Consider the following 99,997-nt stretch of genomic DNA (forward strand, 5'->3'; position numbering starts at 1 on the left):
TTTTGCTATCTTTTTTTCTTTCTTCCCTTCTCTTTTTTCTCTTTTTTATCGCTTTTTATTCCTTTTTTTACTTGTTTTTATTTTTGTTGCTTTTCGTTTACTTGTTTTTTATTTCATATCCCTTTTTTATTGCTCTATTTTTCAAGTCACTATAAATAATTAAAAAAAATTAGATTAACAAGATTTTGTATCTTATTATTAATTATAACATTTATTTTATCGGAATTTTTTAGTATTTTAGAGGATTTTGGTTAATTTTTATAAAAAAATATAAGTCGGATAAATCCGACTTATATTCTTCTAATGTATTCAAGTATTATTTGATTGAATGATTCTGAATTGTATAGATCTTCTCTTTTTCTTATTTTTTTTATCATATTATCCCTCCTTAGAGATATATGGTATTTGTTTATTCACTTATATTAAATCAAATGGAGTTAACTTCATGTCAAGTTTTAAATCGGACAAAAAAGGTTAAGATTGTGAAAATATTGGAGTTAACTCTATTAGTAGTTTTTAGATATTTTGTGAAATTAAATAATATTATTTAATAATTGAAGTTTTCTTTTTTTATACTTGCTTAATTGTTGATACTTGAAATAACATATATTTTAAATATATGTTATAATTTCTTTAGAAAGCTTGTTATAATCGCATTTTTATTTTAAATTTTTCCGGAGTTTATTTTGGAGTGGGAGGGAGTTTATGAAGTTTAGCATTAGAAAAAAGATGATTTCTTTATTGATCTTGATTTCTGTTATTCCTTTGGTCATATTGACATCTTATAGTTCTTTTAATTTTTATAATAAGATGAATGATAGTGTAGAGAAAATTGTTATGACCAAAAATGAGGATTTGACCGATTATATAAGGTCTTATATGAATCCTGTTATAGAACTTTCTAATTATGTTAAGTTGAATCTTGAAAAGAATGGTTTGAGTTGGAGTTTTCAGAATTTTAATAATTTGGTGAATTCATATAAGATGATAGATAATATTTATATGGGTTTGAGTAATGGTACTTTTTATTCTGAACCAGATTATGATCTGAATGATTCTTATGATCCTACGAATTCTTATTGGTATAAAGTTGGAATGGAACATCCAGATAGCATTGTCATGACTGATCCTTATTTGCAGGGTTTTAATAATAAGACTGTAATTTCAATAGTTTTTAATTTTGAGAGTTCTGGTATGCAGGGTGTTCTTGGAATGGACTTAGATTATGATCATTTAGTTATGATGCTTGAGAAAAATATAGGTTATGATTCAGCACAATCATTTGTTTTGACATATGAGGGTAAAAATATTCTTCATTCGGATAGGAATTTAATAGGTCAAGACAGATCTAATGAGGAGTTGTTTTTAAACGTAGATTCGGAGAGTGGTGTTGTTCATTATTCTATAAATGGTGTTGATAGATTTGGTTATTATAAAAAGATTCCAGAGTTTGAGTGGATAGTTTATACTTCTATTGAACGTGCCGATATAGTTAAGGCTCCAATTGATCAAACTATTTATTCTGGTATCATATCTGGTGTAATAATAATTTTTGCTATTTTTATTTCTTATTTTTATATTAGAAGTATTGTAAATCCACTTAAGAGATTATCAAAAGATGTTAAACTTTTTGGTGAAGGTGATCTCACAGTTGAATTTGTATCAAAAAATAAGGATGAGATAGATGAGATAGCAAATTCTTTGAATTATATGTCAGAAAATCTTAAGAATTATATTATTAATATAAAGAATGCCTCTGATGATATAGAGAAATCTTCTGATTCTCTCAAAGATGTTTCTTTTGAGAATAATAGAGGTATAGAGTATTTAGCAGAACAGTCTGTAACTATTCAAAATGATTCTCAAAGTGCATTTTCTACAATAGAACAGGTTAAAATAGGTGTTGATGAAGTTGCTACAAATTCTCAAACTGTTTCTAAAGAATCTCAGAATTTGAACGATCTTGCGAACAATACCAATGATTCTGCTAAAGAAGGGTATCACAGTATTAAAGAAATGATTAATTCTATTAAACAAGCTGTGGGGCAGTCTCAAGAAACTGAAAAGAATGTAGAAATACTTTCTGCTAATGCGGATGAAGTAAAAAATATAGTTGATAGTATTTATTCTATTACCGAACAGACTAATTTACTTGCTTTGAATGCAGCAATTGAAGCAGCCCGTGCAGGTGAAGCTGGAAAAGGATTTGCTGTTGTTGCAGATGAGATAAGAAAGCTTGCAGAGGAGTCTGCTAAGGCAACTGATAGAATAGGTGAAATCTTGGGTAAGATAAAGAGTGGTACTGATGTTGTCAATAAGGCAACTCATAAAACTTCTGATATAATACAAGTTGTAGATTCTGAAATGAGTAATGTTTCAAATAAATTTAAACTTATTTTTGATCAGGTTGAAAGTATGAATTCTGCTGTGGAGAATTTAACTGCCAATGCTCAAGAGCAAAGTGCAAGTGCTGAACAAATGAATTCTTCAATTACTGAAATATATAATGCAGTTGCTGAAATAAATCAAAAATTGATTCAAACAGGAAATACTTTGGATCATCAAAAGAGTAACACGGGTAAGATTGAAGATAGTTCTGAAGAACTTAAAGGATTATCAGAAAATCTTAAGAAGAGTATAAGTGCTTTTAAATTAAAATAATAAGTAATAAATAAAGGAAGAACTTTATTGTTCTTCCTTTATTTTTATTTCAGTTATTATATTTATTTTAAAGTCATTTAGCCATTGTTTGTTTGCTTTTATTTCATATATTTTGTCTTTTTTTATGAGATTTTCATCTATATAGAATAATTTGTGTTCATATTCGTTTTCTATTATTATTTCATATAGGTTGTTTTCATCGGGAATTTCACTTATATAACTTATTTTCCCATTGTAATTTATTATTTCATCATCGTTTTTTTGTTCTTTTTTATTATTTTCAAGGTTTTTGTTGTTTATTATTGTTATTTTTAAACCTATGTTTTTTCCTATGGCAGTTTGATAACCTTGAATTTGATATTTTTTATTTGTTTCTAAAAGATTTTTGTTTTCTTCATTTATAAATGCAGTATATTCTGTATTTCCATCGGAGATTTTTATTTTTAATATTCCATTTTCATCTGGCTTTTGATTTATTTGTATGACTTTAATATCCATTTTTATTGTTTTTATCTCTGTTGGCAATCTTCTTATGGTTATTTTGCCATTTTTTAATCTTGGTATATCATTTGTATTGAAAGTCATAGGAAATAAGTTTATACTTAATAATAATGTAGAAAAAAGAAATATAATATTTTTCATTCTTTCTCCCTTCCTTTTTTGTTGTTTTTATTTATTTTATGTTTTCTATCTTAAACAACTCTTAAAGAAAGGAATTATTGAGTATTTATAGTTTTGAAGCTGCTTCTTTATCTACTATTATGTATACATCATTATGCAATTGTAATATTGATGCTGGTAATTCTGGTGTTATATTTCCTTTTACTGTGCCATATATTGCATCTGCTTTGTTTTTTCCATTTGCAAGAAGTACTATTTTTTTTGAGTGCATTATCGTTTTTATTCCCATGCTTATAGCTTGTTTAGGTACTTCATCTATAGAATCAAAGAATCTTGAATTTGCTTTTATAGTTTCTTCATCAAGATTTACAAGATGTGTTGTAGATTCAAATTTTATATCTGGTTCATTAAAACCTATATGGCCATTTGTTCCTATTCCAAGTACTTGTAAGTCTATTCCACCAGCTTTTTTTATTTTTTCTTCATAGTTTATACATTCTTCATGTATATCTTTAGCCGTACCATCTGGTATATTTGTATTTTCAGTCTTTATGTTTATATGGTTGAAAAGGTTATTTCTCATGTAATAATAATAACTTTGATCATTATCTCTGCTCAATCCGAAATATTCATCGAGATTGAATGTTTTTGTTTTTTCAAAGTCTATTATTTTTTGTTCATAGAGTTTTATCAATTCTTTATACATTCCTATTGGAGTACTTCCTGTTGCTAATCCTAAAATAGATTCTTCTTTTAATATTATTTGACTTGCCACTATTTGAGCAGCTTTTATGCTCATTTCTTCGTAATTATTTACGACTATAACTTTCACAAAATCATCCTCCTAAAATTTATATTATTTGATTGAGAAATGATGTGCCGTTTTCAGGGGCTTCAATTTTAAAGTACTCGGCAACTGTTGCGCCAACATCAGACATTGTTTTTCTATGTCCAATATTGATATTTTTTTTATTTTTATTGTATATTAAGAGTGGTACATTTTCTCTTGTATGATGTGAGTGGCCTATTGTAGGATCATTTCCATGATCTGCCATTACTATTAAGTAGTCATCATCTTCCATTATATCTATTAATTGTTTTATATATTTATCAGAAACTTTTAATTTTTCTACATATCTTTCTACATTTTCGGCATGACCAGCTAAATCAGTTTCTTGTACATTTGTGCATATGAATCCATCTTTCATTTTTTTGAATTCTTCTATAGTTTGTTTCATTACATATTCTGTATCTACACCTGGAATTGATTTTCCATATCTATTTTCAACTATATCAGCTACTTTTCCAATTAAGGTTACAGGGATGTTGTTTTTTCCTAATATTGTTGGGATTTGCACTTCTGGATCTATTCCATATCCAAGATGTATTACGAGATAGTCTTTATTATAAACACCGCTTTTTGGAGCGTTTACTCCTATGTATGTATCATCTTTTGTTTCTATTGAGTTTATTAAGTCATCTTTTGTAACATCTTTTCCACCAAAGGCTATAACTCTTGAAACTTGTACCTGACTTCTCACTATTTTACCTATTTCTATAACTTCTTCAAAAGATATTTTATCGAAGGTCGAGGTTACATTATAAGCTTGACCTCCATCTGCTTCAAGATTATCTCCAACTGTTACACAATTGTTTACTAATAATATTTTTAATTTTTCGCCTATATATTCTACATTATAGCCTTTTTTGATTAATTCATTGTATACTATATCTATTTTTTTTGAGAATGGTTCCATTATTGGATGTTTTGGATTTGTTCCCATTATTTCTTGATGACCATAGAATGTATCTGCATTGAAGTGCATTAAACTTGATTTTCCAAAAACAGCATCTGGATTTTTTTTCATATCTTCTGTTTCCATATTTAATGCATTCATTAATCCAAGTTTTTCTAAAGTTGGTAATTTTAATCCTGGAGTTTTTTCAAATATATGTTTTGCTGTATTTGCACCAAAATCTTCTGGTCTTGTTTTTATAACATCATCCATATAACCTACACCGTAACTATCTAAAACTATAACTGTAAATTTTCCCATTAAGATCATCTCCTTAAGAGTCTGCCCTGGCTGTCATATAAACCAATTATTTCAGCTTTCCCTTCTTGTATCCCTTTTACTACTGCAACTTTACTTCTTGTTACAAAGATTTGAGTTCTAAAATTTAGTATTGTTGTGTCTCCTATTGCATTGTTTTGGTCTATTTCTATATAGTAATCTATACTTTCTGCATCTGGCATTATAGTTTTTTCTATTTTTGAATTTTCTATGTTTTTACCAACTAGAACATTTTCCATATGAGATCTTCTATAATGTCCTCCACCGTACATGAATGAGGAATTTTTTAAATTATGTGATATTTCACTTACATATACCATAGAAGGTATTTCTTTCATATCAAAATCTGCATGCATAGGGGTTGTTCCAAGTAGTCCATGACCAGGTTCACCATGTGTTCCACCATTTTCTTTTATTTTTTTTATGGTGTGTGTACATGTTGCCGAAGGCATATTTATATGACCTGGATTTATTCCATTTTCATTTAATATTTTTATAGCTTTTTTTATAGTTTGAATATTTGGAGTTGGTAATATGTCTTTTTTTTGTTCATTATATAAAAAACACGGGAATGAAGTGATTCCATATATTTTTATATTTTCCATTTTTTGAATTTTTTTAATGGCTTCTTCTAATTCGTTTAAATAAAATCCACCATATTGAGCTGGATATAACATATCACCATCATTTAATACTCTCAGCATTATTTTTTGGGTTTTGCCTAAATTCTGAGCTTCATCATTTATTTTTTGAGCTTTTTCTATAGAATATACAGTCATTATTTCTGGATCTTTTTCTAAAAAATATTTGATCATAGAGTTTGGAGTTTGTACGAGATGTCCAATATTTCCAATTTTTATGTTATTTGCGGCGAGTATTTCTGCTTCCTCAAAATCGACAACTACAGCTCCTTCATATCCAATTTTTAATAATTGGTCGGCAATATAAGGGTTTCTACCGAGTTGTTTAGTCATAAAAAATAGTTTTACTCCATATTTGTCTGCTTCATCTTTTATCGATTTCGCATTTTTTAAAAGTGTATCGAGATCTATTATATAAGTGTCTGGTGGTATCAAACCATTTTGATGTAATTCAAAAGCAGTTTGTATTAATTTTGGATTTCTTTTCATAGTTTTTTCAAGGAACATTTCATCACCTCTTGGAAATTTTATTTATAGATTGATTTAGTATTCTTATTATTGTGTCTGCACCACTTCTCATAGGATTTATTCTTATCATTCTGTTTTCGAGTTCTGGATCGGCAGCTCTAAATGTTCCGGATATTCTATAGAACATAGGGGCAAATTCATATTTTGATTCAGATCCTACAGGATGTGGAATTGCTCCGAGTTTTTCAGCTTCTTTTAATACATCATAAGCTATATTTTCATCGAATTCAACCAAGAGAACTTTGGATTGTGCATTTGCTAAAAATGCATTTTTTATATGAGGAACTTCATTATTATTAAGTCTTTTTACTAATTCATCATTTACTTCTGCTTGAATTGCAAGAGATACAGGAGCATATATTAAACCATATATTACATCCATAGCTTCATGTCCTTGTACTTGACTTCCACCAGAATAATTTAAGTTTTTTACTTTTTGAATTAATTCTTTTTTTCCTACAAGACAACCAACACCTTCTGGGCCGAGAAGTTTAAATGTTGAAAATGCAGATAATTCAGCTCCACATTGTGTACCCATTTTTTGAGTTTTCATTATAGCATAGTTGTCATCTATTATTATTGGTATATTTTTTTCATTTTTTATTATTTTTATAACATTTTCAAGATCATAAGAGTCTTCTATTTTTTGTCTTGAATGTTGTATTAAAGCACCTTTTATGTCAGGATTTTTTTCGATTTTTTCTTTTATATCATTTATATCATTGAAATCAGCTTTTATTGTTTTTACACCCATAGTATTTAAAGTAACTTCTGTCGTTGGATAGATAGGTGCATCATGTACGAGCAATTTTTCATTGTTGTTTATAAAACTTATTAAACCCCATCTCAAAGCACCTGTTCCTGATCCTCTCAATAGTATAGCATCTTCTGCATCGAAGAAATCTGCAATTGTTTTTTCAACTTGTATAGTTGTTGTTGGTTTGTTTTGACCCATCACTACTCCGAGGTCTCCTCTTGAAAGTATTTCATGCCCTTGGAAATTTTTTGTTATAGAGTCTATCATTTTAAATTGTAATTTTTTAGCTTGTTCTATATTTAATGATTTAAGAGGATATGTTTTCAATTTATTCACTCTCCAATATTTTTTTCGGGTTGTTTATTAGCATATTTTCTATGTCAGTATCTTTTACTCCATTTTTTATTAGTTCAGGAATGAATTTGTCTAAAAGATATGAATATCCAATTCCACCTTTGTATTTTAAATGTGATTTTCTTGTTATATCTACAGATAATACTATTCTTTCAGATAAACCTTTTTTACAAAGATTTGTTAATATTTCAATTCTTTTTTCATCACTTAAATAACTCAGTTTTCCTATTGTATCTATTTCAACATAAACGCCTTTTTGTATTAGTTTTTCTATATATTCTATATCACCAGTTAAATCAGTATGACCGAGTATAATTTTATCTAAATTTGCATTCATTTCTTTGAATAGTTCTATTTGTTCTAAACCCATGGTACCAAGACTTGTATGTGTTGTTATAGGCCTTCCTGTATTATTATGAGCTATTGCTGCCGCTCTTAGAACTTTTTCTTCAGCAGGAGTTATTTTATCTTTTGAAGAACCAACTTCTCCTATTATTTGTGCTTTCACTCCGTAGTTTTCTATGCCATTTATTATTTCATTTTCCATTATTTTGGCAAGCTCTTCTTTTGTTTTTGTATAAACTTCGTCTGGTAAAAATGGTTCTTTATAGTATCCAGTTGAAAATATAAAGTTCATTCCAGTTTCTTCTCTTAATTTTAGTATATATCCGATATCTCTACCCATACCCATATTTGTAACTTCAACTATATTTTTTACATTTTTCCCCATTAATTCTAATAATTCTTCTTTTGTTTGATCATAACAATCAAGTCTGCAATCTGGATCTTTTTTTACTCCCGATAAATCTATTCTCATGTGTTCATGCATATAAGTATATCCGTTTTTTAACATATTAATCACCTTCCTTAAAAAAGTATTCTTGCTTTTTTCGTTCATAAGATTTTAAAAAGTATCTTTTATATAGTTCTGGTAATTCATATATTTGATATATTTGTTTACAGAATTCGATTAAGTTTGCAGTGTTTTGTACATTCTCTTTTGAACATATTAATAAAGATTTTGAAAGTTCATTTGTTGGTATTGATATGGCAGATGAGTTTATCATATTTGCAATTTTTGAGAGGTATTTTCCAGATTTATTTTGTTCGTTTTTATAAGTTTCTCCCATACAACCAAATACAGAATCTCCCATTCCATATATATCAGTAGGTCCTTCCATACAGGATATAAAATCTACTTCTTTGAATATTTTTTTTATTTGTTTTATAGATTCTTCTCTATTTGAAAAATCTGGATATTTGAATTCTTTTATTTGTACATTTCCTACATTTTTTATTATATTTTCAAGTGTTTCTTTCATGGGTTTATCATCGGCTGTGTATAGATTTGAGGGGATAGCTATTATATATTTTTTATTTTCTGGTTTTATATCAAAAAGTAATTTAAATATATTTTCTATTATTTCAAAATTTTTTGAAATTATTCCAGTTCCAGCTGTGAATTCTATGTTATCTGTAGACTTTTTTGAATTTTTTGCTTTTAATCCTGCTCCCTTTAGAAGAATTGAAAATAAGTTTAAAGAAATAGCTGGATTTATTACAGATCCACCTCCATCTGTAGCTATTGCAAAATCATTTATTCCATACAATACATTTACAGCCGAGGCAGAGGATGAGCCCGTCATATTTTTTCCAGTTATTGGATTTTTTATATTTATATCTATTGCCCTACCGCCATCTGACATTTTATCTATTGTATGGAATAAATAATTTTTATTTGAAAGTTTTCTTATGATGTCTTTATTTATTGAAGAAGTATTTTTTACTCCAAATGTATAAAAATCATCATAAGTTTCTATTTTTTCCATCATTATATTTAATATATCTGTATTTATTTTTTCTATAGTGATATCTTTAAAATCAAATGCTTTTATATTTTTTTTTGCTATTTTATATACAAGCTTATCTCTCATATTAGATTCTCCCGATTTTTTATATTAAAATGGAGGCGAAAGCCTCCATCTTTTTTATACACTGTAAAGTCCAATTAATGATAATAAGTTTATTAAAATTCCTACTAATATAGCTCCAACAGGTCCTACTGCCATATCTACTATAGGTTTCTTTGATGTTTTGTTCAATACATATAAACCTACAACTATAAAGAATCCTAATTTTGGAGCCATTTGATTTGCAGCCATCATACCGCCAACTAATAATGCAACTTCTAGAACTTTTGACATAGCTGTTCTTATATTGTCTCCAGCTTTTCTCATTCCAGGGAATTTATCAAGCATTTTTGCAAGAACTTCTAATAAAAGAACTTCTAAAGTTATAACTATTGCTCCCAATATGAAAGCTAAGAAAGCATTTTTTGTTAAAATTCCTACAACGAATACAAATGTCATACCAACAGGTCCATAAACACCTGTAGCAAGTGCTGTTGTAGCAACTAATGGGATGAATCCTATTCCTCTTGCGAATGCAGTTAAAGCTGCTTCAGTATTTTTTCCTTCAGCTAAGAGGTTTAATGATATAGGATCTCCTGCTAATGTTCCATAGCTTGTAGCAGCGGCAACTAATCCACCCATTATTGCAAGCCAAATAACATTTTTCTTTATTCTCTTTACTCTGTCTCCAAATAATCCTTTATAATCCATTTGTGTTGCATTTGGATCAGCTTTTTCATTCATTGCGTATATTAACATAACTATCATTCCAGCGAGTAAAGCCATACCTTCTGGATTTAAAGCTATTTTTGAATCTCCTATTGTAAATATTCCATAGTACTGTGTTATTTGTCTAACTAAGAAAGATATTACTAAGGTTATCATTCCATTTTTTACTCCGTATTGATAACCAACAACAACTGCTGGAAATACTGCAAATGCTGCAATTATAGGAGCTCCAACTTGTCCTAAAGCTGGTAAAAAGTTTACAGGTAATTTTGCAAATACATCTACTATTGATTGAAGTCCAAATAATAAACCTAAACCGTATAAAGCACCTATTACACCAGCAATTATTACTCCTTTTTTGCCATCAGGTGACCATGTTCCAATAATATCTGTTCCCAATAGTATGGAATGTATTAAGATTATTGTTGCTGCTATTGAAACAGGAATTCCAAATCCTATAACAAGACCAAAACCAAGTGCGAAACTTGTTGCTGCAAGAGCTTTTTTGTCTATTCTTCCTTCTAAATATTCAGGAACAATAGGCCTTAAACCATCGTTAAATACTGCTACACCTTTGTTTGCAAGAATAGAAGCGAAACCGCCTATCAATGCGATTAAAATGTACTCCATGGAATTACCCCCTAAATTTTATTTTAAGATTTCCTTCATGATTACAGGTATAACTTGATCCATATGTTGCGGTGTAAATCCAAATGCTTTTTTACCGTTTTTTACTTCTGATATTATTTCAGCATCTGATTTTACATTTCCAGGCATAGAAACTGTTGCACACATTGGCATTCCCAATAAAGCTATTGCCATTGCTAATGCACCACCTCCACCAGTATTACATGCACCAAAGTAATAATCTGCTTGTCCAGTTTTTATTGCCATTGCTGCTTCCATATCTGATTTTACTTCTACTGATACATTATCTCCACCAATAGACTTTATTTTTTTTGCCACTGCGTCTTTGTCAATCTGACCACCAACAACTATTTTTAGCATTTTTATGCCCCCTTTTATTATTTTAATTCATTGTTTAATAGTACACATAAATGCATTTGAATGAAGAATTTTTCATTTTCAGGAATTTCTAATTTTATTATATTTTCTATTTTTTTTATGATATTTAAAGATTCTTCAAAGTATTTATCAGCTTTTATTTGTTCAATTATAAAATCATCTGCTGAGTCTATTTTTTCATCTTTTTTTATTCTTGTTAAAGCAATTGAAAGATGAGTTATAAGCATCGCTCCATTTTCTTCATTTAATTCTATTTTGTAATCATCAAAAATGGATTTTATTATTTGATGTATTTCTTCAAATGTTTTTTGATCTAATTGTCCTGATTCTTTTAAAATATTTAGTCTGTCTTTTAGTTCCATGTTTGCCTCCTTAATAATTTGGAATTATGTTTCCTTTTACAACATTTTTTTGATATGTTTTTACAAGATTTTGATCTATTATGTCTAATAGAAGATTTTTTATTCCATCATTTGTTTTATTTACCACAATTACAGCTTGAGTATCTTCACCTTTTATATTCTCACGTTCAAGTTTATAATATTTTATATCCATTTTTCTTTCATTTATTTCATCAACATTCCATATAGCTGCATCTATTTCTTTGTTTATTACCTTCGATAATATTTGATTATAAGGTAAATCTATGAAGTTCACATCTATACCTTTACAGGCATCAAGTGTTAATATGTAATGGTCTAATGAAGATTTATCTATACCCACTTTCATATTTTTTTCTATTTTAGTTTTTGCTTTTTCTGAAAATATCATGGCATGTTCATTAACATATGAATATCTTCCAAAATCCATTATGATTTCTATTTCTTCATTATTTTTTATACTATTCAATGCAGCAAATTTTGAGAGTACTGCAAAGTCATATCTTTTTCTTTTTAAAGCTTCAATACGATTTTTAGCTCCTCTCATATATGCAAGATTGAAAGGAATATTTTTGCCTTCTATTGATTTATAAAGTCCCGTTGAAAGTCCTTCATAAAGTTTTGAATAAGGAAGTGGCATAACTCCCATCAATGTTCCCAAACCTGTAAAATCCCATAGTATTTCATAATTTAATTTCTCTATGAAAGTTCCTTTATGACCTTTCGCTCTTAATTTTATAGCCTGACTATCTTTTAAAAGATTTAAAGCATTTTGAATAGTACCCCTACCATATGAGAATTTTTCTGAGTAATAAGAAACAGTGTTTATTCTCTCGCCTTCATTTTTGGTTATGAATTCCCTCGCCAAAAGTGTGGCTACAAGACCATTCTTTTGCATTAGTTTATTTTTAAATTCCATAAGACATTCCCCCATTGTACAAAATACTGTATTTTTAATTTAAAAAATAAAAAAATAAAAAAAGATTAATAATTACAATAATATACAATTTCCTGTATATTATCAAAATTATAATAAATATTTTTGTTTTATCAAAATCAGATTATAAATAATTATAGTTATTTATTTAAAAATAAGTATGATTAACAATGAAAATCTTCTTTGTATTAATTAAAATAGTTTTATTTTTATTTTTTGAAACTTATTTATTAGCAATCTTTCTAAATATAGAGTATTTTTTATCTATTTAAGTTTAATTACCTTTTATTATAAATTATTGGAATTGATTAATATTTTTTTAATTGTATAATGGAAATTGTAAAAAGAATTAAATATACAGTTAACTGTATATTGTATAATAAGGATTTTTTAATAATCAAGAGGAGGGAGTTCATGAAAAAGATTTTCAGTTTACTTTTTGTTTTAAGTATTTTTGTTTTTTCATTTGCTTTTACAGGTCAAATAGACAGTTTGGTTAAGGATCAATTTAAAGGTGAATTTAAAGCTCATGAGAATAATGCATCTTTATTTATAGAAAAGAATGGTGCATCTGTTTCTGATATGGAACTTTTCATCAATGGTATGAAAGTAAATATTTTTGATTCTGATGAAAATGTTTTGAAAGTAAATGTTTCTAAGTTTGTTGTTGATGGAGTTAATGATATAGCTTTTGTTAATAAATCTAAAAAAGTTGCAAGAGTTGTAGTTCCTTTCATCACACTTGAAAAAGCTTTACCTGAAAAAGCTGGTATGAATTCAGATGTTTTAAGTAAGATTGATGCTGTTGTTGAAGGTGAAATTTCAAAAGGTATAACACCTGGTGCAGTTGTTTTAATAGCAAAAGATGGATATATAGTTAAAGAAAAGGCTTATGGTTTTGCTCAGAAATATGATATAAAAGGATTACTTAAAGATCCTGTATATATGAATACTAATACTATTTTTGATCTTGCTTCTGTTACAAAAGTTATGGCAACTACACAATCTATAATGTCTTTAATATCTGAAGGTAAAATTAATAGTGTTGAAGATAAAGTTATTAAGTATTTGCCAGAATTTGGAAAGAATGGTAAAGAGAATATAACTATTGCAGATTTACTTACACATACTTCAGGTCTTACACCTTGGAAACCAACTTTTTATCATGTTAATAATAGAAAAGAAGAACTTGATTTTATAAATAATTTACCACTCGAATATGAAACAGGTACAGATAGAAGGTATTCAGATTTTAGTTTCATGGCTCTTGGCTTTATTGTTGAAGCTGCAAGTGGTATGCCAATGGAAGAATATGCAAAAACAATTTATAATGAATTAAATATGGTTGATACTGGATATTTACCATCTGAAGATTTAAATTCAAGAATAGCAGCAACTTCTTGGGGCAATCCATATGAATACAGAATGGTTATGGATGATTCTTTTGGTTATAAATGTGAAGAAAGCAAGTATTTTAATGAATTTAATGGTTGGAGAAACTATGTTTTAATAGGACAAGTTAATGATGGTAATGCTTTTTATGCTAATCATGGCGTTGCTGGACATGCCGGATTATTTTCAACAACAGGAGATTTAGCAATTTTAGGACAAACTATGTTAAATGGTGGCGGTTATGACACTACAAGAGTTTATGATGAAGATATAGTAAAAGAATTTACAAGTCCAAAGAGATTTGGCCAAGGTTATGGTTTTGAAGTTGATAAATCTTGGTATATGGGAAGCAATAGATCAAAAGAAACTTTTGGTCATACAGGATTTACAGGAACACAGGTTATATTTGATCCTAATTTTGATTTACAGATAATTATTTTGACTAATAAACAACATAATGGAGTTAATCCATTTACAAAATATAATAGTACTGGATATTTGAGTAGAGAAGTATGTAATATAGTTTATGAATCAATAAAATAATTTATAAGTCAGATGAGAAAACTCATCTGACTTTATTTTTTTAATAGTCCATTTTTTAATATGTCTATTAGATAATTAAATTTTTTTATCGCTTTTTCATAATAATTTTTATCATTGAAATCAATATTTTCTTCTATTATTTTGTAGTAATTTGATATCATAAAACTCATGAGTTCATTTATAAAATCTTCCGGAATATCGGATCTTATTATATTTTTTTCTATTGATGCTTTTATTATTGGTTTTATGAATTGGTTTGTAGCAGATGATAATTTCTTTTGTATTTTTTGATTTATTCTCGGATCTTTTTCATTTACAACATTTTGTCCAAATTTTATATATTCTGGATATTCAGAAGCAAATCTTAAGCCTATTTTCGCGGGTATTTCAAAAACAGAAAATATGTCTGAATAGTCTATTTTGTTTTCATTATAATAATTTTCGAAGTATTGTGATTTTTCTTGAGCAATTTTTTCTATTAAGTAAAAGTATAGTTCTTCTTTTGTTTTGAAGTTGTAGTAAAAAGTGCCTTTACTTATTTGGGCATTTTTTAATATATTATTTAATGAAGCGTTTTGAAAATTTTTGTCGCCAAATTCTTTTATAGCGGAAGACATAAGTCTTTCTTTATTTTTAAACTCTTTAAAATCCATATTCTACACCTCATACTTTAAGCTTAAATTCTTTTGACATTTTTGGTATCATTGCTATTATAACAAGTATGTGTAAAATAAGAGCTATTATAAAACTTGAAAATGAATTTATCATTGTTTCATTTATTCCAGATAATATTATGTTATACACCCAGTATCCTGGGAGTATATAGAAGAAATATTGTATTTTTTGTGGAAGTATAACTGCTATCATTGGTAACATTATGAATATAAAAATTATTGTTTTTGATATTGCAATTGCTGAATTTTGATTATCTGCTATTGTTCCTATTATTATTCCTACTGTTATTGATAATAATGTTCCTAGAATCAATATGTATATGAATTCTAAATAATTAAAATTAAATCCTATAAGTATTATTTGAGATATTATTCCAAGTATTACAGATATTATCGATGCAAATATTATTTTTTCTATCATATATATTTTTAAATTTAAAGGAGAAACTGAATAAGCTTCTATCATCTTACTTTCTTTGTCTTCTACCATTAAAAATCCCATAGAAACTCCAGGTATACCTATAACAAGAAGTATTGAGAGCGAGGTTATCATATTTAATATTTGATTGTTTTCGATTCCCAATGAACTTGTTTCAATATTGATTTGTCTTTCATTTTGTATATGACTTAGTATATTGTTTAATTGATTTTTTATCAATGGATCTTCATTTCCTTGAACTAATATTTTTATTTGAGAATTTTCATATTTTATTCCTATAATATCATCAAAACTATTTATTCTTTTTATTAGATCTTCTTCATCATCATATTCTTTTATATCATAATATTTTTGTAATTCTGTTTTTATTTCTTTATCTATATTGTTCATTAATAAAAGTTTTGAACTACTATTCATAAATGATGGTGAAAATATTTTTATAATTATTATAAGTATTAAGGGCATTATATAGAATATTATATTTAGTTTGTCTTTTAATATTAATTTAAAATCTTTTTTTAATAAATTTTTTATTTTCATAATATCATCTCCTGATGAGATTTCTTTTTATGGTGATATAAGTTAAAGGACTTATTATTAGTAATTCTATAATCGGTACTATTAGTGTTTTTAAAGAATTAGATATATCTCCAGAAGTCATTAAGGTATCTATTCCAAACATCACTGGATATGATGGTATATATTTGAAAATGTTTATATATAAACTTGGATTAAAATATCCCATTACTGGTAATGCTGCGATAACATTGAATATCAAAGCTATATATATGAAATCTGATATAGATGAATAAAATTGTGCAAGAAATAAACCGAATAAAGATACAAGAAAAGCTGAAACGAATATTATTATTGTGTATATTATATAATTTATTTGAAATCCTATAGTGAATATGGAAACTATTATTCCAAATATTATAGCGAGAAATGAATTTATAAGTACTTTTGATAATATATAATTTATTGTTCCCGCTGGAGTTACTCTGTATGCAGAGATACTACCTTCTTGTTTTTCTTGGAATAACATGGCAGCAATGAATAAAAAGCCCATCATTATTACATCTGTTGCTATTAATACAGGAAGCATTTTTTTATTAAAGGATAATTTATTAACTTCTTTTCCCAAGGTTATTATTTCATAGCTTTTATAATTTCTTGAATATAAATTAGATATTATAGCTTTTATATTGTTTATTTGAGTTTGAGATTCATAGCCTCTTAAGACTATTTCGGCAGTATTTTCTTTTAGTATTATTCCAATAGCCGATTCATTTTTTAATAGACTCTCTTTTAATTTATCTTTATCATTTATGTATGTTAAGTTTTTGAAGTTATTTTCAAATATTTTTTGTGATGTTGAATCATAAGCAATTACTTGAGTTTGAGACATTTCTAATTTTTCTGGCAATACAAAATTTATTAAAAGAATATATATTATTGCCATTATTATTATTATTAGCATAAAACTATTTTTAAATGCCACTTTAAAATCTATTTTGAGAGTATTTAGAAGAGTTTTAATCATGATAACCCCCTTCCAGTAATTTGTATGAATATTTCTTCAAGTGTTGCTTCACCAGAATGTATGGTTAATATTTCTTTTGTATCCATTATTTTTTTAATTTTTTCTTTATCTTCAGTTTTTTCTAAGAATAAAATTATTTCTTTATTTTTATTTTCTTCATGGTATTCAATTTTTACAGATTTATTTCCATATTTTATTTTTAAATTTTTTGGAGTGTCCATTGCAACTATTTCTCCATTGTTTATGAAAGCTACTTTATCGCATAATTCGTCTGCAACAAACATATTATGTGTTGTTAAAAATATTGTTTTTCCATTATTTTTTTCATTTATTATTATTTCTTTTAATTTTTTTGCAGTTGAAGGATCTAATCCGGATAGGGGTTCATCTAAAAATAATATATCTGGATCATTTATAAGAGATCTTGCAAATATTAGTCTTTGTTTCATTCCTTTTGAATAATCAGAAGCTTTTTTATCTTTATCTTGTAATAATCCAACGCTTTCGAGTAATTTTAAAGGGTCTTTTGTTTTCTTTTTGAATAATCCACCATAGTATTTTAAATTTTCATATCCAGATAGTTTTGAATACATGTTTGGAAGTTCAAAAGATACGCCAATTTTTTCAAAAAAATCTTTTTTTAGATCTTCAGAATTTATGCCATCTATTACTATACTTCCCTTTTGTTTTTTTAATATTCCAATCAATATTTTTTGTACAGTACTTTTTCCAGCACCGCTGGGACCGAGAAAACCAAATATTTCCCCTTTTGGAATTTCAAAAGAAACATTTTTTACAGCATAATCAGAATTTTCTGAGTATTTATGGAATAAATTTTTTACTTCTATCATTATTTTCACCCCTTTATAGACTAAGTGGTTTAGACCAGTTGGTCTAATAATATCATATTTTTATTTTTTTGTCAATATATGTCAGTAATTTATGATATTATTTTATTATTGGAGGTGATCATATGAAAGAAATTAATTATAGAAAAGATTATAAAAATATTTATTTACCTGGTAAAAAGCCATGTATAATTGATTTGCCATTATTAAATTATGTAACTGTTGAATTTGAAGGAGATCCAAATAGAGAAGAATTTTCTGAATTGATTGAAGCTTTGTATAGTTTTAGTTATACTGTAAAAATGTCTTATAAGAGTGAAAGAATACCAGAAAATTATTATAAATATACAGTATTTCCACTTGAAGGTGAGTGGGATGTTTTGAATAAGAGTGTTGGTAATAAAGATAAGAATAATTTTAAAGCAAAGATGATGATGAGACAACCAGATTTTTTGAATGAAGAGTTATTTGATTATTTTTTAAAAATAGTTAAAAATAAGAAATGTGATAATAAATTTGTTGAAAAATTAAAATTTGAGTTCATTGATGAAGGACTTTGTTGTCAGATTATGCATATTGGAATTTATGATGAAGAGTATAAATCTTTTGAAGTAATGGATGATTTTTGTTTGAAAAATGATTTTTTTAGAATAGATAAAAGACATAAAGAAATTTATATTTCAGATCCAAGAAGAACAGAAGTATCTAAATTAAAAACTGTTTTAAGGTATAAAATAGCAAAAAAAGATGCATTATAATTATAATGCATCTTTTTTTTTATTTTTTTAGAGAATTTAATCATTTTTTTAATGAATAATTTTTAAAACTTCTATATAATAAAATAGGTGATTAATTTGAATGATAAAGTGGATAAAATTTTAAAAGAAAAAATGAATATAAATTCTTTGTTTTTGAATCAAAAAAAAGCTATAGATTTTATTAATTCTGGAATAAATGTATTTTTGATAGAAAAAACAGGTTTTGGTAAGAGTTTAATATATCAATATTTAACTCTTGAAAATGGAGGACTTACTATAGTTTTTTCTCCATTGAAGGCTTTGATGAGAGATCAGATGAGATCTGCTTTGAAATTAGGTCTTAGAGTTGCTGCAATAAATTCTGATAATTTTTCTTATGATAATAAAGTGGCAATAGAAAAAGCTGCAAATGGAGAAATAGATATTATTTTTATTTCTCCTGAAAGATATGAAGATGTTCATTGGATGAATATGATTGAGAAGATGGATATTAAACTTTTTGTAATAGATGAAGCTCATTGTGTATCGGTTTGGGGACATGATTTTAGACCTGCATATAGGAGAATAGTTGAAGTTTTTGAAAAGTTTGAAAATGTACCTATTTTAGCACTTACAGCTACTGCGAATAAAAGGGTTCAAAAGGATATTATGAAACAGTTAAAGAAAGGCGAGATTATTCAAGGGAATCTTATGAGAGAGAATCTTTCTTTGAATGTTATAAAAGCTGAAAATGAGAGAGAAAAGATGATTTATATGTATGAACTTATAAAGAGATCTCCCGGAACTGGAATAGTTTATACCGGTACTATTCATAATACTGTTTATTATTCTAAATGGTTGAATTTTAACGGAATAAGAACACTTTATTATAATTCTAAACTTTCTGCTCATGATAAGTTGAAAGTTGAGAAACTTTTAATGGAAAATAAAATTAAATGTGTTGTGGCAACTAATTCTCTTGGAATGGGTTTAAATAAAAAAGATCTAAGATTTATAATTCATACTCAGATTCCTTCATCTCCAACTCATTATTATCAAGAGATAGGAAGGGCTGGAAGGGATGGTAAAAAAAGTTATATTTTTTTACTTCATAATTATAAGGATTCAAGATTACAATTTTCTTTTATAAATAATTCTAAACCCGAACCAAAATTTTATAAAGAAGTTTTGGAGTTTATAGATTCACATGATTTTATAAGTTTCTATGATATAAAAAATAATATTGATATAGATAATTTAAAACTTTATAATATTTTGAATGATTTTATAGATCTTGGAGCTATTGAAAGATTTACAAAAAATTCTGATATTTTTTATAAAAGTTTTCATAGAGATAATAGATTAAATCTTGATTTTATAGAGAAATTAAGAGATGTTAAGATAAGTGAACTTAAGTCTATAATAAGATATTGTTCTATAGATTCTTGTCGCATGTCATATTTGATTAATTATCTTGATGGTGAAGAAGAAAATATATGTAATATATGTGATAATGATAAGGATATAAAATATAGAATAAATTTTAATATTGAACATGAAAAACTTTTGAATAGTTTTTTTAATAAGAATATTAATATAATAAATTTAAAGAGTATAGATGGTTCTTATACTTTAACTAAAGGTATTAGAAAGAGTTTTGAAGAGTGTAAAATTTTTGGTATGAACTATTCTGATAAATATTATAAGGATTCTATAAAGTTTTTAAAAAATATTAAATGGATAGAAGAGATTGATTTTATTTTTTATGTTCCAAGTAATAATTATAAAAATAATATTTTAAAGAATTTCGTAGAGAAACTTTCAAAAGGCTTGAAAATAGAGTTTTGTGATGATTTAAAGAAAATAAAAAAAAGTAATAAACTTTCTTATTATAAAAATTTAGAAGAAAAGAAGAAACAAGTTCATAATTCATTTTTATTGGAAAATAAAGAGAAGTTTTTTGGGAAAAATATACTAATAATAGATGATTTTATAAATACAGGTATTACTATTACTGAAATTATAAATTTGTTCAAAAAAGTTGAGGTTAATAAGATCTATACGTTTTTTTTATCAGATTGATTTATTAAAAGGGTGATTTTATGGTTAAGACTTATTTGGGTAATTATTTAGAATCTTTGAGTGAATCACAGATAGAGTTTTTGGCGGAAAATAAATTTATTTTTTATGAAAGAAATGGAATTAATAGGTTTAGAAAAGAATTTAAATCTATAGATGATTTAAAAAATATTTTAAAATCATTTATAAATTTGAGTATTATTCCAGCATACTGTGTTGAAGATGAAAAGATTTTTTACGATTTTGATGAAGATAATATTTATATTAGAAATTATTTGATAGAAGATGCTTATGGAAAAAATTTTTTATTGGATATATTATCTGAAATGGTCAGTGCAAAGGATGAAATTGAAAAGAGATTTATTCAAGTGAATGAAATCATAAAGGAGTTGAGTGATGATTTTATTCTTGGAATTAATTTATGGTATAAATATGGATATTCAAGACTGTATATATCAGAAGGAACAGAAAAAGTTGGATTTATAGATCTTATAAATAATAATAATTTTGCAGAAGCTGGATATGATAATTTGATTGAGGAATTATCTAAAGATGAAAGAGTGAAAAAAATATCAGGGTATTTTCTTTTGAAAGAAGGATTAATAAAAAGTAACTAATTATGACTATTGCCGTATAATCTTTAAGATTCTTGATTATACGGCTTTTTCTTTTATTAAAACCTTTATAATGTATTAGCAAAAAACGAGTCATATATGTATTATAGTAGTGTATATGAAAAAAATTTCAAAATTCAGGGAGGAGATATGATGTATAGAGTCGCAGTTTGGGGATTTGGAGCTATGGGAAGCGGTATCGCAAGAAGTATTTTGAGTAAGTATGAATTACAGTTAGTCGGTGTTCATGATATGAGAAGAGAATATATAGGAAAAGATATATCAGATATATTAGAATTAGAAGAACCTACAGGTATTAAAATTTATGATAGTCCTATGACTATGATAGATGAAACTAATCCAGATCTCGTTGTTATTGCAACTCATTCTTTTGTTGATGTTGTTAAAAGTCAGATTATTTCTGTGATAAAGAAAAATGTTAATGTTATTACAATAGCAGAAGAGATGTCACATCCTTTTTATACACATACACAAGCTGCATTAGAGATAGATAATATTGCGAGAAGATATGGTGTTACTGTTCTTGGAACTGGTGTTAATCCAGGGTTTGTTTTGGATACTTTAATAATAGCTTTGACAGGAGCATCTTTAAATGTTAAGAGTATCAAAGCTGCAAGAATAAATGATCTTTCACCTTTTGGACCTACCGTTATGGAGACACAGGGTGTTGGAACAACAGTTGAAGAGTTTGAAAAAGGTATTAAAGATGGAACTATAGTTGGACATATAGGATTTGAACAGTCTATTTATATGATAGCCGATGCTATGGGTTGGGTTATAGATAGAATAGAACAAACGAGAGAGCCAATTGTTTCGAATGTTAGTAGGGAAACAAAGTATGTTAAGGTTGAACCTGGTATGGTTGCTGGATGTAGACATATAGCAAAAGCATATATGAATGATGAATTGATTATTGAATTAGAACATCCTCAACAAATAAAACCAGAATTAGAAGAAGTAGATACTGGAGATTTTATATGGGTTAAGGGAAATCCGGATCTTTCTTTGGCTATTAAACCAGAAATACCTGGTGGAAAAGGAACTATGGCTGTTGCTACCAATATGATACCTGCGGTAATAGAAAGTGAAGCTGGTCTTATGACTATGGCAGATCTTCCAATACCGAGAGCATTGATTGGGGAGATTTATTAAGAATTATTCCACCCTATTTTTGGGTGGAATTTTTTAGGCAGGGGGTGAAATTATGAATGATAGGGTGGAACTTTCTAAAGGATTGGCACTTAAAAAAATGGAGAAATTTAAATTTGGTCTTGAGAAAGATAAAGGGTTTACTTATCATCATGGTATAAGGGTTGGGAAACTTGCTTTAAAATTAAAAAATATAATTGGAATAAAAGATAATCTTGATGAGCTTATAGAAGTTGGAGGTATTTTTCATGATATAGGTAAAGGAAGTGAACCTCATAATGAATTTGGTGCACAAATAACAAAAGAAATTTTGAAAGATTTATATTCTGAAGATGAATTAAATATAATTTATGATATTGTTTTTTATCATAATCAAAGAAAAAAAGGAAATTTTCCTTATTATATAAAAATAATTCAAGATGCAGATATGATAGATCATTATGGAGTAACAGGTCTTTGGCTCGATTTCAGCAGAGTAAAAGATAATGGTTTTAGTTTAAATGAATTTCTTGAAATAAATGATTCTGAAGATAATATTCAATTTCACAACAATAAGGTAGATTTATTAAATTATGATTTTTCAAAAAAAGAATTAGAAACAAGAATAGAAATTCAGAGAAATATAGCAAAGCTATTTAAAAGAGAGTCTTGTGGGGATTTACTCATAGATGATTTTAAAAATATGGGGGCGATTTTTAATGAAAGCCTTTAAAGGTGATTGGGTTCAAATATATTTTATTGCACTTGAGCCAGATGAAAGAGCGGAGCATCTTCCAGAAGATACTAAAAAAGTACCTCTTGAAGTTAGAATAAAGGGATTTTTGATGAATGAAGAGGCAGAAATAAATGATGAAGTTATTATAAAAACTGTAATTGGAAGAGAAGTTAAAGGAAAAATGATAGAAATAAATCCTGTTTATAAACATAATTTTGGTGAACCCATTCCGGAACTTTTGAATATATCAAATGAACTTTTAAGTATTCTGGAAGAGGGTGAAGAGTAATGGATAAATCATATAATTCAATCATGTCGAGAAAAAATGAGATTATGAAAAAATCTGTCGGTGTTGATTATTCAAAGTATGAAATTGAAGGATTGGCTTTTGATTATGAAAAAATGATGGAAGAAGCTGGTTATTCAATAGAAAAAATAATAGAATTACAAAATGAAACAGGAGTTGGTAATACGCCTCTTGTGGAATTAAAAAATATAAATAAATTGATAAAAAAACTTTCACCTAAAGGAAAAGGTGCAAGAGTTTTTGTGAAAGATGAAGCTACAAATCCTTCATTATCTTATAAAGATAGAAGAGCATCAGTTAGTGCATACAGAGCAAAACAAATGGGTTATAAAGGGATAATGGCAGCTACAAGTGGAAATTATGGTGCAGCAGTTGCATCTCAAGCTGTAAAAAGAGGATTGAGGTCCATTATAGTTCAAGAATGTCATGATTCGAGAGGTATAGGACAACCTGAAATACTTGAAAAAGCGAGAGCTTGTGAGGGATATGGTGCAGAAGTTGTACAGATATCTGTGGGACCAGAACTTTTTTATTATTTTCTTCTTTTGTTGGAAGAAACAGGATATTTTAATGCCTCATTGTATACACCTTTTGGTATTGCAGGAGTTGAAACTCTTGGTTGGGAAATAGCTCATCAAAGTAAAAGTTTATGTGGGAAATTTCCAGATGTTGTTATAAGCACTCATGCTGGGGGTGGTATAACTACTGGAACTGCAAGAGGATTGATAAAGGCAGGTGCTTTTGATACAAAGGTTATAGGGGCCAGTGTCGATTTAAGCGGTTTGCATATGGCAAGTGATAATGATTTTAATAAAAAATCTTTTACAACAGGGCATACAGGATTTGGTATACCATTTGCTGTTTATCCTGATAGATCTGATGTTCCAAGAAATGCTGCAAGAGTTTTGAGATATATGGATAGATATTTATTAGTTACACAAGGAGAAGTTTTTTATATGACTGAAGCTTTGGCAGTTCTTGAGGGTATGCAAAGAGGTCCGGCGGGAAATACATCTTTGACTGCAGCATTCGCACTTGCACAGGAGATGAATGAGGATGAGATAATAGTTATCAATGAAACTGAATATACGGGAGCAGGTAAATTACCATCGGCACAACTCACTTTTGCAAAAGAGAATGGAATTGCTATTAAAAGAGGAGATCCGATTGAAGAAGATATTCCAGGAAAAAATATAATAATACCTGAAAATCCATCACAGATAAAATATATAGAATATTCAATGGATAAGATGAAAAGGTCTTATGTCAAACAGATGATGAAAAGAGATGGGTTTAAAATGTTTTCAGATATAGAAATTAAATTTATGGCAGAAGATACCAATAGTTCTGTTGAAGAAATAAAAAATTTTATAAAAGAATTAAAATAATTTATTTTCAGGGAGGAGTTTATATGGAGGCTAGACGAGATGATTTTGAAATTAGAGCCAAAAAATTGAATAATATGTCTGATGAAGAGCTCGATAAATACTTTTGGGATCTTACTGAAAAGGTGGTAGATCCCATGATTGAAATGGCTAAAAAAAATACATCACAGTCTATTGAAAGATCTGTTCTTTTAAGAATGGGTTTTAATTCTATGCAGGCTACATCTCTTGTTTCAAAGATTTTTGAAAAAAATCTTCTATCTAAAGGCGCTGGCCATATAATTTGGAGAATTGCAAAAGAAAAAGGTATAGATGTTATTAAAGCTGGAAGAGATATGATAGATGGAAAGTATTGGGATGATGTTGATAGAATTTTTAAGAGAGGTGAAAATTGATGGATTTACCTATAAATGAAAAATTAAATATAGATGAGATTCTTAAAGATCTTGAAAATTATCATCCTAAAAGAAAAGGGTGGACTTGGAGAAAAAAATTACCTAAGGGAACTAAAAAATATGATTTTGAATATTTTGATATATCTGAAGATTTAAAAAATTCTGTGGGATTACCAGCTGCACACTATTTTGATGATATAGATCCTCAACCAGAATCTGTAATAACTTCTGAAATTGCTTCTGGTAGATTTGAAGAAGATATAAGACGTATGAGAATGGCTGCATGGCATGGCGCTGATCATATAATGGTTATAAGAACTCTTGGACAATCACATATTGATAGTCTTATAGAAGGAACTCCAGAAGGAATAGGTGGTATACCTATAACGAGGAAACAGCTAAGAGCCTCAAGAAAAGCATGTGATATTATAGAAGAAGAAGTTGGAAGACCTATCAATTTCCATTCATATGTATCCGGAATAGCAGGACCAGAAATAGCTGTATTATTTGCCGAAGAAGGAGTTAATGCAGCTCATCAAGATCCACAGTATAATGTATTGTATAGAGGTGTTAATCCTATAAGATCTTTTGTCGATGCAGCTGTAGCTAAACATATAATGGCTCAAGAAAACATTCTTCAAATAGATGGGGCTCATAATGCGAATGCTTCTGCAAAGAAGGCTTGGAATGTTATGCCAGAACTTCTCGTACAACATGGTATCAACTGTATGTACTCTGTTAAGTCTGGAATGAGAAAGGATTTAATAGCGTTATCAACTGTTCCACCAACTGTTTCTCCATCTCCAGAGTTTAGAATGAATCTCGTTTATGCTATGACTTTAAGAGAAGTCTTTAAAGAATATAAATTTAGAGCCCAAATGAATACAAGATATATAGAATCAGATCTCTTTGATGCTACAAGAATTCATGTTTTAAATACAGTTTTATCAAAACTCACTTCTGCTGATATTCAATCAACTATAACTCCAGATGAAGGTAGAAACGTTCCTTGGCATATAAATTCTATAAGAGGAGTTGAAACGGCTAAACATACTATGGTTTCTCTCGATGGAATAAAAGAATATGTTAAAATAGATGAGGATAAGGTTAGACCTGAAATCAGAGAATTGAAGATGAGAGCTATTTTGATGCTTGAAGAAATGATAGAAATGGGTGGATATTTTGAGGCTGTAGAACAAGGAATTTTTGTGGATAATGGTCATTATCCTGCAAGAGATGGAGATGGAATAAAAAGACCTCAAAATGGTGGAATTGGTGCTGGATCGGTTGTTCCACGAGATGAAGATTATATGGCTCCAGTTTGTAATCATTTTGGATATAATAATTTACCAAAAGGTTATGATCATGTTTGTGATTTAATAGGTGGATGTACATTACATAATCCAGATAAAATTCAGTATATAGATGAACTCGATGAGACGGATAATGTTAATGTTAGATTAGAAGAAAACAGAGATTCTAAAGATAAAAATTTGATAAAACCTGAAGTTGAATGGACTAATGATGGTTGGATACAGATAGATATGACTATTCCAGATACTGAGGATTATGCTGAAGCTGCAGCTTTAGAGATTTGTAAAAGGATGAATCTCGAAGATGCACAGGTTATAAGTAAAACAATTCTTCACCCAACAGAGGGAACTTATGTTGAGTTGAAAGCTAAAGTACCTTTTTTTGTTAAAAGAGATGAACTCACATTACCTAAAAAACCCGATTTGATGGCCGAAGATGAATTATTTAGTTTTTTTAAAAAACATAAAGTGAAGGTTGTTGCTGGTACTGTTGGAAATGATGAACATAATGTTGGTTTAAGGGAAATTTTGGATATAAAACATGGTGGAATAGAAAAATTTGGAGTTAATTATACATATCTTGGCACTTCAGTTCCGCCAGAAAAAATGATAGATGCTGCAATAGAAGTTGGAGCTCAAGCTATTCTTGCTTCTATGATAGTTACACATAATGATGTTCATATAGAAAATATGAAGAAATTACATGAACTTGCAATTGAAAAAGGAATAAGAGATAAAGTCATGATAGTTGTTGGTGGAACGCAAATTAGTAATGATATAGCTGTTTCAAATAATATGAATGGTGGTTTTGGAAGAGGATCAAAAGGTGTTCATGTTGCTACTTTTATAGCGAGAAATTTAGAAAAAATAGATAATTTATAAAAAATAAGGGTTAGTAAAAATCTAACCCTTATTTTTTTAATATATTTTCTATTTTACAAAGATTTAAATCTTTTTTATACATGCTCGGAATACTGTTCCATATTTCATTGAAATGGAATTCAAAAGCTTGAGTTATTGTTGGTTCAGTATTTGACGTTATTATTGGCTTGTTTTTATTTGAATAGGCAATTATTTTGTGATTTTGTTTTATTATACAGTTTGCACCAAAATTTTTTTTGGGTTTTTCGTAGATAAATCCTATTTCACAGTTTTTATTTCTTTTTTTTAGGGTGTTTTTTATATGCTTTTTGAATAAATCTTTTTTTACATAAATTTCTTTTTCGCATAATAAAGAAAGATCTTCATATAATATATTTTTATATTTTAAATTGTCTTCCATTTTTTTTAAATTGTATAAATATTTGGTTTTTATATTTTTGTTTTTATGTATTTCATTGTATTGATCAAAAATATTCAATATTTTTAATGTTTTATCTTTTTTTACAGAATTTTCTATTAAAATTTGTATTAGATCATTTTTATCCATTGTTGTGAATTGAGGAATATCAGAATAATGGTATTCATTATCTGGCTCATTTAAAAGGTTTAATAATTTTTTTATGAGTTCTTCGGATTTTTTTATATCTTGATTTATTATTAGAGGATTACATATCTCTTTTATTGTAAAGAAAGTATTTTGAAAGTTTTTTACAGTATGTAGATCATTAAAGAAGTATGTGCAATCTATTTCTTTTTGTTCAGTTGATTTTGAAACACCTGTTATGGCACAGGTATTTTTTATTATAAATAATGTATGATTTATTATCGTATCTTGATATTTTGGATAATAATAAGATTTTAATCCTCCAAGCATATGAAGATTCAACCATTTTTCTATAGTTTCAGCTATTTTTGTTGTTTCTCTATCTATTGTATGTATTATTTGTATTTTATGATTTTTTTGAATCAATTTATATAATTTTTTGTCCCATTCATTAAAAAAATTTTTATCTTCTACCAACCAAGTCATATTTTCTTGACTTAAAAGAAGTATTTCTTGATTTTCTGGCATGCTTATAGCGAGGTCTAAAAAGTCTAAAACGGCTTTTCTTCTTCCTTCATTTTTTCTGTATACTGTAAAAGTTGTTGAATATTCATTTTGATTTTTAGAATAATTTTTTGAAGGTTTTTGAGAGAGAGTTCTACTTTCTAATATCCATTTTTGAAAGTAATTTTTTAATTCTTTTATGTCTTCTACATTTGCTTTAGGATAATTTTGATGTATCAAATTTTTTATGAAAGTATAATCGTATATTTTATCTAAATTTAAAAAATATTCAGCTATCGATTCTGGATAATTTGATTTATTAGATAAATTTCTTTTATTATTTTTCCATTTACTTATTAAAGATGAATCTACATGTAGGTATTCTGCGAGATCTTTTGATCTTACTTTGAATGAATTCATCAATAATGATAGTTTAGATTCTGTTATTTTCATTTTATGTCCTCTTTATTGTTTTATATAAATTTAATTGTATTATATTAATATTATTTTTAGTTGTTTAAATTGACATTTTTATTTAAAGTAAGTTAATTTTTTAATTTGATTTTATTAGAGTTTTGAATATTTGTCAATTTTTTGTCATTGTCTTCAAATTGACATTTTAGTCTATAGTGTTTTATTTAAGCTATGTTTAGTGTATAATATAAATGAAGGGCTTAATATATAATACTTATAAAGAATTAGAGTTTTAAACCGAGACTTTTGTCTCGGTTTTTTTATTTTTTCTACTTATTCATATATTATCATTCAATGAAAATATAATCTTTATATTTTTTATATCTCGATTTATCTTTTTTTATTATATTTACTTATATTTTATTTAAGCTTAACTTTTTATTTTAAAAGATTGATTTGACAAATCATGATTTATATGATATCATTTTGCTTACTTACCGGTAAGTAAGGAGGTTAATATGAAGAGAATATTCGCATTTGATATAGCAAGAGCATTTGCTATTTTAGGGATGATGATAGTCAACTATAATATTGTTTTTAGTTATGGAAAGGTTGAAATAACTTTTTTAAGTAATTTTATTTATTTTTGATTGTTTTAATTACAATTTTTTTGCAAGTAAATTTTAATTATTCTTATGGATAGAATAGTGATTTTACGAGTTATTATAACTTTTTTACTTTAGATAGTTTTATTGCAAATTCTTTTTTTATGATGATTTGAGTTATAAGAATGAGTTATTTGTTATAATATTATCTATAGTGGTTTTTATAATTATGAATCTATTTTCTTATTTTTGGATTAAGAGATTTAAAAGAGGTCCTTTAGAATTATTGATGAGAAAAATAACTTCATGATATGTGAGGGGAGAAATTTGGAAAAAAAGTATGATTTAATTTTGCAAAAAGCTTATGAATCAATAGCTATAAATGGATATGATGGTACTTCTTTAAATGATATTGCTGAGAGTATAGGTATAACCAAACCTGCTATATATTATCATTTTAAATCAAAAGAAAATTTGTTTTTGGTTCTTTTAGATTATATAATAGAAGAATTTGAAAAAGATTTTAAAAAAGTTATGATAGATTTGAATAAAATAAAGGTTAAAGATGAATATATTTTATTTTTAAGAGAATTGATAAATGAAGATTTATATAAATTAAAAAAAGATGATAAGGTTTTAATAGTATTAAAACAATATTATTTACTTAGTTTTAGAATTAAATCTGTTAAAGATAGATTGGATTCTTTGAGTTTGATGAATGAAAGTAAGTATTTTAAAATTTTAGAAAAAGCTTATGATTTAAGTTTGATTGAAAAAAAAGATATAAAAGAAACTTCTATTATATTTAGTATGATAGATTCTAGCATATTAGATAATTATATAGAGAATAGTAATTTTGATTATAATAAAATATGGAATAATTTGATCAATAAATACTTTGATTGAAAATCCCTCTATATAATTATATAGAGGGATTTTTGTCATATATTTCATATAAAGATTTTATTTTTATGTCTTTTTTTAAGGTGTTTAATTCTATATCTTTTTTTGTTATTATTTCTAAAGTTTTTTTGGATTTTAACATATTAAAAAAATTATCTGAACTTATAAAATCTATATTTTTAGTATCGATTTGTATATATAATGCAGGTTTTTTAATTTTTATATGAATTAAAAATTTATTTGTTTCTATTTTTTCTAATTCATATTCTAATTCTGGATTACAAAGATTGAAGTCTTTTGGTTCACCAATTATAAATGAATTTTCATAATTATAATCATCATTTTTAAATTCATATTCTATTATTACATTTTTTTGAGTTAATTTATATGATTTTATTTTTTCTGAATATAATTTTTTTAATTCTATACTCATATTTTCACTTTTTATTATTTCACCATTTTCATTTGAAATTTTTAAGATTAAGCTTCCTTTTATAATTTTTGGGAGATCGTTGGTATACCAAATTTCAAACTGGTTTTCATCATCTTTTATGCTTATAAGTATGGGATTGTAGAATCTTTTGGCAAAATAATGAAGTGCTTTCCATCTTCCATAATAATCTATTGAAGACCAACTTGCGACTGGCCAACAATCATTCAATTGCCAGTACAATGAGCCCATACAATGGTTATCATTTCTATTTCTTCTCCAATGTTCTACTCCATATTGCATAGCTTCAGCTTGAGTTAATTGAGAAATTATTACCTTGTCTTGAAATTTATTAGGTATTTTAAATCTTTTTTTCATATAATCAAATATTTTTTTATTTCCGGCATCATTTTTTTGATGATTTTCCATGACTTTACTGTAAAAATCAAAATCTTTTTCTTCTGAAAATTGTTTTATAGTTTTTAAGTTTGGAAATGATTCAAATCCAAATTCTGACATGAATCTTGAATCAAAATTTCTATAGCTTTTAAAATCTTTTCCAGAATGCCATACATCCCAGTAATGAGAATCACCTTTGTTTGGACTGTTAGGATCTTTAAAATTTCCGCCGCTTGATGGTGAACTTGGCCAATATTGTCTGTTAGGATCTAATTGATTTATTTTTTGAGGTAATATCTTTTCAAATATCTCTTTATAGACTTTCATGTATTTTCTATTGAAGAAGTACTTCCAACCCCATAGTTCCCATCCTTCTTCTATTTCATTGTTTCCTACCCATAAAGCTAAACATGGATGATTTCTTAATCTTTTTATATTGTATTCAAATTCTTTGTCGATATTTTCATAAAAACCTTCATAATCTGTTTGGGGTTTGCATGCAAACATGAAGTCTTGCCATACTAATAGCCCATTTTGATCACATAGATCGTAAAATTTATCTATTTCATAAATTCCTCCACCCCATACTCTTATCATATTAAAATTTGCTTTTATTGAATCATTTATCAAATTTTCATATAAGTTTAATTTTTCTCCTCTATTTATTAGATTATCTACGGGTATCCAATTAGCGCCTTTTGCGAATATATTTATACCATTTAATTTAAAGTAGAATGATTCTCCCCATTCATCTTTTTCTCGGATTAGTTTTAATTCTCTTATACCAAAATTAAATTTCTTTAAGTCTAAAGTCATATTTTCATTTTTTAATTTTATTTCCATTTCATATAAATTTGGTTTTCCTAACTCTTTTGTCCACCATAATTTTGGATTAGATATTATAAATTCTAATTTTTTATCTTTTGTTGTTTTTGAAATTGTTTTTTGATCGGGGGATTTTATTTTTATTTCATAATTTAAATTTTCATTTTCAAATATTTTTTCAAATTCAATTTTTATATTAGCTTTTTCATAATTTTCATTTAAAGTTATATCAAGATAAAAATCTGGTATTTTTTCTTCATAAGTATTTATGTATATATTTTTCCATATACCGGAGTCTATTATGACTGGCCCCCAATCCCAACCAAATGAATAAGCTGCCTTTCTTATTTTTTCTACACCTTCTTCAGCAAATTTATGGCTTTTTATAGATAATCCTTTTATTTCTTTCGAAATTTTATAAGAATCTTTTATTATTATTCTTAAATCATTTTTATTTTGAGCATATGGTTTTATATCAAATTTATATTCAAGGAACATATTATCTGTTTTTCCAAGTAATTTATTGTTTAAATAAATTTCTGAAAATGTATCTATGCCTTCTAATATTAGTTCTATTTTCGAGTTATTTAAATCTTCTTTTGTTAATTCGAAAGTTTTGTTGAATATCCAATTTTTTTTATGTACCCATTGAACTTCTTTTTCATTGAGACCATAATATGGATTTTGTATTATATTATTTTTTTCGAGTATTTCATATGTACTCGAGGGTATATCTGTTTTCAAATTTATTTTTGAAAATTCATCTTTTAAATCCCAATTAGAGTTTAATAATATTTTTTTTAACATATTTTTCCCTCCGATATATCTTTTACGGATTCTCTTTCTATTATTTTAGTTGGTAATAATATTTTTCTTTTTACTTTACTTTTGCAAGTGTGTTCTATTCTTTCTATTAAAAGATTTGCGGCATTCATACCAATTTCTTTTCTCGGTTGATGTATAGTTGTTAATGATGGATTTAAATAATTTCCATAATTATCATTATCAAATCCCATTACAGAAATATCTTCAGGGATATTTATTTTTTCTTCTGTAAGTGCTTTTATTCCACCCATGGCTTGCCAATCATTTACATAAAAAATAGCTGTTATATCTTTTTTTTGTTTCATAAAATTTTTAGTTGCTTTATATCCTTCTTTTGGAGTAACTCCACCTTGTTCTATATATAGAGTTATATCTTTTTTCTTTTTTGCAAAGTCTATAAAAGCTTTTTTTCTTGGTTGATGTGAATATATATATCCATCTATGAATAGTATTTTTCTATGTCCTTTTTCATAAAGATACTCTACCGCTTTTTGACCTGCTGTATAATTGTCTATACTTACTGAATCTGTATTTATTTCACTTTCTTGTCTATCTACTACAACTACAGGTATTGCTGATTGTATTAGTTTTTCTATATATTCATCATCTTTTTTTGAAGTACATATTATGAATCCATCTATTTTTCTCGTCATGAATTCATCTATTATTGCCTGTTCTTTTTTTATTGCTTGATCTGTTGTTGCAATAAACATTTGATAATCAGTATTTTTTAATTCTTCTTCAATTCCTTCTATTATAAGACTATAATGAATGCCTACTCCAGGAGCAATAATTCCTATTACTTTTTTAGCTGTTTTTTTAATCATATCTGTTCTTGTATAACCAAGATCTTTTATAGCCTTTAAAACTTTTTTTCTTGTTTCTTCAGAAACATTTCCCTTGGCATTTAGAACTCTCGATATAGTTGCTATAGATATACCAGAGTATTTTGAAATATCTCTAATCGTAGCCATTAATAACACCTCTTATTTATTGAATAAATGACATTTAACAGACCTATGCTCAAAATGATGAAAAGAAGGAGAAGAAAGAACGACATAAATCAGAAGCGAAAGGACAACGAGGGTGAAAAGAACAACCAGAAGGTAAATCAGTCAAATCTGGGATTTCACCTTTAGTATCGATTCTTTCAGGTTTAAGACCTGATTCTGGTTTAGGAGCGGCCGATTTCAATAATTTAGTATAAGGATGAAAAGGATCATTAATTATATCAGAAGAATTACCAATTTCTAATATATCGCCATTATACATTATGAATTTATTATTTTCACTGTTCCACCATATCTGATATTTTCTGAAAAAGATAATGAAAATATCATTATAAAACAAAATAGAATAAAAAAGAACTTTTTCATAGTTATTTCGCATTATTTACCTTTCAGAATTTATTTTTTTACCCTTAATTATATAATTCCATGAAACAAGTTACATGAAAAATCTATATTTCTGTTTCATTACAACCTATAATGTATTTAAATACTTTTAATTGTCGAAATCTTTATTTATCTAATTAAAAGCTTTTAATTTTTTATAGTAATTTAAATATATTTTAACTTTTTTTAAATGTTTAAATATGATAAAATTAGTAGTATATAGAAATAATATTTTATTAAGGGAGGAGATTTTATGAACACATCATTGATTATTTTGAATATACTTATAATGGCTTTTTTCATTTTTATAATTTATAAAATGCAAAAAAAGCATGTGTCTTTTAGCAAAAGAGTTTTTTTAGCCCTTGGTTTGGGAATTGTTTTTGGGGCTGTTTTGCAGTTTATTTATGGAAGTGATTCGGAAGTTTTAAAACAGTCAGTTAACTGGTTTAATATAGTTGGAAATGGATATGTTAGATTGTTAAAGATGATAGTTATGCCTCTTATAATGGTTTCAATAACTACTGCAATAATAAATCTTGAAGATGGTAAATCATTGGGAAAATTTGGTGGTTATGTTATAGGATTTTTGGTTTTAACAGCAGGTATAGCAGCTGTAGTCGGAGTTTTTACTGCTGTTTCTTTTGGTTTATCGGCTGAAGGGTTGCAAGCTGGGCAAGCAGAGCTTGCAAGAGGAGAAGTTTTACAGAGTGGACTTGAAAATCTGAACAAAGTTCCTCTGACTCAAAGACTTACAGAACTCATTCCAGATAATCCGTTTTTGGATATGACTGGTGCGAGAAGTTCTTCAACGATAGCTGTTGTGATTTTTTCTACTTTTGTTGGGATTTCAGTTTTAGGCCTTAAAAGAAAGAAACCTGATATTGCTGAGAAGTTCAGAGTTGGATTTAATGTTTTACATGATGTTGTTATGAGAATGGTTACTATTATATTGAGATTGACCCCTTTTGGAGTTTTAGCTCTCATGACTAAAGTTACTGCATTAAGTGATTATCAGAGTATTGTAAGACTTGGCAAATTTGTTTTAGCTTCTTATGTAGCAATTATAATAATGTTTATAATTCATCTGATATTTTTGATGATTTTTGGATTGAATCCAAAACATTATTTAAAAAAATCTTTGCCAGTATTAACTTTTGCTTTTACTTCAAGAACGAGTGCAGGAACTATTCCATTGAATATAGAAGCTCAGACTAAAAAACTTGGTGTTTCAGAAGCAATAGCTAATTTATCCGCTTCTTTTGGGGCATCTATAGGACAAAATGGATGTGCTGCGATTTATCCCGCAATGTTAGCCGTTATGATAGCACCTACACAAGGTATTAATCCATTAAATCCAAGTTTTTTGATCCCTTTAATAGTAATTATTGTTATTAGTTCTTTTGGGGTTGCCGGTGTTGGTGGTGGAGCAACTTTTGCGGCTTTGATTGTTTTATCAGCTATGGATTTGCCAGTTGCACTTGTAGGACTTTTGATATCTATAGAGCCTTTAATAGATATGGGAAGAACGGCTTTGAATGTTAGTGGATCTATGTTGAGTGGTATTCTTTCTTCAAGAGTTCTTAAACAACTTGATTTAGATTTATATAATAAAGAGGTTATAGAGGAAGATGTTTGATTTAATAAAATCCCAGATTTAAAATCTGGGATTTTTTAAAACCATTTCTTTTTTTTGAATATTAATAACATTATTAATACTATTAATAGCATTATTATTATTAATAATGGATACCCAAAATTCCAGTCTAATTCAGGCATATTTTTGAAGTTCATTCCATAAAGTCCTGCTAAGAATGAAAGAGGTATGAATATAGTTGATATTATAGTCAATACTTTCATTATTTCATTCATTTTATAACTTATAGCTGAGAAGTATATTTCAGTTAAGTTTGTCAATGTTTCATTTAATATATCTGCACTTTCATATAATTGATATACATGATCGAATAAGTCTCTATAGTATTCTTTATTTTCTTTGTTTAATCTTTTAAAGAAATCATCTTTATTGAACATTAAAGTTTCTTTTAAGGTCATTATATTTTTTTTGAAGTATATTACTTCTTGTTTTGTGGATTTTATTTTTATTAAATCTTGTTGGTCTGGATCCATATTCACAGATTCATCTATTTTTTCCAATTTTTCTGTTAATTCATTATTTATTATAAAGTAATCATCTATTATTTTATCTAATATTGCATACATTAAGTAATCTGATTTTTTTTCTTTTATTTTTTTCTTGTTTTCCTCAATTTGATTTTTTATGGTTTCATGATTTTTATTTTCAGTTTCATTGAAAGTTATTATGAGATTGTCTTTATATATTACACTGAATTGTTCATAAGTATATATTTCTTCTTTTTTGTTTATCAATTTTAATACTATGAATGAATAGTTATCATGGATTTCTATTTTGTTTCTTTGATTTGTATGGTATATGTCTTCTATTGTTAATTGGTCTATTTCAAATTTTTCACATAATTTTTTTATTTTATTTGTTTCATATAGTCCAGTAACATTTATCCATAAAATATCTTCATCATTTGGAATTATCGAATTTTCTTCTTTTAAATAATCCCCCCATTTTCCAGATGTTTTATTGTATAGAAAATAGTTGATTTGTGTTGTTTCACCTTTAGCTTCACCTGTATACTTTTCTTCATTTGTCATATTTGTTTTTTTATATTTATTGATTAATTTTATGTTCATTTTATCATCCCCTTCAATTTCTTTATATTTTAAAAATAATAATTTTTAATTTTTTAAGGAGAGATTGTGTATTTTAATATAGTTTTACTACAGAAGTTAAAGCGTCTATATATGTTGATTTTCCAGATTTTAAGGTCTTTTCAATATCCATTATGAAAACTGAATAAACATTTTTGATTTCATTTTTTTCTGAATATCCAGCACCTGAATGTATTACATAATGTTTTTCTTTATCTTTTCCTATATACAGCATTACATGGCCTTTCATGTATAGTATATCACCTGGTTTTATTTTTTCTATATCTATGTTTTCTTTTTTTATACAGTTGAAATTTCCAGCTATTTCTTGTATGCCACTGTTTCTCGGTATTTTTATTCCAAATATTTTCATTATATCCATTATATATGAAGAACAGTCTCTTCTTCTCAATCGACTTCCCCAACCATAAGCTTCTCCAAGCATTTTAAAGGCTGTTTTTAATAAGTTTTTTCTGGTATAATTCAAGTAATTTTTTTCTATTTCTTTGTTTAAGGCTATAAATCCATCTATAAATTCAACATAATTATCTTTATTTTTTACAGGAATTTTTATTTTGTATCCAGGTTGTGGATATTCATCATAATAATCTTGAGATAACGGAATTTTATCTCCGAGAAAAAATTCTACGAATGATGCTCTATCATCATGCACATTAAATTCGGTTTCTAAATAACTTTGATTTACTAGTATAAAATTTTTTGAATTTTTTATATTTGATATTTCTTTTCTATTTTTTATTAAAGCTACATCGGATTTTTTTATCCATCCATCTGCTGTTGAACTGTTTATATAATACCAATTTTTAGTTTCTTCTTTTATGTCTACTATATCATATATGTTTAAAGCTGTCATTTGGTTCATATCGAGATGTTTATTATTTGGTTCTAATACTATATTTTCATGTGGTTGTATTTTTATATCGGTTCTTTTTATTATGATACCAGGCTTTTCGGATTTATTTAATAGTTCATCTTCATCTATTAGAAGATTTTCATAATTGCCATTTTTTAATGATTTTTTTATTTCTATATTTATTTCGTCTATACTTCTTTTTGAGGTTAAATCTTCATCTTCAAATTTATTTAACCAGTAGTCTATTGAGTTTATATCCATAAATACACCTCATTAAAGATTGTTTTTATAAAAATTTATAAAGTTTTCTCCGAGTACATTTTTTATAGTTGATTCATTATAGTTTCTTTTAAGCATTTCTTCTGTTATTTTAGTGAATTCTGAATGATCTTTTATGATATTTGGAGATATTTTTTCTTCATTGAAAGGTTCATACTTTAATAAATGAGTACAGATATCTAAACCTATACCAACATTTTTATCACCAATTTTATTTATTATATATTCTATTTGATCTACATAAGCCGAGATGTTTTTTGATTTTTCATTGAAAAACTCTTTATAAGAGTTTATACCTATTATTCCATCATTTTCTTTTATGATTTTTATTTGTTCATCTGATAATGTTCTCGTATTGTTTGTAAAATGTCTTATATTTGTATGAGATACTATGAATGGTTTTTGATTTATCTTTATAAAATCATAGAAACCTGTTTCACTTAGATGGCTTATATCTATTATGTAACCAAGGTTTTCAGCTTTTTTTATAAAATTTACGCCAAAGTCTGTTATTCCATAACTCCTTTTATCTTTTTCAACAGGTCCAAATTTGCATCCATCTGATATATAATTTCTTCTTGACCATGTTAAACCTATGAATCTTACTCCAAGTTCATAAAATATTTTTAATAAATGTAAATCATCAAAAAGAGGATCTGCACCCTCAAAAGATAGCATTATTCCAATTTTATTTTGTTTTTTGCTATTAAGTATATCTTCATAGCTTCTACAAAAAGTAATTTCTTCATTTTTTTCTATTTCCTCCATGAATAAAGCTATTTGATCCAGAGTTTCATGTAAATATGCTTCTTTATATATTGGTTTATCTATAAAGATTGATGATACTATTAATGATAGTCCACCTTTTTTGAAGTTATTGAGATGATCATTTTTTATTACATTGAATTTATTGAAATTTTTTTGTAAGGTTAAGTCCATTAGTAGGTCATAATGAGCATCTACTACTATTGTTTCATCATGTATTTTTTTTATTTTATCGTTCATTTTTATCTCCTTTTTCTTTTACAAATCTTTTATGTTTATATCATTTTTTAGAAGATCTTCAACAGTTTCTCTTTTGTTCATTATATATGATTTTTTATTTTTTATGATTATAACTTCTGGTTTTAATGCTCCATTGTAATTGCTTGCCATTGAATAAGAGTAAGCTCCTGTTACTGGGATAGCTATTATATCTCCAATTTCAGCTATTGGGAGTTTTATGTTTTTTATCAATATATCTCCAGATTCACAATATTTCCCAGCTATTGTATAAATTTTCTCTTTTTTGTTTTTCATTTTATTTGCTATATATGCAGTGTATTTTGCCTGATATAGAGAAGGTCTTATATTGTCTGCCATTCCACCATCTACAGCTATATAATTTGTCAATTCTGAGTTTTCTTTTATATTTCCCACTGTATACAATGTTGTTCCGGCAGTTGCAATTATAGATCTTCCGGGTTCTATTATTAGATGAGGATTTTTTTTATTGTATTTTTTTGCAAGTGTTTTAGTTTTTTTAGATACTTTTTCTACAAATTCTTTTTTTGATATATAGGTGTCTTCATCGGTATATATTACTCCAAGTCCTCCACCAATATCGAATATGTTTATATCTATGTTTATATTTTTTAGTTTTTCAGAAAATTCGAATAATACTTCTAGTAAATCTTCATACGGTTTTATATCAAATATTTGTGAACCTATATGAGCACCAATTCCTTTTATGTCTATATTTTTTAAGTTATTTTGAATTTTTTCTATTTCATAATAAGCATGGTTTTTGTACAAGTTGAATCCAAATTTTGAGTCTATATGGCCAGTTTTTATGTATTCATGAGTATGAGCTTCTATTCCTGGAATAAGTCTCATTATGGCTTTTATTTTTTTACCATATTTTTTAGCTATTTTATCTATTTTTTGAGCTTCTTGTAAATTGTCTATTATAAAAGTTCCAATATTATTTTTAATGGCATAATTTATTTCTTCTTCTGTTTTATTGTTTCCATGAAAATAAATTTTTTCAACTGGAAAGTTTGCGGATAAAGCTATTGCAAGTTCTCCAGAAGATACTATATCTATATCTAAGTTTTCTTTTTTAAAAATATTGCATAAAGTTCTATTTAAAAAAGCTTTTGATGCATATGTTATCGAAAAATTTTCATAGTTTTTTTTGAAATTATCTCTGTATTCTGATATGTTTTTTATTATTTCATCATAATCATATACTATTACGGGTGTTCCATGGTTTTTTCTGATTTCTTCTGCAGATACTCCATTTATGTATAATTTATTTTCATCTATTTTCATATTATTCCCTCTTTAAAAATGGCATCATTTATATTATTTCTTATTATTTGAAGTTTATCTTTGTAAGCTCTTCTATCATAATAAACTGAATTTGTTAAAAATATCGAGAATTTTCCATCTGGTCTTATCCATATTGATGTACCTGTAAATCCATTATGGCCAAAACTTTTTTCATCTAAAGCATTTGTACAGCCTGCTTGTGGTGGTGCCATAAATCCAAGATGGGCATACTTTTCACCTTTATGTATTGTTGTTTTTGTGAACTTGTCTATAGTTTTTTTACTTATTATCTTTGGATTTAATATATTTAATACATATTTTCTTAAGTCTTTTATGTTTGAATATATGCCTGCATTTCCTGATACTCCACCAAGATAATAACATAGTTCATCATCAGATTTTCCCTGTAATCTTATTCCATCTCTTATAGATGTTTGTACTATATTTTCTGTGTTTTGAGGATTATAAGTTGTTTGAAACATTCCTATTTGATTGAATAAATTTTTTATATAGTCTTGATAAGGTGTTTTTGAAACATTTTCTACGATTTTCATAAGAGTTATAAAGTTTAAACAGGAGTAATCATATTGAGTCCATGGTTTATTTTGTGGTTGAATTTGTATTATTTTGTCCATCAATTCTTTATTTTTATATTTTTGCCATAGTTCTGAATATGGTTGCATTCCAGATTCGTGAAGTAGCAATTGTTTTATTTTTATTTCGCCTTTTTCACCTTTTACATCTAGATATTTTTTGATTTTATCATCGAGATGTATTTTTTTTTCATCGTATAATTTCATTATCGCTGTTGTTGTTGAAACAATTTTGGTCAAACTTGCAATATCGAATAATGTTTGATCATTTATAGGGCTTTTCCCATCTTTTGTTCCATAATATTCTTCCATAATTATTTCATCATTTTGGCCTATTAAGATTGACGCTGCAGTGTAAACATTATTTAATCCTTCTAAGATGAAGTTTTCAATCTTTTTTTTCATTTTTTTATCCTCCATGTTATTTTGTATTATTCTATATTTCGATTCCAAGCCCTGGTTTATCAGATATAGTTATATTACCCGCAGCTGTTTTAACTCCTTTGGAGAAATTATGTTTTAAGAATAGATCTGAATCTAAATCTATATATTTTATATTTTTACATCCAGTAGCAAGATGAGCAGCCGCTGTTATAGATATATTGCTTTCGATCATACATCCAATCATACATTTCATACCAGCAGCTTGAGATATTTTTGCTATATCTAATGCATTGTATATTCCTCCAGATTTCATGAGTTTTATATTTATTAAATCAGCTGCTTCGAGCTTTATTATTTCTATTACATCTTGTGGAGTATAAACACTTTCATCTGCCATTACAGGTATTTCTGTATTATTTCTTACAAAGGCCATTCCTCTTATATCTTTTTCATGTACAGGTTGTTCAACAAATTCTATTTCATATTTTTTTAATCTATTCAAAGCATATATTGCTTCTTTTGGTGTCCATCCTTGATTGGCATCTATTCTAATTTTTATTTTTTCTGGTAAATTATCTCTTATCGTTTTTATTCTTTTTATATCTTCTGATAGCTCATTTCCAACTTTTATTTTTAATGTATCAAAACCTTCTTTGACATATTTTGAAGCGGATTCAAGCATTGTTTTGGGATCGTTTAAACTGATAGTTATATCTGTTTGATAATTATTTGAATATCCTCCAAATAGTGTGTATAAAGGTATATTATATGTTTTTCCTATTATATCGTATATTGCTATTTCGACACCAGCTTTTGCAGAATAATTATTATGTATTGCTTTATTTATTTTTTCATGTATTATTTCTGTATTTAATGGATTTTCTCCAATTAAACAAGGTTTTATAAATTTTTGTATAGCAGCGATTATACTTTCTTGTATTTCACCTGTGACTCTGTATTCAAAAGCTGATTCTCCATAACCTTTTATTCCAGAGTCTGTTTCAATTGTTATTAAAACATTTTCTATTGCATATAATGGACCTGCTGATGTTATAAATGGTTCTTTGAGTTCTACATTTAATTTTTCTGTCTTTATATCCGTTATTTTCATATCTACACCTCTTTTTTATATAAAAAGCATCTTACTTGTCTTTCTTTTATATTATAAACCTCAGGAATCTTTTTATTACATATATCCATTTTTTTTGGACATCTATCATAAAAAGGACATCCTTTTGGTATATTTATTGTATCGGGTAATTCGCCAGTATCGCCCAGTTCTTCTTGTTCTAATTTATCAGGATTTGGAGCTGCTTTTTTTAGTAGTTGTGTATAGGGATGCAAAGGATTTAAAACAATTTCATCCGCATTTCCTATTTCCATTATCATTCCAGCGTACATAACCGCTATTCTGTCAGAAATATATCTCGCAGCTGCAAGATCATGGGTTACATGTATATAAGTTGTGTTTAAATCTTCACGTATTTTTAGAAGCAAGTTCATTATTCCAGCCCTTATAGAAACATCGAGCATGGAGGTAGGTTCATCTGCCAATATTATTGTTGGTCTTGTTATTATAGATCTTGCTATTACAACTCTTTGTCTTTGTCCACCAGAAAGTTCATGGGGATATTTGTTTATATATGAATCTATTGGAGTTAATTCAACTTCTTCAAGTGCTTTTATGACTCTATTCTCTGTATTATCAAATTTATGAATTTTTAAAGGTCTTTTTAATATTGAATATATTTTTTTTATTGGATTTAAAGAAGAAAATGGATCTTGAAATATCATTTGAACATCTCTTCTGTATTCTAAGTTTTTCTTTCCATTTATTTTTTTTGGAAGTTTCTTGTTTTTATAATATATTTCTCCATCTGTTTCGGTATAAATCCTTGCTATTAATCTTAAAAGAGTTGTTTTACCTGAACCAGATTCACCAACAAGAGAAATTACTTCGCCTTCCTTTACTTCGAGATTGATATCCCTTAAGGCATATAATTTATAGCTTTTTATACCTTTTCTTATTGTAAATGTCTTTTGAATATTTTTGAATTGTATTATAGTGGGAAATGACATTTTACCCACCTACCTTCGTCTATTTTTTTGAATTCTGGTTTTGTTTTACATTTTTCTGTTGCTAAACTGCATCTTTCCATGAAAGGACAACCAATTATATCTTGGGATAAGTCTGGGATTTTTCCAGGTATTCCTTCATATTGTTTTATTTCAGAGTCCAATTTTGGAAAAGAGTTTATCAATCCTTTTGTATAAGGATGAGCAGGAGTTTTATAGACTTTTTTTGTAGGCCCTATTTCAACTAATTCCCCGGCGTACATTATGGCTATTCTTTTTGATATTTCGAATAATAAAGAAATATCATGAGTTACGAATATTATCGAGAATTTTTTATCTTTTCTTATTTTATCGATTTGTTCCATTATAGATCTTTGAACAACAACATCTAAAGCTGTAGTTGGTTCATCCATTATTACAAGTGATGGAGAAAATACTAAGGCCATAGCTATTGCTACTCTTTGTTTTTGCCCTCCAGAGAGTTGATGAGGATATGATTCTATTCTCTCCCTTTGAATTCCCACAAGTTCTAAATAATCTCCAGCCATTTTATAAGCTTCCAATTTTTTTATTTTTGAATGTTCCATTATTACATCAGCAAATTGATCTTTTATTTTCATAACTGGATTTAAAGCGTTCATAGCACTTTGGGTTACAAGAGAAAATTCTTTCCATCTCAATTTCCTCAATTCTTCTTTTTTTAAATTTAATATATTTTTTTCTTTAAATATTATTTCACCGTCAAAAATTTTTCCAGGATTTTTTAATAACTTTATAAGTGAAAAGAGAAGTGTGGATTTGCCACATCCAGATTCTCCAGCTATTCCTAAAAAATCATCATTTTCAAGGTAAAAAGACACATCTTTTACAGCTCTTACTTTTTTGCCTTTTGTTGCATAACCTGCATTTAGATCTTTAACTTCTAAAAGCATATAATCACTCTCCTCTTAATTTTGGATTTGTAAGTTCATCTAATGAGAAGTTTAATAATGCAAAGCTTGCCCCTAAAAGAGCTATTGCAACACCAGGAGCTAAAACCCATGTCCATGATTGATTTAAAAGAGCAGATGAATTTTGTGCCCAGTATAGCATTGTTCCCCAAGTTGTAGCACTTACGTCACCAAATCCTAAAAATTCTAATGATGCTTCACCTATTATAGCTGTTAAAACAGCTGTAAAAAAATTAGAACCTATTAAAGAGAGCATATTTGGCATTATTTCAGAAAATATTAAACTTAAATGGTTTTCACCTGTTATTCTTGAAGCAGTTACGAATTCTCTATTTCTTAGAGTCATAGCTTGAGATCTCATCACTCTCGCGCCTGGTCCCCAACTTGTAAAAGATATTACGAGTATTATGGGTAGAACTCCTCGAACTTTTATATAAGAAGATATTACTATCATCAGTGGTAATCCAGGAATTACTAAGAATATATCTATTATTGTTGATATTATTCTATCAACAACTCCTCCGAAGTAACCTGCAGTCATTCCAAGAGTAACTGATATTGTTGTCATCAGTAATCCAGTCGATAATCCAACTATTAATGATAATCTTGTTCCATATATGAGTTGAGATAGTATATCTCTACCCATTCTGTCAGTTCCAAATAAAAAATCTTTGGAAGGGCTCAAATAAGGCATTCCTACCATATCAGAAGGATTATAAGGTGATATCAAAGGTGCAAAAATTGCAATTATTATAAAAAATGTTATTATACCAAGTCCTATTTTTCCCTTTATATTCATATTTTTTATTGTATTCATTCAACTCAACCCCTTGTCCTTGGATCTAAATACATATAAACGAAATCGAGTATAAAATTTGCTATTAAAACAGATAGAGATATTATAAAAAATATTGCTTGTATCAAAGGATAATCTTGTGATGTAACGGCTTTATACATCATATAACCAACTCCAGGATATGAAAAAACTATTTCTGTTAATAATGCGCCTCCTATTATGTAACCTAAGGATAGACCAAAACTTGTAACACTTGGTAAAATAGCATTTCTTGCAGCATAATTTTTCATGATATTTTTTTCTTTTAATCCTTTCGCTTCTGCAAGTAATATATAATCTTCAGATAAGATCGAAACTATATTGTTTCTCATAGTTAAAATCCAAGATCCTAAAGAAGCTAATACTAAAGTTATAGAGGGTAATATACCATGGTATATTACACTTTTTACAAAATCCCAACCACTTAAGAATTCAGAGGTTGAATATGCATTTGATATTGGGAACCATCCTAAAAGAAATCCAAAAACATATAATAATATTAATGCAAGCCAAAAGTATGGAAAAGCCCTTATTATTAAACTTGCTGTTGTAATAAATGTTCCAGATTTTTTTCTTCTATTCCATCCTGAATAAACCCCAAGCCATGTTCCTATTATGAAACTGAACAGTGTCGATATTCCTACCAATCCTATAGTCCATGGAATTGAGGTTGCTAATAATTGAGAAACTGGTATGGGATAATAAGAGAATGAAACACCCAAATTCCAAGTAAAGGTATTCTTTAAATATGTAAAGTATTGAGATATTACAGGTGTTTCTTGATCAATTCCAAGTGCTATTCTCATAGCATCTACAGAGTTTTCATCTATATCTCCGCCAAGTCTTAATAGTATTCTTTCGGCAGGATCACCAGGCATCATTCTTGGAATTATGAAATTTATAGTCATTGCTGCAAATAAAGCTATTATAAAAAATAATATTTTTTGGCTCATATATTTCATATTATTCCCCCTATAAGGATATTTTATATATTATTTAATGGTCAGAACCTTTAAAGGTCCTGACCAATTTTTTATTTTACAGGTTTTAAGTTTAATATTATAGCCATTTTATCCATACCAGTTATTCTTGGACTTGTATAATTATTTTCTTCTGAAGGCCAACCTGTGAAGTTTTTAGTTGAATACTCGAACCATACAGGGTTGTAGAACAATAAAACAGCTGGAATGTTTTCTAATAAGATTTCTTGAAGTTCAAACATAGCATCTTTTCTTTTATTTTCATCTGATGTAGATCTAAAAACATCTATTAATTCATCAGTTTTTTCATCTGTCCAACCACTTCTATTACTACCAGAATAAGCATTTTTTGAATGCATGAAATTTTCATAGAAATTATAAGGGCTTTCTCCATATGTTGACCAGCTCACTGCCATTTGATAATCTTTTGCTTTTATTTTTTGCATGTAGCTTCCAAAATCAACTTGAGATACTATTAAATCTACTCCAATTTTCTTTGCCTGTGATGAAACGAGTTGAGTAACAGCTATCCAATCAGTCCAACCAGCTGGTACCATTAATTCAAAACTCAATTTTTTACCATTTTGATCTTGGAATATTCCATCTCTACCTTCTTTGTATCCAAGATTTTTTAATATATTTTTTGCTTTATCTATATCTTTTTTGAACCAATTGTTTTTTTGTGAATCATCTATTAAATTAGAAAATCCTTCTTTTATACCAACTGGATTAGCTTTTGAAGCATAGTTTGTCATTGCCATCAATATTATTTGATCTGTATCCATTGCATGAGCTATGGCTCTTCTAAACTCTTTATTGCTGAAAGGTTCTTGAGATAGATTGAAATAAACTGCTACAGGATTTCCGCCAGGAAGCCAATAATGATTATGTTTTTTATCTCTACCAACAAATATTTTTTCCATATTAGGGAAATTGATCGTTCCCCAGTCTATTTCTCCATTCATCAGAGCGAGTTGGGCTGTATCATTTCCTGTAAAGGCTGGAATTCTTATCTTATCCACATGAACTTTTTCTTCTTGCCAATATTTATCATTTTTAATCAATGTAAATACCTGTGATGTAAATTGATCTAATTTAAAAGCACCTGTTCCAATAGGATTTTCATCGGCATATTTTGAAGGATCTTCTAAATCTCCCCATATATGTTTTGGAACTATATAAACTGAAAATAAGTCTTGAGTTGCTAAAGTATTTATTTTGTTTAGTATAAATTTGATTTTGTAATCATCGACTTTTTCTACTTTTTCAAGGCCATTTTTCCATACTGAGCCTGTGTCGAGTGCAGGAAAGTCTTTTATCATTTCGAAGGTGTTTATTACATCATCTGAATTAAATTTTTCTCCATCATGCCAATAAACATCATTTCTCAAATCTACAGTCATAGACATTAAATCATCTGCCCATTTATACTCTTTTGCGAGCCAAGGCGATGTTTCTCCAGTATATCCATTTATATAAAATAATGTTTCATAGATAAACCCTTTAGAAGTATAAGTTGTACCAGAATTAAAATAAGGGTTAAAGTTTTTTTGGAATGAACCAGAGACAGAAGATATCATTGATAGCGTATTTGAAAACGCAAATAAACTTATCAACAGTAAAGTTAACAATAAAACAAACTTTTTCATATTATTCCCCCCTTGAAATAGGATTTATTTATTTCCTATTGATTACAAAAATTATACAATGTTATATTTTCATATCAAAACTTAATTAAGGGTAATTATAATATTTTTCAATTAAATAGACCCATTAAATACCATTTAATTCTTAAATTTACAATATATAATATTCTGTATTTTGATAAATATTAAGTTAATGGGATTTACATCTTAATCTAAATAAAATATTTTTTGTATATAATATATCTACTAATTTTTTTAAGGAGGTATTTTTTATGTCTATACCAACACCGCATATTGAAGTTAAAGATAAAGATTTGATAGCTAAAACGGTTTTAATGCCTGGAGATCCTTTAAGAGCAAAGTTTATAGCAGAAAAATTTCTTGATAATCCCGTTAAATTTAATAATGTCAGGAATATGTTTGGATATACTGGGACATATAAAGGCAAAAAAGTTAGTGTTATGGGGTCCGGAATGGGAATGGCAAGTATAGGCATTTATTCTTATGAACTTTATAAGTTTTATGATGTTGAAAATATCATAAGAATAGGTTCTTGTGGGGCTTATACTGATAAGTTGAGTTTATATGATGTTGTATTAGTTAAAGATGCTTATTCTGAGTCAACTTTTGCAAAATGTCAAAGCGGTTATGAATCTGATATTCTCGAACCTTCTTCAGATTTAAATGATATGATAAAAGATTCTGCAAAAAATTTGAATATAGAAATTAAAGAAGGTAGAATTCATTCTTCCGATGTTTTTTATAGAGAAGAACCAGATGTTTTTAAGAGACTTAATAAAGAATATGGTTGTGTTGGAGTTGAAATGGAATCATTTGCACTTTTTGCTAATGCTAAAAGTACTGGTAAAAGAGCTGCTTGTATATTGACTGTTTCTGATAGTTTGGTAACTCATGAAGCCACTTCAAGTGAAGAAAGACAAAATGCATTTACAAAAATGATGGAAATAGCTCTTGAAACAGCTATAAAATAATAGAATTTTTAAAACACATATCAAACTGATATGTGTTTTTTTTATTTTTTAGTTAATGGTATAATAAATATATATTACTAAAAAGGTGGAATTTTATTGAAATATCTATTTTTAATTAATTATTTTGATAAAATTTTAAAAAAAGAAATTGAAGTTTATGTAGTATCCAAAAGATTAGAAGATATTTATGATCTCATGAATATCGAAGAATTTGAAATTAAAAATATTAAAAAAGTTGGATATTACATGGAAAATAAAAAATTAAATATGAAAAATATGCAATTTATATCCGAAAATTTTTATATGATGATGAGTTCCGATATAAAAATTTTAGATATACTGAGTTTTTTGACTTTTAATGAAGATATCGATAAATTCATTAGAGGTATTATCTCTAAAAGCTATTTTATGATTAGAAAAGGTTTTGAATTCAATGAATCTTTTAATTTTTTTGAATATGATGAATATTTTAGATATTCTATGTCTTATTGTGATACTTATAAAATGATTTTAAATACTTTTAATAATATGAAAAATTATTATAAGAGTGTCAGAATTTCTACAGATGAAATCAAAAAATCTACTTTTTATCCTTCCTCGGTTTTGATAACTATTTTATTTGTTTTGCTTCTTTTAAAATTTTATATTATCCCCACTTTTTCAAATTATATGGATATAAAATTTAGTTTTTTTATACCAACTTTTTTAATATTTTTAATATCTTTTTTAGTAGTATTTATTTTTATAGCTATTTTTTTTGCAAAGAAAAATGATCTCATAGTTATGAATATGCCATTAATAAGAAAATTTTATAGAAATTATATATTTTATAAGTTCTCAAGAGATGTTTTTTTATTAATTTCAAACAGATTTACTATTTATAATGCTTTTGATAAAGTTCTTCAATATATAAATTCTAATTATATTTTTGAAAATTTTTTTAAGGTTAGCGTTGAACTTGAAAAAGGTAAGGAACTTTCAGAGATTTTATTTGATAATAAACATTATCAGGAGTTTACTTTTATGTTTTCTGTTTCAGATAAAACTGGAAATTATTTAGAAGTTTTTTCTTTTTTGAGCACATATTTTTATGAAAATCTCAAACGTACTCTTAATAGAGTTAATAAGATGGTAGAACCAATATTGATATTAATACTCGGCATTATTGTTTTTTCTATAGCTTTTGAACTTTTTGATAAGGTTTATATTGGAGGGATTGATTCTTATGAATTTTAATAAAAAGGGATTTCTTCTTTATGAAGCCATTATTTATTTATTGATTGAAATTATAATTGCAGCCGCTTTTTTTGTACCAAGTCTAAAAATTACATATGAATATTTTAAAGAAAAATCAGATCAATATTTTATCAGTGAAGCTATTGCAACTACAAGGAGTTTATCGGGAAGGTATAACTCTAAAATGGGAGATTTTACTTTTTTTGGATTTAGAGTTGCTGGAGTAAAGATATATTATGATGGCTTTTATTATTATGGTCGTGGATGGATAATTTTTAATTTTGGAGATCTTTCTACTACGGGAGGATCTTTTAAATATCCAAAAAGTAGAAAAACTATTCTTAAAGTAGTTCCAGTAACTGGTGCAATGACTTTACCTTAGGGGGGGATATGAATGTATTTTAACTTTGGTAAAAAAATTTATTATTTGGGTAATTCTGATATTATAATAAGAAAATTCGAAAATATACTTGATTTTAAGAAGTCTTTTTATGATTTTATAAAAGAGAAAAAAATATTTTATAAACTTTTAAAAAAACAAGAGTTTGAATATTATCTCATTTGGAATAAAAAAGATATGAATAAAAAGAGAAGATCTTTTAAATATGATTATTTTATTCCAGTTCAATCCATTTTAATAAATGAATTTTATAAAAAAGATTTGGGATATTATAGAGTTAAATGTTTTGGAAAAGGATTTAAGATCTTTAAAGATGAATATTTTGTAGTTTTTGATGAAGAAATAGATGTAAATGAATGTGATATTTATTATGATGATGAATATTTGAAAAACCTTGCTATTAATTATTTAAGAGGTGAAAAAAATGATACTCTTAAAATCTTTTTATAGAAAAGGTTTAAATATTTTTTTATATATCATTATAATATCTTTATCTTTTATATTTTTTAAAATCTTTTTTGCGAAGGTTTTAGAATATAAATTATATTTAGAGCAAAAAAATATTGTTGAGTACAATTATGAATTATATTTAAAAGAAAACAAGAATATTAAAAATAGTTTTTTTGAAATAATTGAATTTTTAGAAAATGAAAAAGCTAAACTAATATTTTTGAATTTTTCTAATAAAAATTTTATTTTACAAGCTCTTTTTATTAAAGAAAAAAATTATGAATTAATTTCTAAATATGATTTTGAAGTTTTGAATTCTTTTGAAATTGAAGACAAAGTTTATTCTATAATAGAATTTAAGAGAGATGATGACTATGAAAATTAAAATTAAAATGATTATTTCTATAATTTTAATTTCTCTCATAGTATTGATTTCTAAAATAGAAATTCCTGAGATTAATATAAATAAAAGTTTTAGAGGTATTAATTTCCAAGTTAAAGAAGACTATTCTAAAGAGGAAATTTTATTTATATTGAATGAGATTTATAATTCGGATTTTAAAATAAATTTTTTAAGTATAAAAAGAGAAGAAAATATGTTTAGTTTAAGTAATAATTTTTCTTTTGATTATAAAGTTGCAAAGCCAAGTTTTGATTATAATGTTTATAATAAATTTGAAGAAAATATTTTTAAAGATTTTGATCTATTGGATGAAAATACTTTTGGTTTAGAAAATATTTGGAAAATTAGAGATGAACTTGAAATTTATGATCAAAATATAAGATTTGCTGGTATGATAGTTGAAAATGGTTTCAAGTTTGGATATTTTTATTATATAGATGATTTAATAAAAATAAAAGTTGGAGATATTTTTGGTCAGGTAGAAGTCATTGGTATTTTTAAAGATGGAATATTATTAAAAAATATTAATAATACTTATATGGTGATAATATGAAGAAGATATTAATTACTATTTTAATATTTATTAATTCTATATTTTTATCTTATAATCTTGATTATAATAGTCAGGAAAATTACAATACTTTAAATTTTAAAGAAAGTGAATATGATATATTTTCAAATGATATAAAAACATTCGTGAAGATTGTATTTAAAAACACTTCTTTTTTAGAAAAAGAATATGTTATAAATGATGGACCAGTAAAAAAAATAAAAACTTATGATAATATAATAGATATATTTTTTTATGCTCCATTAGAAAAGATTGAGGAATATGATTCAAAGATAAAGTTTTTTGGAACAGAAAAGATTAATTTTGAAGAATTTTATTTTAAAAGTTTAAAATTGATAGATTTTTTAGAAATATTATTTGAAAAATATGAAATTAAATTTATAAATTCTACGGAAATACCAGACTTTAAAGTTTCATTAAATAATAATAGTTATAATTTAGAGTATTTTTTAAGACTTTTATACGAGGTATATGGTATTGATAGTAGATTTTATGATGATAAAACTGTAATTATAAGTTATAATAAAAAAAATGAATCAGAATTTTTACCATTAATTTTAAATATTGTTGATGAAGATGATGATTTTGAAATAATAAATATAGATAATGATGAAGATTTGAGTGGAAATTCAGAATTCGAATCTAATGAAGAATCTTTTGTTTTTAATAATTATAAGATTTTGAGTAGTTATTCTGATATAAAATTTTTTGAATATATATATGATATAAAAGTTTTTAGTTTTTATGATAATTATTTTTTAATATATGGAAATGAAAAAGATCTTGTTATTATTGAAGAATTGGTTAATAAATTTAATGAAAAAATAAGTTATGTTGATAATAATGAGTTAAAAAGCGAAAAAAGTTTTAATAATTTGAAAACATTAAATAAAATATTCGTTGTAAACGATAAAATGAAGCTTTTATTTGATAAAATAATAATAGATAAGAATATAGATTATTTACCACTTGAAAAGTATGATAATAATTATTTTTATATTTTAAGTTATGGCGAAGAACAAAAAGATTTTATAGAAGATCTCGCCAATCAATTTTATATTAAAGAACAAAAAGAAAAATATAGTTTAGTTAATTTGATAAATTATGTATGTGAAAATGAAGGAATAAAAGCTATATGTAACTTTGAAGATAAAGATGTATTTTTAAGTTCTAAAGATCTTGATTTATTTGAACTTTTTTCTTTTCTTGAAAATAACAGAATATTGTATAATTATATTGATGAAGAAACTATTTATTTTTATTCTGATATAAAATTGTTGAAATATTCTTTATATATTTTTACTGGAAACAACATAAATAACTTAAATATTACAGATCTTTATAATATTTATAATTTAAATATATTTAAAAACACCGATTTTTATGAAGATGTTTTTTTGGTATCAAAACCTATAATATATGTCAATGAAGGTAAAGAGTCTATTATAAACTCTGTTATTTCCATACCTATTATAGATAAAAAAAATGAAATAGTTTCTAAAGTGGAGTCTGGATTCAAGTTTAAAGTATCTGGTAATTATGATAGAAAAACTGATATGGTAACATCTAAAATAAATATAACCATTTCAGAGTTTGAAAATAAAGATAAAAGTCTTATTGTAGATGAAAGAAATATAGAAACCGAATTAAAAATGAACAATAATGGAATAATTAAAATAGGATCTATGTCTTTTGATAAAAATATAAAAAAAGAAACAGGTATACCAATACTTAAAGATATACCTATTTTTGGAAGTATATTTAAAAATTATGATAATTCATATTCCAAATATGAAATAATTATTATTACAAATATAAAAGTTCTCAATAATCCAGAGGCGGAGGATGAGGGGTGAAAAATTATGATAATTAGAAAACCCGCAGTAGCAGGATTATTTTACCCTGATAATGATGAGCAATTAAAACAAAAATTAAATTTTATTTTTGAAAGAGACACATTTAAAATGGAAAATAAATTAAATTCAAAGGTGGGGGTGATTTTGCCCCATGCAGGTTATGTTTATTCAGGAAAAACAACTGCAAAAGCATTGAAGAAGGCTTCAAAATTTGGTTGTCCAAATAGAATATTTTTATTTGGACCAGATCATAAAGGTTTGGGTTCTGGAATAAATATAGATGATTCAGATTTTTGGGCTTTACCAGGTTTAAAGTTTGAAGTTGATAAAGATACGGTTTTAGATATGTGTAGGATGTTGAATATAAATCCTGACAGAAATGGTCATTTTGCCGAACACTCTCTTGAAGTACAGCTTCCATTTTTAAATTATGTATTTGGTAATAATTTTAAAATAGTGCCGATAACTTTTACACATGTAGATCAATTTGAATTAAAATTATTTTTGGAAGCTTTTAAAGGAATATTTAATGAAGGTGATTTTATAGTTGCTTCAACAGATTTGAATCATTTTGAAGATCAAAAAACAACTATTGAGAAAGATAAAAAGATTATAGAAGCAATAGAAGAAAATGATCCTGAATTATTGTTAGAAACGATTAAAAAAAATGATATCTCCATGTGTGGTTATTTACCTACTTATATACTTTTGAGTATGGGATTGAAAAACATTGAAATAACGCATCATACGACCAGTGGAGAGATCTTGAACGATTTTGAGAGTGTTGTTGGTTATTTATCGGCAGTATTATATGATTAAAAATAACCTTGGAGGTGAATTCAATGATTGTAGATACAGAATTCGGTGCAGTTACTATAAGACATGAGGTAGTTAAAGAAATAGTTTATAAAGCTGTTATAGAATCTTATGGGACTGTAGAAATGGGGAAACAGGGGTTTTTTGATAAGTTAGCAAACTTATGGACTAAAGATGAATCAAAAGGTATAAATATTGTTGAGGAAGATGGCAAAATTAATGTAGATTTACATTTGGTTTTAGAATATGGTCTTCCTGTTAAAAGGGTTGCTCAAAATACTCAGGAAAATGTATATCATAGAATAGTATCCATGCTAAATTATGACGATGTACAAGTTAATGTACATATTGCAGGGTTAAAGTTATAAGAAAGGGTGATGAAAAAAATGAAAGAGTATTTGGAAGGGAAAGACTTATATATAGCCATAAAAAAAGCAGCTGAAGTACTTGTAAAAAATAGAGATGAAATAAATGCATTAAATGTTTTCCCTGTCCCAGATGGAGATACCGGATCAAATATGAGTTCTGCTATACTTGAAGCGGTTCAATGGCTGGATAAAGTAAAAAATAATAACAATTTGAAAGAAGTATTAAAAGCATTAAGAGATGGATTATTAATGGGTGCAAGAGGTAATTCTGGAGTTATACTCTCTCAAATATTTAGAGGTTTTACAGAAGCTTTAGACGGAAAAAAGAAAATAACTACAAAAGACTTTATAATGGCATTGGATAATGCCAAAGAAGTTGCATATGGTGCTGTTATAAAACCTGTTGAAGGAACTATGTTAACATTGATAAGAAGGCTTTCAGAGAGGGCAAGAGAAGAACTTTCAGAAATTACCGACTTTTTAGAATTTATGGATAAATTATCAATAATTTCATTTGAGATAGTCGATGAAACACCTAAATACTTAAAAAAATTAAGAGAAGCTAAGGTTGTGGATGCAGGAGCTAAAGGGCTTGCTTATATCCTTAAAGGATTTAGAGATGCAATTCATGGCGATACAGAAGTAAATATAGCACAAATAGAAAATGCAACATCTTCTGAAATTGCAGAAATAGCCTATGAAGATCTTACTTTTCAATATTGTACAGAATGTGTTCTTCAACTAACAAATGAAGATCTCACGAAAGAAGAGCTTGATACTATAAGAAATTTCCTTGAAGAAATAGGAGATTCTATCGTTTTAGTTCATCAAAATGAATATTTAAAATGTCATGTACATACAAATCATCCAGGAAATGTTTTTGAGAAGTTTCTTGAATATGGTGATTTAATGAAAGTAAAAGCTGATAATATGAAGGTTCAACATGAACATGTTGTTGAAAATATAAATGCCAATAAAGAAAAGAAAATTGAAGAAATTGAAGTAGAAGATGATGAAGATAGAAAATGGGGTATAGTTGCCGTATCTCCAGGAATAGGAATAACAAATGTATTAAAAAGCCTTGGAGTTAATAGAGTAATATCTGGTGGTCAAACTATGAATCCAAGCATTAAAGATATATCAGATTCCATAAACTCCATGCAATATGAAAATATCATCATTCTTCCCAATAATCCAAACATAGTTATGACGGCAGAAAAAGCAGCTGAAATGTCAGAAAAAAATGTTATTGTAATTCCTACAAAATATGTCCAAGAAGGAGTTTCGGCTATGTTGGGATTTGATGATTCATTAGAAGCTGAAGAACTAAAAAATTCTATGACTGAATATGTCAAAGGAATAATTCCTGTTGATGTTACTTATGCAGTTAGAGATTCAGAAATATCTGGTCAACAGATAAAAAAAGATGAATATCTCGTTTTTGCAGGTAAAGATTTAAAGGCACATGGAGATAATCTTTATATAGAAACTGAAAAAGTGCTTTTAGACTTTTTAGAAGAAGGTTATGAAATAGTAACTATATTTTATGGAGAAGGTTCAAACTTAGAAGATATAAATAATATGATAAATAATATAATGCAAAAAGAGCCTAATGTTGAAATTGAAATACATGAAGGTGGACAGAATCATTATCCTATGCTCATTTCGCTCGAATAATGGAGGTAGTTTGAGTTGAATATACAAGACTTAATAATGAAATTGCATGAGTTTTGGTCAAAACAAAATTGCATAATAGATGAACCATATGATATGGAAATGGGGGCTGGAACTTATAGCCCATCGACTTTTTTTGGATCTTTGGGTGTTGAAGAAAAAAAAGTTGCATATGTTCAACCATGTAGAAGACCAACAGATGGTAGATATGGTGAAAATCCAAATAGAATGCAAAGATTTTATCAATATCAAGTTATTATAAAACCATCACCAGAAAATATTCAGGAAATATATTTAGATTCGTTGAGAAGTATAGGTATAAGTCCTGAAGAACATGATATTAGATTTGTTGAAGATAATTGGGAATCCCCTACTCTCGGAGCTTGGGGAGTTGGTTGGGAAGTATGGCTTGATGGTATGGAAATAACACAATTTACTTATTTTCAACAGATGGGTGGAATATCTTTGAGTCCTATAACAGTAGAAATAACATATGGGGTTGAAAGAATTGCCATGTATCTTCAAAATATCGAAAATGTTTATGAAACTAAGTGGAATGATGACACTTTTTATGGCAGTATATATCATGAGAATGAAAGACAATTTTCAATATATAATTTCGATGAAGCAGATATAAATATGTTTGAATCTCTATATAATATATATAAAAAAGAATTTGAAAGATTAATAGAAAAAAATCTTTATTTGCCAGCATATGATTTTCTTACTAAAACGGCACATTCCTTTAATATGCTTGATGCAAGAAATGCTATATCTGTTAATGAGAGACAGAAATATATACTTGATATAAGAAATATGGCGAGAAAATGTGCTCAGGTTTATGTCGATGTAAAAGATGGAGGAGATAAAAATGAATAAATTTTTATTTGAAATAGGAGTTGAAGAACTTCCATCAAGTGAATACAAAAATATAATTGTACAACTCGAAGAGAACTTGAAAAATAGTTTGAAAAATAAAAATATAAAATATAAAAATATAAATATATTCATAGCACCTAGAAGGTTTGGAGCTATTATAGATGGTCTTGAAGAAAAACAAGAAGACTCAAAAGAAGAAAGAAAAGGGCCGCCAAAGAATATATGTTATGACAAAGAAAATAAACCTACAAAAGCTCTTATAGGATTTTTAAAAGGTGCTGGAATAAATGAAGATGAAGTTGTTATAAGAAAAATAGGAAATAATGATTATGTTTTTGCAGAAATTTATAAAAAAGGTGAAGATACAATAGAAGTTTTAAAAGAAATAATTCCAGAAATAATCTTAAAAATGAATTTTAAAAAATCTATGAAATGGTCTGAAGGTAAATTTGAGTTTGTAAGACCTGTTCATTGGGTATGTAGTTTATTCAATGATAAAGTAGTAGAATTTGAAATATTCAACAAAAAATCTTCTTCTAAAACATATGGACATAGGTTTTTTGGTGATGAAATAGAATTATCAAATGTAAATGATTATGAAAGCGAATTAGAAAAGAATTATGTAATACCAGACTATGATAATAGGATAGAAAAGATAAAAAAAGAATTAAAAAGAATAAAAGAAGAATATGATTTAGAAATAGATGAAGATCAAAGTTTGATAGAAGAAATAGCTCAATTAACGGAATATCCAACTGGAGTTGTTGGAGAGTTTAAAGAAAAATATATGAAACTTCCAGAAGAGATTATAATTGTGACTGTTAAACATCATCAAAGAAGCTTTGTTGCAAAAGAAAATAATAAAATGTCCAATAAATTTGTGTCTTTTCAAGATGGAATAGGAAGAGAAAAGAACATAATTAAAGGCTATGCAAGGGTTATAAATGCGAGACTTGATGATGCTGCTTTTTATTATGAAGATGATTTAAAAGTTTCATTGGGTGAAAGATTTGAAAATTTAGATTCTATAACATATCAAAAAGGACTTGGTACTTATAAGGACAAAGTTCTAAGGATGGAACAACTTTCTCAAATAATAGCAAATAAGATAAAATATGAAAATAAAAATGTTAAAAGAGCAGCAAAACTTTCAAAAATAGATGTCACTTCAAAAGTTGTTTATGAATTTTCGGAACTTCAAGGTGATATGGGAAGAATAATATTAAAAGAGATGAAAGAAGATGAAGATGTATATTTAGCGAGTTCACTTCATTATCATCCAATTGAAGAAAATGATTCAATACCAAAAAATCTTGTGGCCAATGTAGTATCTTTATCGGATAGAATAGATGATATTGCTGGTTATATAGGTATAGGAAAAGTTCCAACAGGTTCTAAAGATCCTTTTGCACTTAGAAGAAAAGCATTTGGTATTTTTAGAATAATAATAGACAAAGAATGGGAATTAGATTTGAAAGAATTATTTAAAGAATCTATAAATATATTAAAGGTTAATGATGAATTAGAAAAAATTTCTGATTTTATGAGTTCGAGATTTGAGACTATACTTTTAAAAGAAAATATGAATTCTGATATAATATCTACAACACTTATAAATTGGAATAGACCTTTAAGAGCCTATCTTAGTGCGCAAGCACTCAAAGAATTTGTTGAAAAAGAAGAATTTAAAGAATTTATAACCGCATTTCAAAGAGTTAACAATATTTCAAAGTCTCATAATTCATATGAATATTCAGGAAGAATGTTTAAAGAAGAAGCAGAAAAAGAATTATTTGATAAATATTTAGAAGTTAAAGGTAATTTTGAGGAATATATAAGAATTATGGATTATAAATCAGCTATTAATGAATTATTATTTTTGAAGGGTTCTATTGATAATTACTTTGACAAAGTTTTTGTTATGGATAAAGATGAAGCCATTAGATTGAATAGATTAGGATTTCTGAAGACTTTGGCAAATCTTTTCTATGACATAGGGGATGTTACAAGACTTTATCAAGGTTGATTATAAATAAGGGGGCTTGCGAAATTGAAATTTTTTGAAAAATTGAAGGATTTAGATTTAAAAAACAGGATTACAGGTTTTATATCAGATGAAGATATAACAGAATTATCTTTCCCATCTGTTGTATATTTTAATGGTAAAGATATAGATAATCAAGATGTAAAAGTAATAATGGTTGATTATGACAGAGTACTTGAAATATGGGCTGGAAATAAAAATACTGATAAGGAATTTCAAGAAGTCAACAATTTATTGAGAAGTGAAACTATGTGCAATTATAGGATAGAAAACTATAATTTACCTCTTTTATGGGAGGATTTTAGAGAATATGTGAAATTTTTTCTTGAAAGTGGAGAACTTGAAATACTATGTTTTAATTATATAGATGAAAGAAAAAGTCATGAAGAAGTTATGTTTGGCTTTGAAAGGTCTATAAAGTTATTAAACCTCATAAGAGAATACTCAATAGATTTATTGACAAATAAAAAAAATATATTTCAAATGGATGTAGTGAACTCTGGTAAAATGATAGTTTTTAGTATAGAAACTAATAGATATATAAATTTAGCCAATAAATTTGAGACAGAATCAGAAAAAAAATTTTTATGGTTTATACTGAATCTTATAATGAAAAAGAAAATACTAAAAAGATTTTTTAATTATAAACCTGCAAAAGTTTCTAAGGGTATGATGGGATTTAGTGTTTTAGAAACTGATAGTGAAGAATTAAAAAAATCATTGTATGGCTTGAATGAAGATTTGATATATGATGAAGAAAATGTTATAAATCTTGTTAAAAACAATGAATATTTTATGGATAAATTTTCACAATATAGCGAATTTGTTGGAATGATAAAAAAAGAAACTCGTATGGACTATGAAAATGTTGAAAATATGTTTTTAGATTATTTTGTTAAACAAGGTGATTCATTTATAGAAAATTCAATTGTTTTAGCTGAAAAACTTAAAGAATTATAGTATGGATTTGAATTTTCAAATCCATACTTATAAATATAATATTAGAAAAGGTGTTAATTAATGAATATCATTTATTTTGAAAATCTTAAAAATTGTCCTTATTATGAACCCTCTTACAAAAGACCAGGTACATATTTTTCTGTAGAAATTGAAGATATGAAATTTGAAGCAAATTATGAAAGTTTCGAAGATGGTGTGGTACATATAGTGAGAGCGGGAAATCGTTTAAGATTTTATCACTGGATACATGCTTATGCGGTTTATCTTTATTTTAAAAAACAGGGAAAACAGGTTAAAAAATACCATTTTGAACTTGGAAATCAAGTACATGATATAACTGAACAAGATATATTAAAAAAAGAAAAAAGAATATTATCCGAAATAATAGATTTAAAGTTCATGTATAAAGATCCAGGATCTCATTGTAGATTTTGTAAGATAAAACAAGAATGTCATAAAGAACTTTTGGATAGTGGAAATTTGATAGTTGTTCCATCTATATCTGAAAGAGTTCTTAAAGATTTTGAGGTTATGAATGTAGATCCTCTTGAAGTTATAAAAACAGATAAAATAGATAAATTTAGGCCATTTCAAAGAAAATCTCTATATAATTTGAAATCGGTTTATGAAAATACTCCTTTAAAACTTAGAAAGGTTAAACTTCCTGAGAAATATATAATCTTCGATGTCGAGACTTATCATGAAAATGATTTTCTTTTTGGATATCTTTTAGATGATCAATATATTCCTTTTATATTTGAAAGTAAAGAAGATGATCATAAATATCTTGAAATGATAGAATTCTTGGAAAAACAAGAAAGAATTTTAATTCATTATGATGTTCATGATGTTCAATCTTTAAGAAAAGTTGCTGAAATAAAGCCAGAATTAAAAAAGAGAATAGAGAAAATTTTAAAAAATTCAATAGATTTGTATGAAATAATAATAAAAAACTATTCTTTTCCAGTTACTTCATACTCTTTAAAAGATATAAGCAAGTATTTTGGATTTCATTGGAGAACCGATTTAAATGGGTATGCAGTGATACTTGAATATAAAAGATATTTAAAGGGAGAACAAGGGATAATGAAATCGATTCTTGATTATAATGAAGATGATTGTAGAGCTACAAAACTTGTTATGGAAAAGATGAAAACAATATAAAAAAGTATATTCATGCTTTTATTAATATATGGAGGTAAAAGATGTCGGAATTCAAAAGTGGATTTGTTTCAATGGCTGGAAAACCAAATGTGGGAAAATCTACAATAATAAACGCTTTAATGGGACAAAAAATAGTTATAACTTCAGATAAACCTCAAACTACTAGAAATAGAATAAATTGTGTTTTAACACAAGAAGATCATCAAATAGTTTTTGTGGATACTCCTGGAATACATAAACCTTTGCATAAACTTGGTAAATATATGGTAGATATTGCAATTGGAGCATTAAGAGGAGTAGATTTGATACTTTTCGTAGTAGATCCAATAGATGGTGTAAGAAAATCTGATTTAAGAGTTGCTGAAATAATAAACGGTTCAAAAATTCCTGCCATTATAGTTATAAATAAAATAGATGCTATAAAAAATAAAGGTATAATAACTAATGCCATTAATAAATTAGAAGGAAGTATAGATAATTTAAAAGGAATATTTGAAGTTTCAGCTTTAACTGGAGAAAACCTATCAGAACTTTTAAATGCTATAAAAACAAATCTTCCAGAAGGGCCTAAATATTATCCAGATGATATAATATCAGACAAGCCATCGAGATTTATAATATCAGAATTGATAAGAGAAAAAATCTTTCATTTAACCAGAGAAGAAATTCCACATTCAACTGGAGTTGTTGTTGAAGATTTAAAACAAAGAGAAAATGGGATGTTGTATGTGAGAGCAGAAATATATATAGAAAAAGATTCTCAAAAACCTATAATAATTGGTAAATCAGGAACTATGATAAAAAAAATAGGTCAGCATGCCAGAAAAGATATAGAAGAACTTTTCGAAATGAAAGTATATTTAGATCTTTTTGTGAAAGTGAGAAAAAAATGGAGAGAAAATGATAATCTCATAAAAAATACTATGAGATTTAAAGATGATATAAACTTATAAAAAAACACCAAATTTGGTAGTAATATTAAACCAAATAAGGTGTTTTTTTTAGACAAAATTTCTTATACTCTCTAACTATAATTTTTTATTAAATTTTTTATTTCATCTTTTTTTGATACTCTACCAGAAATAATAACTTTTTCATCTACAACTAAAGCTGGGGTTTTCATGACACCATATCCCATTATTTTTTCATAATCTTTTACATGTTCAATTTCATAATCAATATTTAGATCTTTTAAAGCGTCTATTGTATTTTTTTCTAATTTATTGCAATTAGCACAACCGCTACCTAAAATTTTAACTTTCATTTAAACCACTCCTTTTTATTTAGTAAAATTTTTAACATATCCTTACAAGCTCTATATCAATAAACCTATATTTATTATTCATCTCTCCGCTTACAAACAGTTAATTATAATATAATATTAAACAAGTATCCAGTTAATATTATAGCAATAGACGTAATAGCAAAAAATACTATTATAAGCTTAGGTTTTATAACTTTTCTTAATAATATGCCTTCTGGTAAAGATAATGCTGTTGTTGCCATCATAAAAGCAAGTGCGGTACCTATACCAACACCTTTTCCTATCAAAGCTTCAGCAATCGGAATTGTACCTAATGCATTAGAATAAAGAGGTACAGCTATGATAGTAGATACAATAACTGAAAATGGATTTTCAGGACCCGCATATTTTATTAAAAATTCTTGAGGTGCATAACCATGGATCAAAGCACCTATACCTATACCTATTAATAAAAACAACCAAATTCTTTTTATTATATCTTTTACATTTTCTAAAGCAAAAGACATTCTTTGTTTAAAACTTAATTGTTCGATAACAGCATCGCCCATTTGCATTTTATAAACATATTCTTCTACTTGATCTTCTAACTTTAATTTTCCAATTATTATACCACCAATAGTACCAATTAATACACCAGATATCACATAAATAACTGCTATTTTCCATCCAAAAGAAGCCAATAAAATTGCAAAAGCAGCTTCATTTATTATAGGCGACGTAATTAAAAAAGAAAATGTAACTCCCAAAGGAACTCCACCTTCAATAAATCCAATAAATATAGGAACAGAAGAACAAGAACAAAATGGAGTTACTATACCTAATAAAGATGCCATAAAATTTCCAATAATCCCTGGAAATTTTTCAAGAATTTTTTTAGTTTTTTCTGGTGGAAAAAAACTTCTAATAAATGAAATTATAAAAATCATTATCGATAATAATATAATGATTTTAATTACATCATAAAAGAAAAAATGAACAGATGAACCTATATTAGAACTTACATCTAATTTGAAAACATTTTCAACTAAAAGAGTTATCAGATTTTCTAACCATACAAACATAATTCACCCCATTTAAATAGATAAAATTTTTAAGACCTCTATTATTTTTTTATCAATTATAAAATAAATGACCTTATTTCCTTCTTTTTTATAATCTATAATATCAGCATCTTTTAGAATTTTAAGATGTTTTGACAAATTAGGTTGAGAATAGTTTGAATTTTTATTTAACTCACAAACACAAGTAGGTTCTTTTATTAGTGTTTTTAAAATATTTAGCCTTTCTTCATGTGAAATAGCTTTTAATTTTTTTAAAATATTTTTATTAATTATCAACACCTCCAAGAATAATATAATTTTTTAATTATATAACAATTTGATTATATACTGATATTTTTATAAAATCAACATCTTTATAAAAATTAACAAAAATAAAAAAAAAATTAACGAAATAAATTTAATATATAACTATATGGCGATATAGTTATAAAGAGGGGTGATTTTATGGAAGACTTAATAGAAATTATAAAAATATTTTCAGATGAAACAAGAATTAGAATATTTAACTTATTATATGAAAAAGAATGTTGTATATGCGATATAGAAAACATACTAAATCTAAAACAACCTAATATATCAAAACACATAAAAAAAATGCTTTTATTGAAGTTAATAAAAAAAAGAAAAGAAGGAAATTGGAGTTATTATAGTATAAACTTTGAAAAAATAAATGAATACAAATTTATAAATGAAATTATTTTAAAATTAAGAGAAAAAAATTTTTTAAATGGCGATATAGAATCTTTAAAAAAACAAAAAAATATTTGTAAGGGGTGATTCTATGAAAAAAATCAACACTTTTGAAAAATATTTAACGCTTTGGGTAGCTATTAGCATATTAATAGGTATTTTAATTGGGCAATTTATTCCACAAATTCCATTATTTTTAAGCAAATTTGAATATTTTAATGTATCTATTCCAATTGCAATATTAATTTGGCTCATGATATATCCAATGATGTTAAAAATAGATTTTACAAGTATTTTGAATGCTGGTAAAAAACCTAAAGGACTTTTTATAACTCTTACTGTAAATTGGTTAATAAAACCATTTACTATGTATTTTTTTGCATGGTTATTTTTAAAAATTATTTTTAACGGTATAATTCCTGATAATATTGCATCTGAATATTTAGCAGGAGCCGTTTTATTGGGAGCTGCTCCTTGTACTGCTATGGTTTTTGTGTGGAGTTATTTAACTGATGGTGATGCATCTTATACATTAGTACAAGTAGCTATTAATGATTTAATTTTATTAATCGCATATACTCCAATTGTTGGAATATTATTAAAAATTAGTAATATAAATATTCCATTTTCAACAATCTTTTTCTCAGTTTTTATTTTTATAGTTATACCATTAACAACAGCTTATATATCTAGAATAAGAATAGTAAAAAAATATGGTGAAAAATATTTAATAGAAAAATTTATTCCAAAGTTCAATTCTATAACTACAATAGGATTATTATTGACCCTTATTCTTTTGTTTTCATTTCAAGGAGATGTAATAATAAAAAATCCTTTACATATATTTTTAATATCAATTCCACTAATAATACAAACATTTTTCATTTTCGGTATTGGATACTTTTGGGCTTATAAATGGAATTTAAACTATAGTGTAGCTGCACCTGCTGGAATGATAGGAGCAAGTAATTTTTTTGAATTAGCAGTTGCAACAGCTATAACATTATTTGGTTTAGAATCAGGAGCAGCTTTGGCTACAGTAGTAGGTGTATTAGTAGAAGTTCCTGTAATGCTAACTTTAGTAAAAATAGCAAATAAAACTAAAAATAAATTTATAAATTAGTGAGGTGATTTTATGAAAGTAGCATTTATATCAGATATTCATGGAAATATTGAAGCTTTAACAGCGGTATTAAATGATATAAAAAAGCAAAATATAGATAAAATATACTGTTTAGGAGATCTTGTTGGATATGGACCTAATCCAAATGAAGTAATTGAATTAATTAAAAATAATAAAATTCAAAGTATTATGGGTAATTATGATGATGCAATAGGAAATGAAAAAGATAACTGTGGATGTTCATATAATCCAGGAAAAGAAACACAAGTTGGAGATATATCTATAAATTGGACTATTAAAAATACGACTGAAGATAATAAAAATTTTTTAAAAAATTTACCTCATAAATTAAGTATTAAATTAGAAGAAGTTTCTATTTTATTAGTTCATGGTAGTCCCTTGAATAGTTTGCTTGAATATATAAAACCTGATACAGATGTAAAAAGACTGAATACGATAATAGAAAAAGTAAAAGAAAATATAGTAATAAATGGTCATACTCATTTATCCATGATTAGAAACGTTAATGGTAAAATCATATTTAATGCTGGAAGTGTAGGAAGAACAAAAGAAGGGGAAGCAAAAGCAATATATTTAGTTTTAAATATAGAAAGCAATGTATATCATCATGAGTTTAGAAAAGTTGATTACAATGTAAAAAAAACATGCGAAAAAATAATAGAAAAAGGATTACCAATAGAATTGGCTTTATTTTTAGCTTTGGGATCTCCATATGATATGGGTAAAATTGAAAAAAAGATAAATTTTAAATTATAAATTTTAAATATAAAAACAAGGATTTATAGCAATAAAATAATTATAGATCCTTGTTTTTTAGATTTATTAACTTTTATAGATGATTTGAAATGATTAAAATATTAAAATTGATTTATAGGACCTAAAAAGTCTTCTTCTATCTCTTCATCATCAATTCTTAAAAAATGATCATTTAAATTTTTTATTTCCGAACCCTTTACCCAATTTCCCGCTTTATTGTATACAACACAGAATTTTTCACCTTTTTTCAGTTTACGCAACACTTCCCCTTTAGATAATATATCTTCAACATAGGGAATAGAACCAAAATCCATACTTGTTTTTAGTTCAGAAATAATTTTTTTTGTTACTGGGTTTTCATATTTTACGGCATAAACCCAAAAATCTATTCCGCTGTTCAAATTTATCCCTCCCTGATCAATAATAAAAATAATATTTTTCCCCCTTATAATATGATATTATCATATTATAAAAATAAACTTAAAATGAATATTGCTATATAATGTTTGGTTATTAAATCTTATTATTTATGATTTATGATGTTTATTCTTGAATAAAGATTAAAAACTTTTTTATATTAAAAAATACAACATAAATATTAAAAATATGGCAATTATTAGATTATTGCCACAATGATTTTGAAAGAATAGAAGTGATTTTGCCTTGATTTTATGAGGGTTTTAGTATAAAATCAATCTAATGAAAGAAAAAATATTATTATAATTATTCAATGTAAGGAGTGAAATTATGCTTTTAGAATTATTAAATGAAAAAAATATAAAAAGTTGTATAAAAGCAAAAAATTGGGAAGAAGTAGTAGATGAATCTGGGAAAATACTTTTAAATCAAAATTTAATAACTGAAAACTATATAGAAGCTATGAAAGAATCAATAAGAAAAAATGGACCTTATGTTGTTATTGCCGATGGAATAGCATTGTTACATGCCAGACCAGAAGATGGCGTAAAAAAATTATGTATGGGTTTAATAACCTTGAAAGAACCTGTTAATTTTGGAAATAAAGATCATGATCCGGTTAAAGTTGCGATAACTTTGGGAGCAATTGATAATGATCAACATATACAGGCAATGAGAGAACTCATGAATGTCTTAATGCAAGAAAATGCAATAAATACTATAGCTTCTTTAAAAGAAAAAGAAATATATCAATATATACATAAAATTTTATCTGAATAGGAGGAATCAATATGAAAATATTATCAGTATGTGGTATGGGTTTGGGAAGTTCTTTAATGTTGAGAATGGCAGTTGAAAGTGTGTTAAAAGAAATGAAAATAGATGCAGATGTTGAAGTAGCAGATGTTTCAAGTGCCGTTAGCATGAATGCAGATATAATTGTAGCTTCTCCAGAAATAGCAGAACAACTTGCAGGTCATAAGGCTAAGATAGTTTCAATAAAAAATATGACAGATAAAACTGAGATAAAAGAGAAATTAGAAGGTATTATAAATGGTTAAATAGGGAGGTTAAGGGATGAGTATTTTAAATTTTATTGTTGATGAAGTGTTGAGTCAACCATCAATACTCGTTGGATTGATGGCTATGATAGGACTTATAGCTCTTAAAGAATCATTTTCAAAAATTGTATCAGGAACACTCAAAAGTATTTTGGGATTTATCATTCTTGGTGCTGGAGCCGGAGTTCTCATAGGAAGTCTTGATAATTTAGGTCCTTTAATTCAAGAAGGATTCAATGTTCAAGGAGTTATTCCTAATAATGAAGCAATAGTCGCAATTGCTCAAAAAACTTTTGGTAAAGAAACGGCTTTAATAATGGGTTTTGGATTTATTGCAAACCTTGCTATAGCAAGATTTACACCTTTGAAATATGTTTTTTTAACAGGTCATCATACATTTTTTATGGCAGCTTTATTATCAGCAGTTCTTGGAACAGCTGGAATGACAGGAGTACCTTTAATAATATTGGGATCTATACTTCTTGGTTTTATCATGGTATTGATGCCAGCACTCGCACAACCATTCATGAGAAAAATTACTGGAAATGATGATATAGCTTTGGGCCATTTTGGAACAGTAGGATATTTAGCCGCTGGTTTAACTGGTAAATTAGTTGGAAATCCAGAAAAATCAACAGAAGAAGTTAAAGTTCCATCATCTTTAAAATTCTTGAAAGACTCTATATTATCTACAGCTATAACTATGATAGTTATATTTTTCATAGTGACTTTAAAAGCAGGCCAAGAAGTGGTGTCAAAATATTCAGGAGGACAAAGTTGGTTCATGTTCTCTATAATTCAAGGGTTAACCTTTGCAGCTGGTGTAAGTGTTATTCTTATGGGTGTTCGTATGATACTTGGAGAAATAATACCTGCATTCAAGGGAATAGCTGAAAAAATAGTTCCAGAAGCTAAACCAGCTCTTGACTGTCCTATAGTATTTCCATATGCACCTATGGCAGTTATAATAGGATTTTTAGCAAGCTTTTTAGGTGGAGTTGTTGGAATGTTTTTGATGAAACCTTTGGGACTTGCAGTTATAATACCTGGGATGGTTCCACATTTCTTTACGGGAGCTACGGCAGGAGTTTTTGGAAATGCAACTGGTGGAAAGAGAGGAGCTATATTTGGAGCGTTTGTTAATGGTTTAATCATAACATTTTTACCAGCTCTTTTATTACCAGTTCTTGGAGATCTTGGATTTGCAAATACTACATTTGGAGATGCAGATTTTGGATTAATAGGATTAATAATTGGAAGTATAGCAAAATTATTTTAAATAAATGGCCAGTTTCACTATATATGTGAGACTGGCATTCAAATATGAATCCATTTGGAGTGATTTAAATGGAACTAAAAACTAGAAATTATCATATAATAAAGTATCTTTATGAAACAAAGAATACTACTATAAAAGAATTATCTCAAAAATTTCAAGTCAGTCCAAGAACTATAAGATATGATCTTGATGAGATAGAAGAAATTTTAAAAATTTATGAAATAAAATTAATTAGAAAACCGCATAAAGGTATCAGTATACAAGGAAAAGATGAAGATTTTCAAAGATTTAAAGAGAATTTTAAAAATACAGAAAATTTTAGCTCTTTTTTAACTAAAGAAGAGAGAATTATTTTAATTCTTTTTAAATTATTTCAATCTGAAAAACCCCTTCAAATAAAAGATTTTGAAGAACTCTTACTTGTGAGTCCATCTACAATATTGAATGACTTTGATGAAATTGAAATATGGTTAAAAAATAATAATTTAAATCTTATAAGAAAGCCAAATTATGGATTTAAAATTAATGGTGAAGAAATAAATATAAGGCATGCAATAACATTTTTACTCGAAAATACATCCAGTGAAGGGGAAATTTTAAGGTTTTTAAATATAATACAAAATAATAAACTTGCAGATAGAAGACTTGAAAAAAATTTTATAAAAGAATTTGATAAATTAATAGGACATATAGATATATTAAAACTTCAAGAAATAGTACATCAAGCTCAAGAAAAATTAAACTTTAAATTTGCAGACTCTGATTATGCAGCTTTGATAGTTCACATAGCACTTGCTATAAAAAGATTGAGAAATGGTAAAGATATATTTCTTCCAGAATCACAACTCATAGAATTAAAAAACACCAAAGAATTTAAAATAGCTAAAGAAGTTTCTTCAATGATTGAAAAGTATTATGATATAAAAGTTCCAGAATCTGAAATAGGTTTTATAACTTTTCATTTTTTAGGTGCTAAAAAAAGAGAAAAATTGAATAATCCAAACTTTAAAAATAATAAAGATAATGAAATATATGCAATAAGTCTTGAAATGTCAAAGATTTTTGAAGAGATAATGAATATAAAAATATCTCAAGATGAAGATATGTTAAGAGGTCTTTATTTACATTTGAAAGCAGCTCTCAATAGAATAGAGTATAATTTACCTTTAAATAATCCACTTTTAAAAGAAATAAAAGAGAAATATCCCGAAATCTATGATGCAACTAAAAAAGCTTCGAAATTAATACAATCCAATTTTGCTAAAAATATAGATGAAAATGAGATAGGATATATAGCTTTACATTTTGGGGCTGCAATAGAAAGAAATAAAGAAGAAAATCATGAATTCAATGCAGTTCTTGTATGTTCGAGTGGAATAGGTACTACAACTATTCTTGAATCGAGATTGAAAAAAGAGTTTCCAAATATAAAAGTTAAAAATAAAGCATCCGTTTTTGATTATGAAAAAGAAAGTAATTTGAAAGATATAGATATGATAATAAGTACATTTGAATTAGAAAATGAAAAATTACCAGTTATCAAAGTGAATCCACTTTTAAATGAATCCGATATAAAAAAAATATATCAATATATGAAAAATAATGAAAAAACACATAAAACAAAAAAAGAAGAAAAAAAAATAAATATAGAAGATTTATTAAAAATCATAAAAAAGAGTTCAGAAATTAAAGATGAGAAAAAACTTATAAATAATTTAAAAAAATACTTTACAGAAAAAGATATAAAAATAAGAGAAAAAAATCTAGCAAAAATTCAACAATACCATTTACAAGATATTTTGAAAGAGAAATATATAAATTCTATAAATAAAGTATTGAATTGGAAAGAGGCTATAAAAAAAGCTGGAAAATCTTTATTGAATGATGGAATAATAGAAAAAACATATATAGAAAGTTGTATAAATATAATAGAAGATAAGGGGCCTTATTCAGTTATAGCACCAGGAGTTAGTTTGATACATGCACATCCAGAAGACGGTGTTAAACATGCTGGATTATCATTATTTATAATAAAAAAGGGAGTTAATTTTAATCACGAATATGATCCAGTAAAGTTAATATTTCTTTTAGCTGTTAAAGATAAATCAAAACATATACCAGCTATGGGCGAATTATTGACTCTATTATATACAGAAAATTTTGTACAAAATATCATAAGTTTTGGAAGTTCTTTAGAAATACTTAATTATATAAAAGATATATTAAAAATTTAAGGAGCTGAATCATATGCTAAATAAAGTTGCAAATATTGTTAGAGGTCTAACTGCGGATGCAGTTCAAAAAGCTGGATCAGGTCATCCTGGAATGCCTCTTGGATGTGCTGAAATAGGTGCAGTTTTGTTTTCGGGAATTATAAAAAATACTAATGAAAATGATAAATGGATAAATAGAGATAGATTTGTTTTATCAGCAGGCCATGGTTCTATGCTATTATATTCATATTTATATTTAAATGGATATATATCTCTTGAAGACATAAAAAATTTCAAACAGCTCGATTCTATAACTCCTGGGCATCCAGAATATGGTGTAACACCTGGAGTAGATTGTTCAACAGGTCCTCTTGGTCAAGGTTTTTCTAATGCTGTTGGAATGGCAATTGCTGAAAAAATGCTTGCAGAAAGATATAATACTGAAAAACATAAAATAATAGATCATTATACATATACAATAGTTGGTGATGGATGTTTGATGGAAGGTATATCTACTGAAGCAGCATCCATAGCTGGCCATCTCGGTTTAGAAAAATTAATAGTTATATATGATAGCAATAAAATAACCATAGAAGGCAATACCGATATTGCATTTACAGAAAATATTGCAAAAAAATTTGAATCATTGAATTGGAATGTAATTGAAAATATAGATGGACATGATATAAAACAAATAGAAAAAGCAATAAATGATGCTAAAATTCAAAAAGAAAAACCTACAATAATAATAGCCAAAACAAATATAGCAAAATATGCTCCAACTAAACAAGATACAAAAGAAGCTCACGGATCTCCACTTGGAGAAGATGAAATAATAGGATTAAAAAGAAATATAAATATACCAGAAAATGAAAAATTTTATATTACAGAAGATGTTTTAGAATATTTTCAAAAAATACAAAAAGAACAAAAAGATAATTATATAAAATGGGAGAAAACATTTGAAGAATGGTCAAAAGAAAATCCTAAAAAATTGAAGAATTTTGAGCAAGGATTAAATCTTTCATTTGATGAAAATTTAATAGAGAATATTATAAATAAAAAACAAAAAAATCCGATAGCAACAAGAAAAGCATCAGGTGAAATTTTGAATATAATCTCTGAAGATTTAGATTATTTAATAGGAGGATCTGCAGATTTAGGACCATCAACAAATACAGTGATAAACAATAGTAATTATATAAATAAAGATGATTTTTCTCAAAGGAATATACATTTTGGAATAAGAGAACACGCAATGGGAGCAATAGTAAATGGAATAGCTTTACATGGTGGATTTAGAGTTTTTTGTTCAACATATCTCGTGTTTTCTGATTATATGAGAAATCCAATAAGAATGGCAGCTTTGATGAATTTACCAGTTATTTTTATATATACCCATGATTCAATATATGTTGGAGGAGATGGTCCAACACATGAACCAGTAGAACAGATAGAATCTTTAAGACTCATACCTAATTTAAATGTAATAAGACCGGCAGATTCTGATGAAGTTAAAACGGCTTGGCTTAGAGTTTTAAAAGAAACCAATAAACCTACAGTACTTATAATGAGTAGACAAGATCTCAATTATAATGAAAAAAATACAGATTTCAAAGATTCAATAAAAGGTGGATATATAGTTAAAAAGATGAAGAATCCTAAAATAGTTCTCATAGGATCGGGATCAGAAGTTAATTTATGTTATAAAATATCAGAAAAGCTATTGAATAAAGGAATTGAAAATAATATTGTATCTATCCCAGATAGAGAAAAGTTTTTAAATCAAAATGAAGAATATATAAATCAAATTCTACCGCAAGATATGGATAGAATAGTTTTAGAAGCGGGAAGAGTTGATGCCTGGTATAAGTTAAAGAATAACAACAACTTCATCGCCATCGGAGTGGACAGATTTGGACTCTCCGGTGATGGTGATGAACTTGCAAAAAGATACGGTTTTGATATAGATAAAATAATAAATCAAATTAAATAAACATAAAAATACCGATTACTTTGATAAGAATTTTTTAAAGTAGTCGGTATTTTTTTAATATTTTTTTATATTATTTATAAATTTTTCATGATCTATTGCGAAGTTACCAGAAACATGTTGGGAATCTAATACATTCTTTGTTACAACAGATCCCATAGAAATATAGGCATCATTTCCAATTTTTATTCTATTTCTTATAGTACTCCCAGGTCCAATCCAGCAGTTACTTCCTATATCAACCATGCCCGTTATATTTACAGAAGCACCTATACGAGTATATCTTTTTATATGAACTCCATGTGCAATATAAACGAGATTATCTGTGAAAACTTCATCTTCTATAATAGTATTTCTTGTATGGAAAAGACCTTTTGCAACTGTATTATTTGCTTGAAGTTCTACATTATTACCTATTATTAGTTGTCCGCCATGTTTTACGACTTTCATGATGCCATTCAATTTACAAACTTCAAATCCAGAAGTTGATAAAACTGTTCCAGAACGTATAATAGTATTATCTCCTATGATTGTATGAGGATGAATTATAACACCGGGTTCTATTATACAATTCTTACCTATTTTAACACTTTTTTCAGAAATATAAGCATGGTTAGAAATTATCGAAGTTGAATCTATTACATTATCAAAATCTTTTATAAAAAGATTATTTTCAACCGTGTAATTATGAAATAAAAAAAATAGTTCTTTGGGATTTTCATCCAATATAATACCGAATCTATGAGGATATTTTTTTTCTATTTCAGAATGTAATTCTTTTTTGGTTACTATACAAGTAATGTTTTCATTTTGCAAATTATCTATAAATTTTATATTTGAAAAAAAAGTTAAACAATTTTTCTGAGGTATATCTCCCATTTTAGATAAATGATCAAAATAGCCTTCGCTAATTATATGACCTCTGTTTATAGCTTTTGAAATATCATATAAATGCATTTAGATCATCCTTATGTTTCTTCTTTTCTTCTTCGTCCTCAAATGTTATATTTAAAAACAATTGTTTATTTTTTTCTTTTCCTGGAAAGTATGTTTCTATACCAAGTTTCTCATTTAATTCAACTTCTTTTTTTTCTTTTAAAGATAAATTATTCATCTTTGCTTTTTGCTTTTTTTCTTCTTTTTCTTTTTCATCTCCAAGAACGAGATTTTCTTCAATTTTTTCTTTATATTCTTTTATTGCTTTTAATATTTCTGCAATTTTTTGATTAGTTGTAAATAAATCTTCATTTACAAACAAATTTTTTGTATAATTCTCATGATTATTTTCGATTATTCTTTTTTCAATATTTAAGTTGTTTCCCATAGAGGTATAAGATTCTAATTTATTATTAATAAAATTTCTTGAAATTATTTTAGAGTTAGGAATAGAATTATCTTTTTCTTTTAAAGAACCTTCAAAATTCAAAGAATTAGAAAAATCAAAAGATTTTTTATTCAAGTTCAAATAATATTTATTATTGTATATATTATCATTAATTATTTTCATCATATATCACCTCAATATATAATTCTATTATATTATATATTAATCCTTTAAAAAATATTTAATAACTTGACATAAAAATGAATAAATTATATAATAAGATATTAAAAGGAGTGAATTCAAATGTTTGAAAGTAATTACTCAAATTTTAATATGAACAATTGGTGGTGGCATCTTTAAGGGTGCCCTGTTTTTGTATATAAATAATAGAGGCATCCATTTATGGATGCCTCTTTTTAATTGAAAATACCCTTCCTTTAAAAAGAGGAAGGGTATTTTTTTATAATTTTTTGGAGGTTGATTGGTATGAAAAAAATCTTTTTAATTGTTTTTTTAATTTTTACCATTAACGTTTTTTCTTTGAAAGTAGGTATAACTCAGATTATTGAACATCCAGCCTTAAATCTTATATATGAAGGAATAGTTGATAAACTTCAAGAAGAAAATATAGAAATAGAAGTAGACTATCAAAATGCACAAGGATTATTTCAAAATGCAGTTATAATAGCTAAAAAATTTAATTTAGAATGTGATTATATAATTGCAATAACTACACCATCAGCTCAAGCTGCAAAAACAGAGATAAAAGAAAAACCTTTAATTTTTTCCGCAATAAATGATCCAATAGGTGCTGGATTAATTGAACACTATGGTAAAAACAATGGAAATATAGCCGGTATAAGTGATATGTTGCCAGTTGAAACTCATTTAAAATTGATAAAAAAAGTTTCACCACAGGCAAAAAATATAGCAATACTATATAATCCGGGTGAAGCTAATTCAGTATTATTAGTAAAAAAAGCAAAAAAAATATCTAAAAATTTAGATCAAAATATTTTAGATATAACTGGAACAAATATAAATGAAATGATAACATCTATAAATTCAAATTTAAATAAAATAGATGCTGTATATCTTATAACAGATAATCTCGCTGCATCTGGAATTGAAATAATTTCAGATATTTTTTATGAAAATAAAATACCTATATTTTCTTCAGATATAGATATGGCAAAAAAATCAGCTGTTATAGGTTTTGGTTTTGATTATTATACATTTGGTAAAGCAACTGCCGATATGCTCATAGAATTAATAGATGGAAAAAATATCAAAGAAATAGAATCAAAGCTTATAGATTCAAAATATTTAAAATTATATATAAATTTATCCAGAGCTGAAAATTGTGATATAAAAATATCTAAAAAATTTTTAGATAATGCAGATATGATACAAAAATAAAAAGGAAGCTTAAAAAAGCTTCCTAATTCTTATTTTAAGGATTCCCATCAGACCTAATATATTTCAAATGTTTCAAAGTTACAGAAAATCGAGTCAATTTTAAAAATGCCATAATACGAATAAAAACAGTTCTTGCAAATAATTAAATACCTACTTTCATAAATTATAAAAAAGATTATACACTCATAACAATGATTAATTTTTGTTACTTAGAACTTAGTTAAAAAATAAACCAATACAAACGAATTACTCAGTTACATTCGGTCTGATGGGAATTTTTTACCTACAAAAAATAATTTTAAAATCATTGAGATAAGAAATAATCTTATATAAATAATATATTATTATTATGTGTTAAAAATTGCGTTTTAGTTACTTTTTCGAAACGAAAAGAATTGAAAAATTTATTCAAATTATTGTATATTAATGATAAAATATAATTGACTGTTCATAAAAAATGGGGAGGAAAATATATGAATAAAGATTTTTTTAAAAGAATTCATAAGTTTGTATTGGGATTTATCATATTATTCTCAATAGCCATTACAACTTTTAGTTATATATCTACGGGTGTTGAGAATGGATCTAAAACATTAATTGCAATAATAGGTGTGATTATTGTATCTATAATAGTATATTTTTTAAAATTTAATGATAATATTAAAGGTTTCATATTAACATTAATTCCTGTTTTAGGAGTTTATTTAAAAACTTTTTCAGCAAATTATGGAACTCTTTATAATCCAATAATAATATTAGGATCTTTGATATTATTAGCTATGTATTTTGATTTTAAATCTGTACTGATACTTGCAATATTTAATGATATAGTTTTAATAACAGCTTATAATATAAATCCAATATTAATATTTGGAGATATAAATCAAGAAAAAATTTTAGGAAGTTTTGTAATGGTTATTATAACTATAAATCTCAATGTATTCACATTATATATGATAACAAAATGGGGAAATCAAGCTATATTAAATGCTGAAAAAAAATCTGAAGAAAGTTTTAATTTATATGAAAATATTAAAAATATAGCTTTGAAATCCAATGAAAAAACTATTGAAATAGATAAAAATACAAATGTATTAAAAAATATATCTGTTCAAAATGCTCAAAATTCTAATGATTTGAAAGAAAGTTCAAAAAGTCTTGATGAATCAACAGAATATTTAATAGCCTCTGTACAAGAGATTAATTCTAAAATTGAAGAAATTTCTAATAATTCAAAAGAAATAGAAAATTTCACAATAGAAATGTCCAATAAATCAAATGATTCTATTAAATTATCAGAAGATGGTGAAACGACTTTAAGAAATGTTAAAAATATAATAGAAAAAGCTTTAAAAAACTCTGTAGAAACAGAAAAACTTTCAAAAGAAATGGAAGAAAGCTCAGAAAATATAGAACTTATAACTCAAACGATTCAATCTATTACTGAACAAACAAATCTTTTAGCCTTAAATGCAGCAATAGAAGCAGCTCGTGCAGGAGAAGCAGGAAAAGGATTTGCAGTAGTTGCAGATGAAATAAGAAATCTGGCAGAAGAATCAAAAAAAGCTACTGGAAAAATAGCTCAAATACTTACAAATATAAAAAAACAGTCAAAAGATCTCAGTTCAGCGGCGAATGAAACAGATGAAGTTGTTAATCAAATAAATTATGAATCAGAAGAATTAAGACAAAAATTTAACAAAATCACAAATATGTTGATAACTATAGACTCTAATTTAAATAGACTTCAAAATAATACAAAAGATCAAAATGATTCTATTTATCATATAAATGAAGAAATGAAATCCATAGAATCAGTTGTTTCAAATATAAAAAATAAAACAGAAAATCTTGAAAATATTTCAAAAGTACAGAATAAACAATCTTTAAAAATAAATGATATAGCCGAAAAATTGTTTAATAATACAAAAATACTCATAGAAATGATACAAAATAATGGATAAATTAAATTAGCGAATTATTTAATCAAGTGTTATAATTAATTTTTATTTAAAATTTAATCGATTCTCTAAAAAAGAGTTAAATCTTTTTAAAGATAAAAAAACAAATATGTATTAAAATTTGAATGATAAGTTATTATTTGTGATTTTTGAGGGAATTATATCTTTATATTTTAAAGGGGGCTTATAAGATGAATCTTAAATTTGGGTTTGACAGAGAACAAAAAAAAGAAGAAAGAAAACTTTTAGAAAAAGAAAAAATAGAAAACTTTAACGATGAAGAGAGAGCATTTTATTATGAAATTGAGAAACTTATTTATGCAGAAGAGGAAAAAGATATAAAAAATTAATTTAAATATTTCTAATCCCAGTTTATATAACTGGGATTTTTTATTTTATAAATTTCATTGAAAGTTAAGTATAAGTGTGTTATAATAAAAATGAGTTAATATTAAGTTAAGGGAGGGATTGTATGAAATTAGGAATGAAAATATTTGTTGTGATTATAATTATAATATTAATATTTACAGGATTATCTCTTTACAATAGTTATATTATATTTAAAAATACTGGGGATTATGCAGAAACGAATCTGATAAAAGCAAATACAAAGATCATGGAAGATTATAATACATTTTTTGAAGAACTTGATAAACTTACAAATCTCACTTCTAAATTAGACAATGTAAGAACGAGAAATGAACATATAAGGAATATATTTAAATATATAAATGAAAGTTATAAAAATATAGACCTTTCTTATGTGGCATTTGAAGATGGAACTTATATATTTGAACCAGATAGGGAAATGCCATCGGATTATGATCCAACTGTTAGACCATGGTATATAGAAGCCAAGAGTATGGAGAATGTTTATATAACAGAGCCATATGAAGATGTTTCAACAAAAGAAATGGTAATTTCAGTTGCGAAAAGAGTTTATGGACCGGATAATAATATAATAGGTGTTGTTGCCTTTGATGTTTCTATGACAGATCTTGTGAATGTTTTGAGTGCCAATAAATCTTATGATTCTTCATATGCTTATGTTTTAAATCAAAAAGGTATTACACTTGTACATCCTGAAAAAGAAAGAATTGGAGTTGATATTTCAGATAATATTTTATTTAAAAATCTTGATGGAAAAAATGGTATTTTAAATTATGAATATGATGGTGTTAAGAAGATGGCTTTTTATAATACATCGGATTTAACGAATTGGATATTTTACACAGTAGTAGATGTTAAAGAAGTTGAATCTGAGGCAAGAAGTCAATTAGTGTTTAATTTAATATTTATAATAATAATTATTATTATATCTTTGGTATTGACCATAATATTTACAAAAATTAATATTTCAAGTCCTATAAATCATCTCATGAAAAATGTTGATAAGTTCGGGGAAGGTGATTTAACAGTTGATTTTACGATAAAAAGTAAGGATGAAATAGGAAAAATTTCCGAAAGTTTAAATTTAATGGCAAAAAATATTCAAGAAGCGATGTCATCTATAGATAATTCAGCATCTGAAACGAAAGTATCTTCTGAAGATCTTGCAAATATTTCACAAAAAATAGCTGGAATGATAGAAAATGTCAATGTTCAAATGAATGATATAAGAGATAGCTCTGGAAATGTTTCAGCCAATGTAGAAGAAGTTACATCGGGAGTTCATGAAGTTGCAGATGGAGCGAGAAGTATTTCTCAATCAGCTATGGAATTGAGTGAGTTTGCCGATAATACATTATCATTTGCTCAGCAAGGAAGTGAAAAAATAGATTTTATTGGAGATAGCATTAAAAATGCTGTAAAAAAATCTTCAAAAGCTAAAGAAGAAGTCACAGTTCTCGAAAAAGAAGCTTCGAATGTTGTTGAAATAATAAATACAATAAATAATATAACAGAACAAACTAATTTACTTGCATTAAATGCAGCAATAGAGGCAGCTCGTGCGGGAGAAGCAGGAAAAGGGTTTGCTGTTGTAGCGGATGAAATAAGGAAACTTGCTGAAGAATCAAGAAAAGCTACAGAAGAAATCGATTCTATATTGTCTGATGTAAAAAATGGTACGGATACTGTTAATAAAACTACTATAGATGTTGAAAATGAAATAAAGAATATAGAAAATAATATGTCTAATTTAAGTGAATTATTTGATAATATAAAAAATAAAGTTGAAGGCATGACTTCTGGAGTTGAAAATTTAACTGCAGCGAGTCAACAACAGAGTGCATCAGCTGATGAAATGAATAATGCTATGGATAATATTTCAAAACTCGTTGTTGATATAAATGAAAAAATAAATGAGATAAGTGAAGATATAGAAAATCAAAATTCTGAAGCTCAGAATATAAGTGCAAGTAGTGAAGAATTATCAGCACTTTCTGAAAGTTTGTCAGAAGAGGTTAAAAAATTTAAATTTTAATAAAATGAAACTGTTACATGAGGTAAGAGAATATTAAAATCTCTTACCTCAATTTTATTGAATAAGTACAATTGAATTTTTTATTTATATCTAAATATAATGAATCTTCTTTATCTGAAAAATCGCCATCGAAATCTTCAAAATCTGCATGTCCATACCATGGCTCTATACATATGAATGGGGATTCGCCTTTTTGTGACCATATACCTAAAAAAGGAAATCCTTTGAAATCAACTGTTAATGAATATTCATTTTTATTATTTCTTAAAGATATTTTTGAAGATTTTAAATTTTTGAATATCAAAGCATCTTCATTAAACAATTCATGATTTAATTTTATTATTTTTTCATTTTTCAAATAAGGTATACTTTTTCTACTGAATAATCCAAGTTCTGTATTCAAACATTCTCTATTTATGGTTTCATTATTTTCAAATTCTAAATAATAATCTTCAAAAGACTCATTTTCTAATATAGGACATTTAAATCCTGGATGAGCTCCTATAGAAAAGTATATTCTTTTATCATCTAAGTTTATTACTTCATAATTTATGAATAATGAATCTTCAATTATTTCATAGGTTATTATTAATTCGAATTTATAAGGATATTTTTTCAAAGTATTTTCATCATATTTCAAAGAATATGTTAATTTTGAAGTGCTCGACTCTTTTAAATCAAACTCTAAATCTCTGGCAAAACCATGTTGGCCTAATTCAAATACTTTACCATTTACGGTATATTCATTGTTTTTAACTTTTCCAACTATAGGAAAAAGTATTGGTGCATGGCGGCCCCAGTATTTTTTATCTGCAGTCCACAAAAACTCTATATTTGAACTGTTTTTAATACTTATTAATTGAGCACCCGAGGAGTCTACTACAATTTTTAAATTTTCATTTGAGATGGTTTTTAACATATTTTCCCTTCTTTCAATTCATTTTTTATCATTATGTATTATATAATAAAAATATAAACATGAATTATCATATCTTATAAGATATGATAGTTCATGTTATTTTATCGATTCTATTTTTCGGATATTATAATATTATAAATTTTATTTTTTTCTACTTTTAAAACATTTGAAATTATTTTTATTTTATCTTCTCTCATATTTGAAAAATAAATATTATATTTATCATCAAATTTAATCGTTTTTGTTTTATTATGATTTACAAATCTTATTAAATAATCATTATTATTTATTATTTTTAAAGCATATATAGTTATATCATTTGGTAAATCGAATAATTTATCTTCTATTATTTTAGAATTGTTTAATATTATAGGGTGTAAAGAATAAGTACTTGAATTTTTAAAAAGTTCTTTTTCATTTTCAATTATTCTAAAAGCATATTCTAAATTTATGCTTCTAATTATTTGAGAATCTTCAGTTTTTAAATTTGGACCAGCTTCAATCTGTCTCGTAGAAATATTTTTTTTTGAAAGACTATCAACAGATCTTAATAAAGTTAAATATATTTCATTTTCAATTATTTCATATTCGTATAGGCCTCGCGTTATAATTTGAATTTTTTTATCAGTTACAAATTTATTCATGGTATATCTTGGAATAATTTCTTCGGCTGATGTATCTTTATTTAATTTATAAGGTCCATTGTTGTTGAACTTGATATTATTATTTAACTTTGTTTTGTGTTCTACAAGACCATAATAACCGTCATTATATATTAAATTATTCTTAGATATTTTGAAACTACTTCTAAATCTATTATTTTTTTGTTTGTTTTTTATATTTAAATAAATATTAACACCTTTTAAATTTTTTGAAAGTTTATATATTATAGTTATTGGAGAATTTTTAAAGTCAGATTTACATTCAATTATTTTCATATTTTCGTTTTCTTTAATCTTTAAAGATTTAATTTTAGGGTTTACTTTTAATTCTTTTCCACCATAATCATAATTATATTCATCTCCTATATCTTTAGAATAAAAAAAAGTGTTTAAATTATTATAATTAGTATTCTTTATTTTATCTTCAATATCAAAAGATAGATCTTCATTTAATTTAAATTTTATAAATTTATTTTCAAATGTAGCATTATTAATATTTTTTTTATGAGTTGAAATTTTTTGTGATTTTTTTAATTCTAAAGTTATTATCTCAAATGGTTTTAATTTTAAACTGAAAGTTATTTTTTTTACACATTTTTCTAAAAAAGGAATTATTGATTTATCTGTTAGGTAACTATTCAATTGATTAATTTCTTTTATATAATTATTACCACCTACAGTATTTTCTGATTTATCCATAATATTTAAAATTTTTTGTGATTTTTCTATTATACAAGGTATTTTTTCATTTTTTTGATAAAGTTCATAATCATCTTTATTATTATCTAAATAAAATTCATATATATCATTGTTTTCATATTCAGACATATTTATTATGTTTATATAATTTTTGTTTTTAGAATCATCGATAAAATTGTTTAATATTCTTGACAAAGTAGATCTTGCATTATCAAAAGAATTTTTAAGTCTAACTTCAACTTCTTTTCCTACACTATCTGTTGAACATCCTCCAATAGAATCATGAGCTTGAGATTTTAATAGTTCTTTCCAACCATAGTTTATTTCATTTTCAAAGTTTTTTTTATATTTTTTTATGGCTATTATATTCAATGGTTCTATATATCTTTCATATAATATTTGAGACTCATGGTTTAATAATTTTAAGTATATTCTGCTTGAACTTATGTCTTTTAAAATAGGTTCATATAGAGGACTTTTTAATTCGCCATATACTTTTTTAAATTTCTTTTTATGTTTAAAAACTTCATCAGAATAGTTTTCAAGTGTTGAATGAATTATATTTTTTGAAAAGATTTTTTTTATTTTAAAGTCTGGAATTTCATGATCAATTCCATTCATCAATAATATATTATCCGATGTATTATTTTTAGATATTTCATTTATTTCATAATTTAATTTTTTATAAAAATCTTCAAAAGTTGTTCCAGATTTAGCTAAATTGAAATACCCTCTATATAAATTTATAGTATTTATGAAATCACCGTTTTCAGAATACCATTCAAATTCAGTTTTTCTACATTTTTCGCCTACACCTCTCCAGATTACAGCAGATTTAAAATCTAATCCTTTTAAAATAGAGGGAGTATAAGCTGAATGTCCAAACATGTCTGGTAAATATCCAATATTCATATATTTTATATCATAATTTTCACATATTTTTTTTGCGTATAAAAAATTTCTTATTAAAGCTTCTCCTGAGATTAGAAATTCATCTGGAAGAATATACCAAGGACCGATTATTATTTTTCCATTTCTTATCATATTTAAAAGTAAGTCTTTTTTTTCAGGTCTTAATTCTAAATAATCTTCGAGTACAATTAATTGACCATCGAGCATGAAATATTTAAAGTCTTTTTCATTTTCTATTTCATTTAAAAAAGAATCCATCATATTTATTAATCTATGTCTCAAAAGTTGATTAGAAACGTACCATTCTCTATCCCAATGTGTATGAGTTATTATATGAACTTTCATAATATCATCTCAGGATAGATAAGTTTATTTACTTTTTTGTTTTCATTTATTATATCAATACTTGCATCATAAATATTTTGAATATATAAATCTATATTTTGATATATCGATTTCATTTTATATTCTTTATTTTTATATTCAAAAGTATCTATCAAACCATCATATCCAAGACAAAAAAAGTCTTTATCGAATAAAAAATTTTTTTCTAAAAGTATTTTTGAAGTTTCTACTGCCATTTCATCACAAAGACAAAATATAGCAGTATTTTTTTCTATTTTAGTATTTTTTAAGTATTTTTTTACATTTTTTGGGTCTATTTCTGTTATTACTTCAATATTATCATCCTTGTTTGATTCTGAAAGAAATCCATCTATTCTTTTTGATATAACATCATAATTTTTTTTCATTCCAAGTATGAGATATTTTTTTGGATTAAATTTTTTTAAATATTTAAAAGCAAGTTTTCCACCATAATTGTTATCAAAATCTATATAATTAAAATCAAAGTCCATTTTTGGATTTCCGAGTACAAGATATTTTTTTTCTAACTTATTCAATTCAAAAATTCTTTTATCTTTTTTTTCTGGAGAAGCTAAAATAGTTAAATCAATTATATTTGCAGAATTTAATTTTTTTATTGAATTTATTTCACTTTGTTTTACATGTAAAGACATTATCAGGTTATAATTATTTTGTTCATATTTTTCTTGTATTTTTCCCAATAGAACTTGATAAAATTTTGATTTCACTATTGAATTTATATCATCACCAAATGAGAAAAGTATTATATTTGTATTTTTTCCTTTTAAAGCTCTTGCATTTGAACTTGGTATAAAATTGTATTCATCAACTATTTTTAAAATTTTATTTCTTGTTTTTTCATTTACCATATTTGGATTTGAAATGGCTCTTGACACTGTTGAAGGAGATACACCAGCCTTTTTAGCTATATATTTCATATTTATCATAAATTCACCCCTTTAATCCAGAAGATGCTCCAACCTCAATGAAATTATCTTGCATAGATAAAAATATAAAAATCATGGGAGCAGTCATCAACATTGTTGCTGCCATCATATATGGCCATACTGTATAAAAAGATCCTTTGAAAAAATTCAAACCTAATGTTAATGTAAACATTTCTTTTTGTTGCATTATTATCAATGGCCACATAAAATCGTTCCAGGTATTTAAAAAAGTATATATTCCGAGAGCTCCAAGAGCTGGTTTACTTAAAGGTAATATTATTTTAAAAAAAGTTTTAGGTATTGAAGCACCATCTATTTTGGCTGCATCTTCAAGTTCTTTTGGAATATTAAGAAAGAACTGTCTCATTAGAAATATGCCAAAAACCATTGTAAGTTTTGGTAAAATTAATCCTGTATATGAATTCAATAAGTTAAAATCTGATATTAATAAATAAGTTGGAATTATTATGGCTGGAAAAGGTATCATTATTGTTGCAAGCAATAAACTAAAAATTTGATTTTTGAATGGAAACTTTAATCTTGCAAAAGCGTATCCTGCAAGTGAATCAAAAAATAAATTACCTATAGTAACAGATATAGCATATATAAATGTATTCAATATCCATCTGAAATATGGAGTTATTTTAAAAATTTCTACATAGTTTGCTGTAGTTGCAGGGGCATTAAAAAGTGTTATAGGCCATTTAAAGAAATTTATTTTTGGTGGCCATTTCATAAAATCTACACCAACACGGATACCTTCCTCATTTTGATAAGTTATTGGTGTAAAAGAGATCATTGCCGACCATATGAACGGAAAAAGAGATATAAAAGCATATAAAATTAATATTGTATATGCGATCATCTTTAAAGTATTAAATTTTTTCATATCATATCACACTCTCTTCTTTAAAAGTTTTTTTAAAGATCGAAGTTATTATAAGAACTATAAAAAATAAAATTACTCCAAGTGTTGAAGCATAACCCATTTGTCCATATTCGAAAGCATTTTTATATATATAAAAAGAGAGAGTTATATTTCTTAAGTTTTTTATTAACATATATATTTGATCAAATACTTGTAAAGTGCTTATTATTCCTATAGTTATTACATAAATACTTTGATTTTTTAAAAGAGGAATTATTATTTTAAAAAACATTGTAGTATTTTTAGCCCCATCTATTTTGGCAGCTTCATATAGTTCATTTGGAATATTTTGAAGACCAGCAAGATAAGTTATCATAAAGTATCCGGCAGTTGTCCAAATATTCATAGCCATTATTGCACCAAGAGCAGTTGTTGGATTATTTAACCAATCTATTTGGGGTATACCAAATATTCCAAGCATACGATTTAATATTCCTGCTTTAGAATATATCAAAGAAAAAATCATAGATATTGCTGCTGATGAAGTTATTGATGGAATAAAAAAACTGGCTTTAAAGAAATTAATTCCATGTATTTTTTGATTTGAGGCAATTGCTAGTAGGAGTGCGAGAAAAGTTTGAATTGGAACTACTATTAAACAAAATAATAAAGCATTGCCAAGTGCAATCCAAAAATATTCATCATTATATGCTTGAATATAATTATCCAATCCTATAAATTTAGGCTTGTATTTAAATGCAGAAGAGGCTCCATTTATATAATTATTCAAAAATTTTTTTACAGTCGTTTGTGAAGACAATTCCCTATTATAAAAATCTTCGAATAATTTTTCTATATTAATTTTAGAATTTTTTATTATTTTTATTTGTTTATCATTTAATTTAATTCCAAGTTCATTTTGTATGAAATCTAACATATTAAAAGAATCAATATAATTATTTAAATTTTCTTTTTTTATATCATCTATAAATTCTCCAATATAAAACTGTATAGAATCTTCTGGAATAATAGGCATTTCAAATTGTTTGTTTTTTGTAGAATTATAATCTGTAAAACTGTATATGAATGTCATCATTATTGGATATAGCATAAAAGTTATTAATAATATTATTACAGGAGAAATAAATAGATAACCATAAAAATTTTCTTTATAATTTTTCAATGAAGAACCTCTCCTTTAATAAACAATAATTTTATTATTTAACCCATTTCATATAATTTTCATTTATCTTTATTTTAGCCTCTTCAAAAGTTATATGATTGTAGAATAAATCTTTTAATATACTGTTTAATTCATCATTAGCTCTTGTAAATCTTCCAGAAGGAGTTTGAACTTTCCAAGGATGAGCAAAATCTAATGCATCATAAAATATTTTTTTTATATTATCTGTATCTTTTGAAGCTATAGACTTTCTTGAAGATAATGAGCCTACTTTTTCTACAAATTCTTTTTGACCTTCATCAGTTAAAAATTTTATAAGTTCCCATGATTCTTGTTTGTTTTTAGAATATTTATTTATAGACCAACCGACTGTATATAACATTGATGATTTTTCAGAAAAATGAGGTATATTGACTATTCCAGTTTTATTTAATAAATCAGGATATTGTTCTCTTAAGTAGCCTACAGTCCAGTTTCCTGTCATTGCCATTGCGACTTTACCAGTACCATAAGCTTCTCCTATCCAACTTGCACCCAATGCTGATGGTTCAACGGCAAGATTATATTTTGATACGAGTTCAACATAAAATTTAAAACCAGCCCATGAATTATTACTTGTAATAGCTGTTGATAAGTCCTCATTAACAACTTCTCCGCCAGCTGAAAAAATAAATGGGATTGCTCTATTAAAATCTGCTGCTATAACAAGAGGTGTATCCATACCTTTATTTTTTAGTTGTGTTGCTTTATCAAAAAGATCAAACCATGTATCATTATTTGTTGGATATTCTACTCCATATTTATCAAAAAATTCTTTATTGTAAAATAAATTTAAGGAAGAAGCATCTTTTGGTATGGAATATAATTTATTATCAAATGTGAATGCATCTAAAAGATTTGGAAAAAAATCTTCAATATCAAAACTTTCTTTTTTTATAAATAAATCTAATGGATATAAAGCATTAATTTTATAAAATTCTTCTGCCCAAGCTACATCAACATAAAATATATCAGGTCCACTACCAGCTGAAATTTCACTCATTAATTTTTGAGTAAATTGATTTACATCACCAGCTGGTTGCCAAACAGCTTTTATATCTGGATTTTGTGCATTAAATTTTTCAATTATATTTTTTATTATAGATTCTTCAACAGGATTTCCAGGCCAACCACTCATAACTATTGTTTTTTGAGTAAAGCATATAATACCAAATAATAGTATTAATACAACAAAAAATCCTTTTTTCATAAAAAAATCCCCCCTTATTATTTTTGCAAACGTTTGCTGCAAACGTTTGTATTAATTTTATCATCATATAATATTAATTTAAAATTTGTTTTTTGATATTTATATTTGATTATAGGGGGTTATATCTTTTTTGATGTCTTTAACTCTAATATTCAAATTTAGAATTCAATTTTATATTTTTTCAACACGATTTTTCCCATTTTTTTTAGCAATATAGAGTGCATTATCAACTCTTATCAATAGTTTTTCTATTGGTTCGTCTATATTATAAGAAGAGACTCCAAAACTAAGTGTTAGCTTTATTTTAGAATTAAATTTATGATTTTCTACTATTGATCTAAGTCTTTGAGCGAGATTAAAGGCTTTTTCTATGTCTATACAAGTGAGAATCATGAACTCTTCTCCACCCCATCTGAAGAAATAATCATCTTTTCTCAAATTGTTTTTTATTAAATTACTTAATTCTTTTAATACTTTATCTCCAGTATTATGTCCATAAGTATCATTTATAGCTTTAAAAAAGTCTATATCAAACATTATTAAAGAAAATATTTTTTCTGATTTCTTTTTTATTATTTTATTAAAATGTGTTCTATTGTAAATATTAGTTAATTCATCATGAATAGATAGTATTCTCAATTTACTGTTTATTTTTATTAAATATGATGTGTATGCAAAGAATGAAATTAAAATCATTATAAATAAAAAAATTTCTAATTTGATTCTATCTATCATTTCATTTATCAATTTGTTATCTGTATAGATTATTAAATATCCAAAATTTTTATTTTGAGTATTTTTTATATTTATCAAATTTATTATGTAATAATTTTTATCTTTTTTTGTTAAATAATTTTTGGATAAATCATCTTTATTTATTTCATGAATATTTTTTTCTATTATTGTGTTTAATTCATTTACAGTTATTATTAAATTACTTGTTTGAAAGTAATTTTTTGTATAAGAATCATAGAAAAAGTTTTCTAAAGAGAAGTATTTTTCATACAATTTAAATTTATAATTCGTCAATGTTTTTAAATTTTCTTTATTTATTATAAAAAATGCAAAACATTCATTTTGTTTCATGAATTCATTAGATATTTCTGTTAATGGGATACCAAATTCTAATACACCATAAAAATTTTCATTTTTTATTATGGGATAAATAAATCTATAACCATTAAAGGTTTTTCCACTTTCAAAACCCTTAAAAAAAATTTTATTGTCTATGGATTTACTTATTCCAAATCTTTCTGATTTTAAATTATCATCATAATCATTTAAAGAGTGCATTCTTAATATACTAGTGCCTTCTTTAGATATAAATTGTATGCTGTAAATTCCCAGTTTTTTTATTTCATCATAGAATGGAAGTACTTTTTCATATAAGTATAAACGATTTGAATTTAATAATTCTTCTTCTGATAAATTGTTTATTATTATATTCGATAGAAGTTCAGTTGTTTTTTCATAATTTTCTAATATTAATTTTTCTTGTTTTAAAAAATTATCTATCATTTCATCTTGAACGGCTTTTATATTATCCGTTTTTTTGATAATTCCTGTGAAAAGTATTATAGAAATAAATATAAATATTATTATAAAAATACAATACAGATAAATGTTATGATTATCTTTCATGAGAATCCCCCCTTTTATTTCGATAAAAAAAACCTCTTCAAATAAATGAAGAAGGCTATAATTTTTAAAAAATTTTTTAAACTTTATCATAATATTATCGGATTTATATTAGTTTATAATAATTTAAAAAACAAAATGTATAATAAATTATATGACTAATATGATGTTTTTGTATTAAAAAAATGTTAATTTATCTTTGAGAGGTGGGAGATTTATATTAAAGAAAAAATACAAGATATACCTATAAATGATGCTTTTATGATAGATGGAAAATGTCCTTTATGTTATATAAAGGATCAAATAGAAGAGCAAATTATTTCAAAAGTTTTGAGTAATGATATGCTTATAAGCGATGATTTTGTAGAAGATTTAAAAAAATATGGTTTTTGTAAAGAACATTTAAAAAGATTATTGAATAAAAATGATAGACTTAGCCTTGGAATAATATTGAACTTTCAGTTCAATATTGAGATAGAGAATATTGAGAAAAATAATGGACTAAATTTTAGGGATAAGATTTTAAAGAAAGAATTAAACAATGATAAAGAATGTTATATATGTAAATATTCAGAAGATCTCATGCCTATTTATTTGAATAATATAATCAAAATGTATGAAGAAAAGCCTGATTTTAGAAGTTTATTTGATGAATCCGATGGTTTTTGTATTAATCATTATAATCAGTTGATTAATCATAATAGAATAAAAAAAGATATGAAAAAATCTTTGAAAGAATTAGAAATTAAAGTTTTGAAAAATATTCAAAGTGATTTAAAATATTATCTTGAAAAATTTGAATTTAAAAATAGAGATCTTCCATGGTTGAATTCAAAAGATTCTATTGAAAGAACTATAAATAAATTTATAGGAGATATATAAAGAACTTCTCATATTCATGAGAAGTTCTTTTAATTTATAAATTTTTCTGTTGATTTTGAACCATCAAATAATGTAAACAATTGAAAATAATCTGTGGTTGATAATTTTTTTTCATGCATATCTAAAAAGAACATTTTCTCTTTAAAAGGACTATTTTTATTGTTTAAATCGAATAAAGTTATATTTCCTTTTGATATAGGTGCTAAGTCATAGCCGCTTATATTGTTAATTTTTTCTATTTTATTGCTTTTATTATCTCTATAATAACTATTTATGTAAAAAGAATATATGGATAAAACTTTATTTTTAAAATTTTCATCATTATTTAGATAATTTGCAATTGTGGGTTCTGAAGATATTTTATTCAATTTTGTATGAAATCCTCCCCATTGACCATAAAATTTTTGATTTTTATACATTTTTGTTATTTTTAAAAAATTATATGTTAATGCTTCTTCTCTTTGTTTAATTGGTTTAGAATCGTATGTAAGATTTAAAATAGAGTCTTTTTTATCATAATCATGATATAATTTCATGTTTAGTAATGAGTTTTCAACCATGAATTTTAATTTTTCGAACTCTTTTATTTTAGAATAATAGTTTTCATTATTTATCATATCTGAATATATAGATTTAAAAATATTTTGAATCTCATCTTTTATTCTATTGGGATTTGGATAATTTTTATTTTTAAAGTCATAAGTTTTAAAAGTTTTTATTAAGTATTCTAATTTTTCATTTATTTCGATATTTTTTATTTTAATTTTATTATTATCCAATAACAATTTTATTCCGAATAATGCAGATTCTTGCTGGAAGTCTAAGTCTGCTCCGATGAATATGAAATTGCCATTTTGTTCATCATAATATTTTTTTAATTTTTTGTAAAATTCATAGTTTTCTTTGGAATTTGCAAAAGTTCCATCGAGATTATTCATTATATAAATTAAGTATTCTTCATTTCCAGTTTTTAAATATTCATTTATAACATAAGAACTTGCATATCCAGATTCTGATATGTAAATATTGAAATCTTCTTCTTCATGCAGATATTTGAATAATTCGAGCTTATAATCAAAATTCAACTTTGTGGCATGATTTTCTGATGAAAATATTATTTTAAAATTGTTTAATTTATTTTTTAAAATAGGTGAAAAATCTGGATTTTCTAAATTTATTTCTATAGAATTATCATTTAAATATTGAAGTTCTTCATCAGAAAATTCTTTATTTGTATTTGTTTTTAATAAAGCACAAGAACTCAACATTAATATTATGGTATATAATATACTTAGTAATAGTATTTTTTTCATGAAAACCTCCATTGAATTTAAATTTATGATATATTATAACAAAGTTAACTTTTTTATAGGTTAAATTTTATATTAAATAAATTAATATTGTTTAAAATATAATTATAATATAATTTGTTTGAGAGGTAAAATATGAATATATTTATTGCAAGACAACCTATTTTTGATAGAAATTTAAATGTTTTTGGGTATGAACTTTTATACAGATCAGACTTTGAAAACATAAGTAAAATATTTAATGGTGATGTTGCAACCTCAATGGTTTTGAATAATGGAATATTGATGTTGAATGATGGAAAGTCTGAAAAATATTCGTTTATAAACTTCACAAAGAAACTCATAATTGATGAAGTGCCTTTGTTATTTTCAAATGAAGATATAGTTGTAGAGATATTGGAAAATATAATACCCGATGAAGAGTTTATAAGTAAATGTATAAAAATGAAAAAAAGAGGTTATATTTTAGCTTTAGATGATTTTGTTCTTTCATATGAATATGAAGATTTGATAAAACTTTCGGATATAATAAAAGTAGATTTTTTATTGAATTCTAGATCTGAAAGAAAAGAAATAATAAAAAAATATAGTAATTATAATGTAAAGTTTCTCGCTGAGAAAATAGAAACGAATAAAGAATTCGAAGAGGCTAAAAGTGATGGATATTCTTTTTTTCAGGGATACTTTTTTGAAAAACCATCTGTGATATCTGGGAAAGATATAGATATAATTCCAACAAATCTTTTTAAACTAATAGATATGGTTTATTCTAAAGATGTAAATTATAATGATATAGCGAAAGTAATAAAAAATGATGTTGCTTTGACTTATAAACTTTTGAGACTTACTAACTCTGTTAATTTTGGTAAAAGCCAAGAGATTAGTTCTATAAATCATGCTTTAACTTTTTTAGGAATAAAAGAACTTAGAAAATGGTTATCAATAATAATGGTTAATAATATAGATAATAAAAAAACAGATGAATTAATAAAAATTTCACTCATAAGGGGAAGAATGACAGAATTACTTGCAGAAAAACTTAATTTGGCTTCTGAAAATAATGATTTTTTTCTTGTTGGACTATTATCATTGATAGATACTTTGACAAACACAACTATGGAAGAAGCTTTAAGATATTTACCAATAAATTTGATCATAAAAGAGACTTTACTTGGAAAAGATACCATCATAAAGAAAGTTTTGAATATTGTTCTGATGTATGAAAAAAATGATTGGAATAATTTAGAATTTTTTTGTAAAAGTGTAAAAATTAATTTTGAAGAATTAACTAAAATATATTATAAATCAATAAAATGGGCAGACAATGTAATAATGGAATATTAAAAAATCATCGATTAAATATTAAATAATCGATGATTTTTTGTTTAAATATTTGAAAGTATTTTTGAAAAAGTATCTTTTGCTTTTTGAAAATCTTCATCATTTGGATGTTTTGCAGCTTCAGCATGTCTTTTTTTTCTTTCTTCATTCATAGCATGAGGATGATCTGGTGGAAGATTTTTAAACTTTTCTGCAAGTCTTGGATCTATTTTACCTTGACAATGGAAATGTCCCAAAACCTCATTATTGTTATTTTTCATCAATTCTTCAAATCTATCAACACATTTTTGCGCATGTTCTGAATCAGGATAAGCTCCAAGTGTAAAAAAGAAAGCTATTTTTTTATTTTTTATATTTTTCAAAACTTCTAAAGTTTTTTTATCGGCAGTTCCTCTATCTACCCAATAACCAATAGTTATAAAATCATAATCATCAAAATTTTCAATATTTTTTGCTTCATCAATCGATATAAAATCGGTATTTTCTGGCATTACTTCTTTTATACTTTCTGCAACCTTTTTAGTATTTCCGGTTAAAGTAGAATAAATTAAAATTGATTTCATAAATAACCTCCTGTTTGTTGTAGTTTAATCTACTGATATTATATAGAAAATACATCGAAAAGTCAATAAAATTTGATGTTTTAACCTTAAAAACTTATTGACACCTACTTTTTATTTTGATATAATGTAGGTATAACTACATAAATATATTTAGTTTAAAAAAATAAAGAGTGGTGAAATATGAAGAAAATAATTCCTATTGTTATTGTAGTATTTATAGTTATATTTTTTATATCTCTTTTTTCAGGAAGTGTAAAAATAACTTTTTCAGATCTTATGACACTTTTTCAAAAAGATGTTGATAATGATTTTGTAAAAACTATAGTTATGGATGTTAGATTACCAAGAATAATAATGGCTTTACTCACTGGAATGATGCTTGCATCTTCGGGTACTGTTGTTCAGACGGTATTTCAAAATCCTCTTGCCGATCCTTATATAATAGGTATAAGTGCAAGTGCGACATTTGGTGCCGTACTTTCATTTGTTTTGAATTTGCCAGATTATATGTATGGAATAATGGCTTTTTTTACATCTGTTATAACTTCTTTTATGATTTTTAAAATTTCAAGGACATCTAAGAAGACTCATACATCTACTTTATTGATAGTTGGAGTCGCAGTTTCTTCATTTTTAGGAGCATTTACATCTTTTACTATGTATTTAATTGGTGAAGATTCCTTTAAAATAATAATGTGGACTATGGGATATCTTGGTGGTGCGAGTTGGTCTAAAATAGTTATGATGATATTTCCTTTAATCCTTTCTATAATTTTGTTTATTTTAAATAGAAATGAATTAGATGCTTTATTGAGTGGCGAAGAAGAAGCTCATGCTTTAGGGGTTAATGTTGAAAAACTAAAAAAAACTATGTTGATAACAGCTTCATTAATAGTTGCTTTTTCTGTTGCTTTTACTGGAATGATAGGTTTTGTTGGACTAATAGTTCCACATATTATGAGAATGTTTGTTGGAAGTTCTAATTCTAAATTAATACCTTTAGCTACAGTTTTTGGAGGAATATTCTTATTGGCAAGTGATACCATTGCACGTACTATATTGGCACCGGTTGAAATACCTATAGGAGTTATAACTTCATTTTTTGGAGCTCCATTTTTCTTATATCTTGCATTAAAGGGCAAAAGAGGTGGATTTCATTGATAAGAACGGAAAAACTTAATTTTAATTATGGAAATAAACATATATTAAAAGATATAGATATAGATATAAAAAAAGGTAAATTTACAGGGATACTTGGACCTAATGGATCTGGAAAATCTACATTACTTAAAAATGTTCTCGGCTATCTTCAACCTGAATCTGGAAAAATTTTATTGAATGGAAGATCTTTGAAGAGTATAACAAGAAAAGAGGCGGCAAGAATAGTAGGGTTTGTACCTCAAAAATCTGGATTCAGTATGAATATTAATGTTGAAGATTTTGTAATGCTTGGAAGAATTCCTCATTTAAAGAATAAATGGAGTGGATTTCAAAAAAAAGATAGAGATGTTTGTAATAAAATAATATATGAACTTAATCTTGAAAACTTTAGAGATAGAAGTGTTTTGAGCCTTTCTGGAGGAGAATTTCAAAGAGTATTAGTTGCAAGAGCTTTATGTCAAGAACCAGAAGTGCTTTTATTAGATGAACCTACATCAGCTCTTGATATGAACTATGCTGTCGATATTTTAAGTACAGTTAGAGACTTAGTTGAAATAAAAAATTTAACAGCTGTTGCTGTTTTGCATGATTTAAATCTTGCTTCCATATTTTGTTCTGAACTAATTTTAATGAAAGAAGGAAAAATAGAACATTGTGGAAAACCAAAAGAGTTAATGAATGAAAAAATTCTTAAAGATATATACGGTTTCGATTCTAAAGTCATTTATGAAGATGATGAAACCCCTTATATAATTCCTGTATGCAATGGTAGAAGAGGTGTTGTGAATGTTTGAAAGTAGATATAGATCACATCATGATTCAGGTAGAGCTTTAAAAGATATACTTGAACCATATATTGAAAGTAAAAGGCTTACAAAAAAAGATTTTGAAGAAGTTATGGATAGTTATCCAAAAAATGATAAAAGGGTTTTATATGTTCATACTCCTTATTGTGACAAACTTTGTACATTTTGTAATTTAAACAGAAAATTATTACAAAATGGTATGGAACAATATACAAATTATATTGTTTCTGAATTTGAAAGGATAGGTAAAACAGAATATATAAAATCGAAACCATTTGATGCTTTATATTTCGGTGGAGGAACTCCAACGACATATTCTGAAAGTGAAATGGATAAACTTTTAAATTCTTTAACCAAAAATTTAAAATATTCAGAAGATTATGAATTTACATTTGAAACGACTTTGCATAATTTAACAGATGAAAAATTAAAAATTATGCAAAATTATGGAGTTAATAGATTGAGTATAGGTATTCAAACTTTTTCAGATAGAGGTAGGAAATTGTTGAATAGAACTTATGATCAAAAAGAAATTTTGAAAAGATTGAATCATTTAAGAGATATTTTTGATGGACATATGTGTATAGATATCATATATGCTTATCCCGATCAAACGGAAGAAGAAGTGATAAATGATGCTAAATTAACTTGTGAAGTTATGGCTGATAGTGCGAGTTTCTATAGTCTTATGATACAACCAGGTTCAGCTCTTGCAAGTATGATTGAAAATGGGAAATTTAAATTTGAAAGAACAAATGAATGGGAAATCAATTTACATAATAAATTTCTTGAGAACATAAATAATAATTATGAAATTCTTGAACTTTCTAAAATAAGAAGAAAAAATAGGGATAGGTATAGATATATAACTCTCAGATATGATAATGCCGATACATTTCCCGTTGGAATAGGTGCTGGTGGAAATGTGGCTAATATGGGTGTTTTTAATATGAGTCCAGAGATGCAATTTTATTCATATACAGATGAAATTAGTAAAAAATATAATAAAATATTAGGTCATATGCAATATGCAAAATATGATTTAAAATATTTTGAAAATGAAATTTCAGAATATTCTATGGATTTACTTGAAAAAAGATTAAAAGAATATGTTAAAAATGATTATGCTTTTGAAGATGAAAACAAATATGTTCTTACAAATGAAGGGCTTTTTTGGGGCAATAATATAGCTGTTGATTTATTGGGTTTAATAATAAAGAATGAGTTTGAATTTAATAAATAAATTTTGGAGGTGTAGTTTTGAAAAAGGTATTTTCTACTTTATTTATAATGGTTTTAATGGTAAGTGCATTTTCTTTAAGTATAAAAGATGGTAAAATTTTCGATGAAAATGATTGGTCAGTAGAACTTAAAGAGTATAATAGTATAGTTTTAATAGATCCATCTACAACTGAAGTTGCTTTTTTATTAGGTGCTGAAGATAAAGTTAAAGCGATAGGTCATACATCGAGATCTCCTATATGGCCTTATGATAAAACTGTTAATATGGAAACAGTTGGAACTATAACTAAACCATCACTTGAAAAAGTTCTTTATTATAAACCCGATCTAGTAATACTAAATGGTATGATTACAGAGTTTGGAGAAACACTTAGAGGACATGATATAAATGTTTTAACTATGAGTGCAGATGGTATAGAAGATATTTTAGATAATTTGGAAATATCTGGAATAATCTTTGGAAAAGAAAGAGAAGCAATAGAAATGGCACAGACTAAAAAAGCTTTATTGAAAAAAATAAAAAAAGATATAAAGAAAAAACCTTTAAATATGAAAGGGGCATTCTTATACAGTACAAATCCTATAATGGGATTTAATGCAGATTCTCTTCCTGGCCAGATACTTGAAATCATGGGAGTTGAAAATATTACTAATGGAATAACAGCGGCAAGACCTATTTTGAGTCCAGAATATATATTGAAAGAAAACCCAGACTTTTTAATAGGTGCTATGAGTATAAAAAAACCAGAAGATATATTGAATGCAAATCCTATGATAAATAAAACTAATGCCGGAAAAAATAAAAATATACTTTTAGTAGATTCTTCAAAGATATTAAGACCATCACCAAGAATTATAGAAGAAATTGAATCATTATACAAAGAATTATCTAATATAAATAATTAATTGTAATCTATTGTTTTTTAAAATTTTATTGACAAAAAGTAATTTTTATGATATAATTGAATTGTATTAAAAATAAATCCCAGCTTTGCTGGGATTTTTTATTTATTATTTTTTAAAAAGTTATAATCTGTATTATCTATTTTTAAAGGGGTTATTGTGATATAGTCTTTTTGAATATAATAATTATCTGTATTTGAATCATTTTTTTCTTCTATTAAATCACCATATATTATATATTCATCCTTATTTTTTTGTCTTATCCTGTTTGAATAACGTCTTCTACCAAGCTTTACGTATTTTACTCCTTTTATTTGATAATCAGGTTTATTTGGCGAATTTATGTTTAGTATAGTACCTTTTGGTATATGTTTAGTATTTAAGATTTTTATTAAGATATTTATTATAGAATTATAATATTTTGTATTTCCATATTCTAAAGATAGAGCAATAGATGGATAACCACTGAAAGCAGCTTCAAAAGCTGCACCAACAGTTCCTGAATATCTTATATCATCGCCTATATTTGGTTCATCATTTATTCCAGATAATACTATATCAAATTTAATATTTTTGTATACATGATCGAGTCCCATTATTACAGAATCTGCGGGAGTTCCAGTAACATAATAAGAATCTTTTTCTCCACAATCCAATGAAAATTTTTTAATTTTTATTGAATCAGAAAAAGTTAAAGCACCACTCATGCCAGTATTTTCCTTTTCTGGAGCACAAATATATATATCATGATATTTTGATATTTTTTCAGCTAAAATCTTAATTCCTTCACTTTTTATTCCATCATCATTTGTCAATAGTATATTCATATTATTATTCTCCATTTTCATAATAATGATCAAATATTTGATTTTCAAAGTTTAAAGATTTTGCAAAGTAAACATTCATATTTTCTATATCATTGAAGTCATTTATAATATTTTCAAAGGTTATTATTACATTTTTGTATGCAATACTTAAAAGATCTTCACACCATTTTTTATATATAGATGAATTATTTTTTGATAGTTGATTTATATTTTTTTTAGCTAAAGAATAATAAGAATAATAGCATGAAAAAGCTGAAATTATACCTTCTTGAAATCCTTTTTTGGAAGAGTTTTCCAAATGATATAGATATTTCTTCATTATATTTGAATTATTATAATTTTTGATATCTTCAAAATTTATATTTAACTCTTTTATTATATTATAATAACTTTGAAATTCGCTGTTCACAGCGTTGTTTATTAAATTATTTGGGTATTCGGATTTTATGGTGGAAAAGGGCCTATAAGTTACTCTTTTCCAATTTCTTAATAAGTGTGGAAAAATCTACACCATAGTTGCCTGTTT

The 99,997-nt window shown here is 26.1% G+C and carries 95 protein-coding genes; 48 read left to right on the forward strand and 47 right to left on the reverse strand.

Translation table 11 applies throughout. From position 1 onward, the window contains the following. The first annotated feature begins 705 nt into the window (after nt 1-705). Nucleotides 706-2,661, forward strand: a complete 1,956-nt coding sequence (locus C7380_RS07725; protein ID WP_109604931.1) for a methyl-accepting chemotaxis protein — start codon at nt 706-708, stop codon at nt 2,659-2,661. Between the two features lie 24 nt (nt 2,662-2,685). On the opposite strand, the gene C7380_RS07730 is transcribed toward C7380_RS07725, so the two are convergent. From C7380_RS07730 to yhfZ, 11 genes are all read right to left on the reverse strand, one after another. Further along, entirely contained in the window at nt 2,686-3,303 is a 618-nt protein-coding gene (locus tag C7380_RS07730) for a hypothetical protein (RefSeq protein WP_109604932.1), read from the reverse strand. 85 nt (nt 3,304-3,388) lie between these two features. After that, nucleotides 3,389-4,114, reverse strand: coding sequence for a glucosamine-6-phosphate deaminase (gene nagB / locus C7380_RS07735; protein WP_109604933.1), 726 nt, complete (start codon nt 4,112-4,114; stop codon nt 3,389-3,391). A gap of 19 nt (nt 4,115-4,133) precedes the next feature. After that, the gene (locus tag C7380_RS07740) at nt 4,134-5,339 is read right to left on the reverse strand and encodes a phosphopentomutase (protein ID WP_109604934.1); all 1,206 of its coding nucleotides are present in this window, start codon (nt 5,337-5,339) and stop codon (nt 4,134-4,136) included. A gap of 5 nt (nt 5,340-5,344) precedes the next feature. Beyond that, nucleotides 5,345-6,505, reverse strand: coding sequence for a YhfX family PLP-dependent enzyme (locus C7380_RS07745; protein ID WP_109604935.1), 1,161 nt, complete (start codon nt 6,503-6,505; stop codon nt 5,345-5,347). Nucleotides 6,506-6,509: 4 nt separating this feature from the next. Further along, nucleotides 6,510-7,610, reverse strand: coding sequence for an aminotransferase class V-fold PLP-dependent enzyme (locus C7380_RS07750; protein ID WP_109604936.1), 1,101 nt, complete (start codon nt 7,608-7,610; stop codon nt 6,510-6,512). A gap of 1 nt (nt 7,611) precedes the next feature. After that, entirely contained in the window at nt 7,612-8,490 is an 879-nt protein-coding gene (locus tag C7380_RS07755; RefSeq protein WP_109604937.1) for a phosphotriesterase family protein, read from the reverse strand. A gap of 1 nt (nt 8,491) precedes the next feature. Further along, a complete protein-coding gene (locus C7380_RS07760) occupies nt 8,492-9,571 on the reverse strand; it encodes an amidase (protein WP_109604938.1) in 1,080 nt (359 codons plus the stop codon). Between the two features lie 54 nt (nt 9,572-9,625). After that, complete coding sequence (locus C7380_RS07765) at nt 9,626-10,906, reverse strand: YhfT family protein (RefSeq protein ID WP_109604939.1); 1,281 nt, start codon at nt 10,904-10,906, stop codon at nt 9,626-9,628. Between the two features lie 18 nt (nt 10,907-10,924). Beyond that, nucleotides 10,925-11,284, reverse strand: a complete 360-nt coding sequence (locus C7380_RS07770) for a DUF2620 domain-containing protein (protein ID WP_109604940.1) — start codon at nt 11,282-11,284, stop codon at nt 10,925-10,927. Between the two features lie 17 nt (nt 11,285-11,301). Beyond that, nucleotides 11,302-11,664, reverse strand: a complete 363-nt coding sequence (locus C7380_RS07775) for a PRD domain-containing protein (protein WP_109604941.1) — start codon at nt 11,662-11,664, stop codon at nt 11,302-11,304. Nucleotides 11,665-11,674: 10 nt separating this feature from the next. Next, the gene (gene yhfZ, locus C7380_RS07780; RefSeq protein WP_109604942.1) at nt 11,675-12,601 is read right to left on the reverse strand and encodes a GntR family transcriptional regulator YhfZ; all 927 of its coding nucleotides are present in this window, start codon (nt 12,599-12,601) and stop codon (nt 11,675-11,677) included. 432 nt (nt 12,602-13,033) lie between these two features. Here yhfZ and C7380_RS07785 point away from each other — a divergent pair, with 432 nt between their 5' ends. Further along, on the forward strand, nt 13,034-14,554 hold the full coding sequence (locus C7380_RS07785) for a serine hydrolase (RefSeq protein WP_206050562.1): 1,521 nt from the start codon (nt 13,034-13,036) through the stop codon (nt 14,552-14,554). Between the two features lie 32 nt (nt 14,555-14,586). Here the strand turns inward: C7380_RS07785 and C7380_RS07790 are convergent, their stop codons facing one another. Genes C7380_RS07790 through C7380_RS07805 form a run of 4 tightly spaced genes read right to left on the reverse strand, consistent with a single transcriptional unit; the run spans nt 14,587 to nt 18,061 of the window. Beyond that, nucleotides 14,587-15,207 carry a TetR/AcrR family transcriptional regulator gene (locus C7380_RS07790; RefSeq protein ID WP_109604943.1) on the reverse strand — a complete coding sequence of 207 codons (621 nt, stop codon included), beginning with the start codon at nt 15,205-15,207 and terminating at the stop codon, nt 14,587-14,589. Between the two features lie 10 nt (nt 15,208-15,217). After that, nucleotides 15,218-16,207: an ABC transporter permease gene (locus tag C7380_RS07795; RefSeq protein ID WP_109604944.1), complete on the reverse strand. Its 990-nt coding sequence runs from the start codon at nt 16,205-16,207 to the stop codon at nt 15,218-15,220. Nucleotides 16,208-16,211: 4 nt separating this feature from the next. Then, complete coding sequence (locus C7380_RS07800) at nt 16,212-17,210, reverse strand: ABC transporter permease (RefSeq protein ID WP_109604945.1); 999 nt, start codon at nt 17,208-17,210, stop codon at nt 16,212-16,214. After that, nucleotides 17,207-18,061 (reverse strand): ABC transporter ATP-binding protein, encoded by an 855-nt coding sequence (locus C7380_RS07805; protein WP_109604946.1) that lies wholly within the window; start codon nt 18,059-18,061, stop codon nt 17,207-17,209. The genes C7380_RS07800 and C7380_RS07805 overlap by 4 nt, the downstream gene beginning before the upstream one ends. A 122-nt stretch (nt 18,062-18,183) precedes the next feature. On the opposite strand from C7380_RS07805, the gene C7380_RS07810 reads away from it, so the two are divergent. The 9 genes from C7380_RS07810 (at nt 18,184) to oraE (ending at nt 27,655) form a co-directional block, all read left to right on the forward strand. Next, complete coding sequence (locus tag C7380_RS07810) at nt 18,184-18,816, forward strand: GyrI-like domain-containing protein (protein WP_109604947.1); 633 nt, start codon at nt 18,184-18,186, stop codon at nt 18,814-18,816. Between the two features lie 96 nt (nt 18,817-18,912). Continuing rightward, nucleotides 18,913-20,877: a RecQ family ATP-dependent DNA helicase gene (locus tag C7380_RS07815; RefSeq protein ID WP_109604948.1), complete on the forward strand. Its 1,965-nt coding sequence runs from the start codon at nt 18,913-18,915 to the stop codon at nt 20,875-20,877. A 20-nt stretch (nt 20,878-20,897) separates the two neighbouring features. Next, nucleotides 20,898-21,491 carry a hypothetical protein gene (locus tag C7380_RS07820; protein WP_109604949.1) on the forward strand — a complete coding sequence of 198 codons (594 nt, stop codon included), beginning with the start codon at nt 20,898-20,900 and terminating at the stop codon, nt 21,489-21,491. A gap of 150 nt (nt 21,492-21,641) precedes the next feature. Beyond that, nucleotides 21,642-22,661: a 2,4-diaminopentanoate dehydrogenase gene (ord, locus tag C7380_RS07825; RefSeq protein WP_109604950.1), complete on the forward strand. Its 1,020-nt coding sequence runs from the start codon at nt 21,642-21,644 to the stop codon at nt 22,659-22,661. A 52-nt stretch (nt 22,662-22,713) separates the two neighbouring features. Beyond that, nucleotides 22,714-23,370, forward strand: coding sequence for an HD domain-containing protein (locus C7380_RS07830; RefSeq protein ID WP_109604951.1), 657 nt, complete (start codon nt 22,714-22,716; stop codon nt 23,368-23,370). Continuing rightward, a complete protein-coding gene (gene ortA / locus C7380_RS07835; RefSeq protein WP_109604952.1) occupies nt 23,357-23,662 on the forward strand; it encodes a 2-amino-4-oxopentanoate thiolase subunit OrtA in 306 nt (101 codons plus the stop codon). The genes C7380_RS07830 and ortA overlap by 14 nt, the downstream gene beginning before the upstream one ends. Beyond that, entirely contained in the window at nt 23,662-25,068 is a 1,407-nt protein-coding gene (ortB, locus tag C7380_RS07840; RefSeq protein ID WP_109604953.1) for a 2-amino-4-oxopentanoate thiolase subunit OrtB, read from the forward strand. The genes ortA and ortB overlap by 1 nt, the downstream gene beginning before the upstream one ends. A 23-nt stretch (nt 25,069-25,091) precedes the next feature. Beyond that, nucleotides 25,092-25,460, forward strand: a complete 369-nt coding sequence (locus C7380_RS07845; protein ID WP_109604954.1) for an ornithine aminomutase subunit alpha — start codon at nt 25,092-25,094, stop codon at nt 25,458-25,460. Next, entirely contained in the window at nt 25,460-27,655 is a 2,196-nt protein-coding gene (oraE, locus tag C7380_RS07850) for a D-ornithine 4,5-aminomutase subunit OraE (RefSeq protein WP_109604955.1), read from the forward strand. The genes C7380_RS07845 and oraE overlap by 1 nt, the downstream gene beginning before the upstream one ends. A gap of 28 nt (nt 27,656-27,683) precedes the next feature. Here the strand turns inward: oraE and C7380_RS07855 are convergent, their stop codons facing one another. Then, nucleotides 27,684-29,156 carry a hypothetical protein gene (locus C7380_RS07855; protein ID WP_109604956.1) on the reverse strand — a complete coding sequence of 491 codons (1,473 nt, stop codon included), beginning with the start codon at nt 29,154-29,156 and terminating at the stop codon, nt 27,684-27,686. Between the two features lie 479 nt (nt 29,157-29,635). Between C7380_RS07855 and C7380_RS13755 the strand changes: the two genes are divergently transcribed. The 3 genes from C7380_RS13755 (at nt 29,636) to C7380_RS13760 (ending at nt 30,628) form a co-directional block, all read left to right on the forward strand. After that, on the forward strand, nt 29,636-29,767 hold the full coding sequence (locus C7380_RS13755; RefSeq protein ID WP_306765956.1) for a hypothetical protein: 132 nt from the start codon (nt 29,636-29,638) through the stop codon (nt 29,765-29,767). A 127-nt stretch (nt 29,768-29,894) separates the two neighbouring features. Next, nucleotides 29,895-30,032, forward strand: a complete 138-nt coding sequence (locus C7380_RS13855; RefSeq protein ID WP_109604957.1) for a DUF418 domain-containing protein — start codon at nt 29,895-29,897, stop codon at nt 30,030-30,032. Nucleotides 30,033-30,049: 17 nt separating this feature from the next. Continuing rightward, on the forward strand, nt 30,050-30,628 hold the full coding sequence (locus C7380_RS13760; protein ID WP_158274846.1) for a TetR/AcrR family transcriptional regulator: 579 nt from the start codon (nt 30,050-30,052) through the stop codon (nt 30,626-30,628). Nucleotides 30,629-30,644: 16 nt separating this feature from the next. Here the strand turns inward: C7380_RS13760 and C7380_RS07870 are convergent, their stop codons facing one another. From C7380_RS07870 to C7380_RS07880, 3 genes are read right to left on the reverse strand one after another with little or no spacing between them, the layout of a single operon-like run. Further along, complete coding sequence (locus tag C7380_RS07870) at nt 30,645-33,086, reverse strand: beta-mannosidase (RefSeq protein WP_109604959.1); 2,442 nt, start codon at nt 33,084-33,086, stop codon at nt 30,645-30,647. Beyond that, entirely contained in the window at nt 33,080-34,078 is a 999-nt protein-coding gene (locus tag C7380_RS07875; protein WP_109604960.1) for a LacI family DNA-binding transcriptional regulator, read from the reverse strand. The genes C7380_RS07870 and C7380_RS07875 overlap by 7 nt, the downstream gene beginning before the upstream one ends. A 49-nt stretch (nt 34,079-34,127) precedes the next feature. Beyond that, complete coding sequence (locus C7380_RS07880; RefSeq protein WP_109604961.1) at nt 34,128-34,493, reverse strand: oligopeptide/dipeptide ABC transporter ATP-binding protein; 366 nt, start codon at nt 34,491-34,493, stop codon at nt 34,128-34,130. Nucleotides 34,494-34,751: 258 nt separating this feature from the next. Here C7380_RS07880 and C7380_RS07885 point away from each other — a divergent pair, with 258 nt between their 5' ends. Further along, a complete protein-coding gene (locus tag C7380_RS07885) occupies nt 34,752-36,137 on the forward strand; it encodes an L-cystine transporter (protein WP_109604962.1) in 1,386 nt (461 codons plus the stop codon). 35 nt (nt 36,138-36,172) lie between these two features. Here C7380_RS07885 and corA read toward each other — a convergent pair whose 3' ends face one another. The 11 genes from corA to C7380_RS07940 all read right to left on the reverse strand — a co-directional run bounded on the left by corA (nt 36,173) and on the right by C7380_RS07940 (nt 48,176). Next, on the reverse strand, nt 36,173-37,225 hold the full coding sequence (corA, locus tag C7380_RS07890) for a magnesium/cobalt transporter CorA (protein WP_109604963.1): 1,053 nt from the start codon (nt 37,223-37,225) through the stop codon (nt 36,173-36,175). Between the two features lie 73 nt (nt 37,226-37,298). Further along, a complete protein-coding gene (locus tag C7380_RS07895; protein ID WP_109604964.1) occupies nt 37,299-38,378 on the reverse strand; it encodes a C40 family peptidase in 1,080 nt (359 codons plus the stop codon). 12 nt (nt 38,379-38,390) lie between these two features. Then, the gene (locus tag C7380_RS07900; RefSeq protein WP_109604965.1) at nt 38,391-39,401 is read right to left on the reverse strand and encodes a dipeptidase; all 1,011 of its coding nucleotides are present in this window, start codon (nt 39,399-39,401) and stop codon (nt 38,391-38,393) included. 18 nt (nt 39,402-39,419) lie between these two features. After that, a complete protein-coding gene (lysA, locus tag C7380_RS07905) occupies nt 39,420-40,709 on the reverse strand; it encodes a diaminopimelate decarboxylase (protein ID WP_109604966.1) in 1,290 nt (429 codons plus the stop codon). Beyond that, complete coding sequence (locus C7380_RS07910) at nt 40,706-41,707, reverse strand: serine hydrolase domain-containing protein (protein ID WP_158274847.1); 1,002 nt, start codon at nt 41,705-41,707, stop codon at nt 40,706-40,708. The genes lysA and C7380_RS07910 overlap by 4 nt, the downstream gene beginning before the upstream one ends. A 31-nt stretch (nt 41,708-41,738) precedes the next feature. After that, a complete protein-coding gene (locus C7380_RS07915; RefSeq protein WP_109604968.1) occupies nt 41,739-42,797 on the reverse strand; it encodes a mandelate racemase/muconate lactonizing enzyme family protein in 1,059 nt (352 codons plus the stop codon). A gap of 2 nt (nt 42,798-42,799) precedes the next feature. Next, nucleotides 42,800-43,765, reverse strand: coding sequence for an ABC transporter ATP-binding protein (locus tag C7380_RS07920; protein WP_109604969.1), 966 nt, complete (start codon nt 43,763-43,765; stop codon nt 42,800-42,802). Next, nucleotides 43,747-44,694, reverse strand: coding sequence for an ABC transporter ATP-binding protein (locus tag C7380_RS07925; protein ID WP_109604970.1), 948 nt, complete (start codon nt 44,692-44,694; stop codon nt 43,747-43,749). Before C7380_RS07925 ends, C7380_RS07920 begins: the two co-directional genes overlap by 19 nt. A gap of 4 nt (nt 44,695-44,698) precedes the next feature. Beyond that, entirely contained in the window at nt 44,699-45,529 is an 831-nt protein-coding gene (locus tag C7380_RS07930) for an ABC transporter permease (RefSeq protein WP_206050563.1), read from the reverse strand. Between the two features lie 5 nt (nt 45,530-45,534). Further along, nucleotides 45,535-46,509 (reverse strand): ABC transporter permease, encoded by a 975-nt coding sequence (locus tag C7380_RS07935; protein WP_109604971.1) that lies wholly within the window; start codon nt 46,507-46,509, stop codon nt 45,535-45,537. A 71-nt stretch (nt 46,510-46,580) separates the two neighbouring features. Further along, a complete protein-coding gene (locus C7380_RS07940; RefSeq protein WP_109604972.1) occupies nt 46,581-48,176 on the reverse strand; it encodes an ABC transporter substrate-binding protein in 1,596 nt (531 codons plus the stop codon). A gap of 275 nt (nt 48,177-48,451) precedes the next feature. Here C7380_RS07940 and deoD point away from each other — a divergent pair, with 275 nt between their 5' ends. From deoD to era, 15 genes are all read left to right on the forward strand, one after another. Beyond that, complete coding sequence (deoD, locus tag C7380_RS07945) at nt 48,452-49,165, forward strand: purine-nucleoside phosphorylase (RefSeq protein WP_371682084.1); 714 nt, start codon at nt 48,452-48,454, stop codon at nt 49,163-49,165. A gap of 96 nt (nt 49,166-49,261) precedes the next feature. After that, nucleotides 49,262-50,401: a type II secretion system F family protein gene (locus C7380_RS07950; RefSeq protein WP_109604974.1), complete on the forward strand. Its 1,140-nt coding sequence runs from the start codon at nt 49,262-49,264 to the stop codon at nt 50,399-50,401. Continuing rightward, on the forward strand, nt 50,391-50,783 hold the full coding sequence (locus C7380_RS07955) for a hypothetical protein (RefSeq protein WP_109604975.1): 393 nt from the start codon (nt 50,391-50,393) through the stop codon (nt 50,781-50,783). Before C7380_RS07950 ends, C7380_RS07955 begins: the two co-directional genes overlap by 11 nt. A 12-nt stretch (nt 50,784-50,795) precedes the next feature. Then, complete coding sequence (locus C7380_RS07960; RefSeq protein ID WP_109604976.1) at nt 50,796-51,251, forward strand: hypothetical protein; 456 nt, start codon at nt 50,796-50,798, stop codon at nt 51,249-51,251. Then, nucleotides 51,226-51,636: a hypothetical protein gene (locus C7380_RS07965; RefSeq protein ID WP_109604977.1), complete on the forward strand. Its 411-nt coding sequence runs from the start codon at nt 51,226-51,228 to the stop codon at nt 51,634-51,636. The genes C7380_RS07960 and C7380_RS07965 overlap by 26 nt, the downstream gene beginning before the upstream one ends. Continuing rightward, a complete protein-coding gene (locus tag C7380_RS07970) occupies nt 51,626-52,207 on the forward strand; it encodes a hypothetical protein (protein ID WP_109604978.1) in 582 nt (193 codons plus the stop codon). Before C7380_RS07965 ends, C7380_RS07970 begins: the two co-directional genes overlap by 11 nt. Continuing rightward, nucleotides 52,204-54,081, forward strand: coding sequence for a secretin GspD/PilQ domain-containing protein (locus C7380_RS07975; RefSeq protein WP_109604979.1), 1,878 nt, complete (start codon nt 52,204-52,206; stop codon nt 54,079-54,081). The genes C7380_RS07970 and C7380_RS07975 overlap by 4 nt, the downstream gene beginning before the upstream one ends. Nucleotides 54,082-54,087: 6 nt before the next feature. Beyond that, the gene (amrB, locus tag C7380_RS07980; protein ID WP_109604980.1) at nt 54,088-54,900 is read left to right on the forward strand and encodes an AmmeMemoRadiSam system protein B; all 813 of its coding nucleotides are present in this window, start codon (nt 54,088-54,090) and stop codon (nt 54,898-54,900) included. Nucleotides 54,901-54,923: 23 nt separating this feature from the next. Next, nucleotides 54,924-55,265 (forward strand): Asp23/Gls24 family envelope stress response protein, encoded by a 342-nt coding sequence (locus C7380_RS07985; protein ID WP_109604981.1) that lies wholly within the window; start codon nt 54,924-54,926, stop codon nt 55,263-55,265. A gap of 18 nt (nt 55,266-55,283) precedes the next feature. Further along, on the forward strand, nt 55,284-56,942 hold the full coding sequence (locus C7380_RS07990; protein ID WP_206050564.1) for a DAK2 domain-containing protein: 1,659 nt from the start codon (nt 55,284-55,286) through the stop codon (nt 56,940-56,942). A 15-nt stretch (nt 56,943-56,957) separates the two neighbouring features. After that, on the forward strand, nt 56,958-57,818 hold the full coding sequence (locus C7380_RS07995; protein ID WP_109604983.1) for a glycine--tRNA ligase subunit alpha: 861 nt from the start codon (nt 56,958-56,960) through the stop codon (nt 57,816-57,818). After that, on the forward strand, nt 57,811-59,844 hold the full coding sequence (glyS, locus tag C7380_RS08000) for a glycine--tRNA ligase subunit beta (protein WP_109604984.1): 2,034 nt from the start codon (nt 57,811-57,813) through the stop codon (nt 59,842-59,844). Before C7380_RS07995 ends, glyS begins: the two co-directional genes overlap by 8 nt. A gap of 24 nt (nt 59,845-59,868) precedes the next feature. Then, complete coding sequence (locus C7380_RS08005; RefSeq protein WP_109604985.1) at nt 59,869-60,822, forward strand: hypothetical protein; 954 nt, start codon at nt 59,869-59,871, stop codon at nt 60,820-60,822. A gap of 60 nt (nt 60,823-60,882) precedes the next feature. Next, nucleotides 60,883-61,986, forward strand: coding sequence for a TM0106 family RecB-like putative nuclease (locus tag C7380_RS08010; RefSeq protein ID WP_109604986.1), 1,104 nt, complete (start codon nt 60,883-60,885; stop codon nt 61,984-61,986). Nucleotides 61,987-62,027: 41 nt separating this feature from the next. Next, nucleotides 62,028-62,939: a GTPase Era gene (era, locus tag C7380_RS08015; protein WP_109604987.1), complete on the forward strand. Its 912-nt coding sequence runs from the start codon at nt 62,028-62,030 to the stop codon at nt 62,937-62,939. 71 nt (nt 62,940-63,010) lie between these two features. Here era and C7380_RS08020 read toward each other — a convergent pair whose 3' ends face one another. From C7380_RS08020 to C7380_RS08030, 3 genes are all read right to left on the reverse strand, one after another. Next, nucleotides 63,011-63,250 carry a thioredoxin family protein gene (locus C7380_RS08020; protein WP_109604988.1) on the reverse strand — a complete coding sequence of 80 codons (240 nt, stop codon included), beginning with the start codon at nt 63,248-63,250 and terminating at the stop codon, nt 63,011-63,013. A gap of 104 nt (nt 63,251-63,354) precedes the next feature. After that, nucleotides 63,355-64,311: a permease gene (locus C7380_RS08025; protein WP_109604989.1), complete on the reverse strand. Its 957-nt coding sequence runs from the start codon at nt 64,309-64,311 to the stop codon at nt 63,355-63,357. A 12-nt stretch (nt 64,312-64,323) separates the two neighbouring features. Continuing rightward, nucleotides 64,324-64,587 carry an ArsR/SmtB family transcription factor gene (locus tag C7380_RS08030; RefSeq protein ID WP_158274849.1) on the reverse strand — a complete coding sequence of 88 codons (264 nt, stop codon included), beginning with the start codon at nt 64,585-64,587 and terminating at the stop codon, nt 64,324-64,326. 168 nt (nt 64,588-64,755) lie between these two features. Between C7380_RS08030 and C7380_RS08035 the strand changes: the two genes are divergently transcribed. From C7380_RS08035 to C7380_RS08045, 3 genes are read left to right on the forward strand one after another with little or no spacing between them, the layout of a single operon-like run. After that, nucleotides 64,756-65,088: a metalloregulator ArsR/SmtB family transcription factor gene (locus C7380_RS08035; protein ID WP_109604991.1), complete on the forward strand. Its 333-nt coding sequence runs from the start codon at nt 64,756-64,758 to the stop codon at nt 65,086-65,088. Nucleotides 65,089-65,092: 4 nt separating this feature from the next. Next, entirely contained in the window at nt 65,093-66,124 is a 1,032-nt protein-coding gene (gene arsB / locus C7380_RS08040; RefSeq protein WP_109604992.1) for an ACR3 family arsenite efflux transporter, read from the forward strand. Nucleotides 66,125-66,136: 12 nt separating this feature from the next. After that, complete coding sequence (locus tag C7380_RS08045; protein ID WP_109604993.1) at nt 66,137-66,901, forward strand: metallophosphoesterase family protein; 765 nt, start codon at nt 66,137-66,139, stop codon at nt 66,899-66,901. 101 nt (nt 66,902-67,002) lie between these two features. On the opposite strand, the gene C7380_RS08050 is transcribed toward C7380_RS08045, so the two are convergent. Further along, the gene (locus C7380_RS08050) at nt 67,003-67,302 is read right to left on the reverse strand and encodes a hypothetical protein (protein WP_109604994.1); all 300 of its coding nucleotides are present in this window, start codon (nt 67,300-67,302) and stop codon (nt 67,003-67,005) included. Between the two features lie 346 nt (nt 67,303-67,648). Here C7380_RS08050 and C7380_RS08055 point away from each other — a divergent pair, with 346 nt between their 5' ends. From C7380_RS08055 to tkt, 5 genes are all read left to right on the forward strand, one after another. Beyond that, on the forward strand, nt 67,649-68,098 hold the full coding sequence (locus C7380_RS08055; protein WP_109604995.1) for a PTS sugar transporter subunit IIA: 450 nt from the start codon (nt 67,649-67,651) through the stop codon (nt 68,096-68,098). Nucleotides 68,099-68,109: 11 nt separating this feature from the next. Beyond that, nucleotides 68,110-68,379, forward strand: a complete 270-nt coding sequence (locus C7380_RS08060) for a PTS sugar transporter subunit IIB (RefSeq protein ID WP_109604996.1) — start codon at nt 68,110-68,112, stop codon at nt 68,377-68,379. A 22-nt stretch (nt 68,380-68,401) separates the two neighbouring features. Further along, entirely contained in the window at nt 68,402-69,658 is a 1,257-nt protein-coding gene (ulaA, locus tag C7380_RS08065) for a PTS ascorbate transporter subunit IIC (protein WP_109605022.1), read from the forward strand. A 68-nt stretch (nt 69,659-69,726) separates the two neighbouring features. Continuing rightward, a complete protein-coding gene (locus tag C7380_RS08070) occupies nt 69,727-71,892 on the forward strand; it encodes a BglG family transcription antiterminator (protein WP_109604997.1) in 2,166 nt (721 codons plus the stop codon). A 13-nt stretch (nt 71,893-71,905) separates the two neighbouring features. Next, nucleotides 71,906-73,867: a transketolase gene (gene tkt, locus C7380_RS08075; RefSeq protein ID WP_109604998.1), complete on the forward strand. Its 1,962-nt coding sequence runs from the start codon at nt 71,906-71,908 to the stop codon at nt 73,865-73,867. A gap of 54 nt (nt 73,868-73,921) precedes the next feature. On the opposite strand, the gene C7380_RS08080 is transcribed toward tkt, so the two are convergent. Next, the gene (locus C7380_RS08080; protein ID WP_109604999.1) at nt 73,922-74,821 is read right to left on the reverse strand and encodes a DapH/DapD/GlmU-related protein; all 900 of its coding nucleotides are present in this window, start codon (nt 74,819-74,821) and stop codon (nt 73,922-73,924) included. Continuing rightward, nucleotides 74,808-75,371: a hypothetical protein gene (locus C7380_RS08085; RefSeq protein ID WP_146192162.1), complete on the reverse strand. Its 564-nt coding sequence runs from the start codon at nt 75,369-75,371 to the stop codon at nt 74,808-74,810. The genes C7380_RS08080 and C7380_RS08085 overlap by 14 nt, the downstream gene beginning before the upstream one ends. A 303-nt stretch (nt 75,372-75,674) precedes the next feature. Between C7380_RS08085 and C7380_RS08090 the strand changes: the two genes are divergently transcribed. From C7380_RS08090 to C7380_RS08100, 4 genes are all read left to right on the forward strand, one after another. Next, nucleotides 75,675-76,607: an ABC transporter substrate-binding protein gene (locus C7380_RS08090; RefSeq protein ID WP_109605001.1), complete on the forward strand. Its 933-nt coding sequence runs from the start codon at nt 75,675-75,677 to the stop codon at nt 76,605-76,607. 473 nt (nt 76,608-77,080) lie between these two features. Next, the gene (locus C7380_RS08095; protein WP_109605002.1) at nt 77,081-78,571 is read left to right on the forward strand and encodes a methyl-accepting chemotaxis protein; all 1,491 of its coding nucleotides are present in this window, start codon (nt 77,081-77,083) and stop codon (nt 78,569-78,571) included. Between the two features lie 188 nt (nt 78,572-78,759). Next, on the forward strand, nt 78,760-78,918 hold the full coding sequence (locus C7380_RS13535; protein WP_158274850.1) for a hypothetical protein: 159 nt from the start codon (nt 78,760-78,762) through the stop codon (nt 78,916-78,918). Between the two features lie 122 nt (nt 78,919-79,040). Continuing rightward, complete coding sequence (locus tag C7380_RS08100; RefSeq protein WP_109605003.1) at nt 79,041-80,993, forward strand: methyl-accepting chemotaxis protein; 1,953 nt, start codon at nt 79,041-79,043, stop codon at nt 80,991-80,993. Nucleotides 80,994-81,036: 43 nt separating this feature from the next. Here the strand turns inward: C7380_RS08100 and C7380_RS08105 are convergent, their stop codons facing one another. The 7 genes from C7380_RS08105 to C7380_RS08135 form a co-directional block, all read right to left on the reverse strand. Beyond that, nucleotides 81,037-81,912 (reverse strand): aldose 1-epimerase family protein, encoded by an 876-nt coding sequence (locus tag C7380_RS08105; RefSeq protein ID WP_109605004.1) that lies wholly within the window; start codon nt 81,910-81,912, stop codon nt 81,037-81,039. A 110-nt stretch (nt 81,913-82,022) separates the two neighbouring features. After that, nucleotides 82,023-84,530 (reverse strand): glycoside hydrolase family 38 N-terminal domain-containing protein, encoded by a 2,508-nt coding sequence (locus C7380_RS08110; RefSeq protein WP_109605005.1) that lies wholly within the window; start codon nt 84,528-84,530, stop codon nt 82,023-82,025. Then, on the reverse strand, nt 84,527-85,498 hold the full coding sequence (locus C7380_RS08115) for a LacI family DNA-binding transcriptional regulator (RefSeq protein ID WP_109605006.1): 972 nt from the start codon (nt 85,496-85,498) through the stop codon (nt 84,527-84,529). The genes C7380_RS08110 and C7380_RS08115 overlap by 4 nt, the downstream gene beginning before the upstream one ends. Nucleotides 85,499-85,502: 4 nt before the next feature. Then, entirely contained in the window at nt 85,503-86,387 is an 885-nt protein-coding gene (locus C7380_RS08120; protein WP_109605007.1) for a carbohydrate ABC transporter permease, read from the reverse strand. A 1-nt stretch (nt 86,388) separates the two neighbouring features. Beyond that, nucleotides 86,389-87,549, reverse strand: a complete 1,161-nt coding sequence (locus C7380_RS08125) for a carbohydrate ABC transporter permease (RefSeq protein ID WP_206050566.1) — start codon at nt 87,547-87,549, stop codon at nt 86,389-86,391. Nucleotides 87,550-87,583: 34 nt separating this feature from the next. Continuing rightward, on the reverse strand, nt 87,584-88,798 hold the full coding sequence (locus C7380_RS08130; protein ID WP_109605008.1) for an ABC transporter substrate-binding protein: 1,215 nt from the start codon (nt 88,796-88,798) through the stop codon (nt 87,584-87,586). 171 nt (nt 88,799-88,969) lie between these two features. Next, on the reverse strand, nt 88,970-90,439 hold the full coding sequence (locus C7380_RS08135; protein ID WP_158274851.1) for a sensor domain-containing diguanylate cyclase: 1,470 nt from the start codon (nt 90,437-90,439) through the stop codon (nt 88,970-88,972). A gap of 228 nt (nt 90,440-90,667) precedes the next feature. Here C7380_RS08135 and C7380_RS08140 point away from each other — a divergent pair, with 228 nt between their 5' ends. Continuing rightward, nucleotides 90,668-91,318, forward strand: coding sequence for a DUF6062 family protein (locus tag C7380_RS08140; protein ID WP_306765957.1), 651 nt, complete (start codon nt 90,668-90,670; stop codon nt 91,316-91,318). A gap of 29 nt (nt 91,319-91,347) precedes the next feature. On the opposite strand, the gene C7380_RS08145 is transcribed toward C7380_RS08140, so the two are convergent. Then, a complete protein-coding gene (locus C7380_RS08145) occupies nt 91,348-92,631 on the reverse strand; it encodes a hypothetical protein (RefSeq protein WP_109605011.1) in 1,284 nt (427 codons plus the stop codon). A gap of 132 nt (nt 92,632-92,763) precedes the next feature. On the opposite strand from C7380_RS08145, the gene C7380_RS08150 reads away from it, so the two are divergent. Beyond that, nucleotides 92,764-93,972, forward strand: a complete 1,209-nt coding sequence (locus tag C7380_RS08150; RefSeq protein WP_109605012.1) for an EAL and HDOD domain-containing protein — start codon at nt 92,764-92,766, stop codon at nt 93,970-93,972. A gap of 41 nt (nt 93,973-94,013) precedes the next feature. On the opposite strand, the gene C7380_RS08155 is transcribed toward C7380_RS08150, so the two are convergent. Next, nucleotides 94,014-94,532, reverse strand: a complete 519-nt coding sequence (locus tag C7380_RS08155; protein ID WP_109605013.1) for a flavodoxin family protein — start codon at nt 94,530-94,532, stop codon at nt 94,014-94,016. A 180-nt stretch (nt 94,533-94,712) separates the two neighbouring features. Between C7380_RS08155 and C7380_RS08160 the strand changes: the two genes are divergently transcribed. From C7380_RS08160 to C7380_RS08175, 4 genes are read left to right on the forward strand one after another with little or no spacing between them, the layout of a single operon-like run. Further along, entirely contained in the window at nt 94,713-95,693 is a 981-nt protein-coding gene (locus C7380_RS08160) for a FecCD family ABC transporter permease (RefSeq protein WP_109605014.1), read from the forward strand. Then, the gene (locus C7380_RS08165; protein WP_206050567.1) at nt 95,690-96,487 is read left to right on the forward strand and encodes an ABC transporter ATP-binding protein; all 798 of its coding nucleotides are present in this window, start codon (nt 95,690-95,692) and stop codon (nt 96,485-96,487) included. The genes C7380_RS08160 and C7380_RS08165 overlap by 4 nt, the downstream gene beginning before the upstream one ends. Continuing rightward, the gene (locus C7380_RS08170; RefSeq protein ID WP_109605016.1) at nt 96,480-97,742 is read left to right on the forward strand and encodes a radical SAM protein; all 1,263 of its coding nucleotides are present in this window, start codon (nt 96,480-96,482) and stop codon (nt 97,740-97,742) included. Before C7380_RS08165 ends, C7380_RS08170 begins: the two co-directional genes overlap by 8 nt. 17 nt (nt 97,743-97,759) lie before the next feature. Then, nucleotides 97,760-98,647 (forward strand): ABC transporter substrate-binding protein, encoded by an 888-nt coding sequence (locus C7380_RS08175; RefSeq protein ID WP_109605017.1) that lies wholly within the window; start codon nt 97,760-97,762, stop codon nt 98,645-98,647. Between the two features lie 98 nt (nt 98,648-98,745). Here the strand turns inward: C7380_RS08175 and surE are convergent, their stop codons facing one another. Then, entirely contained in the window at nt 98,746-99,471 is a 726-nt protein-coding gene (surE, locus tag C7380_RS08180) for a 5'/3'-nucleotidase SurE (RefSeq protein WP_158274852.1), read from the reverse strand. 4 nt (nt 99,472-99,475) lie between these two features. Next, nucleotides 99,476-99,880, reverse strand: coding sequence for a thiaminase II/PqqC family protein (locus tag C7380_RS08185; protein WP_158274853.1), 405 nt, complete (start codon nt 99,878-99,880; stop codon nt 99,476-99,478). Nucleotides 99,881-99,997: the final 117 nt, after the last annotated feature.

It is taken from the genome of Oceanotoga teriensis (assembly GCF_003148465.1).
Taxonomy (GTDB): Bacteria; Thermotogota; Thermotogae; order Petrotogales; family Petrotogaceae; genus Oceanotoga; species Oceanotoga teriensis.

Bases quoted from the DNA above. Each gene is read 5' to 3' on its own strand.
- C7380_RS07730 (WP_109604932.1), bottom strand. From the start codon at position 3,303: ATGAAAAATATTATATTTCTTTTTTCTACATTATTATTAAGTATAAAC.
- C7380_RS07900 (WP_109604965.1), bottom strand. From the start codon at position 39,401: ATGAACGATAAAATAAAAAAAATACATGATGAAACAATAGTAGTAGAT.
- C7380_RS08090 (WP_109605001.1), top strand. From the start codon at position 75,675: ATGAAAAAAATCTTTTTAATTGTTTTTTTAATTTTTACCATTAACGTT.
- C7380_RS08080 (WP_109604999.1), bottom strand. From the start codon at position 74,821: ATGCATTTATATGATATTTCAAAAGCTATAAACAGAGGTCATATAATT.
- C7380_RS08120 (WP_109605007.1), bottom strand. From the start codon at position 86,387: ATGAAAAAATTTAATACTTTAAAGATGATCGCATATACAATATTAATT.
- surE (WP_158274852.1), bottom strand. From the start codon at position 99,471: ATGAATATACTATTGACAAATGATGATGGAATAAAAAGTGAAGGAATT.
- C7380_RS07795 (WP_109604944.1), bottom strand. From the start codon at position 16,207: ATGAAAATAAAAAATTTATTAAAAAAAGATTTTAAATTAATATTAAAA.
- C7380_RS07930 (WP_206050563.1), bottom strand. From the start codon at position 45,529: ATGAATACAATAAAAAATATGAATATAAAGGGAAAAATAGGACTTGGT.
- oraE (WP_109604955.1), top strand. From the start codon at position 25,460: ATGGATTTACCTATAAATGAAAAATTAAATATAGATGAGATTCTTAAA.
- C7380_RS07830 (WP_109604951.1), top strand. From the start codon at position 22,714: ATGAATGATAGGGTGGAACTTTCTAAAGGATTGGCACTTAAAAAAATG.
- C7380_RS07800 (WP_109604945.1), bottom strand. From the start codon at position 17,210: ATGATTAAAACTCTTCTAAATACTCTCAAAATAGATTTTAAAGTGGCA.
- C7380_RS08130 (WP_109605008.1), bottom strand. From the start codon at position 88,798: ATGAAAAAAGGATTTTTTGTTGTATTAATACTATTATTTGGTATTATA.
- C7380_RS08100 (WP_109605003.1), top strand. From the start codon at position 79,041: ATGAAATTAGGAATGAAAATATTTGTTGTGATTATAATTATAATATTA.
- ortB (WP_109604953.1), top strand. From the start codon at position 23,662: ATGGATAAATCATATAATTCAATCATGTCGAGAAAAAATGAGATTATG.
- C7380_RS07855 (WP_109604956.1), bottom strand. From the start codon at position 29,156: ATGAAAATAACAGAATCTAAACTATCATTATTGATGAATTCATTCAAA.
- glyS (WP_109604984.1), top strand. From the start codon at position 57,811: ATGAATAAATTTTTATTTGAAATAGGAGTTGAAGAACTTCCATCAAGT.
- tkt (WP_109604998.1), top strand. From the start codon at position 71,906: ATGCTAAATAAAGTTGCAAATATTGTTAGAGGTCTAACTGCGGATGCA.
- C7380_RS07960 (WP_109604976.1), top strand. From the start codon at position 50,796: ATGTATTTTAACTTTGGTAAAAAAATTTATTATTTGGGTAATTCTGAT.
- C7380_RS07805 (WP_109604946.1), bottom strand. From the start codon at position 18,061: ATGATAGAAGTAAAAAATTTATTCCATAAATACTCAGAAAATTCTGAT.
- C7380_RS07895 (WP_109604964.1), bottom strand. From the start codon at position 38,378: ATGGATATAAACTCAATAGACTACTGGTTAAATAAATTTGAAGATGAA.
- C7380_RS07740 (WP_109604934.1), bottom strand. From the start codon at position 5,339: ATGGGAAAATTTACAGTTATAGTTTTAGATAGTTACGGTGTAGGTTAT.
- C7380_RS08150 (WP_109605012.1), top strand. From the start codon at position 92,764: ATGAATATATTTATTGCAAGACAACCTATTTTTGATAGAAATTTAAAT.
- arsB (WP_109604992.1), top strand. From the start codon at position 65,093: ATGAAAAAAATCAACACTTTTGAAAAATATTTAACGCTTTGGGTAGCT.
- C7380_RS07885 (WP_109604962.1), top strand. From the start codon at position 34,752: ATGAACACATCATTGATTATTTTGAATATACTTATAATGGCTTTTTTC.
- C7380_RS07970 (WP_109604978.1), top strand. From the start codon at position 51,626: ATGAAAATTAAAATTAAAATGATTATTTCTATAATTTTAATTTCTCTC.
- ord (WP_109604950.1), top strand. From the start codon at position 21,642: ATGTATAGAGTCGCAGTTTGGGGATTTGGAGCTATGGGAAGCGGTATC.
- ortA (WP_109604952.1), top strand. From the start codon at position 23,357: ATGAAAGCCTTTAAAGGTGATTGGGTTCAAATATATTTTATTGCACTT.
- C7380_RS08105 (WP_109605004.1), bottom strand. From the start codon at position 81,912: ATGTTAAAAACCATCTCAAATGAAAATTTAAAAATTGTAGTAGACTCC.
- C7380_RS07875 (WP_109604960.1), bottom strand. From the start codon at position 34,078: ATGGCTACGATTAGAGATATTTCAAAATACTCTGGTATATCTATAGCA.
- C7380_RS08110 (WP_109605005.1), bottom strand. From the start codon at position 84,530: ATGAAAGTTCATATAATAACTCATACACATTGGGATAGAGAATGGTAC.
- C7380_RS07940 (WP_109604972.1), bottom strand. From the start codon at position 48,176: ATGAAAAAGTTTGTTTTATTGTTAACTTTACTGTTGATAAGTTTATTT.
- C7380_RS07965 (WP_109604977.1), top strand. From the start codon at position 51,226: ATGATACTCTTAAAATCTTTTTATAGAAAAGGTTTAAATATTTTTTTA.
- C7380_RS08135 (WP_158274851.1), bottom strand. From the start codon at position 90,439: ATGAAAGATAATCATAACATTTATCTGTATTGTATTTTTATAATAATA.
- C7380_RS07765 (WP_109604939.1), bottom strand. From the start codon at position 10,906: ATGGAGTACATTTTAATCGCATTGATAGGCGGTTTCGCTTCTATTCTT.
- C7380_RS07975 (WP_109604979.1), top strand. From the start codon at position 52,204: ATGAAGAAGATATTAATTACTATTTTAATATTTATTAATTCTATATTT.
- C7380_RS08145 (WP_109605011.1), bottom strand. From the start codon at position 92,631: ATGAAAAAAATACTATTACTAAGTATATTATATACCATAATATTAATG.
- C7380_RS08095 (WP_109605002.1), top strand. From the start codon at position 77,081: ATGAATAAAGATTTTTTTAAAAGAATTCATAAGTTTGTATTGGGATTT.
- lysA (WP_109604966.1), bottom strand. From the start codon at position 40,709: ATGAAAATAGATGAAAATAAATTATACATAAATGGAGTATCTGCAGAA.
- C7380_RS07935 (WP_109604971.1), bottom strand. From the start codon at position 46,509: ATGAAATATATGAGCCAAAAAATATTATTTTTTATAATAGCTTTATTT.
- C7380_RS07925 (WP_109604970.1), bottom strand. From the start codon at position 44,694: ATGCTTTTAGAAGTTAAAGATCTAAATGCAGGTTATGCAACAAAAGGC.
- C7380_RS07920 (WP_109604969.1), bottom strand. From the start codon at position 43,765: ATGTCATTTCCCACTATAATACAATTCAAAAATATTCAAAAGACATTT.
- C7380_RS07915 (WP_109604968.1), bottom strand. From the start codon at position 42,797: ATGAAAATAACGGATATAAAGACAGAAAAATTAAATGTAGAACTCAAA.
- C7380_RS07760 (WP_109604938.1), bottom strand. From the start codon at position 9,571: ATGAGAGATAAGCTTGTATATAAAATAGCAAAAAAAAATATAAAAGCA.
- C7380_RS07810 (WP_109604947.1), top strand. From the start codon at position 18,184: ATGAAAGAAATTAATTATAGAAAAGATTATAAAAATATTTATTTACCT.
- amrB (WP_109604980.1), top strand. From the start codon at position 54,088: ATGATAATTAGAAAACCCGCAGTAGCAGGATTATTTTACCCTGATAAT.
- C7380_RS08035 (WP_109604991.1), top strand. From the start codon at position 64,756: ATGGAAGACTTAATAGAAATTATAAAAATATTTTCAGATGAAACAAGA.
- C7380_RS08115 (WP_109605006.1), bottom strand. From the start codon at position 85,498: ATGATAAATATGAAATATATAGCTAAAAAGGCTGGTGTATCTCCTTCA.
- C7380_RS13535 (WP_158274850.1), top strand. From the start codon at position 78,760: ATGAATCTTAAATTTGGGTTTGACAGAGAACAAAAAAAAGAAGAAAGA.
- C7380_RS08010 (WP_109604986.1), top strand. From the start codon at position 60,883: ATGAATATCATTTATTTTGAAAATCTTAAAAATTGTCCTTATTATGAA.
- C7380_RS07745 (WP_109604935.1), bottom strand. From the start codon at position 6,505: ATGTTCCTTGAAAAAACTATGAAAAGAAATCCAAAATTAATACAAACT.
- C7380_RS07845 (WP_109604954.1), top strand. From the start codon at position 25,092: ATGGAGGCTAGACGAGATGATTTTGAAATTAGAGCCAAAAAATTGAAT.
- C7380_RS07725 (WP_109604931.1), top strand. From the start codon at position 706: ATGAAGTTTAGCATTAGAAAAAAGATGATTTCTTTATTGATCTTGATT.
- C7380_RS08160 (WP_109605014.1), top strand. From the start codon at position 94,713: ATGAAGAAAATAATTCCTATTGTTATTGTAGTATTTATAGTTATATTT.
- C7380_RS07985 (WP_109604981.1), top strand. From the start codon at position 54,924: ATGATTGTAGATACAGAATTCGGTGCAGTTACTATAAGACATGAGGTA.
- C7380_RS08020 (WP_109604988.1), bottom strand. From the start codon at position 63,250: ATGAAAGTTAAAATTTTAGGTAGCGGTTGTGCTAATTGCAATAAATTA.
- C7380_RS08085 (WP_146192162.1), bottom strand. From the start codon at position 75,371: ATGAAAATAATTAATGATAATATATACAATAATAAATATTATTTGAAC.
- C7380_RS07775 (WP_109604941.1), bottom strand. From the start codon at position 11,664: ATGGAACTAAAAGACAGACTAAATATTTTAAAAGAATCAGGACAATTA.
- C7380_RS07755 (WP_109604937.1), bottom strand. From the start codon at position 8,490: ATGTTAAAAAACGGATATACTTATATGCATGAACACATGAGAATAGAT.
- C7380_RS07770 (WP_109604940.1), bottom strand. From the start codon at position 11,284: ATGCTAAAAATAGTTGTTGGTGGTCAGATTGACAAAGACGCAGTGGCA.
- corA (WP_109604963.1), bottom strand. From the start codon at position 37,225: ATGAACATAAAATTAATCAATAAATATAAAAAAACAAATATGACAAAT.
- C7380_RS07990 (WP_206050564.1), top strand. From the start codon at position 55,284: ATGAAAGAGTATTTGGAAGGGAAAGACTTATATATAGCCATAAAAAAA.
- C7380_RS08055 (WP_109604995.1), top strand. From the start codon at position 67,649: ATGCTTTTAGAATTATTAAATGAAAAAAATATAAAAAGTTGTATAAAA.
- C7380_RS08025 (WP_109604989.1), bottom strand. From the start codon at position 64,311: ATGTTTGTATGGTTAGAAAATCTGATAACTCTTTTAGTTGAAAATGTT.
- C7380_RS08045 (WP_109604993.1), top strand. From the start codon at position 66,137: ATGAAAGTAGCATTTATATCAGATATTCATGGAAATATTGAAGCTTTA.
- C7380_RS07880 (WP_109604961.1), bottom strand. From the start codon at position 34,493: ATGCGAAATAACTATGAAAAAGTTCTTTTTTATTCTATTTTGTTTTAT.
- era (WP_109604987.1), top strand. From the start codon at position 62,028: ATGTCGGAATTCAAAAGTGGATTTGTTTCAATGGCTGGAAAACCAAAT.
- C7380_RS07820 (WP_109604949.1), top strand. From the start codon at position 20,898: ATGGTTAAGACTTATTTGGGTAATTATTTAGAATCTTTGAGTGAATCA.
- C7380_RS08155 (WP_109605013.1), bottom strand. From the start codon at position 94,532: ATGAAATCAATTTTAATTTATTCTACTTTAACCGGAAATACTAAAAAG.
- C7380_RS07790 (WP_109604943.1), bottom strand. From the start codon at position 15,207: ATGGATTTTAAAGAGTTTAAAAATAAAGAAAGACTTATGTCTTCCGCT.
- C7380_RS13755 (WP_306765956.1), top strand. From the start codon at position 29,636: ATGAAGAGAATATTCGCATTTGATATAGCAAGAGCATTTGCTATTTTA.
- C7380_RS07785 (WP_206050562.1), top strand. From the start codon at position 13,034: ATGAAAAAGATTTTCAGTTTACTTTTTGTTTTAAGTATTTTTGTTTTT.
- C7380_RS07955 (WP_109604975.1), top strand. From the start codon at position 50,391: ATGAATTTTAATAAAAAGGGATTTCTTCTTTATGAAGCCATTATTTAT.
- yhfZ (WP_109604942.1), bottom strand. From the start codon at position 12,601: ATGGAATTTAAAAATAAACTAATGCAAAAGAATGGTCTTGTAGCCACA.
- C7380_RS07910 (WP_158274847.1), bottom strand. From the start codon at position 41,707: ATGAAAAAAAAGATTGAAAACTTCATCTTAGAAGGATTAAATAATGTT.
- C7380_RS08060 (WP_109604996.1), top strand. From the start codon at position 68,110: ATGAAAATATTATCAGTATGTGGTATGGGTTTGGGAAGTTCTTTAATG.
- C7380_RS07870 (WP_109604959.1), bottom strand. From the start codon at position 33,086: ATGTTAAAAAAAATATTATTAAACTCTAATTGGGATTTAAAAGATGAA.
- C7380_RS08170 (WP_109605016.1), top strand. From the start codon at position 96,480: ATGTTTGAAAGTAGATATAGATCACATCATGATTCAGGTAGAGCTTTA.
- C7380_RS08070 (WP_109604997.1), top strand. From the start codon at position 69,727: ATGGAACTAAAAACTAGAAATTATCATATAATAAAGTATCTTTATGAA.